The organism is Idiomarina aquatica, from assembly GCF_003987185.1.
GTDB lineage: Bacteria > Pseudomonadota > Gammaproteobacteria > Enterobacterales > Alteromonadaceae > Idiomarina > Idiomarina aquatica.
Map to the genome: position 1 here is coordinate 976,129 of NZ_PIPS01000001.1, position 115,343 is coordinate 1,091,471.

Here is a 115,343-nt window from a genome sequence, read left to right on the forward strand (position 1 = left end):
GGCGTGCCGGGCAACAATCTCTTTGAGTTCTTCTTCTTCCTCCGCCAAATGACGGTATTGCTCTTTTACCTGCGGCGGTGGATTAATGTAAATTTCGCCGGTGTAACCATCGACAATCAGTTGTTTCTCTGCAAAAAAGTGCAACTCAATGTCGTCAATACCCAGTACGGCGGGAATCCCCATGCTCCGCGCCATGATCGCCGCGTGGGAGTTGCTGGAGCCGCGCAGCGAGATAATGCCTGCGATCTTTTCCTGGGGTAATTCGGCCAGCATCGACGCCGTGACTTCATCTGCAATCAAAATGCCTTCAGCCGGGAATAACCGCGGCTTGCGCTGCCGTTGTTGTAAGTGCAGTAACACCCGTTGACCAATATCACGGACATCCGTTGCGCGTTCGCGTAAGTACGAATCGTCCAATGCCTCAAACTGATCAACAAACTGTTCCACCACATGCTTGAGGGCCGTTTGCGCACGCCAACCCTCGTTAATCATCGCTTCAACCGCATTGCCGAGACTGGCGGCATCGAGCATGCTCTGGTAAACATCAAAAATAGATAGGGTGTCGTCAGGGACCTGTCCCAACATCCGCTCAGCCAACTGCTTTAAGTCGGCCCGGGTACGCGCCACCGCCTGGCGAAATTTGCGAATTTCATGTTGCGGTCGGTCGGTGCGCTGCGCTGAGACTTCCTTGAGACTGACTTCAGGGCGCGACACAAAGGCATCACCAATCGCCACGCCCGGTGAGCCGGGTAATCCCTGCAGACTATGGATCCAGGGCGAGTTCTCATTGGCCAGTAAACCTTTGGCGCTGGCATGAGCAATCACGACCGCCAACTGCGCCGCCAGTGTGACGACAAAGGCTTCTTCCTCGCGGGTAAAGCTGCGTGCCTCGCTCTGATGCACAACGATAATACCGAGCACCTTACGGCGGTGGATAATGGGTGCGGCCAATAAGCCTCGATATTCGGATTCGTTGGTTTCCGTCAGCTTTTTATTCGCCGGATGCTGACTGGCATCCGCGATATTCAGCGGCTCTTCACGCTGCGCCGCAAGCGAGATAATACCGTCGCCAAAATCCACCCGAACTTGCTCACCCTGCCGGGTACTGAGACCATCGCTGGCAGCCATCACAAACTGTTGTGTATCGTCGTCTGCTAAAAACACGCTACAACTGTCTGTCTGCAAGGCTTCCCGCACCTGACCCACCATCGCACGCAAGGCGAGATTAAAATCCGGCGACTTGTTAACTGTTTCGACAATGCGCTGCAAGGTTACGAGCATGAGTTACCGTCTTCGTTTGTTACCGCGGGAATGCCGCGGCGGGCGTCCCCCTCCGTTAAATGGCATGGCGTGCGAAGCAAATTCTTTCATCACACGACGATACACATCGCGTTTGAACGAAACTACCTGCCTTACCGGATACCAATAGCTCACCCAGCGCCAACCATCAAATTCAGGGTGTCCGGACTTCAACACGTCAACATCTTCTTCGCGGCATTTCAGCCGCAAAAGGAACCATTTTTGTTTCTGACCAACACACATGGGCCGTTGTTCGCGCCGAATTAACCGCTTGGGTAATCGATAACGCAACCAGTGACGGCTGGTGTACAGAATTTCTACCTGCTCTGGCTTAAGACCGACCTCTTCCCAAAGTTCTCGGTACATTGCCTGTTCAGGGGTCTCGCCCTCATCAATGCCGCCCTGCGGAAATTGCCAGCTGTGCTGGTTAATGCGGCGAGCCCAAAATACCTGCCCATGCCCGTTACAGATGACGATTCCTACGTTTGGCCGGAATCCTTCTGCATCTATCACGCGAGCATCCTCAATTATTCTCTGTTAGCATTGATTCTTCCATAAAGGCCCGCTTTGGGCAAACGATTAGCTATTAAATATGAGCCTGAAACCCCAACGTCCACACAGTATTGATGAATTATTTGCCCGCGCCAGCGAGCTTGCCGGTCAGCGTTTTGCTGATCTTGCGGCTGCCGCGCAACTGCCCATTCCCAACGATCTGCGACGTGATAAAGGCTGGGTTGGTATGCTGCTGGAGCATTATCTCGGTGCGACGGCGGGCTCAAAGCCAACACAGGACTTTCCGGAACTGGGCATTGAACTGAAAACCTTACCGGTGGATGCCAACGGCAAACCATTGGAAACCACCTTCGTCTGTGTCGCACCATTAACCGACCTCGCCGGAGTGAACTGGCAGACCAGTAATGTCCGTAATAAGCTACAATGCGTATTATGGTTGCCGATTGACGGGCGCCGGGAAATTCCCTTGGCTGACCGGGTGGTCGGCAGTGCCTTTATCTGGCAACCCAACGCGGCACAGGAGTCAATGCTGCAACGCGACTGGGAAGAACACATGGATCGCATTGCGCTGGGCGAAGTGGAGCACATTACCGCACGTCAGGGGGTGGCGTTACAAATTCGTCCGAAGGCAGCCGATGGCTCAGCGTTAACCGATGCGATAGGACCTGACGGGAGTATTATCCAAGTCAGGCCGCGTGGGTTTTATTTGAAAACATCATTTACCGAACAAATCATCCGGCAGGTATTTCATGCAGTTTAATGTGACCCCTCACGCCAAACGTAATGCCCTCACGTTTTGTGGGCTTGCGCTGTTGCTGTTTGCGTTAATTGTGTTTATCCACCTGGTCAGGGACGATGTGCCCGGCGGCGTCACCGTGGTGATCGGCGCAACCTCGGCGATCCTGTTGTTGCTGGGCATCGGTAAACTGATTGAACCGCCGGTGTCACTGAGCATCACCCCCGAACATCTGACGTACCTGCATCGCCGCGGCCAATGGCAGATCAGTTGGGATAATATCATCCGTTATGACGTGCCACGTGTAACCCGCATTCTGGATTTGGAAGACGCACCCTTTCTCGGGTTTCGCTTACACAATGTTGATGAGGTGTTGCAGTCGATATCGCCGCGGCTGGCGTCGGCGCTGTTGTTTGAACAGCGCCAACTGCTGACCATGGCGTTACGTCATGAACGCCCTGACCAGTCGGATTACTCGCAGTATTTCGATATTCCCGACCGTTATGTCAGCCCCAACGGGGTGGTTTACAAAGGCTTGATCGCGTCCTTTGCGGTTCGCATGGCACAGTTGCGTGAGTTGTTGGGCTATGACCTATACGTCAGTGCCAATGCGCTTGACCGCGATGTCTATGAATTTAAAGCTCACCTGCAGAAACTGCAGGCCAGCCGCAATGAGGCGGCCGGCGAAGACGAGTAGCAGCGCATCAGTCGAACGTGGGAATGGAGTAGGCTTCAATTTCTGGCTTCTGGAAATAATACCCCTGCATCAGTTCCACACCGTTGTACTTGAGGTACAAATACTCGTCCTGAGTCTCAACACCTTCGGCAACCAACATAATTCCAAGCTCTTGAGAGGCTTTCTGAACCGCCGAAAACAAGGCTTTTTTAATCCGATCCTGATGAATATTACGCACCAGTTTCATATCAATTTTTAGGATATCGGGCTGGAAGTCGGCCAGCAGATTGAGCCCGGCGTAGCCTTCACCAAAATCATCAATGGCCGTTAAAAAACCGTGTTCACGGTAGGTTTTAAACACATCAACCAGCAAGCCGTGATTTTCCACCTTTTCGTGTTCGGTCACTTCGAAAATAATATTTTCACGCGGGAAACCGGTTTTTCGTGCGGTTTTCAACGTTTTTGCCAGACAGGTTTCGGGTTCATATATGGCATTCGGCATAAAATTGATGCTGACTTTTGACGGCAGATTAACTGCAGCTGCCGTTTCAATGGCCGCCATTCTGCAGCTCTGATCAAAGGTGTATTTGTTGGCATCGTTCACCCGCGACAGTACTTCACCGGCACCCTCGCCGTTTTCACCACGCACCAATGCTTCAAAGGCAAACACCTCTTTGGTCTGCACATTAACAATCGGCTGAAACGCCATTTTAATTTTAAAACCTAACGGACTCTCGCAGTCACACGATGGGCAAGCCGCCATTATTCCTCCTCGAACGTGGCGTCATAAATTACGCACGTAGCAGTAAAACGATTATGATAGCATTTGAGATCATCGACCCGTTCAACAAATAAATTGATTGCGCTAATCTGAAAATAGTGTATTTAGCACGCTCAGGATTTATTTTGTAACGGTCAGGAGATTGTCATGCAAACATTAGGTTGGAAGGAATGGGGCGCGTTGCCGGATATCGGGATTGATCGCATCCATATGAAAGTGGATACGGGCGCCAAAACATCCTGTCTGCACGCGTTTAAACTAGAACCTTTCGAGCGTGACGGAGCCTCCTGGCTGAAGGTCTATGTCCACCCACAACAAGACTCTTTGCAAGAACACAGTTTTGAAGCCCCGGTCTACGAGCAACGTGAGGTCACAGACTCCGGTGGTCATACCGAAGTACGCTACGTCATTCGCACACGATTAGTACTAGGACAGTTTGACCAGGTCATCGAATTAACGTTAACTAACCGGGACACCATGAAATTTAGGATGTTGTTGGGCCGTCAGGCCATGCGCCAGCATTTTATTGTAAATCCTGCGCAAGCCCACTTATTAGGAGAATAACTATGCGAATTGCAATCTTGTCGCGTAACAGCAATCTTTACTCGACGCGTCGTTTGGTCGAGGCGGCACGGGAGCGCGGCCATCAGGTCGATGTTCTTAACCCGTTAAGTTGCTACATGAACATTAACGCGCGAGAAAACTCAATTCACCGTCACGGCAAGGAACTGCCTTACTATGATTGTGTCATCCCGCGCATCGGCGCATCGGTCACCTTTTACGGCACCGCGGTATTACGCCAGTTTGAAATGATGGGCACGTACCCGCTGAATGAATCGGTTGCTATTTCGCGCAGTCGCGACAAATTACGCTCGTTACAACTGTTATCGCGGAAAGGCATTGGCTTGCCGACCACCGGTTTTGCCGATCAGCCGCAGGATATCCCGGATCTTATTGATATGGTTGGTGGTGCGCCGCTGGTCATTAAACTGTTAGAAGGTACGCAGGGCATCGGTGTGGTGCTGGCTGAGACCGCACAGGCCGCAGAGAGCGTTATCGAAGCCTTTATGGGTATGAAAGCGAACATTATGGTGCAGGAATATATCCGTGAGGCCGGCGGTGCCGATATTCGCTGTTTTGTCTTGGGCGATAAGGTCATTGCAGCAATGAAACGTCAGGCCAAAGAAGGCGAGTTCCGCTCCAACCTGCACCGGGGTGGCAGTGCCAGCCTGATTAAATTATCGCCGGCTGAGCGTCAGACCGCGATTAAAGCCGCTAAAACCATGGGTCTGAATGTCGCCGGTGTCGACATTCTGCGCTCTAACCATGGACCGTTGGTGATGGAAGTCAACTCATCGCCGGGCTTGGAAGGTATCGAAACCGCGTCCGAGAAAGACATCGCCGGCCAGATCATCACCTTCCTGGAAAACAACGCCAAAGCGCATAAAACGCGCACCAAAGGGAGCCGCGGTTAATGAACAGAAGTTCTGCCTCTCGTAAGCCTGTTATGGCAGCCTTTGAACTGGCCGGTAAACGCATCGAGCCGGGCTCTCATCAACACATTCTGATCCCGGCGGTGCGCCTGTACAATGACGCCCCGCTGGACTTACGTGTTGACGTATTCCACGGCACCCGCCCAGGCCCGGTGATGTTGTTGTGCGCGGCAATCCACGGTGATGAGTTAAACGGCATCGAGATTTGCCGCCAGATCATCGATCAGACCGATGCGTTACAGTTGCACGGAACCCTGATTGTGGTCCCTATCGTGAACCTCTTTGGTTTTATCCAGCAGTCTCGTTACCTGCCGGACCGACGCGACTTGAACCGTTGTTTCCCCGGTTCGGAGCGCGGAGCGCTGGGTTCGCGAATGGCCTATTTGTTCAGTGAAGAACTGGTTAAGAAGTGTACCCACATCGTTGATCTGCACACCGGTGCCATTCACCGCAGCAATTTGCCGCAGATACGTGTCGATGTGGAAAATGCCACTGCACTGGACATGGCGAAGGCCTTTGGATCACCGGTTATTCTGCACTCGAAAGAGCGCGATGGTTCATTGCGCGCCTTTGCCAACGAATTAGGGATTCCGTTGATCCTCTATGAAGCCGGCGAAGCTCTGCGCTTTGATGACGCATCCATTAATGCCGGCGTGATCGGCGTACAGAATGTCATGAAGCATCTGAAGATGGTCAAAGGCCGACGCCGTGGTAAGCGCATCACACCAGTAATTGCGCGTCGCTCAACCTGGATTCGTGCGGAAAAGGACGGCCTGGTATTGCGTAAGGTTGAGCTTGGCCAGACCATTCAGAAAGGTCAGGTGCTGGCACACAGCGTGAATCCGCACGCGGGCGAGGCTGATATCATTTCCTCACCGGTGCGTGGCATCATCATCGGCTGCAGCAACATCCCGGTAGCCAATGAAGGCGAGGCGCTTTTTAACGTTGCTCAGTTCGAGAAAGAGGAAATCTCTGAAGCCACTGAAGTGGTGGGTTCATTCACCGAAGTGTTCGACAACAAAACCCCGTTATGAACGCCTTAATTGACTTTGATCAAGGGCTTAAACATTGTGATAACCAGCACCGCATTTACCTTGCGGTGCTGCGACAGTTCTTAGCCCAGTACCAAAATGGCCTCAATTACGATGCCATGCTGCAGTCGCCAGAGCACGCACAGCTTGAGTTGCATACGCTCAAAGGTTTATGCGCAACCATTGGTGCCACGCATTTAAGTCAGCTCGCCGCGACGAGTTTCCAACATTGGACGAGTATCAGTTCGGCCGATGCACAAGTTGAGTTAAGCAATATAGCTGAAGAGTTAACGGCGCTTGTACAAGTGCTGCAAGACTATTTAAAGTCAAGCAATTGTTAAATTTTTAATCACATTTTCATTAATTTTCGCTACACTGAGCCGATATAAAAATAACGATTACTCAAGTTAACGGGTCTATGTCTGCGAAGCCGTCTGATAACATACGCTTTCAGTGCGATGGCAACGATGTTTATGTGTTTGTTTCGGCATCCAATTCATCGATTAAAGCTGAACATTTAAAACAGGCCTTTCAGTTGTCTGAATTTGCTAGTGCCCAACCCCTCGACCGAAACACCTTTGATAACATCGCCAAAAATTTTAGTGAATGGCACCAACAACGAAAACGTAAACCTAGCGAAAATTATAGCCAAGAAGTTGCTGTCATTGTCGACGCCAGGCTCACCATAACTATCGATGATGACGATATGCTAGCCACCGCGTCCGTGACGTCGGCCTGGGGTGGCGAGCCTCTTACCCGACCGCGACTGCTGGCCGAGCTGAAAAGCTGCAATATTTCAACCGGTATCCAACGCACTGGCATCAATCAAATCTTACAACACTGCATCGAAGCCCCGGCCGGCACAACCATCGAGGTGATCATTGCCAAAGGCCGCCCCCCCATTCATGGTAAAAACGCGCGTTTTGAAGCCTTAGTTGAAGATGCCCGTAAACGCATTCTTAAGCCACAGGAACGTGAAGACGGTACCGTTGATATGCGTGATCTTGGCAAACAAATTACGGTCGATAAGGGCGATGCGCTCATGCGCCGCTTACCGCCGGAAGGCGGCCGTGACGGTTTCACCATAAAAGGTGAAACTTTGCCGGCGGAGGGCGGCGACGACATTGCCTTAGCAGCCGGCGAGGGCACTGAAATCAGTGACCAGGATCCGGACTTGTTGGTCGCAACCAAGGTTGGTATGCCTTGGTTTACTCATAACTCGGCGAACGTCGATGATGTCTTAACCTTAAAAGCCGTTGACGTCGCGACCGGGCACGTTGATTTTAAAGGCTCTGTGGTTATTTCAGGCAGTGTCACCGAAGGCATGCGCGTCAACGCCTCAGGCGACATTACCGTCGCCGGTTACGTAGACTCAGCAGAACTCAGTGCCGGCGGCAACATTACCATTCGCAAGGGTTGCATTGGGCACATCTCCAAAGAAGATGAGCAGTTGGTATTGGATAACGAAAACTTTATCCCCACGTTAAGCAGTAAGCTGTCAGCCGGTGGCAGTATTTGGTGCGCGTACGCACAGTACGCCTACCTTGAAAGTGGCCAGGGTATTATTGTCGATAAACAACTTACCCATTGCCACGTTATCACCGCTGGGCCAGCTGAAATTGGCGGTAACGACAAACAAGCCCGCGGCAAAATTATCGGCGGCACCTTTGAAACCTGTGCGCCGGTTTTTGCCGGACAGCTTGGCGCCAGAGCCGGCACCCGAACTCGCTTTATCCTGTCGCCACCGCCTCCTGACGAAAGCACCCTGGATGCGTTGCAAAGCCTGACACAAAATTTAAAGCTGACGCTAAAAAAACTGAAACGACTGAAAATGGGCTTATCGCGCTGTAACGCGCTGGAAGACGAGCAACAGCGTATTCAACATACCCGAACGCTGATCAAAGCGATTCGTCACGAGCAGCGTAAGCTGCAGTCGCTCAAGGACGACATAGCCGTCATCAAAGCGTCCGCCGACCAACATCCAACCCTGAGGGTAATCGCTGCCAAAGAAGTTTTTCCCGGGGTTAAATTTATCCATGAAAATAAAAAACTGCAGATGAAAGAGCATCGCGGTGGTACACTGTTTATGCTTCAGGATCATCAATTACGAATGGATATATTACGATAACTTATGTCGGCAGAATCGACCTCTCACGCTGTAGCCAAATTACTTCAACGCCAATCTCAACAACCATGGAGTCCATCACAACGCACAGGACCCCTGCTGGTGATTAATCCCGATGGCGACGCGCTGACCTTTCTGGACGCGGATGCCTGGTGTTTCCATGCCGGCCATGCCAAACATTGGCAACGGGCATTTTGTCAGGCACAACCACCCGACTTATCCTCTTATCGCGGGGCTCTGCTTGTCGTTGCCAAAGAGCAAACGCTGAATCACTACATTTTAACGCAACTGCAGGCGTTGCCCGCAGGCAGCCCAATCTGGCTTGTCGGCGAGAAGAGAGGCGGCGTCATGTCGCTGGCTAAACGTCTTCCGGACGGCTACGGTGCGCCCCAAAAACTCGCATCGGGCAATCATTGTCAGTTGTTTGAAACGCACGTAGAGGCTTCCCATACGGCTCCGCAACTGCATCAATTTATGCACTCTGTTGCCGTAGATCTAACGGACGTCCAGTTTTCGCTACAAAGTCTGCCCGGCGTATTCAGCCAACAACGGTTGGATGTCGGCACACGGTTGCTGTTGGAGCATTTGCCCAAACCACTGAAAACCCCCATCGTTGATTTTGCCTGCGGCAGTGGCGTTATCGCGGCCACCCTGCATAAGCGCCAACAACCAAAGCTTTATTTAAGTGACGTTAACCCATTAGCGGTAGCGGCAGCACAACATAACCTGGCAGCGGCCGATGCCGAGGTTTTTCTCAACGATGGCTTACCCGAAGACATTGAAGGCGTCGGCACCATTGTCAGCAATCCGCCGTTCCATACCGGTTTAAGAACCGATTACCAAATTGCTAAACAATTTATTCGTGACGCTCATCAGGCTTTACGTAAAGGCGGTGATTTGTACTTGGTCGCTAATCGCTTTCTGCCCTGGCCTGAGGCGATTGAAGCCCATTTTGGTCATTGCGAACGCCTCGTTGAAACCAATAAGTTCTGTGTTTATCACGCTCAACGGAAATAAAGGCACAATCATCGTATGCCAGTAATTATGAGGTGCAGTCACGTTAACGCTTTGATAACATATTGCTATTCACTGAACAGCGAGCTAGTGTAGATTCATGCAATCGATATCCCTTAGGCGCGGCCTCATTATCGTAGTGTTACTGGTAACGGCAACCGCGCTGGGTATTGGCTTCACCATTAATGTGGTCAGCCAGGTCAGTCAATATCAGTCATCGATGCTCAAGCGTGTTTCTTCTTATGCAAAAATTATCGCCGGCAACGCCCGTGAGAGTGTCGCACTTAATGATAACAGTGAAGAATCGCAACGACTCAATTCACTGGCGAACAGTCCATTTGTCCAGCATGTCCATATTTACCGGGTCGATCCAAACAGTGGTGAACTGAGCTTTTTTTCAAGTTATAACAAAGAAGGTCTGGCACCCATTCCCGCTAAGTTTTCAAAAATTGAATATCTCAGCGAGCCCCGCATCAATGACCAGTATATGGAAGTGGCAGAACCGATTCTGCTCGACGATTCCGTTGTCGGTTATGTTTATTTACGCGGTTCCAATGATGAGGTGCGTCTGTTCATGTGGCGTGCGATTGCGATTGCGATTGCGGTCTTTGTGATCACCATACTGGTGTGCTGGCTGGCGACCTTAAAACTGCGTCACCGTGTGATTCAGCCGCTCGAACATATCGTTGATATCGCCAGTCAGGTGGCACGGGATAAAAACTATACCCTGCGTATTCCGGAATCCAGGCTCGACGAGTTTAATGATTTGGGCCAGTCGCTGAACATTATGCTGGAACGCGTGCAGCACCAAATTAGTCGGCAACAACGCGCGGAAAAAGAAGCGAGTCAGCTGAACCTGGAGCTTGAGCAGCAGGTAACGCAACGCACGAAAGCCTTGCGCGAATCAAACAAAGAACTACTGGCAACACTCGAACAATTGCATCAATACCAAGGACAACTGGTGGAATCCGAAAAAATGGCCTCCTTGGGTGATATGGTCGCGGGTGTTGCACATGAGGTCAATACGCCGATTGGTCTGTCGGTCACGGCATCGACGCTGTTGCAGGACAAGTTGGCGGTTATGCAGGAAAAATTCCAGCAGAAGCGCATTTCAACCAACGAGTTTGCCCGCTTCCTGGATGATTGTGACGAAAACTTGTCCATCATTTACCGCAACCTTAACCGCGCCGCGGAATTGGTCACCAGCTTTAAGCAGGTTGCGGTCGATCAATCATCAGAAATCGATCGTACCATCGAAATTCATAGTTTTATGCGTGATGTGCTGACCTCAGTTAAACCACGGCGACTTGACGTAGAAAAGTTCCCCATTCATGTGCATTGTGCGGAAGGTTTGTCGGTGATTACCAAGCCCGGTCCACTGAATCAAATTTTAATTAACCTCATTGTAAATTCGATGGTGCATGGTTTTGACGGCAGAAGCAGCGGCACGATCGACATTTCCTTCGAACTGATTGATGACGACCTTGAGATCACCTACCGCGACGATGGCAACGGTGTACCTTTTGATATCCGCAAAAAAATATTCGACCCCTTCGTTACCACCAAACGGGGCGCCGGCGGTAGCGGTTTGGGGCTGCACTTAGTTTACAACCTGGTGACCCAGGTGCTTGGTGGCAATATTCATTTCTTCAGCGAACAACAGCACGGCGTCGAGTTCATCGTGCGTTTTCCGGTTAGCGTGGTACAGTCAGTAAAATCGATTGAAACCATCGACGACTAAACGGCCCATATGCTTGAAAAATTTTGAACAAAAGTCATAATATAGCGTCAATATTTGTACAACTTTTCTTAAGCGCTAAATTATAATAATTTGCCAGGAACGCGGAACACTATGAACGCCAGACTATTAATTGTGGAAGATGAGGTTGTTACCCGCCAGACATTGACCCGCCTATTTCAGCAAGAGAATTACGAAGTATTTGATGCGGCTGACGGCCTCCAAATGGAAAACATCATGCGCCAAGAGCGTATCGATGTTGTCATTATGGACGTTAATCTACCCGGAAAAAATGGTCTGGAATTGGCCGAATCCTTGCGCGAGCGCGACAACATCGGTTTGATCTTTTTGACCGGCCGCGACAGCGAAGATGACCGCTTGCTGGCGCTTGAATTAGGTGCTGATGACTATTTGATTAAGCCTTACAACCCGAAAGAGCTGACCATTCGTGTGCGCAATCTGTGCCGTCGCATCGAAGCATCACGCAACAGCAGTCCGGTCGAAAGTAACAGCGTACAGTTTCATTTCCATGGCTGGCGCTTAAATAGCGACAGCCGTTGTTTGTATTCACCGGACAATCAGATGTTCCGCCTACCGAAAAGCGAATACCGGGCACTGGAGCTGTTTTTGACCAGTCCGGGGCGCATCCTTGACCGTGAAACCCTGGTTAAACGTATGCTGGATCGCGAGTTACGTCCGAATGATCGTACTGTCGATGTGGCTATTCGTCGTATTCGCCGGCATTTCGAATCGCACCCGGATACGCCGAACCTGATCACCACCATTCACGGTGAAGGCTATCGCTTTATTGGCGAGGTCACTCAGGAAGCTCAGTAAGCTTCCTGTTCAACCCACTGATTGAGTTGTTGCCGATGAGGGCTAACCGAGTCGGCCCATTCAATCAGTAGTCGCTCCGCCTGAGGCCATTCCCACGCGTCTTTTTCGAGCCGTTCCATCAGCTTGGCCAATTGCAGTAAACCCACAGAGTTACAAGCACCCTTCACTTTATGAGCTTGACTGCGAAGTTGCTCTTCGTTTTTTTGCTTTGCCGCTTGATGCAGTAAGTTTGCGTAACTTTGTATGATTTGATCAAAGGTTGCCAACGTCGCCTTTAGCCCGTCATCACCCAAACTTTCGCGATACTGACTCAATAACTCAGTATCTAAAACCTGTTGTTCGGCCATACCTTAGCTCCATAACAATCCAAAAGCTTATCCTGTGCGTAAACCTTGATTCAGTCAACCGATTCAGATAATCGGTTATTTCTGATTAAATTTTGTGTTCGGGAATGAAATGATCCCTGCATCTACGATATACTAGCGGATTCAACATTTATGCTTGATACAGTAAACACCGATCGGAGTTCAAAACGAATGCCTAATAGCATGCCCGACGTAGCCAATCAGAGCCAGGCACAAACAGAAGGTACCCTGGACTGGGTTGGCATGAGCAACATAGAAGTGCCTCTTATGGTCGCCGCTTCTGACGCCGCAGAGCGTCCAGTGGCTGCGCACGTGGAGGCATTCGTTAACCTTAAAGATCCGAAAACCAAAGGCATTCATATGTCTCGGTTGTATTTATTACTGGATCAGCTTTCCACCGAAGGCGAACTCAGCCACTCGTCGCTTAAGCAACTTTTGCGTGACTTTATCGAAAGCCACAGTGACATCAGTGATCAAGCGTTTATTAAGTTTGATTTTGAATATCACCTACGTCGCGAGTCATTAATCAGCCGCAAGAAGGGCTGGAAAGCCTATCCGGTGAGTTTGACCGGGCGCTATGATGCCGGCAAATTGTCACTCGAATTGGCGGTCGACGTGCCCTATTCGTCAACTTGCCCTTGCTCAGCAGCGCTTGCACGCCAACTGATTCAAGAGGCTTTTGTTGAAAAGTTCGCCGACAAAGAAGTGATTGATAAAGCGACGCTGCACGAATGGCTTGGCTCTACCGAAGGTATTGTTGCAACGCCACACAGCCAACGTTCAACGGCAGAAGTTAAGGTTAAGCTTGCCGAAGATCTGGAAGAGTTTCCGATTGTTGCATTGATTGATGCTGTTGAAGGTGCGTTGAAGACACCCGTGCAGGCTGCGGTTAAACGTGAAGATGAGCAAGAATTTGCGCGCTTAAATGGTCAAAACTTGATGTTCTGTGAAGACGCCTCGCGCCGACTCAAGCATCAGCTGAACCAAATGCCAATTTTCAAAGATTTTTGGCTGCGTGTTAATCATTACGAGTCCTTGCACGCGCACGACGCCGTCGCCATCGCCACCAAAGGTGTCGACAGCGGCTACCGGGCTTAGGCCTTTCGGGCGGCCTAGGCCCTTCGGGCGGTTTAGGCTCGCTGCGCTCGCGGTGTAGCTTGCTGCCTTCGGCGCAAGGGTTTAGGGGCTTCGCCCGTCAAACCGGCCGAAGGCCCTAAACCGGCGAAGCCCTACACCGGCCGAAGGCCCCAAACCGCGAGCGAAGCGAGCCCTTGGCACAGCCTTTGCATTAAATTTGACACGAAGTTTGTTGTGTCAAATTTTTGCCGAGGTGAGTTATGGAAATCGTATTACTCCTTTTTGTTGTTGTATTAATTGCTGTAGCGCTGATCGCCAGCCGCATGTCAGAGAACTACGCGCCCTACCCCTACAAACTGAAAGATGTCAGCCTTTGCACCGCGCAGGAAGCGCAGTTCATGACATTACTGGATAAAGCCGTTGGCGCTGACTTCCGCATCTTCACCAAAGTCCGTTTAAGTGACATCGTTACCGTTAAAAAAGGCGTGTCCGGCAGCGTCCAGAAAGACGCGCAGGCAAAAGCCAACCAACGGATTCTCGATTACGTGCTGTGCGATATCGAAACCATGCAAATTAAAATGGTTATCGAACTTGAACCGGCAACCAATAACCTGCAACAGCAAAAACGCAACCTGTTTTTGAAAAATACCCTGGCAGCAGCGGGACTTCCGTTCCTGCGGTTTAAAGCTAAACCAGGCTATCGGGTAGCGGACTTGCACGACTATATTCACGCGAAAATCCGTCAGGCCGAGCACATCCGCGCGGCGGTACCGAAAACCGAGCAACAGCAAAACGGCCAACAATCTCCCGTTGCCGCCTAAGCTGGCTTTCGGCAAAATGAGGTCATGAACGCGCATGACATCCAGCAAATTTTAACCTCGCCATGGGGGCTCGCGCTGATCGCTATCGCCATCGAGCGCTGGCTCCCATGGCCCGAACAATGGCACCCGGTGGCTATTTTTCGGCTATTCGCCAACTATCTGCAACATAAGGTTAACCAACCCCGATACGCGCCGTCCCAACAGCGCCTCGCCGGTGCTCTTGCATTGCTATTACTGTTGCTATTAACCCTGGTGCCGACCGCGATTGTGGTATACGCCGCTGACTTGTCGCAATGGCTGGGAACCCTGGTGTTAGTTGGCTGTTTGCGTCAACAGCATCTGCTGCACACATTGGATAGCGTTGAAAAGCTGGCCCGCAAAGGGCAAAAGCGAGCAGCCCGGGCATTACTGGCACGCACCGACTGGCGCGATACACATAACCTCAGCGTGCACGGCATTTTCAAAACAACCTTTGAGCTGCGCGCGTTGAGTGTTATTGAGCACCGTTATGTGCCTGTGCTCGGCTGGCTACTTGGTGGCCCTATCCTGGCATTGGCATTGCGCGTCACCACCGAGCTGTACCAGTTATGGCCGGTTTGCATGCCGCGCTTTCGTCACTTCGGCGTGGCGGTACGCGTTGCTTATGCGGTTACCATTGGCCCAGTGACCTTGCTCTTGGCCATGGTTGCCTCGGTGCTGGCCGCGCTGCGGCGCCGTCCCCGGGATGAGCCAATCGATAACAATAGTGCCTGGCTCTGGCCTAGCGCACGCTGGTTACAGGCGCTCGCCCGCTTATATAACATGAGTACCGGCGGGCCATTACAAGTCGCCGGCCAACGTCTGCAGCGGCAACGCTTTGCCGGACGCCCCCCGGAATACTGCTACCCACGCTACCGCCTCTGGTTGAGCGCCTGGCAGTCAACATTGATCCTGCTGGTAACGATTGCGCTCATACTGTTGTTCATTTATCGACCCTGAGCACGACTTCGTATATACTGTGCGCCCTAATTAGCAACCATAATCTGTTATGAAGACCATTGATGTAATCGGCATTGGAAATGCCTTGGTAGATCAAGAGTTTGAAGTCTCTGACGCCTTTTTGCAGCAGCATCGTTTAGAAAAGGGCATGATGGCCCTGATCGAAGAGGATGACCAAAACAAGCTCATTACTGAACTCAGTAAGCTGGGCGAATTGAAAAAACAATGTGGTGGCGGCTCGGCTGCCAATTCTCTGGTAGCCTTTGCTCAGTTTGGTGGCAAAGCTTCTATTGCTGCAAAGTCGCAGACGATGAAGCCGGAAAGTTTTATCGCCAAGATCTAGAACAAGTCGGTATTCGTACTAATCTTGAACGTCAGCAAAACCCGGGAACCACGGGCCGCTGTCTGGTCATGGTAACGCCCGATGCAGAACGCACCATGCGTACCCATTTGGGCATAACCGCTGATTTATCCACAGAAGAATTGGATGAGGAAGCGATTGCCGCGGCCAGTTACCTGTACATCGAAGGCTATCTAATCACGTCACAAATAGCTCGTGAAGCGATAAAACGCGCTAAGCAGGTAGCCCGTGAAAACGGTACTAAACTGGTTATGACCTGTTCTGATCCGGCCATGGTTAAGTATTTCCAGGATGGTATTGAAGAAATTCTCGACGGTGGCGTTGACCTGATGTTCTGTAACCGCGAGGAAGCCGAACTGCTGACCGGCGAAAGTGACGCCGAAGCAGCCGCTAAGGCATTGCTTAATCACGCCGATACGGTTGCCATAACGTTGGGCAAAGAAGGCGCCCTGGTGGTTGATCAGAAGCAACAAGTCTATATTCCGGGCGTTCCCGTAAAAGCCATTGACACGAACGGCGCCGGCGATATGTTTGCCGGAGCTATGCTGTATGGACTGACGCAGGGTATGTCATTAGCCGATGCCGGTCGCTTAGCCAGCCACGCCGCTGCTGAACTGGTTACTGAGTTTGGCGCACGGCTGAGCAAAGAACGCCAGCAGCAACTGATGCAACGCTTATTTTAACATTGAGAGAGCTATTATGAGTTTGAATGATCCGAAGCATACTGACTATAAAGTTGCAGACATTAGTCTTGCAGAATACGGTCGCAAAGAAATCGCCATCGCCGAATCTGAAATGCCGGCGCTGATGACGATTCGCCGTAAATATGCTGAGAGCAAGCCCCTTAAAGGCGCCCGTATTATCGGTTGTATTCATATGACCATTCAAACCGCGGTGCTGATCGAAACCTTACTTGAGTTAGGTGCAGAGGTTCGTTGGTCATCGTGTAATATTTTCTCAACTCAGGATCACGCCGCCGCTGCGATGGCAGCCCGCGGTGTTCCGGTATTTGCCTGGAAGGGTGAAACCGAAGAAGAGTATGAGTGGTGTCTTGAACAAACTTGCCACAAAGACGGCGAATTGTGGGATGCCAACATGATCCTTGATGATGGTGGTGATCTGACCCTTATGATCCATGAGAAATTCCCGCAAATGCTGGAAAAAATCCATGGTATTACCGAAGAAACCACCACCGGTGTTCACCGTTTGCTGGATATGTTGGAAAAAGGCACTCTGCGTGTGCCTGCCATTAACGTGAACGACTCTGTCACCAAATCCAAGAACGACAACAAGTACGGTTGCCGTCACTCACTGAACGATGCCATCAAACGCTCTACCGATCACCTGATGTCCGGTAAAAAAGCATTGGTCATCGGTTACGGTGATGTTGGCAAAGGCTCTGCCGCGAGTCTACGCCAGGAAGGTATGATCGTAAAAGTCACAGAAATCGATCCGATTTGTGCGATGCAAGCGTGTATGGACGGTTATGAAGTCGTTTCTCCTTACATCAATGGCATCAACGACGGCAGCGGCAAGAACATCAACAAAGCGCTGCTGGAAAACACCGACCTGCTGGTCACCACCACCGGTAATATGGACGTTTGCGATCGTCATATGCTGGCCGCACTGAAGTCATCGGCAGTGGTCTGTAACATTGGTCACTTTGATAACGAGATCGACACCAAGTTCATGCGCGAAAATTGGCGCTGGGAAGAAATCAAACCGCAAGTGCACAAAATCTATCGTTCCGACGATGATAACGATTACCTGTTACTGTTAGCCGAAGGGCGTTTGGTTAACCTGGGTAACGCAACCGGACACCCAAGCCGGATCATGGACGGCTCCTTTGCCAACCAGGTATTGGCTCAGTTGCACTTATTTGAGCAAAAATTTGCCGATATGTCGCTGGAACAGCAAAAAGAATACCTCCGTGTTGAAGTGTTACCTAAGCACCTGGACGAAGAAGTCGCACGTTATATGGTGCAAGGCTTTGGTGGTGTCATCACCCGTTTGACCCCGGCGCAGGCGGATTACATTCACGTTGATGTGGATGGCCCGTTCAAAGCCGATGAGTATCGCTACTAATGGCGGGTTCAGTAACCTACCGCGAAATAACGGCTGCCGATTCGGCGGCCGTTATTGATCTGGCGAATCGCGTTCATGGCGATAATTACCTGAACGACGCTTCACTGCAACAGTTATTGGATGGTGGCAGCGTTGGCGACATTAAGCTCAATTGGCTGGCCGAGCGCGACGGTGAGGTGCTCGGTATTCGCTTAACTCTGGCTCCTGGACAATGGCCTATCGACGATGCCTGTACGCCGGAACAGTGGCCGGTGCCGGCAACCCAGATGTGCTATTTTAAATGTGCAGCCGTCGCGGAAGAAGCACGCGGCCTGGGCGTCGGGAGACAGTTACTGATGAAAAGTATTGCCGAGGCCAAACGCCTTGGTTGCACTGCCGGACTGGCACATATTTGGCTACAGAGCCCGGGTAACAGCGCCTATGAATACTTTTCCCGTTGCGGTGGCAAGTTGATCACCCGTCATCCGGACCGTTGGCTCCAGGCCTCCATCGAAGACGGTTATTATTGCCCCGTATGTGATGGTACCTGCCGCTGCGAAGCGGGTGAAATGGTGTTACTGTTTGAGGACATCTGAGCATGTACGATCCGCTCTCCGATACCCAGCTTGAGTCAAACCAACCCTCTCCGAACAGCTACTGGGAGGCACATAGTCAAGTGCATTGGCCGCATACCGGTCAGTTACCGGAGCACACGGATGTACTGGTCATTGGCGCCGGCTATACCGGATTGAATGCGGCTATCACATTAACCGAACGATATGGCCGCGAAACCACGGTTATCGACGCAAACCGGCTAGCCTGGGGCTGCTCCAGCCGTAACGCGGGCTTCGTTATGAAAAGCACTGGACGGCTGGGCCTCGCCCAATGGCAACAACGTTTCAGTCCAACCGTAGCCCGTGCCGTGGCTGATGAGCACCAACGGGCGCTAGAGTTGATTCAACAACGCCTTGAGGGCGCTGCCGACCATTGTGACGCACAGTACGGTGGCTACATTAAACTGGCCCATCGCCCCCGTGCGGTGGCGACACTGCAGCAGCAATTTCAAACCCTTAAGCACTATCAGCAGCCGGTGTCCTGGCTCGACGGCGGAGACCTACAGGATTATTTGCACAGCCAGCACGCCCATGCGGGCTTAAAGTTTGATGACTGCTTTACGGTTAATCCATTGAAGCTGGCCGCCACTACGGCGCAGCAGGCGGCTCAGGCCGGCGCCAATTTGGTGGAGCAATGCAGCGCTAACAACATACAACGGTTAGCGGAAGGCTGGCGTGTCAGCACCTCAGCAGGCGACATCAGTTGCAATAAATTGTTGTTATGTACCAATGCCTATACCGCCAACCGGTTACTGACAGAACTGAGCGGACGCTCACTGCCGGTGTTGTCGAGCATTATTACCACACCGCCACTTACCGATGAGCAACTGCGGGGCTGTGGTTTACAGTCACAACACGCCTATATGGACACCCGTACGTTGAAATATTACTTCCGTCTGTTACCCGATAAGCGGTTACTGATGGGAGGCCGTGGGGCTATCCGTGGTCGCCATGCCGATGACCCCTTTTACGCACAACACCTGTTAAGCGCCTTACAGCGCTCGTTTCCAGCGCTGCGATCGATACATAAGTGGGAGCACTTCTGGAGCGGTTGGGTGAGTGTATCCCTGGATGACTACCCACGGGTACGTGCGATTGGCGATAATTTGTACGCCAGTATGGGCTATTGCGGCGCCGGCGTAAGTTTTAGTGCACTGGCCGGACAGCGCCTGGCCGAGGCCGCCATGGGTGATAAACTGCCGGACCTGCCCTACTACAAAACGCCGCTTAAACGCTTCCCGTTGGCGTCTTTACGTCGCCTCGGGCAATGGGCGTTCTACCATTATGCGCGGATGACCGAGTAGCTTGCGCATTAAGCGCAAGCTACAGCCCAAATACCGTTTTTTCACTTTTCAGCATCCGTGCGATCAGTTGCCCTATCAGTAGCGCCAATACCAGGGTTGCCACGGCGCTGACGCTAGCCCCCAGCCAATTTACCCCTTCGCCGCGGATCAGCGACAGGAATGTCTGATGCTGGCCGGTGAGCGGCAGATAATACAAAATCGGCGTTTTAAGGCGTGCAAACTCGACCCCGAAAGAAGCCGCCATCGGGATAATCAACAGGAAGCTGATATAGGTCTGTGCCTCTTTAAAGTTCTTTGCCCGGAACGAAACAAACAGTTGTAATGCCGTCGCCAACAGCGCCAGAGGGATCAGCAGTACGAACATCAGTAGCATCATCGGCACCGAGAAGTTAACGCTCATGCCGATTTCCTGCAACGGGACATAATTAAAAATAATGGGTATCAGCACCAGAGAGAGAGCCGCGCCAAACACCGCAAAACTGGTGGCCGCCAGCCCCTTACCCCAGACAATTGACTGCGTACTGAGTGGCTGCGACAACAGAAACTCCAGCGAATTGCGCTCCCGTTCACCCGCGCTGATGTCGATAGCTACGTTCATGCCGGACCAAAACACCGATAGAATGATAAACACCAGCACGCTGCCCATGATCAACGCGGCTTTAGAGCCCCGCGTTGCCAAATCTTGTTTGCTGAGGTTAATGGGTTGTGCCATGCGAGGATCGATCCCCCGCAGTATCATGCGGTAATGCGTTATTTGCGCCGCATAAGCTTGCACCGCCCGTTCAACCCGTTTAATTTCCGTTTGCTGTTTCTGTGCCGACCAGTCCGCGCGCAACGTTACCGTAACCGGCTCGGCACGTTTTATTTGCTCGGCCCACTGCGCCGGGATCGAAAGTGTAATCGGCGTAACGGTGTCCGGCCAGGGTTGTTGGCGCTCAACGATTCCCTGCAGTTGCAGGTGTTGTACCAGCTCCGGCGCATGTTCTTTGCCTTCGATGGAGATTTCAACGTCGGAGGGATCGGTCAACTGGCTGATGAGGAAAAAAAACGCCACCGCCATTAACATGGGCCCAAAGAACGCGTAAGACATCGCCGCAAGAACCGATCGTTTATCACGCAGGGCGTCTTTAAATTCTTTACGCCAGATCAGTGCCGTCATATTCATTAGGCTGCAATCCCCTCATCACTACCGATAATCTTAACAAAGGCTTCTTCCAGTGCGGACTCACCCGTCAATTCGCACAGCTCCTGTGGGGTTCCCTCAGCAGCAACACGCCCTTTTGCCATCACTACCACGCGATCACACAACGCGGCGACTTCCTGCATGACATGGCTGGAGAACAAGATACAGGTCCCCTGCGCTCGCTGCTCTCGTAAAATATCGCGTAAGATGCGGGTACTCATGACATCCAGGCCACGACTGGGTTCATCCAGGATCAGGTGTTTGGGGTTATGCACCAATGCTTGCGCTAACGCGACTTTCATGCGTTGGCCCTGCGAAAAACCGGCTGACTTTCGGTTCGCTAAACTGCTCATGTCCAGTTGATTGATAACGAGTTCGGTGCGCTGCTCCAGCTCCATACCACTCAGCCCATGTAGCTGCGCAAAATAGCGGATCTGTTCACGCACGGTCAGGCGTTCATAAAGTCCGAATTTATCCGGAAAAATACCAATCTGGCGGCGAGCATTGATGGGATCCTGATTGGCGTCAATACCATTAATGAGGGCTTCACCCTGCTCACTTTTCAACAGTCCATAAATGATCCGCAGGCAGGTTGTTTTCCCCGCGCCATTGGGACCCAACAGTCCTGTTATCTGGCCGTCGGGAGCACTAAAGCTGAGGTTATCCAGTGCCTGCACCTCTTTAAAAGATTTACTTAAGCGTTGCACGTTGATCATTACAGCCCCTCCCCATTGACGTTAAGCACAAAGGGTTGAGCAACGCGCTGTTTCAGGCAGTCGCCGTCAAGCGACTCGACACTGCCGGCTTCGATAAATTTAGCAATAATGCGATTAGCGCAGGTGTGACTGGCAATCGTGTGGCTGGCATGTGACGCAACCAAATGTTTACTGTTGGGTAGCGTACGGGCGGCAATATCACCCCAACGTGGTGGCGTCACCGGATCCTGGGTGCCGGACAGCAGCAACACCGGTTTGTCTGATTGCACCGGTTCGGCCCAGCTTTCATCAACCGGCTGCGCCGGCCATGCCGAACACAGCGCTTTGAACGCTTCGCCGGTCTGGCCGCCAATAAAGTCATTATTGGCATCCTGAGCCAGCAACTCGTCACTGGCCCGCGGTAAGTCTTCACTACACACAACCGATAACATTAAACCCAAATAGATTGAGTTTTGCGCGGCAACGGTGGTACTGCCCATTAATCCCAGTAATGGCTGATAGTTTTCAACAGCGGCCTGGTGAATCGTGTACGGCAATAACTGGCGACTCATCGGGCTATACAGCGCCAAGCGAATAATGGACCCAAAACGTCCCGGCGTGAGTAACATCTCAATAGGTTCATTTGTCAGCGGATCGTTAGCGTCCAATTTCACTTCGGTTGTCGCTAGTCGCTTCATCACTTCCTGATAATCTCCGGTAAGATCAGGAAATGTCCTGGCACATCCTGGTTGCTTTTGGCAGTCCTCTAACATCAGGTTGAACGCCAGACTGCCGTGTAATCCGAACGGGCCAATGACCACTTGTGGAGGAGCCACAGCGTCAAGTGTCGCGGTACGAACGGACTCAGGATAGTGCTGCAGATACTTAAGCCCGACCCGAGTGCCATACGAACCGCCATAGAGATTAAAGTGAGCAATGTCTAAAGCCTTCCGAACCTGTTCGAAGTCGCGAATGCTGTTCAGTGTGGTGTATTGAAGCGTATCGGTATCCGTCAATTTAGCGAGGCAATTTGCAGCCATCTTGCGAAGGTTGTCCGGATCGTCGGTCTGCATGAGTTCATCCGCATGCTGCACTTCGCATTGCAACGGATTACTGGCGCCGGTGCCGCGTTGATCGATCAAGACAATATCGCGTTTTTTGCGCACCGGCTCAAAAATTTTTGCAATCATCGGGGCCAACTCGGTTGCCGCCTGACCCGGTCCACCGGCGAGTATTAACAAAGGATCTGGCCGCTTACCCTCGGTTACCGCTGGCAAAATCGCATAATGAATGTCGATCTGTTTACCATCAGGTTGCTGGTAATTCTCCGGAACCGGCACATAACCGCAGGTGAGTTGCTCATCGACACCGTCAATAAAACATGACTCACTGTGAGCAACCGGCACGTCGTCAGACGCGAACAAAGGGCTACTGAGGGCACTTGCTATGCCCACTAAACCATAAATAATGGCCAAACTTGATCGCATTGTGATTCCCTGTCGATACGCTAAGAAGCATCAATGTTACTTTGCTACGCAAGTTTAGCAACGGCTTTAATCGAATAATTTGTTAACAGATATGAAAAAGGCTCCCGTAGGAGCCTTTTTCGTTTTCGTCATCAATCGCGGTTAAAGACCAGCACGCTCTTTAATCGCTTGCGCAATAGCCGAACCACCGTGGCCATTCGACTGCGCCCACTCATAGTCGCCTGATGCTTTCAAATCATCAACAGCAAGGCGGCCGACAATAAACGTACCGACATCGCTCGAACCATTACTCATTGCGAATTGCAATAGGCTTTGACCGTTGCACTGGATACCCGAGTACACGTCGCGAATCCGTACGCGTGAATCGCGCAACTTTTTGCGCATCCGCATGGTGTCGTCACCTTGTACGTAAGTGCAAAGGCTCAACGCCAGCTCATTGGCTTCTGCGTTCTTTGAAAAGGTTACTCCAGTCGCTGCCACGGCTGCCATTACTGAGCCTAATAACAATGCTTTCATCTATGTGACCCCTATCACTAAATCGCTCAAATTTTCATCAAAATAATACTACGAATTTAGCGTCGCATCAACGTCCGATTTTAAGCTTAAGTGTTTGATTTGTTAACATTTACCTAACGTTTTAAGTCGAGTATACGAGTAGTATAAGCGGGTACCTTGGGGCCTTCGGCGGCAACGTATTGCCGCTCCACTTCCTGCCATTCACCGACTTGCTGATAGTCTGGAAAGTATGTATCGCCTGCAACATTCAGTTCGATTTCGGTAACATAAAGTCGATCCGCATAGGGTAAAAACGCGTTATAAATTTTTCCGCCACCAATCACCATAAGCTCGTCTACCGCCCCAGCAGCGGCAATGGCTTGCTTAACACCGGACACCCAAACCACTTGTTCTGCTTGGCTTTCGGGCGGTTTCGCCTGGGTCGAAAGGACAATGTTTTTGCGCCCTGGCAGAGGACGACCAAGGGATTCAAATGTCCGCCGACCCATAACAATTGGCTTACCCAAGGTAATTTTTTTGAAATATTTTAACTCGCTGGGTATGTGCCACGGCATGGTATTGTCCTTACCTATGACGCGGTTATTGGCCATCGCGGCCACCAGTGATATTTTCATTGAATTTCCTCAGTTGTTTGGGGCCTGCGGCCGGTTTGGGGCCTGTGGCCGGTTTGGGGCCTGTGGCCGGTTTGGGGCTTCGCCGGTCTGGGGCCTTCGGCCGGTTTGGGGCCTTCGGCCGGTCTGGGGCCTGCGGCCGGTTTGGGGCCTTCGGCCGGTTTGGGGCTTCGCCGGTTTGGCGGCCGTAGGCCCTAAACCCTTGCGCCGAAGGCAGCAAGCTACACCGCGAGCAAAGCGAGCTCAAACCGCGAGCAAAGCGAGCCTAAACCGCGAGCAAAGCGAGCCCAAACCGCGAGCAAAGCGAGCCCGGCTAGCGCTCGTAAATTACCTCAACGTCGTAGTCGTCGTCATCAAAGTCATCGTCGTCATCATCGTCGACCTGTTCCATCGCCTCTTCGTGGTAGCTATCCCATTTAAAGTCGACCGGATCCGCTTCGGTGGCTTGTTCAGCTTCTTCATGGGGTGATGGCATGGTTTCGATAAACGCCATCACGTCACGACAAAGTTTATCGGTATCACGGCCTTCCAGTGCCGCGATCTGATAGACCGGACCATCCCACTCAAGTTCCTCAACCAGAGCATCAACCAGCTCTTGGCGCTCTTCTTCCAGTACCAGATCGATCTTATTGATCACCAGCCAACGTGGCTTGTCGGCCAGTTTCGGGCTGTATTTTTCAAGCTCTTCGATAATGATTCGGGCCTGCTCGGCCGGATCGCTTTCGTCGTAAGGTGCCAAATCAACCAAGTGCAGCAACAACCGACAACGTTCCAGATGTTTGAGGAACTGAATACCCAGTCCGGCACCATCCGCGGCCCCTTCGATCAACCCCGGAATATCGGCAATCACGAAACTTTGGTGTGCGGCAGGACGTACCACGCCGAGATTCGGCACCAGGGTGGTAAACGGATAATCCGCCACTTTCGGCTTGGCAGCCGAAACCGAACGAATAAAGGTCGACTTACCGGCATTTGGCATACCCAACAAACCGACGTCCGCAAGCAGCATCAGCTCCAGTTTTAAGTTGCGTATCTCACCCGGAGTGCCGTCGGTTTTTTGCCGTGGCGCACGATTGACACTGCTTTTAAAGCGAGTGTTGCCCAAGCCGTGGAAACCGCCTTTGGCCACCATCAGACGTTGACCGTGTTTGGTTAAATCGCCAAGCACCTCACCGGTGTCCTGATCGGTGGCGCGAGTTCCCGGTGGTACGAACAGGGTAATATCCTCGCCCCGTTTACCGGTACAATTTTTACCCATCCCGTTTTGACCGCGCTGTGCCCGGTGGAAGCGCTCAAAGCGGTAGTCAATGAGCGTATTGAGGTTTTCATCAGCCTCAAGGTATACGTCACCGCCGTCGCCACCGTCGCCGCCGTCGGGTCCACCTTTAGGAATGTATTTTTCGCGGCGGAAGCTGATACAGCCATTACCGCCATCGCCCGCTTCTACGCGGATTTCTGCTTCATCGACAAATTTCATGAATAAACTTACTTTGCTTGGATGCCTGGAACAAAATCTTAGCACATATGAAAAAGCCCCGCCTATTGTAGGCGGGGCTCCGTAATCAGTCACCTGCTATTGCAGGCGGCTTTGGCAATCCGTTAATTAGTCAGTGATAACACTGATGTATTTACGGTTTTTGTTGCCTTTGGTTTCGAAAGAAACTTTGCCTTCTGCAGTCGCGAACAAGGTGTGGTCTTTACCCATACCTACGTTGTCGCCGGCGTGGAACTTAGTACCACGTTGACGAACAAGGATGTTGCCTGCTAATACAGACTCACCACCGAAACGCTTAACACCCAGACGTTTACTCTCTGAGTCACGACCGTTTTTGGTTGAACCACCAGCCTTTTTGTGTGCCATGTCGTTACTCCTTAATTAGCTGTTGATACCAGTGATTTTCACTTCAGTGAACCACTGACGATGACCTTGTTGGCGACGAGAATGCTTACGACGACGGAACTTGACGATTTTTACTTTATCGCCACGACCGTGGTTTACGATCTCTGCCTTAACTTTGCCACCTGATACGAACGGCGCGCCAATTTTCACGTCGCTGCCGTCAGAAACCATCAAAACCTGGTCGAACTCAACTACGTCTCCGGTAGCTGCTTCCAGTTTTTCCAGGCGGACGATTTGGCCTTCAGTCACACGGTGCTGCTTACCGCCACTTTGGAATACTGCGTACATAGTAATCTCCACAACCCTTATGGGTATCCAAATTTAAATCAGGGCGCGAATTGTACTGAAAAGCGGAAATTAACGCAAGCGGTAATTTCCGCTTGGCGCCGCCTGCGGCGGCTTGCTTGGCGACTCGTGCTACGCACGTGTCTTGCCCGGCGCGGGCTCCGCCCGCTTGCCGGGCGGCGCAAAGCGCCTTGCCAAAGCGCCGTAACTTGCGCCTACGGCGCAAGGAGGCTTGTCGCGCCGAAGGCGCGACTCGCCAGGGTTTGCAAGCGCCTTCGGCGCGCCGGGCAAGTTCGCGTAGCGAACGCCGCGCAAGCTGCAAGCACCGCTTGCAGCGCCAAGCAAGCGGGCAAAGCCCGCGCCAAGCGCAACGCAGTAAGGCGTTGCGCACAAAGGACGCCAGTCCGTCGTGGGCAACCCCTTACTGCGTTGTGGAATTAAGCGATACGATTGACTGACAAATCAGCGAGCGCCAGCAAGGCCTGTTTGTAGTCTGAATCTGGAATATCCGCTAACGCGTCGCGCGCCTGTTGTGCCGATTCCAGCGCTTTTTCGCGGGTGTAGGTCAACGCCCCGGTACGCTCCATCGCGGTCAAAACCGTTTGCAAATGCTCGCGTCCGTCGCCGTTTTCGATCGCGGCGCGAATCAAATTTTGCTCAGTTTCATCACCATGCCACATAGCGTACAACAGCGGCAGCGTCGGCTTTCCTTCAGCCAGATCGTCGCCGGCATTCTTACCCATGGTTGCGGTATCCGCGGTATAATCCAGCAAATCATCGACGAGCTGAAACGCGGTACCGAGATAGCGGCCATAATCCGCCATCGACGCCGTCACATCATCATCCTGCTCGGTTAAAATGCCGGCCAACTGCGTTGCCGCTTCAAACAGTTTCGCGGTTTTGCCGTAAATGACATTAAAGTAGCGTGCTTCGGTGGTATCAGGATCATTGCAGTTCATTAACTGCAGTACTTCACCTTCGGCGATGATATTGGTGGCATCGGCCAAAATACTGAGGATTTTCAGCGAGTCCAGCTGCACCATCATCTGGAAGGCACGGGTGTAAAGAAAATCACCCACCAGTACTGAGGCTTCATTGCCAAATACTGCGTTGGCGGTTTTGCGTCCGCGCCGCAGTTCGGATTCGTCCACTACGTCATCGTGCAACAAAGTTGCGGTATGAATAAATTCGATGATGGCGGCCAGCTTTTGATGATCGTTGCCCTGATACCCAAGGGCTCGGGCGGCGAGTACGGTCAACAAGGGACGGAGTCGTTTACCGCCGCTGTTAACGATGTACATGCCAAGTTGGTTGATTAGGGCAACATCTGATGTTAGCTGTTCACCGATCAGCGCGTTAACCCCAAGCATGTCGTCTTTGGCTAACGCGTTAATGGACTGCATATCCATGGTAGCTATCTGTTTTTACAAAATTTAACGGAAGCGCCATGCTACATCATTTTTACAATAAGCGCTAGGCGCCACCTTCGGCGGTTTGCTCGGCGTTACGTGCTTCGCCGTACCTTGCCCGGCGCGGGCTCCGCCCGCTTGCTGGGCGCGCCGTAGGCGCTTGTAAACCCCAGCGAGTCGCGCCTGTGGCGCGACAAGCCTCCTTGCGCCGTAGGCGCAAGTTACGGCGCTTTGCTGCAAGCGCCTTCGGCGCGCCAGGCAAGTTCGCGGAGCGGACGCCGAGCAAGACACGGCGAAGCACGTGTCGCCAGGCAAGCCGCCGCAGGCGGCGCCAGGCATAAAAAAACCGCGCCGAAGCGCGGTTTTTTTGGCGACACCCGATTAAACGAAATCGATGCCTTTTTGAATATCGCTCTTGAGGCCATCCAGCATCTCATCCATGCATTGCTTCTCGAATGCACTCAGCTCGCCGTAAGGCAACACTTCTTCGACGCCATTTTTACCCAGACGTACTGGCTGTGCGAAGAAAGTCGCGTGGTCACCTGGACCTTCAACGTAGGTGCACTCGACGGTTTCCTGACCTTGTAAGCCTTTCACCAGCGATAAGCAGAAGCGTGCTGCCGCCTGACCCATTGACAAGGTCGCTGAACCACCGCCTGCTTTCGCTTCAACCACTTCGGTACCGGCGTTTTGAATACGATGCGTCAGATCGTTAATTTCTTGCTCGGTAAACTCAACACCTTCTACCTGAGACAGCAATGGCAGAATCGTCGTACCGCTGTGACCACCGATAACCGGTACCGTCACGTTAGCCGGGTTAAGGCCACGCAATTCCGCGACGAACGCTTCCGAGCGGATAACGTCCAACGTAGTAACACCAAACAACTTGCGCTTATCGTAGCAACCGTTTTGCTTCAGTACTTCAGCAGCGATAGGAACTGTGGTGTTAACCGGGTTAGTGATGATACCCACACAAGCGTCCGGGCAATTATCAGCAACGCCCTGCACCAGGTTTTTCACGATGCCTGCGTTCATGTTAAACAAGTCTGAACGATCCATACCCGGCTTACGGGGAACACCGGCTGGAATCAATACGATGTCACTGCCCACCAACGCTGATGCCAGATCGTCTTTACCGAAACCGGTCACTTTAACGTCGGTCGGGATGTGGCTCAGGTCTACAGCAACACCCGGAACGACCGGTGCTACGTCATATAAAGATAACTCAGAACCTGCTGGTAATTGAGTTTTAAGAAGTAATGACAATGCCTGGCCGATACCACCGGCCGCACCTAATACGGCTACTTTCATCTCAGACTCCATTTGACTGTTTGATAAGGTACTGCATAAGCATAGAATAGTTATGCAATATTTGGCGCAAAACTGTACTCTAATAGGGTTAAAATTACAAATTTAGCCGCGGCTGGTTACCCACCAACCCGGTACCGCAAACCTGGAACACAAGACTTATGACCAAAGCAGATTTACTGGATGCGTTCAAAGCATTACTCAAAGAAGAACGCTATGGCTCACAAACGGAAATTGTCGATGCCCTTAAAGCACAGGGATTTACTAATGTCAGTCAGTCAAAAGTCTCACGCATGCTGAGCAAACACGGCGCTGTTCGCACCCGCAATGCTAAGCAGGAGATGGTTTACTGTTTACCCGCTGAGATTAGCGTACCTTCAGCCAAAGCACCATTAAATCAGCTTGTATTGGATATTCAGCATAATGATGTAATGGTGATCATCCGTACCAGCCCGGGCGCGGCACAGTTGATCGCGCGGCTGTTGGATTCGGTGGGGAAAAAAGAAGGCGTATTGGGCACGATTGCCGGTGACGATACCATCTTTATCGCACCGTTAAAGGTGTCGGAAATTGACTTTACCTTGACCAAAGTCAAAGAGTTGTTTGCCACTCATTCGGTGGTGTCAGAATCCTGACGCGAGTCGGTCTGTATCGCGTAGCGATAACGTTTTAAAAAATCCGGGGACGGGACGAAAAAGCTGGCGTTGGTGACGGCCTGAGTGTAGTCCAGCAAGGGGTCATAATGCCCCTGTTCGTCTTCGTAGTAGCGTTCTTTAAGCCAGTCGATAACGGTTTTGGGCTGGTTGCTAAAATACATACCGAGCAGCCCTTGTTCACGCAGGTCGCCCCAGGGCATGTTTTGTCGTAACAAGGCTACCGGTTGCTCGTCAGCGCCCAGCAAACGAGTTTTAGCGGCGTGTGTAACCCCTTCAATTTCGGCCTCCGCTAAGCGCTCACCGGATACTTTATCGCGCCCCATGATTTGTTGCTGCCGTTCAGGTCCTAGGTGGTCCCAGCGCCTGAGATCGTGACGAAATTTTTGCAGAAACAAATAGCTGCCACCGGCAAACTCCGCATCCATGTCCGGGTCGAGCAGCGCAACGGCGCGCTTGCGTAAGCCCCGAGGATTATCGGGCGCATCAATGAAGCCGGTCAGGTCTCGGCCATCCAGATAACGAAAGGTACGCAACTGCTCAACCACTTCGACATCATAACCTAACCACTCGAGCAGGGTCCGCCCGGCCAGGTAATTGGCGTCAAATCGATCGGAGCGGATCTGCAATAATAAGTCGTAAGGCTGTCGTGGTGCTTCACGGTCGCCCTGCGACAGCTCCGGGAAACGGCGTAAATAAACCGGTTTCTGCTCCGGATAGACGACATCCCAATAATCGGCCCCTACGGCGACAAAGCCGTTCAGCATCGATTCGGAAAAGCGATCATCAAGTTCGCTGATGATGTCCGGAATGCGCGCCAGCTTGCCACGCACCGCATCAACGTCATCTGTCATTACGTTGCAGAATAAGGTTAAACCATGCAGATTAGGTTCGGCACAAACGCCGGATTGTGCTTTTAGCAAAGTTGACCCCGTTGTTGTTGTTTTTAGGCCGCCGTTTGAGACATTTGGCGTGCTTTTTCGGTTCTTTTACATTGCCGCGAACTGCAGGCATTATAGAATGCCTTTATTTAATATTGCTTCGCAAGGAAAAATCATGCGCAAAACGATCATTGCTTTAGCGATTCTGTCACTGACTTCGTGTGCCAGTCAGACGGACGCGCCAAATCAACGGACTACGACCAACAATAGCGCGGTTGCGGCCAGCTCACAAACTCAACAGTTTAAACAATTGGCTGACACCATTTGGGAAGCACTTTCGGCACCACACAAAACCGCGCTGCCGGATATGTCGCCAGACGCGTTAAAGCAACGCTTCGAGCGCCATCAAACATGGCTTAAACAACTCGATGCCATCGATGTCGCACAGCTTGATAAGCAGGATCGTATTAATCACGCCATGATCCATTATGCATTGAAAAACCGTGTCGATGAGTACCGGTTTAATGCGCACCTGATGCCGCTAACCGCCGAGGGCTCATTTCACAGTTCACTGGCGTTTATGCCGGGCTATACCCGTTTTAACAGCGAACAAGATTATCGCGACTACCTTGCCAAACTCGGCACCATCGAACGTTACATGGCGCAACAGACCAACTGGCTGCGGCAGGCCATCGAGCAAGGCTATACTCAGCCTAAAGCAGCCATGGCCGGCTTTGAAGAAAGTATCCTTGCGTACATCGTACAAGATCCGACAGCCAGCGTTTATTACGACCCGTTCCAGCAGCAGCCGACGTTTATTGATGACAGCACCTGGGCCGATTTACAACAACAAGCCGCCACCATCATTGATGACCAAATCATGCCGGCTTACGACGATTACTTTACCTTCATGGTCAGTGAGTACTTACCAAGTGCTCGTGAATCCGTCGGTGCCAGCGAGCTGCCAAACGGTGATGCCTTCTATAAAAACCGCATTGAACATTACACCACCACCGACTTGAGTGCGGAAGAAATTCATAACATCGGTTTGCAGGAAGTTGCCCGTATTCGTGCTGAAATGTTGCGCGTGATCGAAGAAACCGGCTTTGACGGCGACTTTGATGACTTTGTTCATTTCCTGCGTACCGACGAGCAGTTCTATCCAAAGTCCGCAGAAGAATTGCTGCGCTATGCCGCCTGGATCGCCAAAAAAATGGACGGCGAACTGCCCAAACTGTTTAAAACGCTGCCACGCAAGCCTTATGGTATTGCTCCGGTGCCGGAAGAAATCGCACCCAAATACACCACCGGTCGCTATTCAGGCACCAACCGCGATGACCGCGCCGGTTTTTATTGGGTTAACACCTATGCCCTGGACCGTCGCCCGTTGTATCAGATGGAAGCGTTGACCTTACACGAGGCGGTGCCGGGTCATCATTTGCAGAATGCACTGGCCGGCGAACTGGAGGGGTTACCTGAATACCGTCAACAGACCTATATCTCAGCCTTCGGTGAGGGCTGGGGGCTGTATTCGGAGTATCTGGGGCTGGAAGCGGGCTTTTATCAGGACCCCTACAGCAACTTTGGTCGTCTGAGTTATGAGATGTGGCGCGCGGCGCGACTGGTGGTGGATACCGGTATGCACGCGATGGGCTGGAGCCGTGAGCGGGCGATTGAGTTTATGGCCAATAACACGGCGTTGTCCTTGCATAACGTAACGACCGAGATTGATCGTTACATTACGTGGCCGGCGCAGGCGTTGTCATACAAGCTGGGTGAGTTAACCATTAAGCGCTTACGAGCCGAGGCTGAGCAGCAATTGGGGGCTGACTTTGATCTGCGTGAGTTCCACGATGCGATTCTGGAGAATGGCAGCGTGCCGCTGGACATTCTCGAGGCTCACATCAATGACTGGATCAACCAGCAACGCTAGACGCCGTCGGCGGCGCCTAGCGCTTGGGTGAAGCGATGAGCGCGTACATCACCGGTACCACGATGAGCGTCAGTACCGTCGCAAACCCAAGGCCAAACATGATCACCGTCGCCATACTGGCAAAGAAGTCATCAAATAACAGCGGTAGCATCCCCAGAATTGTGGTTGCTGCCGCCATCGCAACCGGACGAACGCGGCTGACCGACGCATCCACCAACGCCTGATGCGGCGGTTTACCCTCGCCCAGCTCAACATTCACCTGCTCCAGCAAAACCACGCCGTTCTTGATCAGCATCCCCGACAAACTCAAGAAGCCAAGTAACGCCATAAAACCAAACGGCTTATCCAACAGCAACAGGCCTGCTGTCACCCCCACAATCGACAACGGTACTGTCGTCCACAACACCACCGCCAGGCGAGCGGAATTGAACAACAACACCGTGATGATAAACATCACCAAAAATCCCAGCGGTAACGAGCTGAACAGCGCCGTCTGAGCCTTATTTGACGCCTCGTGCTGACCTCCCCAGGACAGTTCATAACCCAGCGGCAGCGACAGCGCCTCAATCTGCGGACGGACCCGTTCAAATACCGCTGTGGCGGTTTCCTCACCCAGTACATCATGATCAGCCATCACCGTCAGCGTGCGTTTGCGATCACGGCGTAAAATTAAGGCGTCCTCCCACTCTACGTCTATGCGCTGTACCACCTGCGCCAACGGCAAAAAGCGATCCATGACTGGACTGTATATCTGCAGTTCCTGCCAGTTATCCAGATCCACTCGTTCGCTGGCCGGAGCCCGCGAGACAATAGGCAGTAAATCGGTGCCATCACGGTACAAGCCGACCTGGCGACCAACAAAGTTGGTCCGCAGCAGATCATTAACGTCCTGTTTGGTAATACCCAGTCGCCGTGCCGCCGACTCATCAAAACGCGGCCTTAGCAACTTAGTTTTGTTGCGCCAGTCATGACGAATATTCATGGCGCCCGGATCCTTGGCCAGAATCGCTTCGATCTGCGTCGCAATCTCACGTAATACTGCCGGTTCTGAACCACTGATGCGCGCTTCGATTTTGGCCGGCGTCGCCGGTCCAATTTCGACTCGAATCAGTTTATCTTCCACCTGAGGATGAGCGACCCGGATGTGTTCACGGACATTGGCCATGATCTGCTCCATGGCGTCCTTATCCTGAGCTCGCACAATTAACTGTGCATAACTTTCGTACGCTTTTTCGACCAGATAGGTCAAGGTAAAACGCGGTGCGCCCTGACCGACGGTTGTGGACACCGAAACCACCTGCGGCTGCGCCAGCAGGTATTGTTCCAGGCGCTTGGAGTCCTGTGCCGTGGTGCGAATATCGGTACCTTGCGGATACCAGAGGTCAACGTAGAACATCGGCGTCGTCGACGGTGGAAAAAACGCTTGTTTAACTTGCTTAAAGCCGGCTGCGGATACCACCAACAGTGCCAGCATCAATAACATGGTAAACACTTTGTGCCGCAGACAGGCTTCCAGCACACGTCGATAAACGCGATACACCGGATGGTCGAAGACATCACTGTTACCATCACCACTGATGTCCTTTTTGGAATACAGCCGGTCCGCTAAAAATGGGATCAATATCAGTGCCGTAATCCAACTTAACAACAGCGAAATCAGCAACACCCAAAACAAACTGCCGGCAAATTCGCCGGTCGCATCCGCTGACAGACCAATCGGCGCAAACGCAATGATACCAATCACCGTACCACCCAACAGCGCCCATTGATTCTGTTTCACGGTGATCACCGCGGCCTGCAGTTTTGATTGCCCGCGGCGCATGCCCACCACAATGCCATCGGCGATCACAATGGCATTATCAACCAACATCCCCAGCGCAATGATCAACGCCCCCAGGGATACCCGTTGCAGGTTGATCGAAAACACGTTCATGAAGATGAAGGTACCCAGCACCGTCAACAACAATACCGTGCCGATCAACAGACCACTGCGAAACCCCATGGTTACCAGCAACGCGATAATAACGATCGCGACCGCTTCGACCAAGTTCAGCAGAAAGTCATTGACCGAGTTTTCGACCGCATGCGGCTGATCGTAGATGCGTTCCAACTGCATCCCGATGGGTTGCGCATAGCTCAGCTCATCCAGCTTTGCCTGAATGCGCTCGCCGACCTCCACGACATTCACGTTATCGGCAAAAGACAGCCCCAGCCATACCGATGGCAGACCGTTAAAACGCACCACCTGCTGGGGAATTTCCTCTACCGTTCGATAGATTGCGGCAACATCCCGCAGGTAAATGCGTTCGTCGGCACCGGGATTTGATATCACTAAATTGGCCAACTCCTCCACCGACTCAAACTCACCACTGGTGGCGATGCGGAACGCTTCGTCTTCGATGGTTACGCGACCGGCATCGGCCACCGTATTTTGCGTGGTCAATAAGTTGGCGATGCGAGCCGGAGGAATGCCCACGTTTGACAGTTTCGCCCGCGACACTTCAACCACCACCTGCTCTTGTTGCTCACCGGTTGCCACCACTTTACCGACGCCTTCAACCAGCACCAATTCGCGGCGCAGAAAATCCGCATAATGTTCAATGTCATGATAGGAGTAACCCTCGCCGGTGATCGCCAGTAGCACCCCATAAACATCGGCAAAATCATCACGCACCATCGGTTGCTGAGTGCCCGGCGGCAAACGGCGGCTGGCATCACCGACTTTACGGCGCAATTCATCCCAGATTTGCTCCAGGTCATCGGCACGGTAAATCGATTTCATCTCCACCGTAATCTGCGACAGTCCCGGCTTGGAAATCGAACGCACATGATCAACGTAACTGAGTTCCTGAATCGCATTCTCGAGCGGGTAACTGACCTCTTCCTCAACCTGTTGCGCCGATGCGCCGGGGTATTGGGTAATCACCATCGCCTGCTTGATGGTGAACTTAGGATCTTCCAGCCGGCCTAACTGCGTCAGACTGACGATACCACCAATTAATAAAATCAATAGCAGTAGCCAGCTACTGGTTTTACGTTCCATGCTGTATTGAGCGATGTTCATTACAGCCCCCGCTCACGCTTCCATTGACGAATGGACTGGCCGTTTTGTAATTGCTGCACACCGGCGGCAACCACACGCTCACCGGCGCTGAGTCCGTCGCTGATCAACAAACCGCTGTTGGTCATGTTGCCGACTTCGACCGCGACCTGAGTGACCGTCATATCGTCGTTAACACGCCACACATAAGACTGCCCCTGAGGGTCAGCAAACACCGCCGAGGACGGGATCACAACGCCATCAAGAACTTGTCGCAGCACCTGATTGAGATCAACGATAACGGTTGCGGTCATGCCGGGCAGAATGTTGAGGTTTTCCGGCTTTGGCAAGGTAAACACCACCTCGTAAGTGTTGGTGGCCGGGTCAGCCTGCGAATCCCACTCCTTTAAGTGCGCTAAAAAACGCTGTTCCGGCGCCGCGTCGAACGCCACCAGAGGTTCATAGTCAAGGCGCTTGGAAACGCGAGCAAACAAGTTTTCCGGAACCTGTATCGCAACGTCAATGGCATCGGCAATTTGTAACGTCGCGATCGGTTGCTTGGGCTGAATATTTTCATATTTTTCCACGGCTAAACGGGCCACAATCCCATCAAAGGGAGCCTCCAGCCGGGTATAACTCAAATTCGCCTGTGCGGTTTCATAGTTGGATTTAGCCACCGCCAACTGCGATTCTATTTCATCAAACTGCGCTTCTGACATGAGCCCTTGCTGCACCAGCTTTTGATTGCGCTGATATTGCGATGAGGCGAGATCGTATTGCGCCTTAGCCTGATCCACCGCGAGCTGATAATCGGTCGGATCCAACGCCGCAATTAAGTCACCCTGCTTTACTTCAGCGCCAGCTCTGACCGGCAGTTGCTCAATCTCGCCGCCGACCCGAAAGGTCAGCTGAGCCACTTCCGATGCCTGCACCACCGCCGGAAAGTGGCGCAATTGCACCGCTGCCGCGTCTTTAACCTCGGCGATTTTTACCGGCCGGGGAGGCTTAGTCACACTTTCGGCGGCACTGTTGTCGGAACAACCCGCCACCGTTAACAACAACCACCCTATCGCCAAAAGCGTTTTCCAGTTTCCAGTGTACATAGCAAGCCCCGTTGCAGTCATCAGCGTATTAAACGGTGAATTAATGGTATTAGTTTAAGCAAGAATCTAATACAGTTATATTGAATTAATATTTTCATCTTATTCAATAATTATGAACATCTTACACTTGGAAATGATGCAGACCGTGGCCGCTACCGGCAGTCTGCAACAAGCAGCACAACAGCTGTTTAAAACCCAGTCAGCCATCAGTATGGCACTAAAAAAGCTTGAACAGGAAGCCGGTTTTGCCTTGTTCGATCGCAGTGGCTACCGGTTAAAGCTCACTGCCCACGGCCAGCAGTATCTGCGCCAGGCCGAGGAGGTGCTGCGCCAGCATCAGCGTTTACAAACACTGGCCGGACGGTTACGTGAAGGTGCCGAGCCCCATATCACGTTATGCTACGACCACACCTGCGATGCCGGTCTTTGGCTGCAACACATAGACACCTTGCAGACCGACTTTCCGGCCACGGAAATCCGCATCGAAGGCGAATCGCAGTTACGCAGTCTGCGCCGCGTCAATGAAGGTGAAGTTGATCTCGCTATTTGCCCGTGGCTACCGCTGTTCCGCCAATACGGTGATTTTGAGACCACACCTATTGCGCCGTTCGAACTTATCGTGGTGATCGCGGACAGCCTCGTCAAACGCATCGGTACGCGCCCCACCACCCGCCAGCAATTATTGAATCTCACGATGTTGTTGCCACAGAATCTGGACGTCGGGATCAGCGTCGATGCCATCTTGCGGCTACCCAGTAAGCGCCGTATTCAGGCTAATGATGTGACCACCCAACGGGAGTTACTTCTCGCCGGTATGGGCTGGGGTATCATTCCCAAACATATGGTCAGACCTTATCTTGACGGGGGTCAATTACATGAGATTTCGATCCCCGGTTTTGTCCAGCAAGTTAACCTGGAAGTGCACATGATTCGGTCTGCCGCACGCACCCTGGGGCCAGCAGCACAGAGCCTTTGGCAGCAGGCGCTCAATCACTGCGGCTGACAATAGCCATTCACCGCATTTATTGCCTGAATGCCCCCATAACATGGGAATTTAGCCGCGCTTTCCGTATAATGCGCCGCATCGAGCAATTGTCATCCATTGATGTAAGCAAAATAAGAGGTAATTCGAGTGCTTAAAGAATATCGTCAGCACGTGGAAGAACGTGCCGCAGAGGGCATCCCTCCAAAACCATTAACGGCTGAGCAGGTAGCGGATCTTGTTGAGCTACTGAAAAATCCACCGGCCGGCGAAGAAGATTTTCTGGTCGAACTGCTGGCAGAGCGCGTGCCTCCGGGTGTTGATGAAGCCGCTTACGTTAAGGCCGGTTTCTTAAGCGCGCTGGTAAAGGGTGACGTACAAAGCCCGGTTATCAGTAAACAGGACGCCGTTAAGTTACTGGGTAACATGCACGGCGGCTATAACATCGAAACCTTGGTGGAACTGTTAGACGATGCCGAGTTGGGTCGTTTGGCCGCGGAAGAATTAAAACACACCATTTTGATGTTCGACGCGTTCCACGACGTTGAAGAAAAAATGAAAGCCGGTAACGAGCTGGCGAAAGAAGTGGTTGAGTCGTGGGCTGAGGGTGAGTGGTTTACCAGCCGTGACAAAATGCCGGAGCAAATCAAAGCGACGGTTTTCAAAGTAACCGGTGAAACCAACACCGATGACTTGTCACCGGCGCCTGACGCCTGGTCACGCCCAGACATCCCGCTGCACGCTAAAGCTATGTATAAAATGCCGCGCGAAGGCATCACTGACGCGGGCAAGCAAATTGAAGAGCTGAAGCAAAAAGGTCATCCGGTTGCGTTCGTTGGTGACGTTGTCGGTACTGGTTCTTCACGTAAATCGGCAACCAACTCGGTACTTTGGAACATCGGCGAAGATATGCCGGGTACACCAAACAAACGTGCCGGCGGTATCTGCATCGGTGGTAAAGTCGCTCCAATCTTCTTTAACACCATGAAAGATGCTGGTGCTTTGGTGTTTGAAGCCGACGTAGAAAAAATGAACATGGGTGATGTCATTACCATCTACCCTTATGAAGGCAAAATCGAAAACGAAGCGGGCGAGGTGATCGCCGAATACGACTACGCATCACGTGTCATCCTTGACGAAGTTCGTGCGGGTGGTCGTATCAACCTGATCATCGGTCGCGGTTTAACCACCAAGGCTCGCGAATCTCTGGGACTGGGTCACACCGATCTGTTCCTGACACCTGAACAGCCTGCTGACAGCGGTAAAGGTTACAGCCTGGCACAAAAGCTGGTGGGTAAAGCTTGTGGTATGGAAGGTGTTCGCCCAGGTACCTATTGCGAACCTAAGATGACGACCGTTGGTTCTCAGGATACCACCGGCCCAATGACCCGTGACGAGTTGAAAGACCTGGCCTGCCTTGGCTTTAACTCTGACCTGGTCATGCAGTCGTTCTGTCACACAGCGGCTTATCCTAAGCCGGTTGACGTTGAAACTCAGCACACGCTGCCTGATTTCATCATGAACCGTGGTGGTGTTTCATTGCGTCCGGGTGACGGTATCATCCACAGCTGGCTGAACCGTATGTTGTTGCCGGACACCGTCGGTACTGGTGGTGACTCACATACCCGCTTCCCGCTGGGTATTTCTTTCCCGGCAGGCTCTGGTTTGGTTGCGTTTGCTGCAGCAACAGGGGTTATGCCACTGGATATGCCGGAATCTGTGCTGGTTCGCTTTAAAGGTAAAATGCAGCCGGGTATTACCCTGCGTGACCTGGTTCATGCGATTCCTGCCTTTGCGATTAAAGAAGGTTTGTTGACCGTTGAAAAACGTGGCAAGAAAAACGCCTTCTCGGGTCGTATCCTGGAAATTGAAGGTCTTGAACACCTGACCGTTGAGCAGGCGTTTGAATTATCTGACGCCTCGGCAGAACGTTCCGCGGCGGGTTGTACCATCAACCTGTCTGAAGATTCTGTCGCAGAATACCTGCGTTCAAACATCACCATGCTGCGCTGGATGATCAACGAAGGCTACGGCGATGCCCGTACCCTTGAACGTCGTGCGCGTAAGATGGAAGAGTGGCTGGAGAACCCAAGCTTAATTCGTGCGGATAAAGATGCGGAATACGCAGAAGTCATCGAAATCGACTTGGATCAAATCAAAGAGCCTATCGTTTGCTGCCCGAACGATCCGGATGATGCCAAGTTCCTGAGCGAAGTCGCCGGCGATAAAGTTGACGAAGTCTTCATCGGTTCGTGCATGACCAACATTGGTCACTTCCGTGCTGCGGGTAAATTATTGGAGAAGAACTCGGATCCTCTGAATACTCGTCTGTGGATTGCGCCGCCAACGAAGATGGACAAAGCACAGCTGGAAACCGAAGGTTACTACGACATTTACGAGCGTAATGGTGTTCGTACAGAAATGCCGGGCTGTTCACTGTGTATGGGTAACCAAGCGCGTGTTGAACCTAATTCAACCGTTCTGTCGACCTCTACCCGTAACTTCCCGAACCGTCTAGGTGATGGTGCCAACGTTTACCTGACCTCAGCCGAGCTGGCTGCCGTCGGTGCGATTGTTGGCCGTCTACCAACGCCGGAAGAATACCTGGAATACGCACAGGACATTAACTCAATGGCTGGCGAAGTTTATAAATATCTAAACTTTGATCAAATGGATGCTTTCCGTGACGCTGAGAAAGCGGCCAAGGCAAACATCATTCCAACCATTAATGTGGCTTAATAACGTAAGCTAAGCCATCGCAAAGAAAAAAGCGCCGCAAGGCGCTTTTTTTCATTCCTGAAAAAGTTTTAACGCGCTGTAACGGTAACGTAAACCGTATCCCGATAACGTCCCGCGCGCTGATAATTGACATCATCGACGACCACCCCCATCGTGAACCGTCGCTTACCCGAATAACTCTGCTGGTAACTGCGCTGATACATGCTGCTGGACGAGAAACGGTCACCATCGAATAAAATCTCGTAGGGTATCTGACTCCCTCTGTCCTGTTGGTGAACCAGTGCTTTCTCTTCAGAAAATATGGTGACGTCGTAAAGACTGTTGCTGAACACACTCAAACGCCAGTCGGCGCGGGCACCGTCATTCAAACTACCCAATTCAACCTGATAATGTCCGCCGTGGCCTTGCACGCTGCTGTCAGAATCTGACACATGAATGCTCACCATTGCCGGCATATAAAAGCCAACATCGAGGTATTTTTGCACCAAATTATGCTGACCATCCCGAGAACTCACCATCAACGCAGCAGAATAGGTACCGGAGGTGATCACCCGGTGACCGTCAATGCGCAGCCACAGGTTCAGACGCTGATGACCATGGTAATCAACCACCCATGACAATCTGCCGTCAACCGTACGAACCGGCAATGGCTTACGGTTGGTATCAAGCAGCGTTGCATCCAGTTCAACCCCGTTAGCCCCCTTAAGTTTAAAGGGGCCCGCGTCCACCGCACCAAAAATCAGGGTGTCAATACACGGGCCTCCCTCCCGATACGCCTGTACCTTTATTGGCAATAAAATCTCATCATCAAAGCGCACCGAACTGTGCTGATTGATTTGCACATCAAAATCGCCGGTACACTGGTGAGGATATTGACTATTGGCCTGCGCATTAAGCGCAAACACCCCCACAAGTATAAACATGAACCACTTCATGGCTTCACCTCACTTACGGTAATAACCCCCGCATCAATTAAATTCTCTTCTGTTGCTGTCAGTACAACGTCAGCGGACAGGCCACCTATCACCAATTGGTATCGACCCGGCGCTATACCTTCGACCGCAAACCGCCCTCGCCGATTCGTGAAGACTTCGAGCACCCGCCCTTCTCCACGTAACTCTCCCCGTTCCAGACTTAACGGCTGCCCCAGATGATTGTATATATAACCAAGCACCAAATAGGCCGCGTCGGAACCTACCGTAATAACACGACCGGTCGTACTACCGCCGCTTGAGTCATACAAACCAGGCCCCCAGTTATAGCCCAGCGGCGCATCCGGCACGTTAACCAACACACTGGTTTCACTAAACGGTGCTCCAAGTGACACCATACCGGCTATGGTTTCACCCGCTTTTGCTTCAATCTCGCCCAGATAGTCCGGGTTTACCTGCACGGTACTGTTCGCCAGCGTATGGTGCTTGCGCACTAACGCAAAGGGCGTTTCGACAATACTTCCGACACCAACCTGACCATCGGCTATACCCAGGGTTGATGACAGTGCCGTACGATAAATGTCAAATTTCGCTCCTGACGCTAATTCCAGTTGCGATGCCGTCAACTCAGCTCGACCCCGATTACCAGTATAGCTTGCACTGGCACGTATATCGCGGATCTGAGCATTATCAATGCCATAGATTTCGTAGCCATAATTACCGACTCGGTTCCGATTTATACGGCCATAGGAAAGTTGCGTCTGTTCCCGCCGATCATCGTATTCCGCCCGGCTACGGATCTGACTGCGAGAGTCATAGCCGTTCCAGGAGATACTGAAAAACACACCATCCTGCTGCTGCGTCAGCGGATCGATAAAGTTACTACGGTAGTACTCGGCGCTAAACAGCCACCCACGACGACGATAACTCATACGCAGCGAATCAATGTCTATTTCCGTACCATCAACCGCTTCATAGCGCGAAACACTGGCTGTGAGATCCAGATCATCGTTAAAATAATAGCTGTAATCTGCGGTAAAACGTTTATCGTCCAATAGTGTCAATGGCACCATTGCCACGGTTGGAGCAAAATCAGACCGGGTTTCATAACTAAAACGCAAGTTGGGAGAGCTGTTATAACCACTCCCCCAAACCGAAAAACCCATATCAATGGAGGCCGCATAGCCGTCGTAACTTTCAATTTTCGAGTGCGACCCACGTAAGGTAACGACCCCCACGCTAAAGCCATAAGACAATGTAGTTCCGGCAATATGACCAAGGCTACTGAGTTCGGCATTGATACCCGCAGTAAAGGCATCACTAAAACCATAATCGTAGTAACCCGAGAGGGTTAATTCGTCCTCATAATCGTATGAGAACTCCTCAAACTCCGAAGCATACCCCAGCCGTAATGAAAAATCCGACAAGCCCTTACGCAGTAAAGCACCACTGTAGAAGTTATCGAACTGAAACGTTTGCGTAGTGCCGTCTTCGAAGGTAGCAATAACCAGTACCTCATTTGCTCCGGACGTAAGCGGCAAATCATTCAACTCGTAACGACCCGGATTAAACTGCTGCCGCAGTACTGTGAACCCGTTCACCTGGATTTCGACATCGGCGCTGGAGGGCAAATAAAACTGTTGGGTGTTCCCCGGGCTGATTTCACGACGAGGTTGCAGTTCCCGGTATGCACGCGAAATGCCGATGCCGCCCATATTAAGACCACTGACATGACCACTGGTAAAGGTGGTTAAGTCACCGAGCTCGTAGCGCATCGGTTTGACGGGATCATCGTGATAAAGCGTAATTTCGCCGCGATAGAAGGTGTTATCTCCCTCATTGTCGCGGTCAGCAAACCCTGACCAGCGCATATTGACGCCGTCATAGCCCCCAAAGTTGGCACTACCGAGCCATTCAAGCGCAACTTGGGTATCGGAGTCGATCGTTTCCGTTAACAAATTAAAACGGTTTAATGTTGCCCAGGATGCCGTTTCATCGGGTAATACCAATTCATTTTGACCACCATAATCAAGCTCGGTAGGACGCAATGCCGTCCCCGCCAGCTTCAGGGTCAGGCTCATGTTTTGCACTGAAAAAGTAAGAAAAATACCGCTGTCTTCCAACGTTGACAGTGGAATCATGGACTGTTCATAGGTGCTGAGTCGTTGCAAGGTTTCATCATTGAGCAACCGTTTCATCGAATCAAGCAGAGAGTCCCGAACCACCGAGACAACCTCACCGGATTGAATACTGACGGCGATATCTTTTAAGTTTCTTTCATTGTAGGTAACCGGTAAATCGATAGCGTATTGCTGTGCGACACAAACAGGAACCGCAGCAGCAAATGATGCACTAACGATCGTCAGCCAGGCGGATGAACGCATCTTCAACTGTCCCTTGTTCGTGAATTGATGATAACGCCAGCCGGATGGTATGTGATGGCATTAAATAAGAAACTGGCAGTAGCTCGCGATACAGCGTCCACTCCACCACACGTTCTTCGCCATCGTTAATAAACAACTCACTGCCATTTAGGTTAACCACTTGGTTGCCTTCGTTACTCAATACCAGCTCACAGTGTTGCTGCGCGTCACATTCAAGACGTTGCTGCAGGCTTTCGATGCCTTGCTGCGGATTGACAAACAATAAGGTGGCGAAGTTAAACACCATATTAATCTCAGGTTGACCGTCGGCGTCGTTCTTCAACGGCAATTGCTTGAACACGATACGATAGGATTGAGTCTCTGCAATCCGTGGGTCACCAATGAATTGCGCCCGAAAAACTTGGTAAGATTTGGCGTTCACTTCGGTTTGTGGCGGCAGTACCAGAATGTCATCGGTTTCGACCAACTGCTCGGCCTGGTTTTCATCGAACGTCCGTTTGTAGATTTCCACTTCCAGTGCCAGCGTGGTGTCACTTGGATTAGCCACACGGTAGGTGACCCGGTTGTTACCGCTGCTTGCCAGAATTTCAGCTATCATCGGCTCAACCTCGTAGGCTTTCACCAATAAAGCGGTGAGCACGAGCAACCCGAACAATGATTTTTTTAGCATGGTTTTTTTCTTATTTTGGCGGAAAACGAGAGCCATCGCCCGAGGGCGATGGCTTTATTACGGATTAGTTTGGTGTGACAGTCACAGTGATTGTGTCACTGTAGTCACCCGCACGCTCATACCCTGTTGGAGCAGGAGATACAGTCAATGTCCGGCGGTGTAGGTCACCATTGGTGTTGTTACCTACCATGTTGCCGTTACCAGTCATTGAGTAGGGAGAAGTCAACGACACACCTACTGCAGCGCCATGATCCATGGTGTATGGAATGAAGCCGGCTTGTGGATCGTTGTTAAGGGCAAGTACACCACCATTTTGAGAGCTGTAGGTGATGGTTGGCATCGCTGCGGTGTTACACCAGAAACCGATACCAAATCCTGCGGTAGCAACGCCATCCAAAGCGATAGTTTTTGATGGGCCACTGCTGTTATCGACTTTACACACTTTTTCTACGGTACCATTGACAGAGAAAGAAGTGGTGTCGGTGTTATTCATATCCATCTGTTCAGCTAACGCTGCGGTGGAGGTGAGTAAGCTAACAGCGATAAGTGTTTTTACTGAATTTTTCATTGTTGCGAAATCCTAATTTTCGCAGCCCGGCTATCTTAGAAACGACTCAGAATACTCTGAGACCCGTGGCTTTCCGTCCTCATCTCACGATGAGTTTGGCAGTTAAACAAAGTTAATTATTTAGCTGCAACCCGGCTATCTTCGCTTTTTCTTTTTAGAAGACCCGAAGCTTTCCGTCCCCACCTCGCGGTGGGTTTGGCTTACCTGAAGTCACCGTTAGTGCCTTCAGGTGACGAAATATTAATCAGCAATTTGCGATTCCGCCAGTAAGAAAATGAAGATTTTTTATAACAAATGGATAATATGTTGAATTTAAATTGAATTTTATTTACATAAAAACCTTACTATTGATCTGGATCAAAACAAACTACACCCCCTCTGTAGCCTATAGTAGACAGGCTTCCGCGGTGAACACAACGTTTTTTCTCACCGCTGAGCGCGCTAAGAACCGCGGAGAAAACCTTTTTAATGGAACACCCGTTTGTTTGGGTTTGGTTGTTGGTACGGGTTTTGTGCCCATCACCCGTACCGGTGGTCATAACGTCCGAAGGTTTTGATGTTTTAACAATAAAACCTCTGCGCTCTCCGCGCTCTTCGCGGTGAACATGCGCTACTTCCAGCGTAAATAAAACACAGCCGGAATCAACAGCATGGATACCAGCGGAGCGAGGATCATCCCGCCCACCATAGGTGCTGCTATCCGTTGCATAACTTCGTTACCAATACCGCTGCCGAGCATGATCGGCAATAGCCCGATAACAATGGTAGCCACCGTCATTGCCTTAGGTCGTACTCGCAACACCGCCCCTTCCTCAATCGCAGCCTGCAATTGCGGGCGCTGCTGACCCACGCCTTTCCAGGCGTTATTCAGATACAGCAACATCACCACACCAAATTCGGCGGCAACCCCGGCCAACGCAATCATGCCCACGATCACCGCCAGTGACAGGTTGTAATCCAGCCAATACAGCAGCCATAAACTGCCGGTCAACGCCAGCGGTAATGTCGCAATCACCAGCAATGCCTGCCCCATCGAACGGAAGGTCAAGTAGAGCAAAATCACGATCAAGGCCAATGTCAGCGGAATGATCTCTTTTAAATCCGCCTCGACTTGTTGCATGGACTCAAACTGCCCGGTCCAGCTCCAGCTATAGCCCGTTGGCAATGACAACTGCGCCAGCTCATCGCTGACGGCAGCAATGTAATCACTGACCGTCACGCCTTTCGCCGGTTCGATAAAGATCCAGCTACTGAGCCGCGCATTTTCACTTTTTAATACCGCCGGCCCGGACGTTAAATCAATCTCAGCAACATCGGACAGTGTCAGCCAACGACCGTCAGCCGAGCGGATCGGTAACTCACGTAACTTATCGATATGATCCCGTGTCTCGCGCGGGTACCGAAGGTTAATCGGAAAGCGCTCGTTGCCCTGTACCGAGGTGGCAATATTACTGCCGCCGACGGCCTGCATTAAATGCTGCTGAATATCCGTCTGTGATAAGCCAAATCGGGCCGCTTCGCGCAGTTTAGGCAATACTTCGATATAGCGTCCGTCGGCCGCGCGTTCGGCGATCACCGAGCCGGTTTCCGGTAACTCCGCCAGTACCCCTTCAATGTCGGTCGCCAGTTTCTGAATGCGGGCAAACTCGGCACCGCTTACCTTGATCGCCAACGGCGTTTTAACGCCGGTAGCAAGCATTTCGATGCGCGTCCGGATCGGCATCACCCAGGCATTGGTCAAACCCGGAATCTGCACCATCGCATCGAGCTCATCCATCACGTCATCAATGGTTTTCCCTGCCGGCCACTGTTCTTCCGGCGTTAACGTGATGCTGGTCTCAATCATCGTTAACGGCGCGGGATCGGTGGCTGTGTCCGCCCGCCCAATCTTACCAAACACCCGTTTTACCTGCGGATGCTGAGCAATCAGTGCATCGGTCTGCTGGAGCAGTTCACTGGCCTCGTTCACGCTAATGCCCGGTAACGTGGTCGGCATGTACATGAGGTCACCTTCATACAATGGCGGCATCAGTTCATAGTCTAATTTTTGCCACGGATACCAGGCCGACGCCGTGATGCCGATACACAGCACAATCAGCAATTTGGGCCAGCGCAACGTCATGTTCAGCAACGGCCGATACAGCCAAATCAGCAATCGCGTCAACGGGTTACCGGTTTCCGCCGGGATTTTTCCCCGCACCAGTAACGCTATCAATACCGGGATCAACGTCACTGCCAGTACCGATGCGGCACCCATCGCCAATGTCTTGGTGTAAGCCAGCGGTTCGAATAAGCGCCCTTGTTGCCCTTGGAGGGCAAAAACCGGAATGAAGCTTACGGTTATCACCAACAGCGAGAAAAATAGCGATGGCCCGACTTCCGAACAGGCATCGGTGATCAAACGCCAGCGTTGCGCACCTTGCGCCGGTTTATCGTCATTTTGTTGCTGGTAATGATGCAAGTGCTTATGGGCGTTTTCTATCATCACAATGGCCGCGTCAACCAACGCCCCTATCGCAATCGCAATACCGCCCAAACTCATGATGTTGGCACTAATGCCCAAGCCATTCATGATCCAGATCGCCAACAATACCGACAGCGGCAGGCTGACCACCGCCACCAACGCGGAACGCGCATGCCAGAGGAACAGGAAGCAAACAATGGCCACCAGCGCCATCTCTTCGATCAGTTTGGTGGTCAGGTTATCTACCGAAGCCTGTATCAGTTCCGATCGATCATAGGTGGTCACCAGCTCAACACCTTCCGGCAAGCCCTGCTGCAATTGTTCGAGCTTGGCTTTGACGTTGTCGATGGTTTGCAAGGCATTAGCACCGTAGCGCATCACCACAATGCCGCCGACCACTTCACCATCACCATCAAGTTCAGCGACACCACGTCGCACTTGTGGTCCCAGCCGCACATCGGCAATGTCTTCCAGTAGCAGCACACCGTCGTTGGCGGAAGCCTTCAGCAACGGCAATTGCCGCAGATCCTCAATGGACTGCAGGTAACCAAGACCCCTTACCATATACTCGGCTTCGGCCATTTCGACCACCGAACCGCCGACTTCCGAATTGGCTTGCTGTATGGCCTGTTCAACGTCGGTTAATGACAGCTGATATTGGTGCAACGTGCGCGGGTCAACAACCACCTGATAGGTCTCAACCATACCGCCCACCCGGGCAACTTCCGCGACGCCTTCAACGCTCTGCAATTCCTGCTGCAAAAACCAGTTCTGTAAACGCGTCAACTCGCCCAGGTTGTGTTGACCGCTGTGGTCGACCAGCGCGTACTGATAAATCCAGCCAACCCCGGTTGCATCGGGTCCAAGGCTTGGTTGTACCGCCTCTGGTAACTGGCTTTGCGCCTGATCCAGGTATTCGATGACCCGGCTACGGGCCCAGTAAGGGTCGGTGCCTTCCTCAAAGATGACGTAAACGTAAGAGTCGCCGAAAAATGAGAAGCCCCGTACCGACTTGGTATTGGGGACAGACAACATCACACTCGACAATGGATAGGTCACTTGCTCTTCGACCACGGCCGGCGCCTGCCCCGGGTAACTGGTCTTAACAATCACCTGGACGTCGGACAAATCCGGAATCGCATCCAGCTTAGTCTGTTGCAACGACTTCCAGGCTAAAAAACTTAACGCTGCAAAGAGCAGCAGCACCAGCATCGAGTTACGCAACGATGCCTGAATGATCCGCGTTAACATCAGTGGCCTCCGTGGTCATGTTGCATCGCTGGCATTGCCTCAGCATCCGGCTGCAGGCCCCGTAATGACGCTTCCGAATCGAGTAGAAACTGGCCGTTGGTGACCACACGCTCGCCTTCCTGAAGACCTTCCCGGATAACGATATCATCACCAATACGCAAACCCGTCGTGACTTTTCGCACGGCAAACGCCTGTTCATTCGTCTGCACGATGACACGGTTATTTTTTTGCGTCTGGATCAGGCTTTTCACCGGGATAACTAAAGCGTTCTCGATAGTATCCAGCTCGATACGGCCGCTCGCCCAAATGCCCTCGCGCAAGTTATCGATGGACGCATCAACCGGAACCCGGGCGGTTATCGTTTGTGTGCGCTGGTCAACTTGCGGGTAAAGATAATCAATGCGGTTCATCCAGTGGCCGTCAATTTGTTCCGAGCTAAGGTGTACCATTTGCCCGACAGCGAGCTGATCGGCATAACGTACCGGCACATCCAGCATAAACCACAGCTGCTCGTCACCACTGATGGTCATCAACTCAAGTCCGGGATTAACGTACATACCTTGCTGGATATTGAGCTCCGTCACATAACCGGACTTTGGTGCGAAATAATCCACCTCGTAGCGCGTCTCGCCACTTTTCTCCAATTGCGCGATCTGCGCCTCGGTCATACCCAGCAGCCGCAATCGCTGCTGGCCACGTTGCTTGAACTGTTGCTGACGCTGCGAGTTACCCACTTGCGCCAACGAGTTTAGTAATTGCAGATAGTCATCCTGTGCCACCACCAGGTCCGGTGCGTAAACACGATACAGTTTGTCGCCTTTATCCACCCACTGGCCTTCGATGTCGGCGTATAACTCTTCGACCCAACCTTCTGCACGAGCGTGCACGTGGTATTTGGCAGACTGTTGCCAGCTCACTTGTGCTTGCGCCGAGATACTGGGGGTGACGTTTTTACGTTCAACCACAGCGGTCGTTACCCGTAGCGCCTGCTGCTGTTTCACCGGCACCGTAAAATCTCGCGAGCGATCCGTATCCGACTCTGACCTCTCGCTCATGTCATTGGACGGTTGCTGCGATTGCGGCCGTGCTTCCGTTTTCTTCTGAACCAAGTCCATGCCACAGATTGGGCACGTACCGGGTTCGTCTTTCACTATTTGGCTGTGCATCGGACACACGTATTGCACATCGTCCTCGTTAAAGGGGTCGTTGTCAGTGCTTTGCTGATGCTGATGTTGACTGTGGTCCTGAGCTAACGCAAGCGGCGCGCTAACCGTAGAAAGCAGCGCCAACAGCGTCAACGCTAACAATAAAACTCGCATGGTATTCCACCTTCTGATTGTGCATAAAAAACGTACTTCGGGTTATGCAACCATCAATTTCGGTGGACGAATAAGACGTTCATTGCGCTGCCAGAGGGCCATCTCGCGACGCTCAAACAGGGTAAAGAATGATGTTGAGGGGAATTGGGTCAGTAAACTGACTAAGCCAATTTGGCCAGCACAGTGTTGTTCACAATGCTGGCAAAATGAGCTTTCTTGTTCGCACGAGGCGGACATCGTTGCTTGCTCGGCCTCGTCACAGCAGTCATGCGATTCGCCGACCTCCTGAGACATAACACTTACGGTATCTGCCATTGGCATAGCGTGCATTGCCGGCGAGGAAAAGCTCCCCGCCAGCAGCGCCACAATCAATGTCAAAACAACCGTAAGTGTTTTCATAGTCGTTAGTCTAACAGAGCGCTTACCAAATCGTCACGCGATTTTCCGGCGCCACGTACAGCTCGTCACCCTGCTTCACCTCAAAGGCTTCGTAGAAAGCCGGAACGTTCACCACGGTACCGTTAACACGGTACTCGGCCGGTGAATGCGGATCACTCATGACTTGCTCGCGGATCGCGTCTTCGCGGTACTTACCACGCCATACCTGCGCCCAACCGATAAAGACACGTTGTTCGCCGGTAAAGCCATCCAGTTCCGGTGCCGGTTCGCCGTTGAGCGATTTTTTATACGCTTCATAAGCGATGGTTAAGCCGGCCAGGTCACCGATGTTTTCACCCAGCGTCAGGTCGCCGTTAATGTTCAGACCTTCAATCGGCTCGTATTGGCTAAACTGTTCAGACAACTGCTGACCACGCTCATCAAAGGCTTCACGATCGGCATCGGTCCACCAGCTTTCCAGGTTACCATCGCCATCGTATTTAGAGCCCTGGTCGTCAAAGCCGTGACCCATCTCGTGGCCGATAACCGCGCCAATACCGCCGTAGTTGACCGCCATTTCTGCGTTCATATCAAAGAACGGAGGCTGCAAAATACCGGCCGGGAAGACGATTTCATTACGTACCGGGCTGTAATAGGCGTTCACCGTCTGTGGCGTCATACCCCAGTCTTCTTCATCAACAGGACCACCGATTTTGGCGATTTCTTCCTGATAGTTGAATTCTGCGTAGGCTTTGTAGTTACCGACCAGATCGGTTGCCGAAATTTGCAGATCGCTGTAGTCGCGCCACTCGTTCGGATAACCCACTTTCGGATCGAACTTAGCCAGTTTGTCTAAGGCTTTTTCCTTGGTCTCGTCGGTCATCCACTCAAGGTTGCGAATCGATTCTCCATAGGCTTCACGCAAGTTTTCGATCAACACTTCCATTTTCTGCTTGGCTTCCGGCGGGAAGTATTCTTTCACATAAACTTGCCCCAGTACTTCGCCCAGGATGCCGTTAGTGGCGTCAACACCGCGCTTCCAGCGTGGTTCTTGTTCAGGGATACCGCGCAGCGTTGAGCCATAGAAGGCGAACCGGCGCTCACCGAACTCTTCACTCAGGATGGGGGCGGCATCGTTAACCATGCGGAAACTTAAATAGTCTTTCCAGGTTTGCAAATCAACGTCGGTAAACAACTCACCAAACGCTTCAAAATACGACGGCTGACGAATGACCATAGCCTCTACGTCGCTCAATCCTGCCGTTTCTACCCAAGCCGAGAAATCAAAATCACCCAGCATGTCGGCAACTTCTGCTACGGTCTTTTTGTTATAGGTTTTATCGGCATTGCGGCTTTCGACCCGTGACCATTGAATTTCAGCCAGTTGGGTTTCTAACTTCAGGATGCGTTCTGCCGCCGCTTCCGCATCTGCCACACCGGCCATCGCCAGAATGTCAGCGGCGTAGTCCTGGTAAGCATTACGGAATTCTTCGAATTTCTCATCGTCTTTCAAGTAGTAATCGCGATCCGGCAGACCCAGGCCCGATTGTGACACGTACATCGCATTGACTTGCGGATCTTTGGCATCCGGATAAACATAAAAGCCAAACGGTGTTGAGACACTTTGGCGACTGAAACGCGCCATATGTTCGGCGACTGCAGAGTGACTGTCCAGCGCGGCAATGGCATCCAGGTCGCTTTGGATCGGCTTAACACCCAACTCATTCAGTGTTTCGACGTCCATGTACGCGTTGAAGAAATCACCGACTTTGCGCTCATTAGAACCCGCTTCCGGGTTTGAATTAGCGGCCTTTTCAATGATGTCACGTAAGCGCTTCTGGTTCTGTTCACGCAAATCGTAGAACGCACCAATCGAAGAGCGATCGGAAGGAATTTCTGTGCGCTCAATCCAGGCACCGTTCACATGACGATACAAATCGTTCTGTGGCTTAACACTGTGGTCAAAGTTCTCTAAAAAGACACCGGACGACAACTGTTGTTGTTGCTGTTGCTCGGCACTCGCCTGTTGGTTGTTCTCATTTTGCGCTTGTTGTGGTGAACAGGCTGACAACGCCAGCGCCATTGATACACTGGCAGCGACAGTAGCTAATTTCAGTTTCATTATGTTTTCCCTGGTTTTCTTGTTCTAATCGTGTTTTAAGGATTTATCCGTAAACAAATAGTCTTTTAGCTCTTCATCAAACTTCGGATCTTTACGTCGGATCCACTCCAACATCATCGCCGCATGCTCTTTTTCCTCATCGCGGTTATGAACTAACACCGCTTTAAGTTCTTCGTCCTTGCACACGTCGATACGTTGGTTGTACCAATCGACCGCTTCCAGCTCCTCCATCAGTGAAATGATGGCTCGGTGCATGTCACGCGTTTCGTCGGATAACAGCTCGTAGGGTTCGTGGTATCCTTCGTTGGCCATAACAGCCTCCTTAGTTTGGGGTTGAGTCTATGTTAGACAACTTTGTAAAATTATCGCATTGTTACGCGACACGCAAAGAAAAACGGCCGCATTCGCGATGAATGCGGCCGTTTTACCGTTCATTAAACGTAACAGTCTGTTACTTTTTCTTTTTCGCCTTTGGATTCGGCATATCCGTAATCGAACCTTCCTGAATCTCAGCGGCCAGACCGACTGACTCATGCAGCGTTGGGTGAGCGTGCACGGTCAAAGCGATGTCTTCGGCATCACAACCCATTTCGATGGCCAGGCAGACTTCACCCAGCAGCTCGCCGGCATTGCTGCCGCACATAGCACCACCGATAATGCGGTTGTTCTTATCAAAGATCAGTTTAGTCATACCCTGTTGCGCATTAGAGGCAATGGCACGACCTGATGCTGACCAAGGGAAGGTGACCACATCGTATTCGATGCCTTTCTCTTTCGCTTCTTTTTCAGTAACACCTGCCCATGCTACTTCTGGGTCAGTGTACATGATCGAAGGAATGACTTTAGGCTCGAAGAAATGCTTCTTACCAGAAATCACCTCGGCAGCAACGTGAGATTCGTGTACGGCTTTGTGCGCCAGCATTGGCTGACCAACGATATCGCCAATGGCGAAGATGTGGTCAACGTTGGTACGCATTTGGCTGTCAACGTTGATGAAACCGCGCTCATCCACTTTCACACCGGCTTTGTCAGCGTCAATTTTGTTACCATTCGGCGCTCGGCCAACGGCAACCAGAACTACGTCGTACTTAACCGGTTTCTCTGGCGCGTTCTTGCCTTCAAAGGTCACGTAAATGCCGTCTTTCTTGGCTTCAACGTTGGTCGCCTTGGTGCTCAGCATGATGTTTTCAAAGCGGCCTTTGATTTGCTTGTTGAAGCTCTTGATAATATCGGCGTCAGCAGGTGGTACAAGCTGGTCGGTCATTTCGACAACATCCACTTTAGAACCCAGCGATGCGTAAACCTGACCCATTTCCAGTGCGATAATACCGCCGCCTAACAACAACATTTTCTTCGGAATTTCTTTTAATTCCAGCGCGTCAGTAGAATCCCATACGCGCTCATCGTCATGCGGTACAAACGGCAGTTTGATTGGTTGTGAACCGGCCGCAATGATAGCGTTATCAAATTCAACGGTGGTTTCACCGTCATCACCTTCTACTTTGATGGTGTTGCTGCCGGTAAATTTGCCGTAACCATTAACGACTTTGACTTTACGCATTTTCGACATCTGACCTAAGCCACCGGTCAGCTGGCCAACGACTTTTTCTTTATGCTTACGCATTTTTTCCAAGTCGATTTTTGGCTCACCAAACTCAATGCCTTCAGCCGCAAGATTTTTTGCTTCTTCGATGTGCTTGGTCATGTGCAGCAGTGCTTTTGACGGAATACAGCCAACGTTCAGGCAAACACCGCCTAAGGTGCTGTAACGCTCGATCAAAACAACATCAAGGCCTAAGTCGGCGGCACGGAAAGCTGCCGAGTATCCGCCTGGGCCTGAACCTAACACCACTACCTGTGTCTTAATTTTGTCGCTCATGTTAACCCCTTGTTTGTTACGGCTGGTTGAGCCACCAGCCGAGGTCAGTCAACGCTAAAAAGTGGCGCTATTGTAGCGCGAATTGTTTCGTATTTCTTGTGCAAAATGATCGTAGCTCGTGCCACTGGCACGAGACTTACAATACCAATTTGCGAATGTCGCCCAGCACCTGACTGAGGTAGCTGGTAAAGCGCGCGGCTTCCGCGCCGTCGATCACACGGTGATCGTACGACAGTGACAATGGCAACATCAGTCGCGGCTCGAACTCTTTGCCATTCCATTTCGGCTTCATCTCGTTACGTGAAACCCCCAGAATAGCAACGTCCGGTGCATTAACAATCGGCGTAAAGGCCGTACCGCCAATGCCACCCAAACTTGAGATAGAGAAACAACCGCCCTGCATGTCAGCGGCTTTCAATTTGCCGTCTCGTGCTTTGGCACTGATCTCAACCAGTTCTTCGGATAGTTCGTAAATGCCTTTTTTATCCACATCACGAATAACCGGAACCACCAAGCCGTTTGGTGTATCAACCGCAATACCGATGTGTACATATTTTTTCATGTACAGCGACTCACCCGACTCTGACAAGCTCGAGTTAAAGGTCGGGAACTCGCGCAACGCTTTGGCACAGGCTTTCATGATAAACACCAACGGTGTGATCTTGAAGCCAAGATCTTTCTTCTTCGCCACCTCGTTCTCGGATTTACGGAAGTTTTCCAGCTCGGTGATATCCGCTTCGTCAAACTGCGTAACGTGCGGGATGGTTACCCAGTTACGGTGCAGATTAGGGCCAGATTTACGTTGAATCCGCGACAATTGCACTTCTTCGACTTCACCAAATTTGCTGAAATCAACTTTTGGCGCATCGATGACCTGCAGACCGCCACCGCCCTGGCCAGTTGCACCCGCAACCGCTTTCGGACGCGACAGTTCGTACTTAACGTAGTCTTGTACGTCTTCTTTCAGGATACGCCCTTTTGGTCCATTGCCTTTGACCTGGGACAGATCCACACCAAATTCGCGGGCAACGCGACGTACCGCCGGTGACGCATGAATGACGTGCTTATCTTTGCGCTCAGTCGGGTGATCCGGTACCGGCGGCTGACGCTCGGTGGTTGGCGTCGCACGCGAGCTGTCGTCATCGTCAGACGATGTTTGCGCTTGCTGCTGTTTCGACTCGCTCTTCTCGGTCTTGTCTTCGCTCTCGGACGCTGACGCTTGCGCATCCGCAGTGTCCGCCGAACCGCCAGCCACTTTCAGCTTAGCAATGACCGACCCCTGCGAGACTTTATCACCCTCTTTTACCAACATCTCAACGATCTCGCCGTCATCAGGACACGGCACATCCATCGTTGCTTTATCGGTTTCAAGCGTAATCAAGCCATCTTCTTTGGCAACGCTGTCACCTTTCGAGACCAGGATTTCAATGATTTCGACGTCTTCTTCATCACCGATATCCGGGACTTCCACGTCAATCACTTTGGCTTCGCCAGCGCTCGCCTTGCGGTCAGAATCCTGGCTTTCTTTTGCTTCGTCTTCTGGCTCAGCCTTGCTTTCTGCCTCAGCCTTATCGTCGCTTTTCTCATCGCTGTTTGCTGTGTCGTCAGTGCTCTCTTCGGTTGCCTCGTCGGCATCGTCCGAGGAGCCCGCATCCGCCGCTTCGACCAGCGCCAGCACGTCACCTTCGCTGATGGTATCGCCTTCCTTAACCTTCAGCTCGACGATTTTACCGCCGGCTGAAGCAGGGATATCCATGGACGCTTTGTCACTCTCGACGGTGACAATACCGTCTTCTTTTTCGACGGTATCACCAACGCTGACTAACAATTCAATGACTTCGACTTCTTCACCGCCCACGTCAGGGACTTTGAGTTCGATTGTATCGGCCATCTCAGTACTCCTTATGCGTTACGTGGGTTGATTTTGTCGACATCGATACCGAAGTCTTTGATCGCTTTTGCGAGCACTTTCTTGTCGATATCACCGGCATCAGCCAGTTCTTTCAGTGCCGCCACAACGATGTACTCCGGACTTACTTCAAAGTGCTTACGCAAATTGCTGCGACTGTCCGAACGACCAAAGCCATCGGTACCCAGCACACGGTAAGAGGTCGGTACCCACGCACGAACCTGATCAGCGTACAGCTTCATGTAATCCGTTGCTGCTACCGCCGGACCTTTCGCGTCTTTCATCACTTTGGTGATGTAGGCTTCTTTACTGTCTTTATCGGCATGCAGCATGTTGTGGCGATCAACGTCCAGACCATCACGAGCCAATTCATTAAACGACGTTACACTGTATACCGTTGAGTTAATGTCAAACTGCTCAGCCAGCATGTCAGCGGCTTTACGCACTTGTTGCAGGATAGTACCGCTACCCAGTAACTGCACATCGCCTTTGGCTTTGTTCTTCGCCTTGACGTTGTCCAGTACGTAAATACCTTTAAGGATGCCTTCTTCAGCTCCTTCCGGCATTTCCGGCTGCTGGTAGTTCTCGTTCATTACCGTCAGGTAATAGAACACGTTTTCCTGATCTTCGTACATACGCTTAAGACCGTCGTGTACGATAACCGCAATTTCATAGCCATAGGTTGGATCATAGCTGATGCAGTTAGGTACCGTACCAAACAGAATGTGGCTGTGGCCATCCTGGTGCTGCAGACCTTCACCGTTCAGCGTTGTACGACCCGCGGTACCGCCAATCAGGAAACCACGAGTTTGGCTGTCACCGGCAGCCCAGACCAGGTCACCGACACGCTGGAAGCCAAACATTGAATAGTAAATGTAGAACGGGATCATCGGCTCATTGTTCAGTGAGTAGCTGGTACCCGCTGCCACCCACGATGCCATCGCACCCAGTTCGTTAATACCTTCCTGGATAACCTGACCTTTTTTGTCCTCACGATAGTAAGCAACCTGATCAGCATCTTGTGGTGTGTATTTTTGACCGTGGTGTGCATAGATACCCACCTGACGGAACAAGCCTTCCATACCAAAGGTACGCGCTTCATCCGGAATGATCGGGACAATTCGCTTACCAATTTTCTTATCTTTCAACAACGCCGTCAGCACACGGACAAATGCCATGGTCGATGAAATTTCGCGATCGCCGGAACCTTTAAGAACCGCATCGAAGGCTTTCAGCGCCGGCAGTTCCAGTTCAACGTCACTTTGCGCACGGCGCACAGGCATATAACCGCCCAATGCTTCGCGACGCTCTTTCATGTACTTCATTTCGTCGCTGTCTTCGTCGAACTTGTAGTACGGCAGGTCTTCCAGCTCACCGTCCTTGAATGGAATGTTGAAGCGGTCACGCAAGTGCTTGATCGCGTCCATGTCCATTTTCTTAACCTGGTGCGCAATGTTTTTACCTTCACCCGCGGCGCCCATGCCATAACCTTTTACGGTTTTCGCCAGGATCACCTGTGGACGATTTTTGGTGTTCACCGCTTTGTGGTACGCCGAGTAAACTTTCACCGGATCGTGGCCACCACGGTTCAGACGCCAGATATCCTCATCGGACAGGTTCGCCACCATTTCTTCAGTTTCAGGGTATTTACCGAAGAAGTGTTCACGAGTGTACTTGCCGCCTTTGGCTTTAAAGTTCTGGTAGTCACCGTCAACGGTTTCTTCCATCAACTGACGCAACTTACCTTCGGTGTCCCGGTACAACAACGGATCCCAGTAACGGCCCCAAATCACTTTGATCACTTCCCAGCCGGCACCACGGAAGGTTCCTTCCAGCTCTTGAATGATCTTACCGTTACCACGCACCGGGCCGTCCAGGCGCTGCAGGTTACAGTTAATCACGAACGTCAGGTTATCCAACTCTTCGCGCGCTGCCAGGCTGATAGCACCCAAGCTTTCCGGCTCATCGGTTTCACCGTCGCCCATAAAGCAGTATACGCGTTGATTTGAACAGTCTTTAATACCACGGTCAGTCAGGTACTTCAGGAACCGCGCCAGGTAAATGGCTTGAATCGGACCAAGCCCCATAGATACCGTCGGGAACTGCCAGAAGTCCGGCATCAAGTTTGGATGCGGGTACGAAGGCAGGCCTTTGCCTTCAACTTCCTGACGGAAATTGTTTAATTGCTCTTCGGTCAGACGTCCTTCAATAAAGGCTCGGCCGTAAATACCCGGCGACGCATGGCCCTGAATGAACAGGAAGTCACCGCCGTCACCGTTACTCGGCGCACGGAAGAAATGGTTAAAGCCTACGTCATACAGCATCGCCGACGAGGCAAAGCTAGCAATGTGACCACCCAGCTCTTCGCCTTTTTGCGAGGCACGCAATACCATCATCACGGCGTTCCAGCGAATCGCTGAACGGATACGTGCTTCCATGGTTTGGTTGCCCGGCATGGTCGGTTCCTGGCTGGCAGGAATCGTATTCAGGTATGACGTTGTTGGACGATACGGCAAATACGCACCATTGCGGCGCGCTTTATCGATTAATTGCTCCAACAAGAAGTGGGCACGCTCGGGGCCTTCGGCATCAAGCACACCCTCAAGAGCGTCTAGCCACTCCTGAGTTTCCTGCTGGTCAACGTCTTTGTTTAATTCTTCACTCATAGCTATTCCTTACCGTTACGTTATTCAGGAACGACGCAGCGAGCGTTGGATGCGTGACTGTTCCTTGGTCATTTCCAACAATGCCTGTTCAATATAGGACAAATGTTGATGACACGCATCCCGCGCCTGCTCCGGTTGCCCCCCAATAATTGCCGCAGCAATCTGGGAGCGATGTTGATTGAGCTGCTCAATAACCTCGGGGTTTTGAGCCAGTATTTCTAAATTTTGTTTGATGTTTTCCGCGAGCAATTCTTGCATTCCCATCACCACATGCAGTAACACCACGTTGTGGGATGCTTCTGCGATACGTAAGTAAAAACTCACTAACGCATCAACTTGCGCATCAATATCACCCGCTTGTGATTCAATGATGTTATTGATACTCAGTTTGATCCGATCCAGATCGGAATCGGTTCCTCTCAACGCCGCATAAAACGATGAGATACCCTCTAAGGCGTGACGAAACTCCAGCAGGTCAAATTGCGACTCCGGATGTTTCGCCAGCAACTCAAACAAAGGGGTAGTCACCTTGTCATTCAAGGTATCGGTAACATAAGTGCCACCGCCTTGACGACGATCAACTAAGCCTTTGGCTTCGAGCTTTTGAATCGCCTCACGCAGCGATTGTCTGGACACATTAAATTGCTGCGCCAGATCGCGCTCTGACGGGAGTTTTTGGCCGGCAACGAAGCGCCCGTCAACGATCATCGCTTCAATTTCGGCAACGATCTGGTCGGAAATTTTCGTTACTTTTATTTGCTGAAACGGCAAAATGCGCGACTCTCCCGATAGTTCGATAAATCGTCAGGTAAATTGGTCTGACCAAACAGTGCGGTTATTTTAATCCATAACGGCCTATAACCCAAATTTTTTCTGGTCTGGTATGACCTGCGCAGAGTGATAATTTGCGTTAATGCAGTCCGCCGGACAACGTCAGCAACGCGATAACACACAACCACACCAACTGTTGTCGCTTCATTAATCCCAACTGCGCGGTGACCGCATCGGTTTTATCATCCGGGTGATGGGGAAGATCCTCCGCCTTAGCAATAAGGTTTGCGAGAATCCGATCATTGGGACGGTTGAAGTCGGTTAATGAGGCCAGCCAAACCGGCAAGGCGCGAGAAAAATGGCCAACCACCAGCAACCCCAAACCGGTCAGTCGAACCGGAATAAAGTCGACGGCCCAGCGGATGCGATCAAGGGGCAACGCGCTAAATTGCGATTGATACTGTACCTGAGCGCTGCGGATAGAAGCGTACGCTAAGGCACCAAAGACCCCAAACACCACAAAAAAGAAAATGATAGCGACGTAATATTGGTAGTTTAACCAGCATACGGTGTCTTCAACAGCACGCGTATCATCATGACCGGCGAACGCCTGCAATTGCTGTTCTTGCCGCTCCGTTGGCTCGCCTTTGTTGGCCGCTTTTAAATACTGTTTATAGGCGTTTCGCGCCGGCTGACAGCTACAAGCCACCAAAAAGGCAATGATACCACCGATAAAGGTCACCAATAGATTGTCCAGCCAACTGACCAATAGTCCTGCCGCCAACGCTGGTAACAACAACCACAGCATTTGCACCCATGGCTTTTGTAGCTGCTGCTGGTAACGGCTCGCGGCGAGTTTTTGCTGGCTCCAGTCAAGCCAACGGCCAAGCAGAAAATCCATCTGCCAGAAAGCGGGTAGATGCGTAACACGCTCAATACTTAGCGCTATCAGCAGTGCGATGAGGATCATATCCTCTCCTTAGTCAGTTGCTGCAGAAAGTGTGTCCAGTCAAAGCCTTGGCCCGGATCCGTTTTACGTCCGCGGGCGATGTCTTCATGGCCGACAATACGACCTGAACGAATGCCCGGATAGTCCTGCATCAAGGCCTGCGTCACCGAGACCAACTGTCGATATTGTGCCTCAGTATAAGCCTCTTTATCCGTCCCTTCCAATTCTATGCCGATGCTATAATCGTTACAACGCTTGCGCCCGCAGAAGCTGGATTTACCGGCATGCCAGGCACGTTTATCAAAACCAACGTATTGCTCGATATGACCGTTACGACGAATGACGAGGTGTGCAGAGACCCTTAATCCGATCAACGGTTCCAGCGCGCTACCCGGTGCTGGTTTTAGTGTGCCCATAAATAACTGTTCAACAAAGGGGGTGCCGTACTCGCCTTCCGGCAAACTGATACAGTGGATCACCAGTAAACTGATGTCCGCCGGGTCGGGGCGTTCATCGAAATGAGGTGAGGGTCGTCGGTCGACGCTCTCCAGCCAATGGTTTTTGATGCTATGTCTTTTCACCGCGGTCGCAAACAGGTAAAGTTTGCCCCCTAGTATCGTCATTGTGCTGATAAAGGTAAAGTCGTCATGGAAGTGTTGTCCCAATCCGAACTGCAATCGCTGCAACAACAAGTTACTCTGGCATTACAGGAGGACTTATCAGCGGTCGATGCCAATTACGATATTACCGCACAGTTAATCGCCGCAGACAGCCATAGCAATGCCACCATTATTACCCGCGAAGACATGGTCATGTGCGGCATGGCCTGGGTCAACGAAGTATTTCAACAGTTGGATGAGCGCGTTGCCATTGACTGGCAAGTCAGCGATGGCGAGGCGGTCAAGGCCGGTACCGTGTTGTGCAAACTCAGCGGCCCCAGCCGCTCGCTACTGACCGGCGAGCGCACGGCTCTGAACTTTCTACAGACGCTGGCAGCCACCGCCACGTTAACGGCTCAGTACACCGCCTTACTTGAGGGTTCAAACACGCGCTTACTCGATACTCGCAAAACCCTGCCCGGCTTAAGACTGGCGCAGAAGTACGCCGTTCGTTGCGGTGGCGGTAAGAACCACCGTATTGGTTTGTACGATGCCTACCTGATCAAGGAGAACCACATTGCAGCCTGTGGCGGTATCGCTAAAGCGATCGCCAGCGCGCGTCAGTTGCATGCCGATAAACCGGTCGAAGTGGAAGTGGAAAACCTGGATGAGTTTACCCAGGCACTCGACGCTCAGGCGGATATTGTCATGCTTGATAATTTTTCATTAGCTGATATTGAACGCGCCGTTGCCATCAATCAACAACATGCTCACCCGGCTAAGCTGGAGGTGTCCGGCAACATCACGGATGCCCGTCTGCATGAACTGAAAGCCACCGGTGTTGATTTCATTTCCTCCGGCGCACTGACCAAAAACGTGCAAGCCATTGACTTGTCCATGCGGATAAGCTGATCTCGTACGAAACAATAGAGTTGCCGGTAACAGCAGCCTCTACCATGCTTGCGGTTTTCATCATTGGAAACCGCTATGCTCATAACACACGCCCGCCCTGCGCTTAAACCCGCCTTCAGCCTGATCGAGCTGATGGTTGTGGTTGCCATTATCGGTATTCTCTCCTCTTTCGCGGTACCGGCTTACCATCATTACACCCAACGCGCCAAAGCCGCTGAAGCAATACAACATGCGCAGCCGATGCAACTGGCGATTGCGCTGTGTTGGCAGGTTGAAGGCAGCCTCGACCGCTGCAACCGCCCTGGACAACGAGGGCTACCAAACCTTCCGCTGCCGTTGCCGGACTCGCTGAGCGACTTTCAAGTGCTTGATTCAGCGTCCATTCAGCTGGAACTGCGCGAAGTCACTCAAGACAACACGGCCGTTGTGGTCGAGTTAAGTCCGCAACTGCAGCAAGGCATGCTGAACTGGGTAACCCGCTGTTCAGACTACGCATCCGGACGCTCAGCCGTAGCGGCTTGCCAGGCAGATTTACGTCAATGATCGGCGGTGAATTTGTCAGTCTGCCGCGGCAACAGCTCGAGCCGGAACAACAACTGGCTTTGGCGGTGCAGTGTCCGCCACAACAGTTATGCTTGCTTTATCAAGGAGCCGACACCGCAGTACTGGCTATTGCTGAAGCACTGTCCTGTCGGGCGACGCAATTACAATTTGCCTGGCAACAGGTGCATTCGTCACAGCTCATCCTGATTGCGCTCAGCGACACGGTTCCTGTACTGTTTAACTGCCAAACGCAAAGCGTAGCAGAATGGCTTGATGCGCTATTACGCTACGCCCTGTCACAGCGCGCTTCCGACATTCACTGTGAGCCGACGACACTGGGTTTGCGCTTGCGGCTTCGCTTAGCGGGTCAACTGGTCACCTTGCAACACCTATCCTTAGAGCATGGCCGGCAACTGATTGCGCGAGCAAAAGTGATTGCCGATCTCGACATCAGCGAGCAACGACAACCGCAGGATGGTCGCTTTTCCATTGCCCTGAACGACCAGCACACACAAGACTTCCGGATCAGCACGTGTCCGGTGCTGCATGGCGAAAAGCTGGTGATACGCTGTCTTGGCACCTTACAGCAGGTAACCGCTCTGAGCCAACTGGGCATGACCGATGCGCAGCGTCAGCAGGTGACCCGGGCACTGACATTAAAGCAAGGACTGATTTTGGTCACCGGACCCACCGGCAGCGGTAAAACGTCGACGCTTTACAGCCTGCTACAGCGCTTAAATCAGCGGGTGTTGAACATTTGTACCGTCGAGGATCCGGTCGAAATACGCTGTGACGGCATCAATCAGGTACCGGTGCAGAGCCGGCGACAGCTTACCTTTGCCCGTATTCTGCGCAGCCTGCTCCGACAAGACCCGGACGTGCTGATGATCGGTGAAATCCGTGATGCAGAAACCGCACAGGTTGCCTTACAAGCGGCTCAGACCGGCCATTTAGTACTAGCCTCATTACATACTAACGGCGCTTTAGAAAGCCTACAGCGGCTTCAAGCGCTGGGCGTCAGCAGCAACGATGTCGGTACCGCGCTGAGTCTTATCATCAGTCAGCGCTTACTGCGACGCTTGTGCCAACACTGTGGTGGGCGCGCTTGCGCGCACTGCCATGACGGTTATTTTGGTCAATTAGCGGTGTTTGAAGTGGTTCCCTGGCACAGTTCCAGTCATCAGCAGTTAGTGCAGGCTGGCAGCATTCGTGATTATTTATCCCAACAACAACTGCCGACGTTACAACAGCATGCTCAAGCCTGTGTTGAAGCTAGGTTGACGTCCGCACAACAAGCGGAACGACTGCAAAATGTCAGCCTCTGAACGCGACTTTACCCCGTCTCAACAGCAACAGCTGATTGCCGCCTTTGAGCAGCTTGCGCTGCTCATCGATAGTGGCCTGCCTTTGCGCGCAGCCTTGTTCGTTGTCCATTCCCAGCTGTCATCGGCGACGATACAGCAATGCTTCGCAACCTTTATTGCCACCGTCGACGATGGTTTACCGCTGCATAAGGCGGCCAATCACCTGCCAAGACGGTTACCTGCCGCCATGTTTGGCTATTTACAACTTGCCGAACAAAGCGGGCAGTTCGCCACGGTGTTGCAGCATATGGTGCAGGATTATCAACAACGCCAGCAACAGCGCCGCTTATTGCTACAAGCCATCCGTTATCCGGCCGCCATTTTTGCCGTTGCCATCGTGGTTACGGTGGTCTTGCTGGTCTGGGTATTACCGCAATTCACCGCACTGTTTCAGACTCAGCAACTGCCGATGCTGACGCAAGCTCTGCTGCAATTATCGGCACTGATGCAGCAACACGGCCTGACGATGCTCGCCGTCAGCGTCAGCACGGTGTTGCTGTTCAGCGCCATACGACGCTACCACCCGCAACTGTGGCAGCGGCTACTGCTGCGTTTACCCATCGTAGGACCATTGTTGCGGCTGGCGCGGACGCAGCAGCTGTTCGCCCAACTGAGTCTGTTGTTACGGGCAGGAATGGCGGCAACCGCGGCGTTGCAACTGGTCGCCGCGAGTAGTCCATGGTTTCGCACCCGGGCTGACTGCGGTGCTATCGGCAGTGCCATCGAGCAGGGTAAAAGTTGGTCTATTGCGATCGCAGAGCAACGATTGGACAACACCTTGATTAACGCGTACTTAAAAACCGGCGAGCAGACCGGCCGGATTGATGACATGATGACGCGCCTGGCGGCCGAGCTCGGCAGACGCTTTGCGCATCAGTGTGCGCAACGTTTAGGTTTAATCCAGCCCTTGCTGATGCTGAGTTTAGGCGGCATCATAGGCACTCTTTTGCTGGCCATGTATCTACCAATATTTAACATAGGCCAGCAGTTCTAATAGGAAAATACCATGGAAAGTCTTTACGCTGCAGGCCAGTGGCCGGCGATTTTAGTTGCTGTATTACTGGGCGCCAGTATTGGCAGCTTTTTAAATGTGGTTATCGTACGTCTGCCGAAGCAGTTACAGCAGCAGTGGCAACGTGAATGTGCAGAACTCAACGGACAACCGGTGAAAGAGCTGGATCGCTATAACTTGGCACATCCTCCTTCACATTGTCCGCAGTGTCAGCAAGCCATTGCCTGGTACGACAACATTCCGTTGCTCAGCTACCTGATGCTCAGCGGACGCTGTCGTCATTGTCGTGAATCGATTCCGATTGTGTACTGGCTGGTCGAGGTAGTGCTGACCCTGATCGCTGCATTTGCCGCCTGGCAATTGGGGTTAGGCTTAACCTTTGCCGTGGTGGTGACCGTCGCATCCTTGCTGGTGGTAATGACCGTTATTGACAGTCGTCATCAATTGCTACCGGACCAATTAACCTACTGTTTGTTATGGACAGGACTGTTATGGTCTCTGCACGATGCCGCCAGCATAACCCCCTCACAGGCCATCATTGGTGCTGCCGCGGGCTACTTGAGTCTGTGGTCGGTGTACTGGGTATTTAAATTGCTGACCGGCAAGGAAGGTCTGGGCTACGGCGACTTTAAACTGCTTGCCGCCATCGGCGCCTTCACCGGTGCCAGTTTGCTGCCGGTTACCATTCTTGCCAGTTCGCTGGTCGGCATTGTGGTGGGGGTCATTGCAATGATAAAACGGGGGCATTCGGCGCCGATTCCTTTTGGTCCATTTTTAATTGGCGGCGGCCTCATCAGCTTTTTCTGGGGTGAGCAACTGCTTCACGGTTACTGGCAATGGCTGGGGTATTCCTGATGTCGAACTATGTGGTCGGGCTAACCGGTGGAATCGGCAGCGGTAAAACCGCCGCCTCCGACTTTCTCGCCTCGTTGGGCATCGACATTGTTGATGCCGACGTGGTGGCACGCGAAGTGGTCGAACCCGGTAGCCCTTGTTTAACAGCCATTGCAGAGCACTTCGGCGAGCGCGTTATCGATGCGCAGGGGCAACTCAACCGCCGTGCATTACGCGATATCGTATTTAACGACAACCGTGCGAAAGAATGGCTGAACCAACTGTTGCACCCGGCGATTCGAGCGCGGCTGTTGGCTCAATTGCAACAAGCCGATTCGCCCTATGTGGTGCTGGTAGCCCCGTTGTTGCTGGAAAACCAACTGCAGCGCTACTGTAACCGGGTATTGGTCATCGACGTTCCCGAAGCCTTACAACTTGAACGCACTATGCAGCGGGATAACAGTGAACAGCAACAGGTTGAGGCCATTATGGCATCGCAACTGACTCGCGAGCAACGCTTACAGCGAGCTGACGATATCGTCCACAATGACGCCGACCTGACCCATCTGCAGCAGCAGTTGACGGCATTGGACAAACGTTATCGCCAGTTGGCCAAAGGCTCTTAACAGAGTCGGCATTGCACCCCACCACGATTCCGTTATCATAGGCGACAATCACTATTAACCAAACGAGAGCCTAGATGCCCGAACAACTGCCATCCAGTGTTATCTATGAATACCCTCTGCAGGAGCGTTTTCGTACGTACTTGCGACTCGAGCACAGCTTTAAACAGCTGCACTCGGCACTGGCAGTGCTCGGTAAACACCCGGAACCGTTCTTCAGTGCGTTGTTTGCTGCTCAGGAATTGATTGAACGTAGCGACATTCGCACCGAACTGAGCAAGGACCTTGATCAGCAACGGCTGTTCATGAAACGCTGGGAGCAACACCCGCAAATTGATCAGACGGCACTGCAAGGTGCTCTGCAAAGTGTTCTGGCAGCGGCTGACAATCTGCAACAGGTGCCGAAGGAATTACGTTTGATAAAGGATGACCGGTTTCTCGCCAGTATCCGCAATCGGTTTGCTCAACCCGGAGTGACCGGACTGTTCGAATTACCGCAATTACAACTTTGGTTACAACAGCCTTCGGCTACCCGCCAACAACACGCGCAGCAGTGGCTGGACTGTTTTGCCCCCATCGCTGCTGCGGTTGAACTGCAATTGGAATTAACCCGTCAGCAGGGTCAATTCAGTGACGTCGTCGCAAATAACGGATTTTGGCAGGAAAGCTGTGAGCCATTAGCGCTGTTGCGCATCAAGATTGCGGCAGAACATGCCTGTTACCCGGTCATCAGCGGCCACCGCCAGCGTTTTACGCTGCGTTTGATGACGCTGGCCGAAGGCGAAGCCAAGCAAACCGACGCCGTCAGTGATAATGTGCCACTGGCGATTGCGCGTTGCCCGTTACTCACCAATACCTAAACGATTAAGAGAGAACTATGCCCACGTCTGTACCCTGTCCCACCTGCCAAACGACAGTAGAATGGTCCGATAAATCGCCCTTTAAGCCATTTTGCAGTGAGCGCTGCAAACTTATCGATTTAGGTGAATGGGCCAATGAAGAGAAAGCGATCCCGGGTGAGCCGGCGGTGATACCCGACCAGCAACCCGGTAATGATGAAGCTTATTGATTAATAACTGTTGAGCGTCTCAACCAGGCGCTCAACAATGGGTTGGTTAGCGTCCGGGAACTGAAACGCGTCCAGTTGTGCGATATCAACCCACAACCATTTCTGCCCTTCCAACTGACGCGCTTCGCCGCGGTATTTCAATACCCACCAGACATCCAGTAACACCCGTTTATCATGGTACTGATGTTCGACCACTGTCAGCGGAGCACAGTCGATAACCTCGATATTGCACTCTTCTTTCAACTCACGGGTCAATGCCTGTTGAACGCTTTCGCCGGCTTCCACTTTACCGCCGGGGAACTCCCACTTGCCTCCCTGATGCTGCTCAGGAAGCCGTTGGGCGATAAAAATTTCGCCGTTCTCGTTTTCGATAACCCCAACCGCAACGTGTACGGTTGGGAGCTGACTGTCTGAGTCACTCATGAATTACAGTTTGCCATGACAATGTTTGTATTTTTTACCCGAGCCGCAAGGACAAGCGTCATTGCGACCCACTTTCTGACCACGTTGCACCGGACGCTCTTGTTGCTCGCCGGCACTGCCGTCGGTCGTCTGACCGGTGGCACTGGCCTGCTCATGTTTAAATTCACGCGGTGCGCTGTCAGCCGCTTTACGCTGTTTATCCACCGCATCCACATCTTCCGGAGCACGCACTTTAACGCGACTTAAGATGGTGACAACATCCAGCTTCAAGTTCTCCAGCATTTCACTGAACAGCTCAAAGGCTTCGCGCTTATATTCCTGTTTCGGGTTCTTCTGTGCGTAACCGCGCAAATGAATCCCCTGACGCAAATGGTCCATTGCGGCCAGATGTTCTTTCCAGTGTTGGTCCAGGCTTTGCAGCATGATCGATTTCTCGAACCGGCGCAGCACCTCTGCGCCAACCAACTGCTCTTTGTCCTGATAAGCCTTGGTCAAGGCTTCCAGCACACGTTCGCGCAACACTTCTTCGTGGAAATGATCGTCTTCGTCCAGCCATTGTTGCAACGGCAGATCGATATCAAAATCGGCACGCAGGCGCTCTTCCAACGAGGCCAAATCCCACAATTCGGCCAGTGATTGTGGTGGTACATACTCATCGATCACTGAGTTAATAACGTCTTCACGGATCACCTGAATCGTTTCTGAGATGTCGCCTTCATCAAGCAACTCGTTACGTTGTTCGTACACCACGCGACGTTGATCGTTGGCAACGTCATCGTACTCAAGCAACTGTTTGCGCACGTCGAAGTTACGGCCTTCGACTTTACGCTGGGCGTTTTCGATGGCACGGGTCACCCACGGGTGCTCAATGGCTTCACCTTCTTTCATACCCAGGCGCTTCATCATTGAAGCCATACGCTCGGACGCAAAAATACGCATCAGCGGATCTTCAAGTGACAGGTAGAACCGCGATGAACCCGGGTCACCCTGACGACCGGCACGGCCACGCAACTGGTTATCAATACGACGCGACTCGTGGCGCTCAGTACCGATGATATGCAGGCCACCGGCTTCGATAACAGCGTCATGAAGCTTTTGCCATTCCTGCTTAATTTTTTCAATCTTGTCGTTGCTCGGCTCTTCCAGCTTTTCCACTTCGGCCATCCAACTACCGCCTAATACGATGTCCGTACCACGACCGGCCATGTTGGTGGCAATGGTTACCGCTCCCGGACGCCCGGCCTGCGCGATAATGTCGGCTTCCTGCGCGTGGAACTTAGCATTGAGCACCGCATGTGGAATCTTTTTCTTTTTCAATAACCGCGACAGCAGTTCCGAGTTTTCGATCGACACGGTACCGACCAGCACCGGACGTCCCTGCTTACGACACTCTTCAATGTCCTCGGCAATGGCTTCGTACTTTTCCTGCGCGGTTAAATAGATAAGGTCTGCGCGGTCATCACGAACCATCGGTTTGTTGGTTGGAATCACCACCGTTTCGAGGCCGTAAATCGACTGGAATTCAAAGGCTTCTGTATCGGCGGTACCGGTCATACCGGCCAGTTTGTCGTACAGACGGAAATAATTCTGGAAGGTAATCGATGCCAGTGTCTGGTTTTCATTCTGTATTTCAACACCTTCTTTGGCTTCCACCGCCTGGTGCAAACCTTCAGACCAGCGACGTCCTTCCATAGTACGGCCGGTATGCTCATCAACGATGACAATTTTGCCGTCTTTGACGATGTAATCGACGTCTTTCTGGAACAGGTGGTGAGCCCGCAATGCCGCATTGATGTGGTGTAACAGGGTGATGTTACCGGCGGAGTACAAGGAGTCGTCTTCCGCCAGCATACCGCGCTCTTTCAACAGCGACTCGATGTGCTCCTGGCCGTGCTCGGTAAGATGCAGTTGCTTGGCTTTCTCATCGATGGTGAAATCACCATCGCCTTTTTCTTCCTCGGTGTCTTCTTTTTCCTGGCGAGTCAGCAGCGGTACCAGCTCATTCATTTTGGTGTACATATCTGAGCTGTCTTCAGCCGGGCCTGAAATAATCAACGGCGTGCGAGCTTCGTCAATCAGGATTGAATCAACCTCATCCACCAGTGCATAGTAGAGTTCACGCTGTACCCGATCCTCCGGCGAAAACGCCATATTATCGCGCAAGTAATCAAAGCCGAATTCATTGTTGGTGCCGTAAGTGATGTCAGCCTGATAGGCTTCCTTCTTTTGCTGCGGCGGTAGGCCCGGAATATTAAAGGCGACGCTCATACCCAGGAATTCAAATAACGGGCGATTGAACTCAGCGTCACGACGCGCCAAATAATCATTCACCGTAATGATGTGCACGCCTTTACCGGCAAGGGCGTTAAGATACGCCGGCAGTGTTGCCGTCAGGGTTTTACCTTCACCGGTTTTCATTTCGGCAATGCGGTTCTCATCCAGCACCATGCCACCGACCAGCTGTACATCGAAGTGGCGCATACCAAAGACACGCTTACTCGCCTCGCGTACGGTCGCGAACGCTTCAACCAGGAGATCCTGCAGGCTTTCGCCGTCATTCAGACGTTTACGAAACTCGGCCGTTTTGTCTTTCAGTTCTGCATCCGACAACGCCTCGAATTCCGGCTCCAGTTGGTTAATCTGATTAACCTTCTTGAACAACGCCTTCAGAATACGGTCGTTGCGACTACCAAATACTTTACGAAACAAACTGCCTAGCATGAGTAAGGAATTTCCTGTTATTAATTATGAACAATAAAAGCGACACTCGCTGCCGAGGTCGCTCGCACGTTTCGGTGATCAATCGTTGTCTAGCTTGCGATACACAAACTGGTTCGGGTCAACTTGTTGACCATTGCGCAGCACCTCATAATGCACATGAGGCCCCGTCGAACGACCGGTATTGCCCATTTGCGCAATCGGCTGTCCGCGCGTAACAACGTCACCGACATCAACTAATAAGCGATCATTGTGACCGTAGCGGGTTTTCAACCCACCACCGTGATCAATTTCAATCAACTGACCATAGCCCCAGCGCTCTCCGGCCCAGGTAACAACCCCGGCGCCTGTCGCAATCACTTTTACGTCTTCGGCATAACTGGCGAAATCCAGGCCTTTATGCATGGCCGGCGTGCCATTAAAGGGGTCTTTACGCACACCGTATTGCGAGGACAGCCAGCCTTCCGTTATTGGCCGCCCGGCAATGTAACTGGCATTACTGACATTGTGGTTCATCATCACAGATTCAAGGAGCGACAGCTGTTTTTGTTTGTCAGCAATGTGATTCAGTAATTGATCGATCTCTGCCAAGACGTCATTGCCCGATGCTTTTGGCAGTTCTGCCACCGTCGCTTCGGGACCGCCAAGAGGGATGTCAGTATTAAAATTAAACTCGCCGTTGGTTAAGTTGGCCTTTTCCGCCAACCGCTCACCTAATGCATCAAGGCGTCGCACTTGCGCCCGGAGCTCGCCCAGATACACGGTCATCGCGCCCAGTTTTTTCTCCGTTTTCGTGCGCAACTCGGCGACTGCGGCTTCCTGCAATGCCAGTTGGCGTTGCTCTTCAGTAATTTCTTGCTGTGCGATGTTCGGATCGATTCCGCGATATTCCCATGGCGACCATGCCGCCAACGCCACCACAGCAGAAAGTCCTGCATAGGACAACATACGGCGCCGTGTTAAGCGAAAACCAAAACGTATTTTTGAGCCTCGGTAAAAGACTGATAAACTCATGAATACTCTCTTTTGTGGGGTAAACCACGGGTTATGAACAACAGACCAAAAACACCAAAACAATGGCTACGCACTCGAGTTGAGCCGCAAACGCAAACTTTGCAACACTATGCACAGTTTGCCGTCCAACTAAAGCAATGGCAACTTTTGTTTCAACGCCTACTCGAAAGGCCGCTGTCGGATCACTGCCAATTACTGAATGTTCGTGATGGCAAGCTGATCGTTGAAACCGATGCCGCCACCTGGGCTACCCAGCTAAAATTTCAACAAGCGCGCATTATAACGCATTTCCAACAAGATGCGATGATTGAGGTTAACGAGATCGAAGTCAAGATTAAACCCGGTGCTGACCGGGCACTGACGGCGTCAACAGAACAACAGTCGCGACGCGAGCGGATTTTACGTTTAGCGGAAAACAGCCAGGAGCCGTTGAAATCGGAGTTACTGAAGATTGCTGAGAAGATGTGGTAGCCCGCTGTCGCCAAAGCGTGCAGGCTACCTACAGAATTTAAGCCAGGCTGGGCGCCCAATACGCGATAGGTGACTGCGCCTGCTCTTCGTCAAAGGTGACGAACTCCCAGGCTTCTTGTTGCTGTAGCATCGCTTGCAACAAGTGATTATTCAGTGCGTGTCCAGATTTATAGGCACGTAAATGCCCTAATATACTGTGCCCACACATGTACAAGTCGCCAATCGCATCCAACATTTTATGTTTTACAAATTCGTCGTCGTAACGCAAGCCGTCGGTATTCAGCACTCGGAATTCATCCAGCACAACGGCATTATCAAAGCTGCCGCCCAACGCCAGATTGTTTTTACGTAAATACTCGATGTCTTTCATAAAACCAAAGGTGCGCGCACGGCTGATTTCTTTAATGAAGGCACCGCTGCTGAAATCCATCGATACTTGCTGACCGGTTTCTGCAATTGCCGGATGATTAAAGTCGATGGCAAAATCGATGCGGAACCCATCGTGGGGTAGCAGTTCCGCCCATTTGCCATCTTCCTCTTCCACACGAATCGGTGCTTTGATGCGAATGAACTTCTTCGCCACCGACTGCTCCTCAATGCCCGCACTTTGTAGCAGGTAAACAAAGGGGTGCGAGCTGCCGTCCATGATCGGAATCTCGTGTGAATCAACTTCAATAATGCAGTTATCAATGCCAACGCCGGCTAATGCTGCAAGCAGGTGCTCAACCGTAGAAACACGGACGTCCTGCTCATTGATTAAACACGTACACAATTGCGTATCCCGCACCCAATCAGCGCGCGCAGGAATATCCACTACCGGGTCAAGATCGACACGGCGGAAAATCAGCCCGGTATTTGCCGGTGCAGGGCGTAACGTCAAATTGACCTTGTTACCCTTGTGCAGTCCGACACCCGTGGTTGAGATCGCTTGTTTCAGTGTACGTTGTTTTACCATCAGCTAAACTCACCTCGTCAACTAGCCGCTGGCCATTGCCAGCGCGGCCGCATAGTATACGACATTTGATAGGCTACAAGCAAATTTTGGCTGTTTTTTCAGCACTAATCGACTTGTTTGCGTAAAAATGCCGGAATATCCAGGTAATCCAGTTCTTTATCCTGCTGCTTTTTGGCAGCCGGCTTACGTGCTGGTTCCTGATGTGTCTCCGCCTGTGGCTCTTCCACTTCTTCGTAGCGCGGTGCTGCGGCGCTGCGGTCAAGATCCGCTCGATAACCTTGGCTCGATTCACGCTTATTGCTCTGAGCGCTGTTAACCAGTGAAATATCAGGCTTACGCTCTGCGCCAATACCGGTTGCAACCACAGTGACACGCAATTCGTCCGACATCTCAGTATCGATAACGGTTCCGACAATAACGGTGGCGTTATCCGAGGCAAAGGCTTTAACCGTATTACCCACGGTTTCGAACTCGTCGATGCTCATATCCATGCCGGCCGTTACGTTAACCAATACGCCACGCGCGCCCGAAAGATCGATGTCTTCCAGTAATGGGCTGTTGATCGCCATCTCCGCCGCTTCCTGAGCACGGTCTTCGCCACTGGCAACGCCGGTGCCCATCATCGCCGTACCCATTTCTTTCATGACCGCACGCACGTCAGCAAAGTCAACGTTGATCAGACCAGGACGGGTAATCAGTTCCGCAATACCCTGAACCGCACCCAACAACACGTTATTGGCGGCACTAAAGGCATCCAGCAACGAAGTCCCTTTGCCCATCACTTTTAACAGCTTCTCGTTCGGGATGGTGATTAAGGAATCGACGCTTTGCGACAGCGCATTAATACCCTCTTCGGCAACCGCCATACGCTTTTTGCCTTCAAACGGAAACGGCTTGGTCACCACGGCAACGGTGAGGATACCGAGTTCTTTGGCAATTTCTGCCACTACAGGTGCGGCACCGGTACCTGTACCACCGCCCATACCGGCAGCGATGAATACCATATCAGCGCCTTCCAACTGCGCTTTGATGGCTTCGCGGTCGTCTTCTGCTGACTGCCGCCCAACTTCCGGGTTGGCGCCAGCCCCAAGACCTTTAGTAATTTCACCGCCCAGTTGAATGGTGACATCCGCGGTGTGGTTACGCAGAGCCTGCGCGTCGGTGTTCGCTGCAATAAACTGAACCCCTTCGATCGACTCTTTCACCATGTGTTGTACGGCGTTACCACCGCCACCACCGACGCCAATCACTTTTATGACGGCTTCACTTTCGTAATTGTCCATCAGTTCAAACATTAGATTTCTCCCTACCTGCTTTTCTTATTGTGCTACCCCAGCGTTAAAACTCACCTTTAAACCAGCTTTGGACTTTTTGCCAAAGACCGATCACGTCAGTTTTAGTGCTTTCTTTTTGCACTGCCGTCGTACTCTCCTGCCCGTAGCGTAACAGGCCGACCGCAGTGGCATAAACCGGATCTTCTACATAATCTTTTAGCCCCTTAACATTGAGGGGTTTACCGATGCGCACCGGCATCTGAAAAATCTCTTCGGCGAACTCAACGCAACCCTGCATTTTTGCACTACCGCCGGTGATCACAACACCAGCCGCTATTTGCTCATCCAGACCGCTTTGTTCAATCTCATCGCGGACCAGCTCAAATAACTCCTGGTAGCGCGGTTCCACCACTTCAGCCAACGTATGGCGCGACATCATCCGTGCCGGACGCCCGCCAACCGACGGTACTTCAATGGTATCTTCCATACTGACCATCTGTCGCAGAGCACAGGCGTGCTGTGTTTTTATCTGCTCAGCGTGGTTGGTCGGCGTACGGAATATTTTCGCAATATCACTGGTGACCTGGTTACCAGCGGCCGGAATCACCGCCGTATGCCGCAACACGCCACCGGCGTAGATGCAGATGTCGATGGTACCGCCGCCCATATCCACCAAAGCCACGCCTAAATCTTTTTCATCATCGGTGAGCACCGAAATGCTCGATGCCAGTGCAGAAAAAATCAGTTTGTCCACCTGCAAACCGCAACGCTCAACCGCTTTGGTGATGTTTTTGGCCATATCATTCGCGCAGGTAATGATATGGACTTTTGACTCCATACGCACCCCGGACATACCAATTGGGCTGCGAATACTTTCTTGTGAATCAATCACATACTCCTGTGGCAGGACGTGCAGGATGCGACGTTCTTTCGCAATAGGCACTGACTGCGCCGCGTGAATGACGTTATCCACGTCATCCTGAGTCACTTCGGCTTCGTTAATCGGCACCATGCCACTTTCGTTTTGACACGAAATATGGCGTCCGGAAATATTCAGAAAGACGGACGCCACGCGGCAGTCGGCCATCAGTTCAGCCTCATCAACGGCGCGCTGAATCGACTGCACCACCAAATTGAGATCGTTGACACCACCTTTATCCATCCCGCGAGCGGTGGTCACGCCAACGCCCACGACACTGATCTCGTCATCCGGTAACAGTTCGCCAATAAGCGCAGTCACCTTACTGGTACCAATATCAAGACCAACGACCATTTGACGTTCTGTAGCTTTCGACATACTGATTTAGCTCTCTTTATTTTCTGGTTCGCGCCAACTCACTGCCGCACCTGTGTCATAACGTAAATCGACGGTGTCCAGCACCTTAGTCTTACTGTTTTTGTGCTCATTGATACTGGGTAATAAATCAATGAACCGTTTTATTCGTTCTAATGTCGCCTCGCGACCTAACTTCAGCTCTACCTGGTCTGCCAGCATCACACTGACGGCAAACCGCTCGGTTAAACGCATCGCCCGCACCTCAATGCCATTCACCTGCAACATCTGTCGGACCTGATTAAACTGCTCCAGCGTCGCTGACACCGCATCTTCCGGGCCGAACAACTCTGGCAGCGGCTGCGCTAACTGCGTTTCGTCCAGTTGGGCACGGAATACGGTTCCCTCCGCAGTCACCAACCGGTCGCCATTCCAGCGCGCCACCGGTTGCCGCTCGGTGACATACACCGACAGCCGATCCGGCCAGACTTTCCGTAATGACGCCTTGGCCACCCACGGCAGTTGTTCGACGCGCTCCCGCAACACATTCACGTCGGCGGTAAAAAAGCTCCCCATAGGCTGTTGCGTTAACGCACTGCGGATCTCAGCCTGCGTCAGTTGTCGCAGTTCACCCTGCACGTTCAACCGCGCCAGCGGCACCTGTTGCTCATCCTTCAGCACATCGATCAACTTCACAGTGCCAATAATAAACGCCAGCACGGTCGCCACGCAGGTCAGCAAACCCAGCCAAAAATTCCATTTTGGTAGAGGCTGCCGTTTGGCGTTTGCTGCCATTACGACTCCAACGTTTGCGCCAGTATGTTTTCAACCAGCGTACTAAAACTGTCTCCGCGCGCCTTAGCAGCCATTGGCACTAAGCTTTTCTCGGTCATTCCCGGCACCGCGTTGGCTTCTAGCAGATACCAATTACCCTGTTCATCACGCATGGCGTCAATACGCCCCCAGCCACGACAACCCAGTCCTGCAAACGCTGCTACAGCCAACTGTTGCAGGTGTTGTTCGTCTTCCGCACTCAGTCCGGCGGGGCAATGATACTGGGTATCATTGGCCTGGTATTTGGCCGCAAAGTCATAAAATTCATGAGGAGTTTGTAAGCGGATAACCGGCAACGCCTCGCCCGCTAACAAACCCACCGTGTATTCCTTACCCACGATCCAACGCTCGACCAGCACCTGCTGATCGTATTGAAACGCAATATCCAGCGCTGTTGCCAGTTGTTCCGCATCATTGGCGACACTCATGCCGATCGACGAACCTTCATTGGCCGGCTTCACGATCACGCGTCCCCCCAAATCCGCCATCACTTGTTGCGTATCAATCTGGTCCCGTTGTTGTGGGCTGACACTGACACTGTCGGCAACCGGTAAACCCATTGCTTGCCAGATCTGTTTGGTACGTACTTTATCCATTGCCAACGCGCAGCCCAGAATACCGCTTCCGGTGTATGGCAAGCCCAGTGTTTGCAAAGCACCCTGCATACTGCCGTCCTCACCGCCGCGGCCGTGCAGGGCAATAAAAACCCGGTCAATGTTTTGCTCCAGCAACGCCTGCAAGGGCTGTTGTGCCGGATCAAAGGCAACCGCTTCGATACCCTGCGCCTGCAACGCGTTTAAGATCGCCTGACCAGATTTCAGTGACACCTCGCGTTCTGCGGAATGTCCCCCCATCATCACAGCAACCTTGCCAAATTCCGCGCGACTCATGCTTTGCTCTCCACTTCTAATACCTCGAAGGCAAGGCGTTTCGCCAGCGCTCCAATGTTACCGGCACCTTGCGTTAACAACAGGTCATTCGGTTGCAAAATGTCACCGATGACATCCACCAACTCATCCGGCGAGCTGACATAGACCGGGTCAACCTGTCCTCGCTGGCGAATACTGCGGCTCAGCGAACGACTGTCTGCGCCACTGATCGGCGCTTCACCGGCGCCATAAACCTCCAGTAATAACAGCGTATCCAGTTGCGATAACACATTGACGAAATCTTCGTAGAGATCCCGGGTGCGCGAATAACGGTGCGGCTGAAAGGCCATCACCAGGCGCTTATCGGGCCAACCTTCGCGGGCCGCCTTTATGGTCGCTTCGACTTCAGACGGGTGGTGTCCGTAATCATCGACCAGCATCACATGCCCTTGTTGCTTTTGCTGCGCCGACCATTGCGGCGCGACAAAGTCGCCATAATGCTGAAAACGGCGACCGATCCCTTCAAAACGGTTCAGAGCCGCCTGCAGCGCCTTGTCAGAAACACCTTCGTCCGTCGCCACAGCAACCGCCGCTAACGCGTTTAAGGCGTTATGTTTTCCAGGCAAATTCAGCACCACCTCGAGTGGTGCGTGACCGTCCCGTAGCACCGTAAAACGACTCTGCCCGGCGGTTTGTCGGTAATCGACTGCGCGTACATCCGCATGCTCGGAAAAACCATAGGTAATGGCCTGCCGACCAATCCGCGGAATCAACTCCGCCACCACCGGGTCATCAATACACATCACGGCCAACCCATAAAATGGCAGGTTGTGCAGAAATTCCACATAAGTGTCCAGCAGCTTATTAAAGTCACCTTCGTAGGTGTCCATGTGGTCTGCTTCGATGTTCGTCACCACCGCAACCATCGGCTGCAGATGCAAAAACGAGGCATCACTTTCGTCGGCCTCGGCAATCAAATACTTACTGTTACCCAGCCGCGCATTGGAGCCGGCAGAATTCAACAAGCCGCCGATGACAAAGGTCGGATCCAGCCCGGCTTCAGCAAACACACTGGCCAGTAGCGAGGTCGTTGTGGTTTTACCGTGCGTGCCGGCAACCGCGATACCGTGGCGAAAGCGCATCAGCTCAGCCAACATTTCTGCCCGGCGTACCACCGGGATGCGTAATTCCTGCGCCGCCAGTAGCTCCGCGTTGTCAGCTTTTATGGCACTCGACACCACTACTACACTAGCCTCTGCCACGTTTTCTGCCGCGTGCCCGAACACGACACATGCACCTAACTGGGTCAACCGCGCGGTATTGGCATTGTCAGCAATATCAGAGCCCGAGACGCGGTACCCCTGATTGAGCAGCACTTCAGCAATACCGGCCATACCGGCACCGCCGATACCAATAAAGTGAATACGTTTTACCCGGCGCATTTCCGGTACGTTCACTATGGTAAAAGGCTGTTCTTTTGCTGCTGTTATCGTCATTTCATATCACCTGCTATGCAGCCCTGTTCCGGACCGCATCAATACATAACTGCGCCACTGCTTCGGTCGCGTCGGGCCGAGCGCACTGGCGCGCGAAGCGCGCCATTTTCCACAGTTGTTGTGGCTGTTGCAATAAACTTTGCAACTCCTTTGCAAGGCTGGCGGCAGTCAGCTCAGCTTGCGGTATCAACCGCGCTGCGCCTGCCTCAACCATCACCCGCGCATTCTCCGTTTGATGATCGTCGACCGCATGTGGCAGTGGCACAAAAATGGCTGGCTTACCCAGCGCTGCCAATTCCGACACAGTCAGTGCGCCGGCGCGGCAAATCACCAAATCGGCGGCGTCATAAGCCGCTGCCATATCGTCAATAAATTCGACCACTTGCAACGGTTGACGGTTCAGTTGTTGATAACGTGCGGTTACCGTCTCCGCTTTACCCTCACCACACTGATGCGTGCCTGTTAGCTGCTGTTCGATATTCTGTAAGGCCTCCGGCACAACCTCATTGAGCACTTGAGCGCCAAGACTACCGCCGACCACCAACAACTTGATCGGATGGCCGCTTGCGGAATCCGGTAACGGCCGCTGTGCCAATTGTTCAATGTCACGGCGCAACGGGTTACCCACCCATTGCGCGCGCTTGATGACTTTTTTACGCAATGGCAACCCTGCCATTACCACCGTCGCGATAGGTGCCAGTAAACGCGTCGTCATCCCCGGCACCGCATTTTGCTCATGCACCAGCAACGGAATACCGGCTAACTTGGCGGCAATCCCCAGTGGCGCACAAACATAACCACCAAAGGTCACCACGATGTCCGGACGCAACTGCTTCAGTAAGCGCTGACACTGGCGTACCGCCGACGCCAACAGCAACGGCGCCTTCACCAGCCGCAACAATCCATGTCCACGAACACCGGTCATCGCAATGCGGTGCAAGTTGATGCCGTTGGCCGGCACCACCCGCGATTCCAACCGACCTTCTTCCGTGCCCAGCCAATCCACCTGCCAGCCGTTATGCTGCAACTGTTTAGCAACGGCCAACGCCGGGAAGACATGACCGCCGGTACCGGCAGCTGCGATCAACGCCCGTGTCATTCAGCACCTCCCCGCGGCGCCACTTTGCGGCCACTCATACGCCGTTCATGGTCGATGCGTAACAACAATCCTACTGCCAGTGATGACACCACCAGGCTGGTCCCGCCGTAGCTGATCAGTGGTAACGTCAGGCCCTTCGTCGGCAAAGCTCCCGAGGCTACGCCAATGTTGACAAAAGCCTGCAGACTGAACCACACGCCGATACCATATGCCAGGTAGCCACCATAACGGTGGTTGATCAACAAACAGCGACGGCCGATCACTAGCGCCCGGCTGACCAGCATTAATACCAGTACAATAACGCTCACTACGCCGATAAAACCGAGCTCTTCAGCAACCACGGACATAATAAAGTCGGTATGAGCCTCAGGCAGGTACTGCAGCTTCTGAATGCTGTTGCCAAGCCCCAGGCCACTAAACTGTCCCTGACCAAAGGCAATCAGTGACTGCATCAACTGATAGCCGGCACCAAAGGGATCTTTCTCCGGCTCTAAAAAGGTCAGCATCCGCTGCATCCGGTAGGGTTCAACGATGATAAGCAGGATCAGCGCCAGCACGCAGGTAAGAAACACACCAAAAAATTGCCACAGTTTGGCGCCTGCCAGGAACAGCATGGCAATGGTGGTCGCCGACATCACCGCTACGGTACCAAAGTCGGGTTGCATCAATAGTAACACTGCGGCGATAAAAAGCAGTACCAACGGCTTAATAAAACCTTTGGTCGCCTCGCGGATTTCCTCTTCTCGCCGTGACAAATAGCTGGCCATGTAAATGTAAAAGAACAGTTTCGCCAGTTCCGCGACCTGGATCGTGATCGGTCCAATTTTTATCCAGCGCTGAGCGCCATTGACCGAGTGGCCGACCAGCAGCACCAGTACCAACATGCCCAGCCCCGTCAGCAACAACTTGCCACTATGCCGTTGCCACAACTGGGTGGGGATGGCCAGCGTCACCAGCATCACTATGAGACCGGCGATGACATACACCGTATGGCGGATAGCAAAGTGAAACGGATTACCGGTTAACTTTTCAGCCGTGGGCAACGATGCCGAGGTCACCATAATAAAACCAAAAATCAACAACACCATCGACAGCGTCAACAGCACGCGGTCATAAAGACTGTTCGCGTGGCCCGGCCACAACCACGCCAAGGTAGCCGCTAATGGCTTCCGCGACGTTGTCTGCATATTCAGATCAAGCTGTTGTTCATGCGCTTTGTTCATCATGCGCCTCCACAGCCCGGGCGAACACGTCACCGCGATGTTCAAAATTATCAAACTGATCAAAACTGGCGCAGGCAGGCGACAGCAGTACCATATCGCCCGGTTCACTCAGGGTTGACGCCAACGCTACCGCATCGTCAAGGCTTTGTAACTGCCGTGAGCCATTGAATAATGCGCCAATGGCCGGCCCGTCTTTGCCAATGGTTAATAGCACATCGACCTGCTTCAAACTTGCCTGTAACGCGCTAAAGTCGGCGCCTTTGCCCTCTCCGCCGGCGATAAGAATCAATTTACCGGCGACAATCGGACGCATACCCTTAATGGCGGCCTCGGTTGCTCCGATATTGGTGGCTTTCGAATCATTCACCCACTTAACACCGTTGCGCTCTGTCACTAATTGGCAACGATGCGGGAGACCATAAAACTGGACCAGATGACGGGCTGCCTCATTAACGGAGATACCCAATGCTGAACTTAATGCCAGTGCTGCCTGGGCGTTGAGCAAGTTATGCAAGCCCTGCACCGTCAATTGATGAGCGCCAAGCAGACGTTTACCCTGATAGCTAATCCAGGTTTCGTCCTGGTGCCTGATGAGCCCAAACTCTGCCGCATCGTCATCACCAAAGCGTAAGGTTGAGCTGCACTGGGTTGGCCAGCACTCCGGTTGCTGACGGTTCAGCACCTGTATCTCCGAACCTTGATAAATGCGCAGTTTCGCCGCCGTATAGTCGGCCAGGCTCGGATAACGATCCATATGATCCGGGCTGATATTGAGCACGGTCGCGGCCTTTGGCCGCAATGAATTGAGGGTTTCCAACTGAAAACTGGACAGCTCCAGCACATAGGCGTCAGCGTTTTGCGCCAGCGCATCCAATACCGGCAAGCCAATATTACCTGCCGCGAGTGCGTTGATACCGGCGCGTCGAGCAATGTGTTCTACCATTCGGGTAACCGTCGACTTGCCATTAGAGCCGGTAATCGCCACCACCGGCTGGCGCACCTGCTGGGCAAACAGTTCAACATCGCCGGTGACGATCACGCCGGCTTGCATCGCCAGCTCGATAGGCTCTTCACGCGCGTCGATACCGGGGCTTAACACCAGTACATCCGCCGCCAGCGTGTCTTCCAACTGCCAACGCCGACAAAACACGTTCTCTGCGCCGATCAAGGCACTTGCCTGTTCTCGCCCCGGCGCCTGCTCTCGTGAATCGAACGCCCTAATGCTTAAGGTACCGTTGCTGATGTCGTTGTTAAACTGACGTTGCAAGTAACGCAGCACGGAAAGGCCGGACTTACCCAAGCCCAGTACCGTGATTTGTTCTACGTTTTGCCAGTCAATTGACGACATTTTTCAGCACTCCGTTTGTCGTGCTGGCACGTCCAAGCTTAACGCAGCTTGAGCGTTGCCAGCCCTATCAGCACAAAAATTAATGATAAAATCCAGAAGCGCACGATCACCCGTGGTTCCGGCCAGCCTTTTAATTCGTAATGATGATGAATGGGTGCCATCCGGAAAATGCGTTTACCACGCAGTTTGTAGGAGCCAACCTGCAACATCACCGAGACGGTTTCCATCACAAACACGCCACCCATAATGAACAGTACCAGTTCCTGGCGCACCAGGATGGCGATGGTGCCGAGCGTGGCACCGAGTGACAACGAACCGACATCGCCCATGAACACCATTGCCGGGTAGGTGTTAAACCACAGAAAGCCAAGCCCGGCGCCAACAATGGCCGCACAAACCACCAGCAGTTCACCGGACAAGGGTAAGTGCGGAATTTGTAAATACTCGGCAAAATTAATGTTACCGGACGCGTAGGCGAACACGCCGAGTGCGCCAGCCACCATTACCGTCGGCATGATCGCCAACCCATCCAGCCCGTCGGTCAGGTTTACCGCATTACTGGTACCAACAATGACAAAGTAACCCAGTAGCAGATACATCAGCCCGAGCTGTGGCATAACCTCTTTGAAAAACGGCACCAACAGTGCGGTTTCACTTGGCAGGCTGCTGGACCAGTACAGGTAAACCACCGCCACGCTAGCAATGATGGATTGCCAGAAATACTTCCACTTGGCGATAAGGCCTTTTGGATCTTTGCGCACCACTTTACGGTAATCATCAATAAATCCGACCACGCCAAAACCAATAACGACAAACAAAACCACCCATACATAGCGGTTATCTAAATCCGCCCACAACAGACTTGAGCCAACAATGGCAACGAGGATCAGCACCCCGCCCATGGTCGGGGTGCCGGTTTTACTGAGGTGACTTTGTGGGCCATCATCGCGCACCGTCTGGCCAATTTGCAGACGCTGTAACCGGGCGATCATCCACGGACCTAACCACAGTGATAAAATCAGTGCACTCAGCACACTTAATATGGCGCGTAGGGTCAGATAGGAGAACACATTAAACGCGCTCTCAAACTGGGTTAGGTATTCCGCAAGCCAAACTAACATGCGTGCTGGTCCTCTTGTGTTTGCTTCTGCATCTGCTCTTTTAACGCTTGTACAACGCGCTCCATATGTGCAGAGCGAGAGCCTTTAACCAACACTGTGACCGGCTGCTCCAGGCTTTGTTGTGTAATGATCTGTAAAATGGCGGCGACAATATCATCCACCGAAGAAAAATGTCGGCCACCGCGGCCGTTGAACACTTCGCTGGCACTTTGACTGAGCACACCGAGCGTAAATAAATTATCGATACCACAGTCGAGCGCGTGGCTGCCGACTTCTTCATGATAAGCACGAGCGTCTGCCCCCAGCTCGCCCATATCACCCAGCACCATAATTCGGTAACCCCGGTAATCACCCAGCAGCTCCAATGCCGCCTTGGTTGAGGCGACACTGGCGTTATAACTGTCATCGATAAGACGAATACGATCGCTCAGCTTATAAGTGGTCAAGCGCCCGGCGACTGGCTGCACCGATTCGAGCCCGCTGATGATATCAACAATGCCTACGCCCAGTTCGTGCGCAGCAGTGCTCGCTGCCAGCGCATTGAGCACGTTGTGTTTACCGGATAGTTGCAACGACACTCGTGCTTGGTTATCGAACAAATGTAAGGTAAAACTTGGCCGTCCTTCCGCATCGAGTTGTACGTCACTGGCATAAACATCGGCGGCATCATCCCAGCCAAAGGTTTGCCAGCGTTTGCCCTCGCGGTTGCGCTCCCAGCAGGGCAAGAACTCCGAGTGGCGAGTCGTTATCGCCAGGCCATCATCCGGTAAGCCCCGAAAAATCTCAGTTTTCGCGCGGGCTACGCCCTGTATCGAACCAAATCCTTCAACATGAGCGGCGCTAACATTGTTCAAAATGGCAACGTCGGGCCGCGTTAGCGCCGTGGTATAGGCAATTTCCCCTGGGTGATTCGCACCTAATTCGATCACGGCGTATTCGTGTTCGGGTTGAATACGCAGCAGCGTCAGCGGCACGCCGATGTCATTGTTAAAGTTACCTTGGGTCGCTAACACCTTATGCCGTTGCGATAAAATCGCGGCCAGCATTTCTTTAACCGTCGTTTTGCCGTTGCTGCCGGTTATGGCGACGGTTTTCGGTGCAACCTCGGCTTTTACTGCTGCACCAAGCTGACCCAGTGCGTAGCGGCTGTCTTCAACAATAAGTTGCGGTATGTTGCTGTCGACTTGCTGCTGACAAACCACCGCCTTCGCTCCCTGGGCAGCGGCTTGGTCAATGAACTCATGCGCATCAAAGTTTTTACCTTTTAACGCGATGAATAACGCATCGGCCATGGATTCGCGCGTGTCAGTGCTTACTTTACTGATCATTATTCCGGCAGCGTCATCCGTCCCTACCACTTTGGCGCCAAGTTTCTCGGCTATCCATTGCAAGCTGACCGTAATCATAGATTGTCTCCTCGTAGCCAGTCGGCAACAATCGCCCGTTCGTTATAATCAATGTGCTCGGTGCCAATCACCTGGTAATCCTCATGGCCTTTTCCGGCTAGCAATACCACATCATCAGCCTCAGCCCGGGCGATAGTATCCAGCACCGCTTCGCGGCGCCCCTGAATCACCCGAGTACGCTTTTTGCTGCCAGTACCCGCTAAGATATCGGCAATGATTTGTTCTGCCGGCTCGGTGCGGGGGTTATCGTCTGTCACCACCACCACGTCGGCGTATTCAGCCGCCACCTGACCCATTTGCGGGCGTTTACCACGATCGCGATCGCCGCCACAACCAAACACACACCAGAGCTTGCCTTTACAGTGCTTGCGTAAGGCTTGCAATACCTGCTGCAGTGCGTCCGGAGTGTGCGCATAGTCGACGACGATGAGCGCCGAACGCTCGTTCTGAAACGCTTCCATTCTGCCCGGAACCGGTTGCAACTGCTGGCATGCTACCGCCGCATCGGCTAACGCCACGCCTTCAGCAACCATTACCGCCAGTGCAGTCAGGAGGTTATAAACATTAAACTGGCCGAGCAGCGGCGACTGCACTTCGACCTGCTGTGTTCGACCCTGCGGTTGATACCAAACCGCATCGAAATGGGTGCCGTCGCCGTTGTAGCGAATATTCTCGGCGCGTAAACCCTGACCATTCGGTTGTTCAAACAGACCGGTTGTGATGCTGTCAGGGAAGTCCTCTAACCAGCTTTCTAAGGCGTTGTCGTCGGCATTAATTATCCGGTGCCCGGCGTCAAAGTCACTGAACAGGCGATACTTTGCCCGCACGTAATTATCCATCGTGCCGTGGTAATCAAGATGGTCACGGCTAATGTTGGTCACCGCTACCGAACTGAAACTTAACGCTTCAACTCGTCGCTGCACCAGCGCGTGGGACGACACCTCCATAGCAATCCACTGCGCACCTTCCGCCACCATCGTCGCCAAACGTTGTTGAACGGTAACAGCATCCGGTGTGGTGTGTTTTTCCGGCAGCAAGCGACCAATAAGGCCACTGCCGGTGGTACCGATGACCGCAGCCTCATGCCCCATCGCTTTAGCCAGTTGCGCGATAAGGTGAGTCACCGACGTTTTGCCATTGGTGCCGGTCACACCTATCACCTTGGCATGGCGGGACGGATGGCCGAAAAAGGTGCCCGCAATTAATGACAACTGTTCTTTTACGGCGGGCATTTTTACCACCGGAACACCCTCCAGCACTTCAACCGTTAGGCTTTCCGCCTCTGCCAATACCGCACTGGCGCCACTGTCCAACGCCTGGCGAATAAACTGCCGGCCATCGGTTAAGTAGCCAGGCACAGCAACAAACAAATCGCCATTGGCGACCTGTCTGCTGTCCAGTTTTAGCCCGCTGATCTCAACATCGGGCAAAGGTTGGTGCACCATGTGTAACAGGTGTTGCAGCTTCATGGCACAGGCCCTCCCACACTGGCAGCCTTCATTGGTTCGTTGTGCAGGTTATCAGGCGCAATATTCAGTAACCGCATGGTCTGACCCACAATGGAAGAAAATACCGGGGCGGCAGCGGTACCGCCATAATAATCATCGGTGCCGGGTTCATTAATGGTCACCACAACCACCACTTCGGGGTCGGACGCCGGTGCCATTCCCGCAAATAACGCCACATACTCGTCACCATAGCCGCCAGTCGCCGTCGCTTTTCGTGTGGTTCCGGTTTTGCCGGCGATACGATAACCCGGCACTTGTGCTTCTTTTGCCGTTCCCTCGCTGACCACCCGTTCCATCATACGGATAACGGCTCGGGTATTATCCGGGCTGAACACCTGCTCGGCCGGTAACGGCGACTCCTGCCGGAAAATCGTTAATGGCCGCAACATGCCCCCGCTGGCAATGGCGGTATAGGCGCGCGCCAGTTGCAACGTGGTGACCGAAAGTCCATAGCCGTAGGACAAGGTCGCCAGTTCAAAATCTGACCAGCGCCGGCGGTTACCAAACATGCCCATACTTTCACCCAGTAACGACACGCCGGTATCATTACCAAAGCCGACATCAAAATAGGTTTGCAACAACGGGTCGACGCCCAGTTCCAGGGCGATTTTGGTAACCCCGACGTTTGATGAATGCTCGAGAATGCCGCCCAGGTTCAGCTCGCCGTAATTGCGCGGATCGCTGACCCGGCGTCCGCCGATGCGCAGCCAGCCAGGGCTGGTATCGATGGTGTCACCGGCTTTGTGCAAGCGGTTTTCCAACGCGCTCAACACCACCAATGGCTTAACCGTTGAGCCAGGTTCGTAGCTGTCGGTAATCGCCCGGTTGCGCATTTTGTAACTTTGCAGGTCCGCACGATTGTTAGGATTAAAGGACGGGCTATTGACCATCGCCAAAATTTCGCCGGTATCAACGTCGATGACCACCGCACTACCCGAGGTTGCCTGATTGTAGCGCACGGCTTTTTTCAACTCGGTGTAGGCAGTCGCCTGAATCCGTTGATCAATGCTTAGGGTTAATTGTTTCGGTTGCTCAGCGTCGGTTTGGCTCACCTCTTCAATAACCCGCCCTTGCGCGTCCTTGCGATAAACTCGCTTACCGGGAGTACCGGTTAGATGTTCATCATAAAGCAGTTCAAGCCCTTCTTGACCCTGCCCGTCAATGTTGGTCAGCCCCAACAAATGGGCGCTGATTTCGCCGGTTGGATAATAACGGCGTGATTCGGTTTTTAAGTAGACACCCGGGATATTTAACTGGCGCACATAATCGGCCTCGCTGGGCGTCACTTTACGTTGTAGGTAGACAAAGCGTCGCTCGGGGTCAGACACCTTACTAACCAATTCTTCGCGATTCATCCGAAACGTTTCGGCTAATGCCTGCCAGCGTCTCGTATCACTGAGTGCATTGGCTTCAGCAATACGCTGCGGGTCGGCCCAAACGGTTTCAACCGGTACGCTGACAGCCAACTCGCGACCGTTACGGTCAACGATCATGCCGCGTTGCACACTCAAACTGGCTGAGCGCAACGAACGCATATCGCCCTGCGATGAATAACGCTCCGGACTGATGACCTGAATGTAAGCGGCGCGCGCCACCAGCACACTGAACACCGAAAACAAAATACTGACCGCCACATAAAAACGCCACTGTGTGCCGACAGCCGGTTTGTTTTTACGGTTGCGCTTGGCCGCTGTTTTTGGCTGTGGTCTTATTGCCATGGCACGACCACCTCATGCTCGCGGGTAATATCGACCATACCCAGCTGTTCCTGCGCGATCCGTTCGACACGACTGTGCTCGGTAAGTGAGTTTTGCTCGATCACCAGATGTCGCCATTCGCGATCCAATAGGTCGCGGTTAGAGAGCAATTGATCTCTGGCCGCGGTAAGTTGCCGGTTTTGATGGGCGATATAAATGACACTCAATGCGGTCATCATCACTAACAACATCAACGCGATCACCCATTTATAGCGGCGCAGATCCTGCAGCAGCATGACCGGTAATGTCGGATAACGTGGTTTAGCCATGAGCCAACCTCCGCGCTACCCGTAACACCGAGCTGCGCGCCCGTGGGTTATGTTGCAGTTCCTGTGCTGACGGCTTGATGGCTTTTCCTTCCAGCGCCAGCGTGCGATCTTTATTCAGTTCCGCTTCGGTCAGTGGCAACCCGGCCGGCACTTGTTTACCCTGGCTGTGAGCACGCATAAAGCGTTTGACGATGCGGTCTTCCAGACTATGGAAGCTAATCACCACCAGCCGTCCACCTTCTTTCAGGGCGTCCAAAGAAGCATCCAACGCGGCTTCAATTTGTTCCAGTTCACGGTTAATGTGAATACGGATCGCCTGGAACGACCGCGTCGCCGGATGTTTATGACGTTCCTTACTAGGCGCAACGCGGCCAATCAAGTCAGCCAGTTGCTTCGTGCGAGTAAAGGGTTCCAACTCACGATCATGGACTATGGCACGAGCAATTTTCCGGGCGAAACGCTCTTCGCCATAGACTTTCAGTACATAAACGATGTCATCAAAGCTGGCATGGTTTAGCCATTCTGCTGCGGTTTCGCCTTGTGAACTGTCCATTCTCATGTCGAGTGGACCGTCGCGCATAAAGCTGAAACCACGCTCGGCGTCATCCAATTGTGGGGAGGAGACGCCAAGGTCGAACAGAATGCCGGTGACCTGGTGGGTCAGTTGTTGTTGTTCAATCACCTCGCCCAAGCGTGAAAAGGGGGTGTGGATAATGCTAAAACGAGGGTCATCAATGTGGCTGGCTGCTTCGATCGCCTGAGGGTCTTGGTCGAGCGCGATAACGCGCCCTTGGTCACCGAGTTGCTGTAGCAACGCACGCGTGTGACCGCCACGTCCAAAGGTGGCGTCAATATAGGTGCCTTGCGGATCAATCACTAACGCAGTAATGGATTCTTCTAAAAGCACCGAAACGTGTTGCGGTGTCGTTGTTGTCATTATAAAGAGAAATCTTCCAAGCGTTCGTTTAAGGTGAAATCGCCTTCACGCTCAACATCCATATCTTGCGCAATTTGGTCATGCCAGGCGGCTTCGTCCCAAATTTCAAACTTATTTAACTGCCCCACCAACATCAGCTTTTTATCAAGCCCGGCATGCTGCCGCAGTGGTGCAGAAATGAGCAAACGGCCATTTTTATCCATATCACAGTCGTCGGCGTGGCCAAGCAGTAAACGCTGTAAACGGCGTTCTGCTGGATTCATGCTGGATAATTGGGTCAACTTACGTTCGATGATTTGCCATTCCGGTAGCGGATACAACAATAGGCAAGGCTGCTTAATATCTATCGTGCAGACCATCTTGCCGTCACAGTCTATCGACAGCGCATGACGATACTTAGCGGGTATCGCTAAGCGCCCTTTACTGTCCAGACTGATTGTTGTTGCCCCTCGGAACATGATCCCCACCTGATCATTTTTGATCCACGATTATCCACAAATCCCCACAATGTTACAGTCTAGGTAGTTAAACTTCCCACTGTCAAGCTAAAAACCTTGCGGAAACTGGGCTTTTCGTGAAATTTTCAGGATTTTTACGTCAAGTCGTTGAAGCCAAAAGGCATTTTGGCTAATGACGTATTGGGGTGTATTTGGGACGTATTTCTGAAACTGAGAGAACGGTTACATAAAGAAGGAGGGAAGCCCGCCGATAAGCCGGGTTCTGTCGTGGACAATCATTCATCTAGCGATCAAGTCACCCTGATCGTCATGCAGTCTACCCGGGTTCAACGCGGGCCGCGCCATAGAACCCCTATTTGACCTTGCTCCGGGTGGAGTTTACCGTGCCACGAACTGTTACCAGTCGCGCGGTGCGCTCTTACCGCACCCTTTCACCCTTACCTGTGCCGCAAGCGGCCATCGGCGGTTTGCTCTCTGTTGCACTGGTCGTCGGTTTACACCGCCCAGGCGTTACCTGGCACCCTGCCCTGTGGAGCCCGGACTTTCCTCCCCTCATGCAAGCATGAGCAGCGATTGTCTGGCAGGCTTCCCAAGCGCGCAATCATACGCCCTGTCGACACAGACCTCAATCAATTATTAAGGTTTTTCAGACCCCATTGGTAGAGTGCATTTTTTCGCTCATCGTAGAGCTTGGCGACTAATGCCGCCGCTTTCTTTAATGGCAGCTCTTCACATAGCACTCGTAATGCTCTCTGTGCCTCAGCTCCCGGTTCGTCAGAGGTCTGTTCCGACGGCTGAAAGCCAGCAACCATTAACACCATTTCACCGCGTTGCTGATTGCTGTCGTCATGCAAGCGCTGCAACAGTTGTTCGGCGTTACCGAACAAGTAGGTTTCGAACTGCTTGGTTAATTCACGCGCCAGCACTAGCTCACGCTCTGGCCCGATAACCTCGGCCATATCCTGCAGGGTGTGCAGGATGCGATGTGGTGATTCATAGAATACCAATGTCCGCACTTCTGTTTTTAGCAGCTCCAGTTGCTTACGCCGTTGCTGTGGCTTAGCGGGCAAAAACCCTTCAAAAGTGAAGCGGTCCGTCGCGATACCGGCACCACTCAATGCCGTGGTGATCGCACAGGGGCCCGGTAACGCGACCACCGGAATTCCCTGACGTCTGCAGGCGCGCACCATGACATAACCCGGATCACTGATTAACGGTGTTCCCGCATCACTGATCAATGCAATCGACTGTCCCTGCTCAAGTTGTTCGATCAGCGTCTGCGCTTTCTGCTGCTCGTTATGCTCATGCAAAGCAATGACGCGAGCCTTAGAGCCAACCTGCTGCAGTAACGGGCGGCTATGCCGGGTATCTTCAGCGGCGACACAGTCAACCGTGCGTAGCACCGCTACGGCTCGTTCCGATAAATCCCCCAAATTACCAATCGGCGTCGGAACAATATAAAGTGTGCCTGTGTTTTTCGTTTCTTTTACAGTACCAGCGGACGACATGTGTGCCTTTGTTTGTTTCAATCAACCTTGGCATTATAGTATCATCACCAGCCAGGCTTTGGCAGAGGACAGGTTTCCGTGACGATTCAATTCAGTCGTACAGTTTATACTCGCATCATGCGAGCTGGCATTGCCATGCTGAGCACCGTTCTGCTCACACAATGCAGCTCGGTCGAGCAGCCGTCGTCGGTGCCACCCGCGACAGCTCCCGACAACGGCAACGAAGTGCTGACCGACACGGTAAAAAGTCAACGCTCTGCAGCTGAATGGCTGGCGGATGCCCGCGAAGCGGACTCGACGGCACAACAACAAACTTTGCTCATTCATGCTGCGTTAGCGTTTCAAAACGACGAACAGTGGCAACAAAGCGCGGCAATTTTGAGTCAAATCAGTCCTCGGCAACTGACGCCGTCCGCCTACCCGCTGTTCCGTCTTGCTCAGGCACAGTGGTTGGCACAGCAGCAACAGTGGCAACAGGTTTCCACCACCCTTGAGCCCATCGCCCAACGATTCCAACAACGGCGCTTAAGGCTACAGGCTCTTAACTTGTTGGCGCTCAGCTACGCTCAACAAAATCAGTATTGGCAAGCCGTGGTGCGACAAATAGAAGCGGAGCAGTATCATGGTGAAGCGACAGCACAACAAAGCCGTGACGCTATTTGGCGCTATCTACGTCAGGTTCCCGCTGCGCAACTGCCACAGCAACGGCCGTCAAACAGTACCATAGCCGGTTGGTGGCGGCTGGCGAAACTGTTTCATGACAGCCAGCAACAGTCGATTGATCTAGCAGAGGGGTTTGCCCGCTGGCAATCAAGCTACCCGGATCATCTCGCCAATGGTTTAGTGACCGAATGGCAACAGCAGTCCTGGCAAACACCGCAGCAGGTTATCGCTCTACTGCCGTTATCGGGACGCTATCAGGCACAAGGCATAGCCGTTCGCGACGGTTTACTGATGGCAGCGGCAGAGCAGCAACAAGACATTACCTTTATCGACACCAACCGTACCGACATCGAACAGCAGGCCGCCCAAATTGTCGAGTCCGGCGTCACTCATGTTATCGGACCGTTATTGAAGGACAACGTTGAAGCCTGGCTGAAACGCCCGTTATCCGGCGTTTTTCATCTTATGCTGAATGAGAGCGACGGTGTATTATCAACGGTACCCACCAATACTATTATCCAGTTTGCACTGGCACCGGAGGATGAGGCTCATCAGGCCGCTGAATATCTTGCCTCGCAGTCGCAACAGGCACCGTTGATTTTTGCCGCCAATAGCGGCTCCAGCCGCCGCATGGTGGAGAACTTTCAACAACGTTTGCAGCAAGTAAGTGATCACTCAGCGACCGTCGGCTGGTATGCTGAGCAAGAGCAAATGCAACCCGTGGTCGAGGAGTTGCTCGGTATCAGCGCGAGTAAACAGCGTATCCGCGAGGTCAAAATCGCGGCCGGTAAAATCATTGTCGACGAGCAGGAGCGCAGTCGTGCTGACGTTGACTCGGTGTACTTACCCGGTAATTTGGCGCAGGTGCGGTTATTAAAGCCATTTATTGATGTCAATCTGTCGCCTTTTGCGCCACCACTGACCGTATACGCCAGTTCCTCGGTGCACGAACGCAGTAACCGCGGCGGTGATTCTGATTTGTCCGGCGTTCAGTTCTCGGACAGTCCATTTCTCATCGGCGCTCATCAACAAAGCTCGGCGCTCGAACAGTGGCTTGAACTGCGCTCCGACATGAGCTTTAACGAAGCGCGACTATTGGCCATGGGCCATGATAGTCTTTATTTGGTGAGTAAAGCACAGGCGCTTAATGTATTCCCTGGCGCACAGTGGAGCGGATTTAACGGACGTTTATCGATAGCATTTAACCGCGTACAAAGAGAACTCGACTGGGCTATCTTTAAGGAGCAAGCCATTCAGCCCTTAAAGTAAACTATGTCAAAAAAAGCCAAAGGAAACCGCGCAGAACAACTCGCGGCCGCGTTTTTATCGCAGCAAGGATTGCAACTCGTCGAACGTAATTTTCGTATCGAGGGGGGTGAAATCGATTTAATTGCAAAACATCAACAAGCCTATGTATTTATCGAGGTCAAATACCGGCATGATGAGAATTTTGCAGCGGCGCTAGAACAAATCACTCCGGCACAATGTCGAAGAATTCGTTTTACAGCACAACACTTTTTACTGCAACGGGGACTGGATCAGCATCGGCTGAGGTTACGCTTTGATGTGATCACTATTACCGGCCCCGACGCTTCCATTAATTGGCTTAAGGATGCTTTTTAATCATGCAGTCAGAGCGCGTTAAAACCGTATTTACCGAAAGTATTCAGACGCAAATATCGGCGGTTGAAGGGTTATCGGATGTTATCGAAGACACTGTCGGACTGTTGGTCAATAGTCTGCTCAATGGCCAGCGTTTGTTTGTTCATGGTAATGCGTCGGCATCCTGGCTCAGTCAGCATTTTGCTGAAAAAATGAATTGCGGAATGAAGCTGGAACGGCCGGCTTTTCAGGCGATTCCATTACAGTCCTATGGCCACCAACAAGTGGCTTCACTGGCGCAAAGTAATGACATTTTGATTGTGATTGCCGCAGCTGACGGTGACGACCAAACGTTAATCGAGACCATGGAAGTGGCACTGAGCCGGGAAATGATCATTGTCGCCTTAACCGGACAGAATAACGAGCTGGTGTCGGGTCTGCTTGGCGCGGATGATGTGGAAATACAGGTACCGTCGCTGAATCCGGCGCGCGTGCTTGAACAACAGTTATTGATAAGCCATTGCCTATGCGAATTGATTGAACAGACCATTTTTCCTCAGGAGCACGAGTAATCATGCAACAGCTTAGCCAAACCTGTTTACGCCGTCGTTTTACCCAAGTTGCTACGGCACTCACGTTATTAGCAACCTTGAATGGTTGCGCCGTGGTTGCGACCGGGGCAGCGGCACTGGGCGTTAGCTCGGTAACCGATCCGCGGACTATCGGCAGTCAGTTGGACGACCAGACCATCGAAATGAAAGCCAACGCTAAGCTTGGCAATGATGAACAATTAGGTGAATACCGTTTACGTGTGGTCAGTTATGACCAGAATGTATTACTGATAGGGCAGGTACCGAACGAAGCCGCTCGTCAACGTGCCGAGCGCATCATTAGCGATACTAACGGTATCGATAACATTTTTAACCAGGTACGTATCAGCTCTCAGGCCGGCCTCTCTACTCAGACCAATGACGCCTGGATTACCAGTCAGGTAAAACTGAAGCTCGCCGCGAACGATAAGGTCGATGCATCGGATGTAAAAGTGGTTACCGAGAATGGTGAAGTGTTCTTGTTGGGGATTGTCGGTGGTGATTCGGCCAACATCGCGGTCGACATTGCCCGCAACGTAAAAGGTGTAACTCGTGTCATCAAAGCGTTTAAGGCGCCTCGCTAAGCGGGGCCTTAAACACCTATTTTATTACTTAATGACTTTTAGATTAGGACGTTTACGGGTTGTAGAGCTTTTCTCCGGGCTCGCCTCAGGTGCGTCGCCGGCATCGTCATCCGTAGATGGCATTTTATCCAGCTGAGGCTCGGCTTCAAACATCGCCCCGGCACCGTTTTCGCGGGCGAACAAGGCAAGCGCTGCCGTCATCGGCACGATCACTTCCATTGGCTGACCGCCAAACCGCGCATTAAAACGTATTTCATCATCCAGCAGTTGCAGACCCACAACCGCGCTGGGTGAAATATTCAGCGTAATTTGTCCGTCGTTGACGAATTGTTGTGGCACCTTAGTACCTACAATCGTAGCGTCGACCACCAGATGTGGTGTCAGCTGGTTATCCACAATCCAGTCGTATAAGGCCCGCAGTAAATACGGGCGCTTAGGGGTCATATCAGTCACTTTCATCATCGCCTCCCAAAGGTAGCGAGCAAGAACTAGCGTGCCAGTTCTTTTTCGGCGTCGGTGAGTGATTCCTGGAACGTTTTACGCTCGAACACACGAATCATGTACGCTTTAATGTCTTTTGCGCCCTGACCTTCCAGTTGAATACCGTAGGCCGGTAAACGCCATAACAGCGGCGCAATATAGCAATCGACTAAGCTGAATTCTTCGCTCATGAAATAAGGCGTATCAGCGAAAATCGGTGCCAGTGACAGCAGTCCTTCCTTAAGTTCCTGCCGTGCTGCGTTGTCGCCGGCGAGGATCTTATCGGCCAGCGCGTACCAATCACGCTCGATGCGATACATCATCAAACGGCTGGTGCCACGAGCGACCGGATACACCGGCATCAATGGAGGATGAGGAAAACGCTCATCGAGGTATTCCATGATGATTTGCGCATCGTACAGGACCAGTTCTCTATCCACCAAGGTCGGCGTCGCATCAGGGTAAGGATTCAGCTGAATCAAATCTTCCGGACGTTCATCACCATCAACGTAACTGATTTCAACACTTACGCCCTTCTCGGCTAAGACCAAGCGAACTTGATGACTTTTCAAATCATCCCGACCCGAATACAACGTCATCACTGAACGTTTATTTGCTGCAACCGCCATTTATTTCTCCAGATAATATCAACGGCAAAAGGGTGGCAAGCCACCCTTAATTACCTTTTCCTGACCATACTGATTACTTGAGATCTCGCCAGAACTCTTTCTTCAGCAGCCAAGCTAAAATGGTGAATACCAACAAGAAGCCGAAGACGAACCAACCGGTACGGCGTTGCTCCAGCAACATAGGTTCACCCATATAGACCAAAAATGCGGTCAAATCGAGCATGGCCTGATCGTATTCACTCTCAGTTAAGCGTCCACTACCGTCGGTTTTAATCCCAACGTAGACTTCTTTCATTTCGCCATCGATGCGACGTTCTTCATACGTCTTCTCTGGCAAGCCTTGCAGTTCTTCCAATACATGCGGCATACCGACATTTGGGAACACGGTGTTGTTAACGCCAAACGGACGGCTGTCGTCTTTATAGAAAGACCGCAAGTACGTGTAGATCCAATCTTCACCGCGAACTCGCGCCACGTTGGTTAGATCCGGTGGCGGGTTACCAAACCAGTTTCCGGCCGCATCAGGCGACATGTTAATGGTGATTAGGTCGCCTGCTTTGTTACCGGTGAACTGAAGGTGCTTTTGACCCAGCTCTTCCGGAATCTCCAAATCGTTAAACATGCGATTGTAACGAGCGTACTCCAGAGAGTGACAGCCCAGACAATAGTTCATGTATAACTGCGCACCGCGCTGCAGAGAAGCTTTGTCGTGCAAATCCACTTTCGCTTCATCTAACGGTACAGTTGGGCCCGCCGCAAATGCCAGCGACGGGATCAAGGTGATAAGAGCGATTAACAGTTTTTTCATTATGACGTCACCCTTTCTGGTACCGGTTTCGTTTTCTCGCGTCGACTGTAGAAGAACAGGAACACGAAGAACGCGAAATACAGGAATGTAAAGATTTGCGCAAATAGTGTCGCTACCGGCGTTGCAGGTTGTGTACCGAGGTAACCCAACACCACAAAGCTGATGACGAAGTTAACCAGGTTCAACTTGTGTAACACCGAACGATAACGCACTGAACGAACCTTACCGCGGTCAATCCATGGCAACAGCGCCAACAGAACGATCGCTGCAAACATCAGGATGACACCCAACAATTTGTCCGGTACCGCACGCAGAATCGCGTAAAACGGCGTGAAGTACCAAACAGGTGCAATGTGCTCCGGAGTCTTCAACGGGTTAGCCGGCTCAAAGTTTGGTGGCTCAAGGAAGAAACCGCCCATTTCAGGGTTAAAGAAAATCACATAACAGAAGAAGAACAGGAAGATACCGATACCAATCAGATCCTTCACGATGTAGTAAGGATAGAAAGGAATTGCATCAACGATGTCGTATTTCTTCGTGAAGCGCTCATGGAACTTAAACTTCGGCTTCTCTTCGTCCGGTACAGAACCCTTAGGCTTCTTAATGGCAACACCGTCCGGGTTGTTAGAACCCACTTCGTGCAGAGCGATAATGTGCAAGAACACCAAAATCACCAGCACCAACGGTAAGGCAATAACATGCAATGCGAAGAAACGGTTAAGCGTCGCGCCGGAGATAACGTAGTCACCGCGAATCCACAGCGTTAAATCATCACCGATAACCGGAATCGCACCGAACAGTGAGATGATAACCTGCGCACCCCAGTATGACATCTGACCCCATGGCAGCAGGTAGCCCATAAAGGCTTCTGCCATCAACACCAGGAAGATGAACATACCGAATAGCCACAGCAATTCACGTGGTTTCTGGTAAGAGCCGTACATCATACCGCGGAACATGTGCAGGTAGACGACGACGAAGAAGGCTGAGGCACCGGTTGAGTGCATGTAACGCAGTAACCAACCGTACTCAACATCGCGCATGATGTATTCTACTGATGCAAACGCGCCTTCCGCACTGGGAACGTAGTTCATGGTCAGCCAGATACCGGTAAGGATCTGATTAACCAATACCAACATGGCGAGCACACCAAAGATGTACCACATGTTGAAGTTTTTCGGCGCGGGGTACTGAGCAAGGTGGATATTCCACGTCTTGGTCATTGGGATGCGTTCATCCATCCACTGTACAAATTTGTTAGCCATTACGCTTGCCCCTTCTCTTCGCCAACCAAAATCGTGTTGTCATCAACGTAGTAATGAGGCGGAACCACTAAGTTCAGTGGCGCAGGAACGCTTTGGAAAACACGACCAGCAATATCGAATTTGGAACCGTGACATGGGCAGAAGAAACCGGATTCTACACCTTCAACGTGTTCGCCCATACCGGATGGCAAGTAGGTAGGAGAACAGCCCAAGTGGGTACAAATACCAACGGCAACGAAAAACTCTTCTTTGATAGAGCGGTATTTATTCGCTGCATAAGGAGGTTGTTGCGGTTCTTCAGAGTTAGGATCACGCAGGTTGTCTTCGATTTTACCCAGACCGTCTAACATTTCCGGGGTTCGACGAACAACCCATACGGGCTTGCCCCGCCATTTCACACGGATCATCTGACCCGGTTCAGCTTTGGCTATATTTACTTCGACCGGTGCTCCGGCGTTTTTGGCTTTCGCACTAGGGTTCCAGGAAGCAATAAAAGGAACAGCTGTAAATGCTGCTCCAGCTCCACCGACAACCCCCGTCGCGACCGTCAAAAAACGACGGCGGCCTTTATCTACAGGCGCATTGCTCATCCATTTATTCTCCAGGTTTGGACGCTCCGCGGTGCATCGCCACGGAATCGGGAATTAGCTGCTGCGTTATCCGCCATACGGATTACAAAAAATGCCTTAGAATGATAAAGAAAACCCACAAAATTTACAAGACAAAAGGCTGGGCACGGCGTTGTTTATAGATGCCGTTACGCGCAACGAACCGCCTGTCGCAGGAAAACGCTTTTATTCGGCTTCGAGGGGGCTGGATCAGGCGGGGGTGTTGGAGGCCATGGATGGCCGGAAACAAGACTACAGGGACGTACTTGTGGCGTCCCCCGACTGACGGGGTCGCGTTACATCAAAAAGTCGCCGGTGTGAGTGCTCCGCCAAGCCGGTTTACCTGTGCGCCAAACGCACCGATGATTTCCTCGCGCCAAAGGCGCGAGCTACGGCCATAAAAAAACCCGGCGATGCCGGGTTTTTGGGGTACAGTTGAAGCTTGAATTAACGCTTCGAGAACTGTGGACGTTTGCGCGCTTTGTGCAAACCGATTTTCTTACGTTCAACCTGACGTGCGTCACGAGTAACGTAGCCTTCTTTACGAAGAGGACCACGGAACGCTTCGTCATACTGCATCAGTGCACGAGTAATACCGTGACGGATTGCGCCCGCCTGACCAGTAGTACCGCCACCACTTACAGTGATGTACAGGTCGAACTTTTCAGTCATTTCTACAAGCTCTAACGGTTGACGAACAACCATCTGAGCGGTTTCACGACCGAAGTATTCTTCCAACGCGCGGTTGTTGATTTGGATGTTGCCGCTACCCGGACGCAAGAATACGCGAGCCGTTGAGTTTTTGCGGCGACCAGTACCGTAGTATTGATTATCTGCCATAGTAGTCTTGCTCCGTTAGATATCCAGTTGTTTCGGCTGTTGAGCAACATGGTTGTGCTCAGCACCTGCGTACACTTTCAGTTTACGGAACATGGCACGGCCTAGTGGTCCACGAGGCAACATACCTTTAACCGCTTTCTGAATTACCATTTCAGGCTTCTTGGCAATCAGCTTTTCAAAGCTGATTGATTTGATACCACCCGGAAATCCAGTGTGCGAGTAGTACATCTTGTCCTGAGCTTTGTTACCGGTTACAGCAACTTTCTCTGCGTTAACAACAACGATGTAATCGCCGGTGTCTACGTGCGGAGTATACTCAGGCTTGTGCTTGCCGCGCAGGCGACGAGCGATTTCAGTAGCCAAACGACCTAAAGTTTTACCTTCTGCGTCCACTACATACCAGTCGCGTTTTACCGTTTCTGGTTTTGCTACAAATGTTTTCATGATAAAAAAACCTAAATCAAAAAGTTCACGGACAGTAATTCCGGGCTTCCCCGCGAATCACAACAATAAAATAATGAGGAAATTCATTAAGTTATCTGCTGCGACCATTGCCTAACCGAAGTTAATGCAATGGACTGTAACGTGGGCTGCGCGGATTATAGGAAAAATGGCGCTAAAGATCACGTACTTTTTGCAGAAAATTTAGCCTACGCTTTGTGCTCTTCGGCAAGATATTGCTGGCTTTGCATCTCCTGCAGGCGGCTGATGCAACGTTTGAACTCAAAGCTCAGTTGACCTTCGGTGTACAATTGCTCAATGGGCACTTCCGCCGAAAGGATAAGTTTCACTTTGCGCTCATAAAATTCGTCCACTAAGGCGATGAAACGGCGCGCAATATCATCGCTGCCACGACCCATCTGTTCGACGTTGCTGACTAACACCGCGTGGTAGAGTTGACTGATTTCCATGTAGTCGTTCTGTGAGCGTGCCGTTTTGCAGATTGCGTTAAAGTCAAAAAACACCACATCATCACTGACTGCCCGCACCTCGATCTCTCGGCCGAGAATATCAATGGTGGTGGCGTCATAGCTGTCTTTGTTTTCCGGAGCCAACTGCGAAAAATACTGCTGCAGGTTCGCGTCAGCCTGCTGATCCAACGGCGAGTGGAAAATTTCCGCTCGGCTGAGTGTGCGCAAACGGTAATCCACACCGCTATCGACGTTAACCACACGACAGTTTTCTTTAATCAGGCGGATAGCCGGAAGAAAACGTTCCCGCTGCAGGCCATTCTTGTACAAATCATCAGGCACGATATTGGACGTGGCGACGAGCACGACCTTGCGCTCAAATAAATATTCAAACAGCTTGCCGAGCAACATAGCGTCGGTTATGTCCTGCACAAAAAACTCATCAAAACAGATGATTTTAGCTTGCGCCGCGATGCGGTCGGCAATGATTTCTAACGGATCGGACTGGTGCTTAAGGGATTTCAGTTCCTGATGCACTCGATGCATAAAACGATGAAAATGAACGCGCCATTTTTTATCCAGTGGCAGGCTGTCGAAAAACGTATCGACTAAATACGTTTTACCACGCCCTACACCACCCCAAAAGTAGAGTCCTTTTGGCGGTTTCGGCGTCGCACTGAACCATCGCTTCCAAAACGGTTGCTGGCACTGGCGCTGCCACAGCAACAGTTGCTGATAGAGTGCTTCGAGCTGTTCAACCGCATGCGCCTGCGCTTCATCGTGGCTGAATCCGTCTTGCTGTAAGTCTTTTTGATACCGCTGTTTTGGGCTTAAGCCTTGGCTGGACACTACAACTTAACCTCAGATCCGATTACCCTAAAATAAGCAGATAGTTTATCATGAAGCTAACTTTCAGCAATCAATAGCAATGCCCCCATTGCGCAGGAGTAGAAAATGAGTTGGATTATTGGTGTGCTACTGGTCATTGTCGGCGCTATCATTGGTTTTTTTGTGGCTAAGTTTTGGCTGAGTTCCGGCACCAACGGCGATCTGGAAAGCCAGGTTGAACAAAGCCAGAAGCAGTTGGCGGATTATCAGCGCGAAGTCGCAGAGCATTTCGCTACCGCGAATGCGCTGGTCGAGCAATTGGCGGAAACTCAGGACAAACTGCAAAATTACCTGAATCAAAGCGCTGAGTTACTGCAGCAACATGGCGTACAGGACGACTTACCGTTTTTCTCTGAGGACACTTTGCGTCAGTTGCGCGTGGCCAACACCGTCAATAAAGACTACCGTTCGGGTCAAAATGATGACGCGGCTGAACAAGCGCCTCGTGACTACACGGAAAAACGCAGTGGTTTGTTTGAGTCCAGCCGTGACAAACACTCAGAAAGGGATTAAAAAAAATAATATCTTGAAACATTTTGCCAGTGAACTCATATAACGAGTCAGCGGTCTGAACGCACAGTTGGTTTTTGTTCGATGAGCAATTAAGCCCTATTCCGAGGAGTAAGTAACACTATGCAGAAACTGTTGACTCTTATTGCCGCTGCTGGCCTTGCCGTTGCCAGCGTTACGGCCACTGCGCAAGCAAGTATCCCGTTTTTTGGTAAATCCGACGAAGTCCCTACTCTGGCGCCAATGCTGGAAGAGGTGACACCGGCCGTCGTGAACATTTCTGTTAAAGGCAAACGCGAAGTCAGACAGCGACTTCCGGATGCGCTACGGTTCTTTTTTGGCCCCAATGCCCCGCGCGAACAAGTTCGTGAGCGGCCGTTCCAAGGGCTCGGTTCTGGCGTTATCATCGACGCAGAAAAGGGCTATGTTGTTACCAATAACCACGTTATCGATGACGCTACCGAAATTTTGGTGACGCTGAAAGATGGCCGCGAATTTGACGCCGAGGTCATTGGTACCGACGAGCGTTCAGATATCGCCTTAATCAAAATTAAAAACGGCGAAAACCTGACCGATATCGAGCTGGGCAAATCCTCCGATTTACGCGTGGGTGACTTCGTCGTCGCTATTGGCAATCCATTCGGTTTAGGGCAAACCGTGACCTCGGGTATTGTCAGCGCATTGGGTCGCAGTGGCCTCGGCATTGAAGAGCTGGAAAATTTTATTCAGACCGATGCTGCGATTAACAGCGGTAACTCCGGTGGTGCACTGGTCACATTGGACGGTAAGTTGATTGGGATTAATACCGCCATTCTTGGCCCCAACGGCGGTAACATCGGCATCGGCTTTGCGATCCCGTCGGATATGATGAACAACCTGGTTATGCAACTGATCGAATTTGGCGAAGTTCGTCGGGGCGTGTTGGGTATTCGCGGGCACGACCTCACTCATGACATCGCTAAAGCACTGGACATTGACGCAAGTACCGGCGCCTTTGTCGCAGAAGCCATTCCTGGTGGCTCGGCCGCTGAAGCCGGCATTAAATCCGGTGATGTGATCCTTTCCGTCAATGGCTCACGCATTGCTTCGTTCTCTGAGCTTCGTGCCTTAGTCAGCAGCATGGGGCAAGGTAAAACCATCAGCCTGGGTATTGTCCGTGACGGTGAAGAATTAGAAGTGGACGTTGTGCTTGGTGCCCAGGATGTTGAAGTGACCGCATCGTCTATTCATCCGGCACTTGAAGGCGCTACCCTGGCGGTTTCAAGTGACCCGGCGGGTATCGAAATTACCGCCATCGAAGAGGGTTCTCCTGCCGCTCGCATTGGTCTGGAAGAAGGCGACATCATCCGCGGTGTGAATCGCCAGATCGTGACCTCGGTTGGCGATTTGCGCAGTGTCATTGAAGACACTGCTGGCGTCGTTGCCCTTAATGTACAACGGGGCAACAGCTCACTTTACCTGGTGTTGCGTAACCCCGGTTAACGTCAGCTACGTCAGAAGCTTACAAAAAGGTGACAGCAGTGATAAGCTGATGTCACCTTTTTTGTTAATAGCGTCGGAACCCCATCATGAGTGCAGCACAATCGGTCTTTCGTTTTATCTTTCAGTCGGTTGGATTGGGTTTAATCGTTGCTGCCATCGTGATTCTGTTGCTCCCCTATCTGTCCAATCATTCGCGTGGCGCACTGGATCAAAATGCAACTGCGCTCAGTTTTAACGATGCCGTTAGCCGCGCAGCACCCGCAGTAGTCAATATCTATAGCCTGGGCGAAATTGAGGGTTCCTATTTTCAACCACGTACCTCACGTGTCTGGCGATTAGGATCTGGCGTTATTATGGACGGCCGCGGCTATATCCTCACCGCACAACATGTGGTCGATAATGTTGATCAAATTTTGGTTGCCTTGCAGGACGGTCGTCAATACGGCGCCCAACTTATCGGCAGCGACTACTACACCGACTTAGCCGTGTTAAAAATAGAAGCCGACAACCTGCCGGTGATACCAACTGCCGAAAATCCACAGACGCGGGTTGGCGACATCGTGCTGGCGATAGGCAATCCCTATAATATTGGCCAGACCATCACTCAGGGCATCATCAGTGCCACCGGTGGCCGCGTTGGGGTCAGTCGTAGTTCTTATTCCGACCTTATTCAGATGGATGCGGTCATTAACCAAGGGGCCTCCGGCGGCGCTTTAGTTAACTCAACCGGGCAACTGATCGGCATTAATAACGCCCGTTTTAACAACGCTTTTGGCGATGGCATTGAAGGCATTTATTTTGCGGTTCCCTTTAGTACCGCCCGGGATGTGATGGAAACGCTTATCGCAGAAGGCAAAGTGGTGCGAGGTTGGATTGGTATCAGTGTCGACCCGAACTCCAGTGATCGGCTTGCCCAACAGGGCATTCAGATAACAGCGGTTGACCCCGGCAGCCCTGCCGCCGTTGCCGGCCTTAAGCCGAATGATGTGATCACCCGCATCGGTGGTAAACCGGTGCGCTCGGCATCGGAAGGCATGAAAGAGGTCGTAAACAGTAAGCCGGGGTCAGCAGTAGTCATCGACTTTTACCGCAACGGTGAGCCACAAAGCGTCACCGTTACGATTGCCGAACCACCGGCCAATTAGTTAATCACGGACGCGAGTAATATCCGCACCCAATTGACGCAATTTGTGTTCAATCGATTCGTAACCGCGATCAATGTGGTAAATGCGTTCGACCACGGTTTCGCCCTGCGCCACAAGACCGGCAATAACCAGCGATGCCGAGGCTCGTAAATCGGTACACATCACCTCAGCGCCGGTCAGTCGGTCGACACCTTTACTGATTGCCGTGTTACCTTCAAGCTCCACTTGTGCACCCATGCGACGCAACTCCGGAATGTGCATGAAACGATTTTCGAAGATGGTTTCACGAATCCAACCACTGCCGTCGGCAATGCAATTTAACGCACAAAACTGTGCCTGCATATCTGTTGGAAATGCCGGGTGAGGCGCAGTAATAATGGTTACTGGCTGTGGTCGACGACTGGCACGAATACGAATCCAGTCATCCCCTTTGTCGATATCCGCACCGGCCTCGGTTAACTTTTTCAACACCGCGTCAAGGCACGCAGGATTCGTGTTGCGACAGGTCACGTCGCCCTGGGTTACCAGGCCAGCCACCAGGAAAGTACCGGTTTCGATGCGATCCGGCATGACCGCATAACGTCCACCATGCAGCTTCTCAACCCCATGCACCACAATGGTATCGGTACCCGCACCATGTATGTCTGCGCCCAACGTATTCAGGAAGTTGGCTAAATCAATAACTTCGGGTTCACGAGCCGCATTCTCAATAACGGTTTTGCCGTCGGCAAGCGCCGCCGCCGTCATCAAGTTTTCGGTGCCGGTAACACTTACCGTGTCCATTAAGATATTGGCACCCTTTAAGCGTCCGTTCACTGCCGCTTTGATGTAACCGTTTTCGACGGTAATGTGCGCCCCCATCTGACGCAGGCCTTCAATGTGAAGGTTAACCGGCCGAGCACCAATGGCGCAGCCACCCGGTAATGACACCTCTGCCTTTCCGGTACGTGCCAGTAACGGACCTAACACCAGAATCGACGCCCGCATGGTCTTAACCAGTTCGTAGGGCGCCACGGTCGTCGACAATGACGCTGGCGAGATGGTCACACTGCCATCACTGAGTCCGCTGTGCTCGATACCCAGCGTTTGCAGCAATTTCAGGCTGGTCTTTACATCTTGTAACTGCGGGACATTATCGAGTTGCACGGTGTCGCTGACGGCGACCGTTGCCAACAGAATGGGGAGTGCGGCGTTCTTAGCGCCGGAAATTGTGACCTCGCCCTGTAAGCGATGGCCACCTTTGATGACGAATTTATCCATGCTGACCATTAACCCTGCGGCATCACTAACTTTTTATCGCGAGCCCAGTCTTCCGGGGTGTACGTCTTTAACGAGACCGCATGCAGGGTACCATCAGCAATCAGGGGTTTTAACGGATTATAAACGTACTGCTGTCGTTTCACCCGACTTAACGACGCGAACACATCCCCTACCGCGATGATGTTTACGTTAGCACCGTCAAGCTGGACATGCACTTCGGCAAGTTCCAGTTGGTCTTTTAATAAGCCTTCAATTTGTTCTGCGTCCATCATTATTACCTTTTTTACAGCAGGTGTAAGTGTCAGGACGCTAGCTTAACGAAAGCACGCCCTCAACGCCACTGACCGCTGCAATTTGTTGCAACTGTTGACTTGCTCCGACACATTCAATCGACGTGACGTTTTGCGCTTTTACGACTTCCAGCAATAATGCCACGCCAGCAGTATCTACCGCGTCAACCTTACTCACATCCACCCGTGATATGGCTTTGCCATTGACGTCACTTAGCCACTGCGACCAAATTGCCGGAATCGTTTCTCGTGTCAAAGCACCCGCCAGCTCCAGCGTATGTTGATCATCGCTGAAGCTGATCTGGATACCGTTTAACTTGCGTGAACTCGCCATTATGCCGGTACGTCTACTTCGTCGTCCAACGAGATGGGTTGCTCTGCCTTGTCTTTCAGCAAAGCGATGGTGTTATCAATGCCTCGGGCACGGATCACCGAAGAAATCTCACTTTGCTTGCTTTGCAACAGGCTCACACCTTCAACAATGAGGTCGTAGGCTTTCCAGGTCTCGCTTTCACTGTCATAACGTACCGCGAAATCAAGCCGTATGGGCGGTCGACCCTGTTCAATAACCCGTGTTTCGACACGTACCGCGCGGTCATCCGGCGAAACGTTCTTCGGGTTAACGAACTCAACGTCGTGCTTTGACTCGTCATATTGTGTAAAAGCACGAGCATAGGTGGCAACAATGTAATCTGTAAAAGCTTGGTAAAAAGCCTGCCGTTGCTCGCTGCTGGTGTCTTTAAAGTAACGGCCCAACACCTTTTTCGACGCATAAATGTTGTCGACGTAAGGCATCAGCTCTTCTCTGACAACCGTTTTTAGATAGTTAGGGTCGTCATTAATCCGGTCGCGTTCCTCAGCAATACGAGCGAACGTCTTTTCAGCCACCTGCTCCAGCAAACGGTATGGGTTATCGTCTTTAATCACTTGCGCCGACGCAGGGGCAGCGATCATCAGTAGACTCAGTGCCCAAAAAATTAATGCCTTCATGTTTATCTCCTTAACTTAATCGTTACCCTGGCTGAACAGGAATTGCCCGATTAGCTGCTCAAGTACCAATGCTGACTTCGTGTCACTGATGGTATCGCCGTCTTCTAACATGCCCACGGTGTCATCAATAAAACCCGGTTGCAGACCAAGGTACTGTTCGCCCAGCAAGCCTGACGTTAGCACCGACAATGAGCTGGTTTCAGAGAACTGGTCGTAGTCCGCGCTGATTTCCATCTCTACTGTGGGTTCGTAATATTCACCGGTCAACGTGATGTTGCTTACGCGTCCGACAACAACCCCGCCGACTTTTACCGGCGAGCGCACTTTGAGGCTGCCGATATTATCGAACTTTGCATAGAGCTTATACGTTTCGCCCGACGTTGCGGCACTGCCACTGGCAGCTCTAAGCGCGATAAAAAGTAAGGCAAGTACGCCAAGTACAACAAACAAGCCAACCCAAATCTGTGTTTTACGTGATTCCATGGTTTCTACCCACCAAACATCAAAGCTGTAAGAATAAAATCAAGTCCGAGAACAGCCAGTGACGCCGTCACCACTGTCGAAGTCGTCGCTGTGCTAATACCTGCAGACGTTGGTACGGCACGATAACCTTTGTAAAGTGCGATCCAGGTCACTACAAATGCAAATACGATGGATTTAATAATGCCGTTCAATAAATCGTCGTACCAATCGACCGACGACTGCATCACCGACCAAAACGCCCCTTCATCAACACCCAGCCAGCCGGAACCCACCAGGTAACCGCCGTAGATGCCGACCGCAGAAAAAATCAACGCCAGTAATGGCATGCTGATAAAACCGGCCCAAAACCGTGGCGCCACCACCCGTCGTAGCGGGTCTACAGCCATCATCTCGAGGCTGGACAGCTGTTCGGTCGCCTTCATCAAACCAATTTCAGCGGTCAACGCCGAGCCCGCCCGACCGGCAAACAACAAGGCCGTCACGACGGGGCCTAACTCGCGCAGTAGCGACAGCGCCACCATCGGTCCGAGACTCTGCTCGGCACCATAGTCCACCAATATGGTATAGCCCTGCAGACCAAGCACCATGCCGATGAACAGACCGCTGACAATGATGATAAGCAACGACAAGACGCCAACGACGTACATCTGTTTGATGAACAAAGGAAACGATTTGCGCGGGTTCGGCTTACCGATTATCGCACTGAGCAACATCGCTAACGCATAACCAATCCCAGCGACTTGATTCAGTGACGTGTGCCCCACTCGGCGCAGCTGTTCGATCATCGCTGACCTCCTAATAAGTCACTGGCAAAGTCATCGTCAGAATAGTGGAATGCCACCGGACCATCGGCCTCACCGTGCAAGAACTGTTTAACCAATGCGGTGTCATCTTTTAACAATGCCTGCGGCTCACCCTCTGCAACCACTCGTTTGTCCGCGATAATGTAGGCATAGTCGGCAATGCTCAGCACCTCATCGACGTCGTGTGTCACCACGATTGAGGTTAACCCAAGCGAATCATTTAACGACTTGATTAGCTTAACGATCACCCCCATCGAAATCGGGTCCTGCCCGGCGAACGGTTCATCGTACATGATCAGATCAGGATCCAGCGCAATGGCTCTTGCCAGCGCCGCACGCCGTGCCATACCGCCGGAAAGTTCCGCCGGCATCAAGTGTCGGGCGCCGCGCAAACCAACGGCTTCGAGCTTCATAATGACAATGCTGCGAATCAACCGTTCGGATAAGTTGGTGTGTTCTCGCAACGGAAACGCGACATTGTCGTAAACGCTCATATCGGTAAACAGGGCTCCACTCTGGAACAACATGCTCATCCGTTTGCGTAATTCATAAAGCGGTTTTCTTGCCAGTTGAGGCACTTCCACATCCGCCACCTTAATGCTTCCCGATGACGGCTTTAGCTGCCCGCCAATGAGTCGCAACAAGGTTGTTTTACCGATGCCGCTCGGTCCCATTACCGCGACCGTTTTACCTTTCGGAACGGTTAACGACAAGCCCTCATAAATGGAACGCTCGCCATGTGAAAAATGCACATTGTTCAGCTCGACAAAATTGCTCACTGTGCTTCCTGTGTTATCGTTTCTTTAAGCTTACGTAGTTTAGCGCGTAAGCGTCTAATCACTAACTGTAAAAATGTTGCAAAACATATCAGTTAATCGAATCAACCAATGTCATCAATTTCTGCGCAAACTGTTCGCGATCGGCCTGGCAATGCTGGCAAAGCTGCAGTTGCTCAAACAAACGGGCACCGTGCACAGAAAAGAATAACAATTCCGCCAACTGCGGATCAGGCGTATCATTTTTTATCGCGTCGAAGGTCTGCCGGACATGCTCTTGTAACGGCTCCAGCAGTTCTGGATTATTTGCCGCAACGGCCAACATACCGCTGCTCAATTGTGCACATTCAGCATCACTGTTTAATGAGGCTAATAGAATACTTTTTAGTTCACGGCGTGGATCGTTTTCGAGTTGCTCACGAAAGTGCGCACGCAAGGCATCGAATTGTTGCACCATACGCTCTAGCATAGCGGCTAACAGCGCGTTTTTATTGGCAAAGTGATACAGCAAACCGCCTTTACTGATACCGGTTTCCTGACACAGGGCATCAAACGTCAAATGCGCAGCCCCCTGCTCCGCAACCAGTTGTTCTGCCGCGTCTATAATTGCATCACGATTGCTTGGCCGACCCACCATTTACTGCTTCCCGGGGCTCATTTAGGGCCCACTTTATTAACCGTCCAGTTGGTATAGTAATTAACTCTTAATAAAAAAGCAATATTCTCTGCACCGTCACGGTAGGCATAGCCATTGATAATGACGTATCATTAGCGCATAAACTGACAAGCTGGGAAGATTCTATGAAGCAAGTCACACATGACTTTCGCCCGCTCGGCCACGATGTGCTGGAGATCGAGCAAAGCGCTATCGCAGGCCTCAAACAATACATCGACGAACAATTTAATCGCGCCTGTCAGATCATGTTCGATTGCAAAGGCCGGGTGATTGTCATCGGCATGGGTAAATCAGGCCACATCGGTGGAAAAATAGCCGCAACACTGGCTTCTACCGGCACGCCGGCATTCTTTGTCCACCCGGGTGAAGCCAGCCATGGCGACCTCGGTATGGTAACCGACAACGACGTTGTTATTGCCATTTCCAACAGTGGTGAAACCTCAGAGGTTCTGAATATTCTACCGGTGATAAAACGATTAGGTGTGAAGCTGATCGCCATGACCGGCAACCCCGAGTCAACGTTGGCACGCCTTGCTGACGTGCATGTCTGCATTAAGGTAGAACAAGAAGCCTGCCCATTGGGTTTAGCGCCCACCGCCTCGACGACTGCCACCCTGGTTATGGGGGATGCGTTAGCCGTGGCTCTGTTGAAAACCCGGGGCTTTACCGCCGACGACTTTGCCTTGTCTCATCCCGGCGGTTCACTGGGTAAGCGTTTGCTGCTGCGCCTGCAGGACATTATGCACACCGGTGATCGCGTGCCGGTAACCGAACAAACGGCGCTCATCAGTGAAGCCTTATTAGAAATGTCGCGCAAAGGCCTGGGCATGACCGCAATTGTCGATGACAACAAGCGCCTGGCGGGCATTTTCACGGATGGTGACTTACGCCGCATTCTCGACAATCGTATCGATGTTCACAGCACCGGTATCCATGAGGTTATGACACGTTCCTGCATTACCGCGAACGCCGATATGCTGGCTGCGCAAGCGCTAAAAATTATGCAGGATCGCAAAATTAACGGTCTTATCATTGTTGACGAGGATGGCCGTCCCGTTGGCGCAATGAACATGCATGACCTGCTACAAGCTGGCGTTGTCTGAGGAGATAATCAATGGAGATGATTAATACCTGGTATGGCGATATCGAGCAGGCGCTGCTGAAGAAGTTTCAACAGGTACGTTTACTGGTGCTCGACGTGGATGGGGTATTTTCGGACGGCCGTATTTATTTAGGTAACGACGGTGAAGAGCTGAAAGCCTTTCATACCCGTGACGGTTTTGGCATGAAGGCACTGGTTAACGCCGGCTTTACCACGGCCGTGATTACCGGCCGTCAGTCTGCTATCGTCGAACGCAGAATGAAGCACCTGGACGTGGGTCATATTTTTCAGGGACAATCCGACAAAACCGTCGCTTATCAGCAATTGCTTGAGCAACTCGATGTGACCCCCGAGCAGGTCGCTTACATCGGCGATGATGTTCCGGATCTGGCATTAATTCAACGTTCCGGACTGGGTATCGCCGTTCATGATGCGCACCCGGCCGTGCAACAAGGCGCTGATTATATTACCCGGTGCGCGGGCGGCCACGGTGCTGTTCGCGAAGTCTGTGACTTATTACTGTTGGCCAGTGGCCAGCTTCGCAGTGCTGAGGGGATCAGTCTGTGAGTCGTCGCATCACCTTCATTCTGCTACTGCTGTTCGGGGCTGGACTGTTACTGGTCTGGCGCCCTTTTATCGACGAAGGTGAAGATACTGCCCAACAACGTTCACAAATCATGAAGCCCGATTTCACCGCTCGGGGGCTGGAAACCCGATTATTTGAGTCGGAAGGAAACCTGGCACATCAGCTTAAAGCGGATGCCATGGCACACTACCTGCAAATCGGGCTGACAGAGTTAACCCAGCCGGTTTATTCGGTGTATACCGAGGACAATCAGGCGACCTGGCAAATCAGTGCTGAACAAGGCACTTTTTATGACGACCAAACGCTGATCCTGGAGCGTGGTGTTGAAATAAAGTCGCTTCAGCCTGATACTGCTATACAAAGGGTTGTGACGGAATATCTGGTCATTGATATGGCCGCTGAAACAATGCGCACTGACTATCCAGTTACCCTGTTTGGGCCACAACTTACGATTCAGGGCGATGGTCTGAAAGCTGACTTATACGCCGAAAAAATGGAGCTAAACCGACATGTTAAGACCGTATTTGAGCCTCGCTAGTGGCGTTATGCTGCTCGTCAGTGCGAACGTTTATGCGCAAGGCGAAGCGGACTTCTCGAAAGCCATTGAATTAACCGCCGGGCATGAAGAACTGGATATCAAAAACAACCGGCTACTGCTGACCGATAATGTTACCGTCAAACAGGGCACGTTGGAAATTAAGGCCGATCGTGTCGAAGCTCTGCGAAATGCGGATCAACAGGCGGACACCTTTATCGCGGAAGGAAATCCAGCGACCTATACTCAACAACTGGACGACGGTTCCACCATCAGTGCACAGGCCGACCGTATTACCTACTATCAGGCACGTGAAGTGCTGGAACTGGTGGGGAATGCTCAAGTCTCGCAGGGCTCCAGCCGTTCGAGTGCGCAAATTATTACCTATGACCTGGCTCAGCAGACCGTTTCAGCCAGTGGCGAAGGTTCTGAAAACAACCGGGTAACCACCATATTCACACCGCCGAAAAAGAAAAAAGACGATAAAAACGGGAGCAACAACTGAGTTCATGGCTACTTTATCCGTTCGTCATTTAGCAAAGAGTTACAAACGCCGGCAAGTGGTTAAGGACGTGAGTCTGGAAGTCAGCCAGGGGCAAATCATTGGGCTGCTGGGCCCGAACGGTGCCGGTAAAACCACGACCTTTTACATGATCGTAGGCTTGGTGAACAGCGACAAAGGACAGATTTATCTGGATGACACCGACTTAACCCTGCTGCCTATGCACGAGCGAGCGCGACGTGGCATCGGTTATTTGCCGCAGGAGTCATCGATTTTCCGGAAACTGACCGTGCGCGACAATCTGATGGCAATCCTGGAAACTCGCAAAAACCTCACCGCAGTAGAGCGCGAAGAAAAGGTTGATGCACTGTTAGAAGAGTTTCACATCGGCCACATCGCCAATAGCCTCGGCATGAGCCTTTCCGGCGGCGAACGCCGCCGCGTTGAAATCGCCCGCGCATTGGCGGCGGACCCGACCTTTATTCTGCTTGATGAACCGTTTGCCGGGGTGGACCCGATTTCTGTACTCGATATCAAGAAAATTATCGAGCACCTTAAACAACGTGGCATTGGTGTTTTGATCACCGATCATAATGTACGTGAGACCTTGTCAGTATGTGAGCATGCTTATATTGTCAGTCACGGACAATTGATTGCCAGCGGTGATGCTGAGAGTATATTATCAAATCAACAGGTTAAGGATGTTTACCTCGGTGAGCAGTTCACACTGTAAGCAGCATAGCGTGAAGCCGGGAGTCAGATAAATGCGACAAAGCCTTCAGTTAAAAATCGGTCAGCAGCTGACCATGACACCACAACTACAGCAAGCCATTCGCCTGCTGCAGTTGTCGTCGTTGGATCTACAGGCTGAAATTCAGGAGGCACTGGACAACAACCCGCTGCTTGAAGTTGACGGTGACCATCAGGACGTCGAGGGTGAAGCACCAGAAACCTCTAATCATCGTGATGACAGCCATCAGGAAACCTCTGATGTGCTGAAAAAAGATCAACTCCCTGATGAGCTCCCGGTCGACAGCAGCTGGGATGATACCTATACCTCATCCACTCCGACATCGGTTACCAGCCCTAACGGTAAAAGCTATGACGGCGAGATGGATGTCTATCAGGGCGAAACCAGTGAGTCACTGCAGGATCACCTGTTGTGGCAAATGCAACTGTCGCATTTTTCCGATGAGGACACTGAAATAGCCGAAGCCATTATCGAGTCGATTGATGATAATGGCTACCTGACTTCCTCCGTTGACGACATCGTTGCCGCGTTACAGCACCTGGACGTTGGTGAAGACGAAGTGCTGATGGTGCTGAAGCGTATTCAACATTTTGATCCCGTTGGTGTTGGTGCCCGCGATGTCGCCGAGTGTCTGAGCATTCAGTTACGTCAACAAGTAGAAGACTCACCACTCAAAGAACAGGCGCTGGAGCTTGTACAGCAACACATGGACCTGCTCGGTAGCCGCGATTACCGCACCATCCTGCGCAAAATGCGCTTATCCGAAGGGCAACTGAAAGAGATTATGCAATTAATTCAGCAATTGCATCCTCACCCCGGTGAACAAATTGCGCAGAAGCCGGTTGAATACGTCATACCCGACGTTTCAGTGGTAAAAAAACAAGGGCGCTGGGTGGTCGAATTGAATCCCGACAGCGTACCCAAATTAAAAGTGAACGAAGAATATGCGGCCTTAAGTAAAGCCGCAAAATCCGCAGCAGACAGTCAATATATAAAATCGCACACGCAGGAAGCGCGCTGGTTCATTAAAAGTTTGGAAAGTCGTAATGAGACCTTGTTAAAGGTTGCACACTGCATTGTTCACCGCCAACAAGGCTTTTTTGAACACGGTGAAGAGGCTATGAAGCCGATGGTACTCAACGACATCGCCGAAGCCGTCGATATGCATGAAAGCACCATTTCACGGGTCACTACGCAGAAATATCTACACTGCCCACGGGGCGTGTTTGAACTCAAATACTTTTTCTCCAGTCATGTCAATACAGAAGCAGGAGGTGAGTGTTCAAGTACCGCTATTCGTGCTTTAATTAAGAAGTTAGTGGCGGCGGAAAACCGCGCTAAACCATTGAGTGACAGCAAAATTGCTGAACTCATAGCAGACCAGGGAATCCAAGTAGCAAGGAGGACAATTGCGAAGTATCGGGAGTCGTTAAACATTCCGTCCTCGAGCCAACGCAAGAGTCTGCTTTAATCGTGATAGAAACAAGAAGGAAGACGTTATGCAAATTAATTTGACCGGTCATCACATCGATATTACCGACGCACTGCGTGACTATGTAGACACTAAGTTCGCTAAACTTGAGCGACACTTTGACCACATCAACAATGTTCACGTCATCCTTAAAGTAGAAAAAACGGCACAAATCGCGGAAGCCAACCTGCACGTTAATGGCGGCGAAATTTTTGCCGATGCCCAACACGACGATATGTATGCGGCCATCGATGGTTTAATTGATAAACTCGATCGGCAAGTTATTAAACACAAAGAGAAAATGAAAAAGCATTAATCATGCAACTGTCTGAACTGTTAAGCCCCGACTGCACCAAGTGTGCAGTCGAGGGCGCAAGTAAAA

The 115,343-nt window shown here is 52.0% G+C and carries 114 protein-coding genes, 1 other RNA gene and 2 riboswitches (2 of these 117 only partly in view); of the genes, 46 read left to right on the forward strand and 69 right to left on the reverse strand.

Features of this window, described 5'->3' with window-relative positions:
• Together ptsP and rppH are read right to left on the reverse strand one after the other, a co-directional pair.
• Positions 1-1,281: the 5' portion of a phosphoenolpyruvate--protein phosphotransferase gene (gene ptsP, locus CWE23_RS04440; RefSeq protein WP_105305670.1), read on the reverse strand. Its footprint begins 990 nt before the window's first position; only the first 1,281 of its 2,271 coding nucleotides appear in the window; the start codon lies at positions 1,279-1,281; its stop codon lies beyond the left edge, outside the window.
• Between the two features lie 3 nt (positions 1,282-1,284).
• Positions 1,285-1,812: an RNA pyrophosphohydrolase gene (gene rppH / locus CWE23_RS04445; protein ID WP_105305669.1), complete on the reverse strand. Its 528-nt coding sequence runs from the start codon at positions 1,810-1,812 to the stop codon at positions 1,285-1,287.
• Between the two features lie 79 nt (positions 1,813-1,891).
• On the opposite strand from rppH, the gene mutH reads away from it, so the two are divergent.
• On the forward strand, positions 1,892-2,572 hold the full coding sequence (gene mutH / locus CWE23_RS04450; protein ID WP_126819626.1) for a DNA mismatch repair endonuclease MutH: 681 nt from the start codon (positions 1,892-1,894) through the stop codon (positions 2,570-2,572).
• A complete protein-coding gene (locus tag CWE23_RS04455) occupies positions 2,562-3,245 on the forward strand; it encodes a DUF2982 domain-containing protein (protein WP_105305667.1) in 684 nt (227 codons plus the stop codon). Before mutH ends, CWE23_RS04455 begins: the two co-directional genes overlap by 11 nt.
• A 7-nt stretch (positions 3,246-3,252) precedes the next feature.
• Here CWE23_RS04455 and CWE23_RS04460 read toward each other — a convergent pair whose 3' ends face one another.
• A complete protein-coding gene (locus tag CWE23_RS04460; protein WP_105305666.1) occupies positions 3,253-3,987 on the reverse strand; it encodes an EAL domain-containing protein in 735 nt (244 codons plus the stop codon).
• 165 nt (positions 3,988-4,152) lie between these two features.
• Between CWE23_RS04460 and CWE23_RS04465 the strand changes: the two genes are divergently transcribed.
• From CWE23_RS04465 to CWE23_RS04500, 8 genes are all read left to right on the forward strand, one after another.
• Positions 4,153-4,569, forward strand: a complete 417-nt coding sequence (locus CWE23_RS04465; RefSeq protein WP_126819627.1) for an ATP-dependent zinc protease family protein — start codon at positions 4,153-4,155, stop codon at positions 4,567-4,569.
• A 2-nt stretch (positions 4,570-4,571) separates the two neighbouring features.
• Complete coding sequence (gene rimK / locus CWE23_RS04470) at positions 4,572-5,480, forward strand: 30S ribosomal protein S6--L-glutamate ligase (RefSeq protein WP_105305664.1); 909 nt, start codon at positions 4,572-4,574, stop codon at positions 5,478-5,480.
• Between the two features lie 32 nt (positions 5,481-5,512).
• Positions 5,513-6,532 carry a succinylglutamate desuccinylase/aspartoacylase family protein gene (locus CWE23_RS04475; protein WP_105305663.1) on the forward strand — a complete coding sequence of 340 codons (1,020 nt, stop codon included), beginning with the start codon at positions 5,513-5,515 and terminating at the stop codon, positions 6,530-6,532.
• Positions 6,529-6,870, forward strand: coding sequence for an Hpt domain-containing protein (locus tag CWE23_RS04480; protein WP_126819628.1), 342 nt, complete (start codon positions 6,529-6,531; stop codon positions 6,868-6,870). Before CWE23_RS04475 ends, CWE23_RS04480 begins: the two co-directional genes overlap by 4 nt.
• A gap of 77 nt (positions 6,871-6,947) precedes the next feature.
• Entirely contained in the window at positions 6,948-8,657 is a 1,710-nt protein-coding gene (locus tag CWE23_RS04485; protein ID WP_126819629.1) for a DUF342 domain-containing protein, read from the forward strand.
• 3 nt (positions 8,658-8,660) lie between these two features.
• Positions 8,661-9,671, forward strand: a complete 1,011-nt coding sequence (locus CWE23_RS04490) for a class I SAM-dependent methyltransferase (RefSeq protein ID WP_126819630.1) — start codon at positions 8,661-8,663, stop codon at positions 9,669-9,671.
• Positions 9,672-9,768: 97 nt separating this feature from the next.
• Entirely contained in the window at positions 9,769-11,409 is a 1,641-nt protein-coding gene (locus CWE23_RS04495; protein WP_126819631.1) for a HAMP domain-containing sensor histidine kinase, read from the forward strand.
• 111 nt (positions 11,410-11,520) lie between these two features.
• Complete coding sequence (locus CWE23_RS04500; RefSeq protein WP_187346274.1) at positions 11,521-12,243, forward strand: response regulator; 723 nt, start codon at positions 11,521-11,523, stop codon at positions 12,241-12,243.
• Here CWE23_RS04500 and CWE23_RS04505 read toward each other — a convergent pair.
• Positions 12,237-12,590, reverse strand: coding sequence for an Hpt domain-containing protein (locus CWE23_RS04505; RefSeq protein WP_126819632.1), 354 nt, complete (start codon positions 12,588-12,590; stop codon positions 12,237-12,239). The genes CWE23_RS04500 and CWE23_RS04505 overlap by 7 nt on opposite strands.
• A gap of 189 nt (positions 12,591-12,779) precedes the next feature.
• Here CWE23_RS04505 and folE2 point away from each other — a divergent pair, with 189 nt between their 5' ends.
• From folE2 to CWE23_RS04540, 8 genes are all read left to right on the forward strand, one after another.
• The gene (gene folE2 / locus CWE23_RS04510; RefSeq protein WP_126819633.1) at positions 12,780-13,706 is read left to right on the forward strand and encodes a GTP cyclohydrolase FolE2; all 927 of its coding nucleotides are present in this window, start codon (positions 12,780-12,782) and stop codon (positions 13,704-13,706) included.
• A gap of 239 nt (positions 13,707-13,945) precedes the next feature.
• On the forward strand, positions 13,946-14,506 hold the full coding sequence (locus CWE23_RS04515) for a DUF2726 domain-containing protein (RefSeq protein WP_126819634.1): 561 nt from the start codon (positions 13,946-13,948) through the stop codon (positions 14,504-14,506).
• Positions 14,507-14,530: 24 nt separating this feature from the next.
• Complete coding sequence (locus CWE23_RS04520) at positions 14,531-15,484, forward strand: cobalamin biosynthesis protein (RefSeq protein WP_126819635.1); 954 nt, start codon at positions 14,531-14,533, stop codon at positions 15,482-15,484.
• 49 nt (positions 15,485-15,533) lie between these two features.
• Positions 15,534-15,827, forward strand: coding sequence for a carbohydrate kinase family protein (locus CWE23_RS13875; protein ID WP_241970527.1), 294 nt, complete (start codon positions 15,534-15,536; stop codon positions 15,825-15,827).
• Positions 15,710-16,528, forward strand: a complete 819-nt coding sequence (locus CWE23_RS04525; RefSeq protein WP_241970528.1) for an adenosine kinase — start codon at positions 15,710-15,712, stop codon at positions 16,526-16,528. The genes CWE23_RS13875 and CWE23_RS04525 overlap by 118 nt, the downstream gene beginning before the upstream one ends.
• 16 nt (positions 16,529-16,544) lie before the next feature.
• A complete protein-coding gene (gene ahcY / locus CWE23_RS04530) occupies positions 16,545-17,930 on the forward strand; it encodes an adenosylhomocysteinase (RefSeq protein ID WP_126819636.1) in 1,386 nt (461 codons plus the stop codon).
• Positions 17,930-18,505 (forward strand): GNAT family N-acetyltransferase, encoded by a 576-nt coding sequence (locus CWE23_RS04535; RefSeq protein ID WP_126819637.1) that lies wholly within the window; start codon positions 17,930-17,932, stop codon positions 18,503-18,505. The genes ahcY and CWE23_RS04535 overlap by 1 nt, the downstream gene beginning before the upstream one ends.
• A 2-nt stretch (positions 18,506-18,507) precedes the next feature.
• A complete protein-coding gene (locus CWE23_RS04540) occupies positions 18,508-19,827 on the forward strand; it encodes an NAD(P)/FAD-dependent oxidoreductase (protein ID WP_105305650.1) in 1,320 nt (439 codons plus the stop codon).
• Positions 19,828-19,846: 19 nt separating this feature from the next.
• On the opposite strand, the gene CWE23_RS04545 is transcribed toward CWE23_RS04540, so the two are convergent.
• The 10 genes from CWE23_RS04545 to mdh form a co-directional block, all read right to left on the reverse strand.
• The gene (locus CWE23_RS04545) at positions 19,847-20,992 is read right to left on the reverse strand and encodes an ABC transporter permease (protein ID WP_126819638.1); all 1,146 of its coding nucleotides are present in this window, start codon (positions 20,990-20,992) and stop codon (positions 19,847-19,849) included.
• Positions 20,992-21,726: an ABC transporter ATP-binding protein gene (locus CWE23_RS04550; RefSeq protein ID WP_126819639.1), complete on the reverse strand. Its 735-nt coding sequence runs from the start codon at positions 21,724-21,726 to the stop codon at positions 20,992-20,994. The genes CWE23_RS04545 and CWE23_RS04550 overlap by 1 nt, the downstream gene beginning before the upstream one ends.
• Positions 21,726-23,192, reverse strand: coding sequence for an alpha/beta hydrolase (locus CWE23_RS04555; RefSeq protein WP_126819640.1), 1,467 nt, complete (start codon positions 23,190-23,192; stop codon positions 21,726-21,728). Before CWE23_RS04555 ends, CWE23_RS04550 begins: the two co-directional genes overlap by 1 nt.
• A gap of 141 nt (positions 23,193-23,333) precedes the next feature.
• A complete protein-coding gene (locus tag CWE23_RS04560) occupies positions 23,334-23,708 on the reverse strand; it encodes a DUF3718 domain-containing protein (RefSeq protein ID WP_105305646.1) in 375 nt (124 codons plus the stop codon).
• Between the two features lie 113 nt (positions 23,709-23,821).
• Positions 23,822-24,322 (reverse strand): type 3 dihydrofolate reductase, encoded by a 501-nt coding sequence (gene folA / locus CWE23_RS04565; protein ID WP_126819641.1) that lies wholly within the window; start codon positions 24,320-24,322, stop codon positions 23,822-23,824.
• Between the two features lie 310 nt (positions 24,323-24,632).
• On the reverse strand, positions 24,633-25,796 hold the full coding sequence (gene cgtA / locus CWE23_RS04570; protein ID WP_105305644.1) for an Obg family GTPase CgtA: 1,164 nt from the start codon (positions 25,794-25,796) through the stop codon (positions 24,633-24,635).
• Between the two features lie 126 nt (positions 25,797-25,922).
• The gene (rpmA, locus tag CWE23_RS04575; RefSeq protein WP_105305643.1) at positions 25,923-26,180 is read right to left on the reverse strand and encodes a 50S ribosomal protein L27; all 258 of its coding nucleotides are present in this window, start codon (positions 26,178-26,180) and stop codon (positions 25,923-25,925) included.
• 15 nt (positions 26,181-26,195) lie between these two features.
• Positions 26,196-26,507: a 50S ribosomal protein L21 gene (gene rplU / locus CWE23_RS04580; RefSeq protein ID WP_105305642.1), complete on the reverse strand. Its 312-nt coding sequence runs from the start codon at positions 26,505-26,507 to the stop codon at positions 26,196-26,198.
• 434 nt (positions 26,508-26,941) lie between these two features.
• Complete coding sequence (ispB, locus tag CWE23_RS04585; protein ID WP_126819642.1) at positions 26,942-27,913, reverse strand: octaprenyl diphosphate synthase; 972 nt, start codon at positions 27,911-27,913, stop codon at positions 26,942-26,944.
• A 381-nt stretch (positions 27,914-28,294) separates the two neighbouring features.
• Positions 28,295-29,224, reverse strand: a complete 930-nt coding sequence (gene mdh, locus CWE23_RS04590) for a malate dehydrogenase (protein ID WP_105307671.1) — start codon at positions 29,222-29,224, stop codon at positions 28,295-28,297.
• 158 nt (positions 29,225-29,382) lie between these two features.
• On the opposite strand from mdh, the gene argR reads away from it, so the two are divergent.
• Complete coding sequence (argR, locus tag CWE23_RS04595) at positions 29,383-29,856, forward strand: transcriptional regulator ArgR (RefSeq protein ID WP_126819643.1); 474 nt, start codon at positions 29,383-29,385, stop codon at positions 29,854-29,856.
• Here argR and CWE23_RS04600 read toward each other — a convergent pair.
• Positions 29,832-30,797, reverse strand: a complete 966-nt coding sequence (locus CWE23_RS04600) for a Dyp-type peroxidase (RefSeq protein ID WP_126819644.1) — start codon at positions 30,795-30,797, stop codon at positions 29,832-29,834. The two genes, argR and CWE23_RS04600, sit on opposite strands and share 25 nt — an antisense overlap.
• Positions 30,798-30,930: 133 nt before the next feature.
• Between CWE23_RS04600 and CWE23_RS04605 the strand changes: the two genes are divergently transcribed.
• On the forward strand, positions 30,931-32,688 hold the full coding sequence (locus CWE23_RS04605; RefSeq protein ID WP_126819645.1) for a DUF885 domain-containing protein: 1,758 nt from the start codon (positions 30,931-30,933) through the stop codon (positions 32,686-32,688).
• 16 nt (positions 32,689-32,704) lie between these two features.
• Here the strand turns inward: CWE23_RS04605 and CWE23_RS04610 are convergent, their stop codons facing one another.
• On the reverse strand, positions 32,705-35,752 hold the full coding sequence (locus CWE23_RS04610; protein ID WP_105305638.1) for an efflux RND transporter permease subunit: 3,048 nt from the start codon (positions 35,750-35,752) through the stop codon (positions 32,705-32,707).
• Positions 35,752-36,831 (reverse strand): efflux RND transporter periplasmic adaptor subunit, encoded by a 1,080-nt coding sequence (locus CWE23_RS04615; RefSeq protein ID WP_105305637.1) that lies wholly within the window; start codon positions 36,829-36,831, stop codon positions 35,752-35,754. Before CWE23_RS04615 ends, CWE23_RS04610 begins: the two co-directional genes overlap by 1 nt.
• Before the next feature lie 112 nt (positions 36,832-36,943).
• On the opposite strand from CWE23_RS04615, the gene CWE23_RS04620 reads away from it, so the two are divergent.
• Together CWE23_RS04620 and acnB are read left to right on the forward strand one after the other, a co-directional pair.
• Positions 36,944-37,834 (forward strand): LysR family transcriptional regulator, encoded by an 891-nt coding sequence (locus CWE23_RS04620; RefSeq protein WP_105305636.1) that lies wholly within the window; start codon positions 36,944-36,946, stop codon positions 37,832-37,834.
• A gap of 129 nt (positions 37,835-37,963) precedes the next feature.
• Positions 37,964-40,552, forward strand: coding sequence for a bifunctional aconitate hydratase 2/2-methylisocitrate dehydratase (acnB, locus tag CWE23_RS04625; RefSeq protein ID WP_105305635.1), 2,589 nt, complete (start codon positions 37,964-37,966; stop codon positions 40,550-40,552).
• A gap of 68 nt (positions 40,553-40,620) precedes the next feature.
• On the opposite strand, the gene CWE23_RS04630 is transcribed toward acnB, so the two are convergent.
• The 15 genes from CWE23_RS04630 to ampD all read right to left on the reverse strand — a co-directional run bounded on the left by CWE23_RS04630 (position 40,621) and on the right by ampD (position 61,437).
• On the reverse strand, positions 40,621-41,475 hold the full coding sequence (locus CWE23_RS04630) for a hypothetical protein (protein ID WP_126819646.1): 855 nt from the start codon (positions 41,473-41,475) through the stop codon (positions 40,621-40,623).
• 8 nt (positions 41,476-41,483) lie between these two features.
• The gene (locus tag CWE23_RS04635) at positions 41,484-43,868 is read right to left on the reverse strand and encodes a fimbria/pilus outer membrane usher protein (protein ID WP_126819647.1); all 2,385 of its coding nucleotides are present in this window, start codon (positions 43,866-43,868) and stop codon (positions 41,484-41,486) included.
• Positions 43,837-44,538: a fimbria/pilus periplasmic chaperone gene (locus tag CWE23_RS04640; RefSeq protein ID WP_157982907.1), complete on the reverse strand. Its 702-nt coding sequence runs from the start codon at positions 44,536-44,538 to the stop codon at positions 43,837-43,839. The genes CWE23_RS04635 and CWE23_RS04640 overlap by 32 nt, the downstream gene beginning before the upstream one ends.
• A gap of 64 nt (positions 44,539-44,602) precedes the next feature.
• A complete protein-coding gene (locus CWE23_RS04645) occupies positions 44,603-45,106 on the reverse strand; it encodes a Csu type fimbrial protein (RefSeq protein ID WP_105305631.1) in 504 nt (167 codons plus the stop codon).
• Positions 45,107-45,123: 17 nt separating this feature from the next.
• A riboswitch (cyclic di-GMP riboswitch) is annotated at positions 45,124-45,216 on the reverse strand.
• Between the two features lie 12 nt (positions 45,217-45,228).
• A riboswitch (cyclic di-GMP riboswitch) is annotated at positions 45,229-45,316 on the reverse strand.
• Positions 45,317-45,716: 400 nt separating this feature from the next.
• Positions 45,717-48,821, reverse strand: coding sequence for an efflux RND transporter permease subunit (locus CWE23_RS04650; protein WP_126819648.1), 3,105 nt, complete (start codon positions 48,819-48,821; stop codon positions 45,717-45,719).
• On the reverse strand, positions 48,821-50,140 hold the full coding sequence (locus CWE23_RS04655; protein WP_126819649.1) for an efflux RND transporter periplasmic adaptor subunit: 1,320 nt from the start codon (positions 50,138-50,140) through the stop codon (positions 48,821-48,823). The genes CWE23_RS04650 and CWE23_RS04655 overlap by 1 nt, the downstream gene beginning before the upstream one ends.
• A gap of 42 nt (positions 50,141-50,182) precedes the next feature.
• Positions 50,183-50,539 (reverse strand): hypothetical protein, encoded by a 357-nt coding sequence (locus CWE23_RS04660; protein WP_126819650.1) that lies wholly within the window; start codon positions 50,537-50,539, stop codon positions 50,183-50,185.
• A 22-nt stretch (positions 50,540-50,561) separates the two neighbouring features.
• Entirely contained in the window at positions 50,562-52,640 is a 2,079-nt protein-coding gene (locus tag CWE23_RS04665) for a M13 family metallopeptidase (protein ID WP_105305627.1), read from the reverse strand.
• Between the two features lie 24 nt (positions 52,641-52,664).
• Positions 52,665-52,952, reverse strand: coding sequence for an encapsulin-associated ferritin-like protein (locus tag CWE23_RS04670; protein WP_126819651.1), 288 nt, complete (start codon positions 52,950-52,952; stop codon positions 52,665-52,667).
• Between the two features lie 139 nt (positions 52,953-53,091).
• Complete coding sequence (gene lpdA / locus CWE23_RS04675) at positions 53,092-54,519, reverse strand: dihydrolipoyl dehydrogenase (RefSeq protein WP_105305625.1); 1,428 nt, start codon at positions 54,517-54,519, stop codon at positions 53,092-53,094.
• A 136-nt stretch (positions 54,520-54,655) separates the two neighbouring features.
• Positions 54,656-56,410, reverse strand: coding sequence for a dihydrolipoyllysine-residue acetyltransferase (gene aceF / locus CWE23_RS04680; RefSeq protein ID WP_126819652.1), 1,755 nt, complete (start codon positions 56,408-56,410; stop codon positions 54,656-54,658).
• A gap of 11 nt (positions 56,411-56,421) precedes the next feature.
• Positions 56,422-59,094, reverse strand: coding sequence for a pyruvate dehydrogenase (acetyl-transferring), homodimeric type (gene aceE, locus CWE23_RS04685; RefSeq protein WP_105305623.1), 2,673 nt, complete (start codon positions 59,092-59,094; stop codon positions 56,422-56,424).
• A gap of 24 nt (positions 59,095-59,118) precedes the next feature.
• Entirely contained in the window at positions 59,119-59,865 is a 747-nt protein-coding gene (gene pdhR, locus CWE23_RS04690) for a pyruvate dehydrogenase complex transcriptional repressor PdhR (protein ID WP_105305622.1), read from the reverse strand.
• A 139-nt stretch (positions 59,866-60,004) separates the two neighbouring features.
• Positions 60,005-60,835, reverse strand: coding sequence for a regulatory signaling modulator protein AmpE (ampE, locus tag CWE23_RS04695; RefSeq protein WP_126819653.1), 831 nt, complete (start codon positions 60,833-60,835; stop codon positions 60,005-60,007).
• Positions 60,832-61,437 (reverse strand): 1,6-anhydro-N-acetylmuramyl-L-alanine amidase AmpD, encoded by a 606-nt coding sequence (gene ampD / locus CWE23_RS04700; RefSeq protein ID WP_187346273.1) that lies wholly within the window; start codon positions 61,435-61,437, stop codon positions 60,832-60,834. Before ampD ends, ampE begins: the two co-directional genes overlap by 4 nt.
• A gap of 24 nt (positions 61,438-61,461) precedes the next feature.
• Here ampD and nadC point away from each other — a divergent pair, with 24 nt between their 5' ends.
• From nadC to yacG, 8 genes are all read left to right on the forward strand, one after another.
• Complete coding sequence (nadC, locus tag CWE23_RS04705) at positions 61,462-62,325, forward strand: carboxylating nicotinate-nucleotide diphosphorylase (protein WP_126819654.1); 864 nt, start codon at positions 61,462-61,464, stop codon at positions 62,323-62,325.
• A 75-nt stretch (positions 62,326-62,400) separates the two neighbouring features.
• Positions 62,401-62,868, forward strand: a complete 468-nt coding sequence (locus CWE23_RS04710; protein ID WP_126819655.1) for a pilin — start codon at positions 62,401-62,403, stop codon at positions 62,866-62,868.
• On the forward strand, positions 62,865-64,193 hold the full coding sequence (locus tag CWE23_RS04715) for a GspE/PulE family protein (RefSeq protein ID WP_105305618.1): 1,329 nt from the start codon (positions 62,865-62,867) through the stop codon (positions 64,191-64,193). The genes CWE23_RS04710 and CWE23_RS04715 overlap by 4 nt, the downstream gene beginning before the upstream one ends.
• Positions 64,180-65,226: a type II secretion system F family protein gene (locus CWE23_RS04720; RefSeq protein WP_105305617.1), complete on the forward strand. Its 1,047-nt coding sequence runs from the start codon at positions 64,180-64,182 to the stop codon at positions 65,224-65,226. Before CWE23_RS04715 ends, CWE23_RS04720 begins: the two co-directional genes overlap by 14 nt.
• Before the next feature lie 12 nt (positions 65,227-65,238).
• Positions 65,239-66,099, forward strand: a complete 861-nt coding sequence (locus tag CWE23_RS04725) for a prepilin peptidase (protein WP_126819656.1) — start codon at positions 65,239-65,241, stop codon at positions 66,097-66,099.
• A complete protein-coding gene (gene coaE, locus CWE23_RS04730; RefSeq protein ID WP_241970529.1) occupies positions 66,081-66,704 on the forward strand; it encodes a dephospho-CoA kinase in 624 nt (207 codons plus the stop codon). Before CWE23_RS04725 ends, coaE begins: the two co-directional genes overlap by 19 nt.
• Before the next feature lie 74 nt (positions 66,705-66,778).
• Positions 66,779-67,561 carry a cell division protein ZapD gene (gene zapD, locus CWE23_RS04735; protein ID WP_126819657.1) on the forward strand — a complete coding sequence of 261 codons (783 nt, stop codon included), beginning with the start codon at positions 66,779-66,781 and terminating at the stop codon, positions 67,559-67,561.
• A 17-nt stretch (positions 67,562-67,578) separates the two neighbouring features.
• A complete protein-coding gene (gene yacG / locus CWE23_RS04740) occupies positions 67,579-67,770 on the forward strand; it encodes a DNA gyrase inhibitor YacG (RefSeq protein ID WP_105305613.1) in 192 nt (63 codons plus the stop codon).
• Here the strand turns inward: yacG and mutT are convergent, their stop codons facing one another.
• The 3 genes from mutT to CWE23_RS04755 all read right to left on the reverse strand — a co-directional run bounded on the left by mutT (position 67,771) and on the right by CWE23_RS04755 (position 71,925).
• Positions 67,771-68,193, reverse strand: coding sequence for an 8-oxo-dGTP diphosphatase MutT (gene mutT, locus CWE23_RS04745; protein WP_105305612.1), 423 nt, complete (start codon positions 68,191-68,193; stop codon positions 67,771-67,773).
• A 3-nt stretch (positions 68,194-68,196) separates the two neighbouring features.
• Complete coding sequence (gene secA / locus CWE23_RS04750; protein WP_126819658.1) at positions 68,197-70,914, reverse strand: preprotein translocase subunit SecA; 2,718 nt, start codon at positions 70,912-70,914, stop codon at positions 68,197-68,199.
• A 78-nt stretch (positions 70,915-70,992) separates the two neighbouring features.
• Entirely contained in the window at positions 70,993-71,925 is a 933-nt protein-coding gene (locus tag CWE23_RS04755) for a M23 family metallopeptidase (protein WP_105305610.1), read from the reverse strand.
• A gap of 33 nt (positions 71,926-71,958) precedes the next feature.
• Here CWE23_RS04755 and CWE23_RS04760 point away from each other — a divergent pair, with 33 nt between their 5' ends.
• The gene (locus CWE23_RS04760; RefSeq protein WP_105305609.1) at positions 71,959-72,396 is read left to right on the forward strand and encodes a DciA family protein; all 438 of its coding nucleotides are present in this window, start codon (positions 71,959-71,961) and stop codon (positions 72,394-72,396) included.
• A gap of 37 nt (positions 72,397-72,433) precedes the next feature.
• On the opposite strand, the gene lpxC is transcribed toward CWE23_RS04760, so the two are convergent.
• The 18 genes from lpxC to rsmI all read right to left on the reverse strand — a co-directional run bounded on the left by lpxC (position 72,434) and on the right by rsmI (position 91,731).
• Positions 72,434-73,351, reverse strand: a complete 918-nt coding sequence (lpxC, locus tag CWE23_RS04765) for a UDP-3-O-acyl-N-acetylglucosamine deacetylase (protein ID WP_105305608.1) — start codon at positions 73,349-73,351, stop codon at positions 72,434-72,436.
• 104 nt (positions 73,352-73,455) lie between these two features.
• The gene (ftsZ, locus tag CWE23_RS04770; protein WP_105305607.1) at positions 73,456-74,646 is read right to left on the reverse strand and encodes a cell division protein FtsZ; all 1,191 of its coding nucleotides are present in this window, start codon (positions 74,644-74,646) and stop codon (positions 73,456-73,458) included.
• Positions 74,647-74,689: 43 nt separating this feature from the next.
• Positions 74,690-75,922 (reverse strand): cell division protein FtsA, encoded by a 1,233-nt coding sequence (gene ftsA, locus CWE23_RS04775; protein WP_105305606.1) that lies wholly within the window; start codon positions 75,920-75,922, stop codon positions 74,690-74,692.
• Between the two features lie 6 nt (positions 75,923-75,928).
• Positions 75,929-76,693: a cell division protein FtsQ/DivIB gene (locus CWE23_RS04780; protein WP_126819659.1), complete on the reverse strand. Its 765-nt coding sequence runs from the start codon at positions 76,691-76,693 to the stop codon at positions 75,929-75,931.
• Positions 76,693-77,622 (reverse strand): D-alanine--D-alanine ligase, encoded by a 930-nt coding sequence (locus CWE23_RS04785; protein ID WP_105305604.1) that lies wholly within the window; start codon positions 77,620-77,622, stop codon positions 76,693-76,695. Before CWE23_RS04785 ends, CWE23_RS04780 begins: the two co-directional genes overlap by 1 nt.
• The gene (murC, locus tag CWE23_RS04790; protein ID WP_126819660.1) at positions 77,619-79,097 is read right to left on the reverse strand and encodes a UDP-N-acetylmuramate--L-alanine ligase; all 1,479 of its coding nucleotides are present in this window, start codon (positions 79,095-79,097) and stop codon (positions 77,619-77,621) included. The genes CWE23_RS04785 and murC overlap by 4 nt, the downstream gene beginning before the upstream one ends.
• Positions 79,098-79,110: 13 nt before the next feature.
• A complete protein-coding gene (gene murG / locus CWE23_RS04795) occupies positions 79,111-80,196 on the reverse strand; it encodes an undecaprenyldiphospho-muramoylpentapeptide beta-N-acetylglucosaminyltransferase (RefSeq protein WP_105305602.1) in 1,086 nt (361 codons plus the stop codon).
• A complete protein-coding gene (gene ftsW, locus CWE23_RS04800) occupies positions 80,193-81,419 on the reverse strand; it encodes a cell division protein FtsW (protein ID WP_105305601.1) in 1,227 nt (408 codons plus the stop codon). The genes murG and ftsW overlap by 4 nt, the downstream gene beginning before the upstream one ends.
• Complete coding sequence (murD, locus tag CWE23_RS04805; protein ID WP_105305600.1) at positions 81,403-82,767, reverse strand: UDP-N-acetylmuramoyl-L-alanine--D-glutamate ligase; 1,365 nt, start codon at positions 82,765-82,767, stop codon at positions 81,403-81,405. The genes ftsW and murD overlap by 17 nt, the downstream gene beginning before the upstream one ends.
• Before the next feature lie 38 nt (positions 82,768-82,805).
• The gene (gene mraY / locus CWE23_RS04810) at positions 82,806-83,888 is read right to left on the reverse strand and encodes a phospho-N-acetylmuramoyl-pentapeptide-transferase (protein WP_105305599.1); all 1,083 of its coding nucleotides are present in this window, start codon (positions 83,886-83,888) and stop codon (positions 82,806-82,808) included.
• Positions 83,882-85,294 carry a UDP-N-acetylmuramoyl-tripeptide--D-alanyl-D-alanine ligase gene (locus tag CWE23_RS04815; RefSeq protein ID WP_105305598.1) on the reverse strand — a complete coding sequence of 471 codons (1,413 nt, stop codon included), beginning with the start codon at positions 85,292-85,294 and terminating at the stop codon, positions 83,882-83,884. Before CWE23_RS04815 ends, mraY begins: the two co-directional genes overlap by 7 nt.
• On the reverse strand, positions 85,291-86,763 hold the full coding sequence (gene murE, locus CWE23_RS04820; RefSeq protein ID WP_126819661.1) for a UDP-N-acetylmuramoyl-L-alanyl-D-glutamate--2,6-diaminopimelate ligase: 1,473 nt from the start codon (positions 86,761-86,763) through the stop codon (positions 85,291-85,293). The genes CWE23_RS04815 and murE overlap by 4 nt, the downstream gene beginning before the upstream one ends.
• Positions 86,760-88,520: a peptidoglycan D,D-transpeptidase FtsI family protein gene (locus CWE23_RS04825; RefSeq protein WP_105305596.1), complete on the reverse strand. Its 1,761-nt coding sequence runs from the start codon at positions 88,518-88,520 to the stop codon at positions 86,760-86,762. The genes murE and CWE23_RS04825 overlap by 4 nt, the downstream gene beginning before the upstream one ends.
• Complete coding sequence (gene ftsL, locus CWE23_RS04830; protein ID WP_105305595.1) at positions 88,511-88,828, reverse strand: cell division protein FtsL; 318 nt, start codon at positions 88,826-88,828, stop codon at positions 88,511-88,513. Before ftsL ends, CWE23_RS04825 begins: the two co-directional genes overlap by 10 nt.
• Positions 88,821-89,765, reverse strand: coding sequence for a 16S rRNA (cytosine(1402)-N(4))-methyltransferase RsmH (gene rsmH, locus CWE23_RS04835; RefSeq protein WP_105305594.1), 945 nt, complete (start codon positions 89,763-89,765; stop codon positions 88,821-88,823). Before rsmH ends, ftsL begins: the two co-directional genes overlap by 8 nt.
• Positions 89,765-90,223, reverse strand: a complete 459-nt coding sequence (gene mraZ, locus CWE23_RS04840; RefSeq protein WP_105305593.1) for a division/cell wall cluster transcriptional repressor MraZ — start codon at positions 90,221-90,223, stop codon at positions 89,765-89,767. Before mraZ ends, rsmH begins: the two co-directional genes overlap by 1 nt.
• 235 nt (positions 90,224-90,458) lie before the next feature.
• An RNA gene (gene rnpB, locus CWE23_RS04845) (RNase P RNA component class A) lies at positions 90,459-90,812 on the reverse strand.
• 40 nt (positions 90,813-90,852) lie between these two features.
• Complete coding sequence (gene rsmI, locus CWE23_RS04850; RefSeq protein WP_105305592.1) at positions 90,853-91,731, reverse strand: 16S rRNA (cytidine(1402)-2'-O)-methyltransferase; 879 nt, start codon at positions 91,729-91,731, stop codon at positions 90,853-90,855.
• 78 nt (positions 91,732-91,809) lie between these two features.
• On the opposite strand from rsmI, the gene CWE23_RS04855 reads away from it, so the two are divergent.
• Genes CWE23_RS04855 through dolP form a run of 4 tightly spaced genes read left to right on the forward strand, consistent with a single transcriptional unit; the run spans position 91,810 to position 95,170 of the window.
• On the forward strand, positions 91,810-93,663 hold the full coding sequence (locus CWE23_RS04855) for a penicillin-binding protein activator (protein WP_126819662.1): 1,854 nt from the start codon (positions 91,810-91,812) through the stop codon (positions 93,661-93,663).
• 3 nt (positions 93,664-93,666) lie between these two features.
• Complete coding sequence (locus tag CWE23_RS04860) at positions 93,667-94,017, forward strand: YraN family protein (protein ID WP_105305590.1); 351 nt, start codon at positions 93,667-93,669, stop codon at positions 94,015-94,017.
• A 2-nt stretch (positions 94,018-94,019) separates the two neighbouring features.
• Positions 94,020-94,568 (forward strand): D-sedoheptulose-7-phosphate isomerase, encoded by a 549-nt coding sequence (locus tag CWE23_RS04865; protein WP_126819663.1) that lies wholly within the window; start codon positions 94,020-94,022, stop codon positions 94,566-94,568.
• Positions 94,569-94,570: 2 nt separating this feature from the next.
• Positions 94,571-95,170 carry a division/outer membrane stress-associated lipid-binding lipoprotein gene (dolP, locus tag CWE23_RS04870; protein WP_126819664.1) on the forward strand — a complete coding sequence of 200 codons (600 nt, stop codon included), beginning with the start codon at positions 94,571-94,573 and terminating at the stop codon, positions 95,168-95,170.
• 24 nt (positions 95,171-95,194) lie between these two features.
• On the opposite strand, the gene CWE23_RS04875 is transcribed toward dolP, so the two are convergent.
• The 8 genes from CWE23_RS04875 to zapE form a co-directional block, all read right to left on the reverse strand.
• The gene (locus CWE23_RS04875) at positions 95,195-95,614 is read right to left on the reverse strand and encodes a ClpXP protease specificity-enhancing factor (RefSeq protein WP_105307667.1); all 420 of its coding nucleotides are present in this window, start codon (positions 95,612-95,614) and stop codon (positions 95,195-95,197) included.
• A gap of 44 nt (positions 95,615-95,658) precedes the next feature.
• On the reverse strand, positions 95,659-96,279 hold the full coding sequence (sspA, locus tag CWE23_RS04880) for a stringent starvation protein SspA (protein ID WP_105305586.1): 621 nt from the start codon (positions 96,277-96,279) through the stop codon (positions 95,659-95,661).
• A gap of 73 nt (positions 96,280-96,352) precedes the next feature.
• On the reverse strand, positions 96,353-97,087 hold the full coding sequence (locus CWE23_RS04885; protein WP_105305585.1) for a cytochrome c1: 735 nt from the start codon (positions 97,085-97,087) through the stop codon (positions 96,353-96,355).
• On the reverse strand, positions 97,087-98,352 hold the full coding sequence (locus tag CWE23_RS04890) for a cytochrome b (protein WP_105305584.1): 1,266 nt from the start codon (positions 98,350-98,352) through the stop codon (positions 97,087-97,089). Before CWE23_RS04890 ends, CWE23_RS04885 begins: the two co-directional genes overlap by 1 nt.
• The gene (gene petA, locus CWE23_RS04895; RefSeq protein ID WP_105305583.1) at positions 98,352-98,942 is read right to left on the reverse strand and encodes a ubiquinol-cytochrome c reductase iron-sulfur subunit; all 591 of its coding nucleotides are present in this window, start codon (positions 98,940-98,942) and stop codon (positions 98,352-98,354) included. The genes CWE23_RS04890 and petA overlap by 1 nt, the downstream gene beginning before the upstream one ends.
• Positions 98,943-99,407: 465 nt before the next feature.
• Positions 99,408-99,800, reverse strand: a complete 393-nt coding sequence (gene rpsI, locus CWE23_RS04900; protein WP_105305582.1) for a 30S ribosomal protein S9 — start codon at positions 99,798-99,800, stop codon at positions 99,408-99,410.
• Positions 99,801-99,815: 15 nt separating this feature from the next.
• Positions 99,816-100,244, reverse strand: a complete 429-nt coding sequence (gene rplM / locus CWE23_RS04905; protein WP_105305581.1) for a 50S ribosomal protein L13 — start codon at positions 100,242-100,244, stop codon at positions 99,816-99,818.
• 206 nt (positions 100,245-100,450) lie between these two features.
• Positions 100,451-101,560, reverse strand: a complete 1,110-nt coding sequence (gene zapE, locus CWE23_RS04910; protein WP_105305580.1) for a cell division protein ZapE — start codon at positions 101,558-101,560, stop codon at positions 100,451-100,453.
• A gap of 105 nt (positions 101,561-101,665) precedes the next feature.
• Between zapE and CWE23_RS04915 the strand changes: the two genes are divergently transcribed.
• The 3 genes from CWE23_RS04915 (at position 101,666) to CWE23_RS04925 (ending at position 104,736) form a co-directional block, all read left to right on the forward strand.
• Entirely contained in the window at positions 101,666-102,112 is a 447-nt protein-coding gene (locus CWE23_RS04915; protein WP_105305579.1) for a Z-ring associated ZapG family protein, read from the forward strand.
• A gap of 120 nt (positions 102,113-102,232) precedes the next feature.
• Positions 102,233-103,591 carry a Do family serine endopeptidase gene (locus CWE23_RS04920; RefSeq protein WP_105305578.1) on the forward strand — a complete coding sequence of 453 codons (1,359 nt, stop codon included), beginning with the start codon at positions 102,233-102,235 and terminating at the stop codon, positions 103,589-103,591.
• Between the two features lie 86 nt (positions 103,592-103,677).
• Positions 103,678-104,736 (forward strand): trypsin-like peptidase domain-containing protein, encoded by a 1,059-nt coding sequence (locus CWE23_RS04925; protein ID WP_105305577.1) that lies wholly within the window; start codon positions 103,678-103,680, stop codon positions 104,734-104,736.
• Here CWE23_RS04925 and murA read toward each other — a convergent pair whose 3' ends face one another.
• From murA to CWE23_RS04965, 8 genes are all read right to left on the reverse strand, one after another.
• Positions 104,737-105,996 carry a UDP-N-acetylglucosamine 1-carboxyvinyltransferase gene (murA, locus tag CWE23_RS04930; protein WP_126819665.1) on the reverse strand — a complete coding sequence of 420 codons (1,260 nt, stop codon included), beginning with the start codon at positions 105,994-105,996 and terminating at the stop codon, positions 104,737-104,739.
• A gap of 8 nt (positions 105,997-106,004) precedes the next feature.
• The gene (locus CWE23_RS04935; protein ID WP_105305576.1) at positions 106,005-106,265 is read right to left on the reverse strand and encodes a BolA family protein; all 261 of its coding nucleotides are present in this window, start codon (positions 106,263-106,265) and stop codon (positions 106,005-106,007) included.
• Positions 106,266-106,305: 40 nt separating this feature from the next.
• Entirely contained in the window at positions 106,306-106,620 is a 315-nt protein-coding gene (locus CWE23_RS04940) for an STAS domain-containing protein (RefSeq protein ID WP_105305575.1), read from the reverse strand.
• Positions 106,620-107,276, reverse strand: coding sequence for a phospholipid-binding protein MlaC (gene mlaC / locus CWE23_RS04945; protein WP_105305574.1), 657 nt, complete (start codon positions 107,274-107,276; stop codon positions 106,620-106,622). Before mlaC ends, CWE23_RS04940 begins: the two co-directional genes overlap by 1 nt.
• Positions 107,277-107,291: 15 nt before the next feature.
• Positions 107,292-107,759, reverse strand: coding sequence for an outer membrane lipid asymmetry maintenance protein MlaD (mlaD, locus tag CWE23_RS04950; RefSeq protein WP_105305573.1), 468 nt, complete (start codon positions 107,757-107,759; stop codon positions 107,292-107,294).
• A gap of 5 nt (positions 107,760-107,764) precedes the next feature.
• A complete protein-coding gene (gene mlaE / locus CWE23_RS04955) occupies positions 107,765-108,544 on the reverse strand; it encodes a lipid asymmetry maintenance ABC transporter permease subunit MlaE (protein ID WP_105305572.1) in 780 nt (259 codons plus the stop codon).
• On the reverse strand, positions 108,541-109,341 hold the full coding sequence (locus CWE23_RS04960; RefSeq protein ID WP_105305571.1) for an ATP-binding cassette domain-containing protein: 801 nt from the start codon (positions 109,339-109,341) through the stop codon (positions 108,541-108,543). The genes mlaE and CWE23_RS04960 overlap by 4 nt, the downstream gene beginning before the upstream one ends.
• A gap of 88 nt (positions 109,342-109,429) precedes the next feature.
• The gene (locus CWE23_RS04965; RefSeq protein ID WP_105305570.1) at positions 109,430-109,975 is read right to left on the reverse strand and encodes a TetR/AcrR family transcriptional regulator; all 546 of its coding nucleotides are present in this window, start codon (positions 109,973-109,975) and stop codon (positions 109,430-109,432) included.
• Positions 109,976-110,139: 164 nt separating this feature from the next.
• Here CWE23_RS04965 and CWE23_RS04970 point away from each other — a divergent pair, with 164 nt between their 5' ends.
• The 8 genes in view from CWE23_RS04970 to ptsN are tightly spaced (at most 31 nt apart) and all read left to right on the forward strand, a layout consistent with a single transcriptional unit that may run on beyond the window.
• A complete protein-coding gene (locus CWE23_RS04970) occupies positions 110,140-111,117 on the forward strand; it encodes a KpsF/GutQ family sugar-phosphate isomerase (protein WP_105305569.1) in 978 nt (325 codons plus the stop codon).
• A 17-nt stretch (positions 111,118-111,134) separates the two neighbouring features.
• Positions 111,135-111,683, forward strand: a complete 549-nt coding sequence (gene kdsC / locus CWE23_RS04975) for a 3-deoxy-manno-octulosonate-8-phosphatase KdsC (protein WP_187346286.1) — start codon at positions 111,135-111,137, stop codon at positions 111,681-111,683.
• The gene (gene lptC, locus CWE23_RS04980) at positions 111,680-112,240 is read left to right on the forward strand and encodes an LPS export ABC transporter periplasmic protein LptC (protein ID WP_105305567.1); all 561 of its coding nucleotides are present in this window, start codon (positions 111,680-111,682) and stop codon (positions 112,238-112,240) included. Before kdsC ends, lptC begins: the two co-directional genes overlap by 4 nt.
• Before the next feature lie 7 nt (positions 112,241-112,247).
• Positions 112,248-112,742 (forward strand): lipopolysaccharide transport periplasmic protein LptA, encoded by a 495-nt coding sequence (lptA, locus tag CWE23_RS04985; RefSeq protein WP_241970530.1) that lies wholly within the window; start codon positions 112,248-112,250, stop codon positions 112,740-112,742.
• Between the two features lie 4 nt (positions 112,743-112,746).
• Entirely contained in the window at positions 112,747-113,472 is a 726-nt protein-coding gene (lptB, locus tag CWE23_RS04990; protein ID WP_105305565.1) for an LPS export ABC transporter ATP-binding protein, read from the forward strand.
• Positions 113,473-113,503: 31 nt separating this feature from the next.
• Positions 113,504-114,961 carry an RNA polymerase factor sigma-54 gene (locus CWE23_RS04995; protein WP_126819666.1) on the forward strand — a complete coding sequence of 486 codons (1,458 nt, stop codon included), beginning with the start codon at positions 113,504-113,506 and terminating at the stop codon, positions 114,959-114,961.
• 28 nt (positions 114,962-114,989) lie between these two features.
• On the forward strand, positions 114,990-115,277 hold the full coding sequence (hpf, locus tag CWE23_RS05000) for a ribosome hibernation promoting factor (protein ID WP_105305563.1): 288 nt from the start codon (positions 114,990-114,992) through the stop codon (positions 115,275-115,277).
• 2 nt (positions 115,278-115,279) lie between these two features.
• Positions 115,280-115,343 carry the 5' portion of a PTS IIA-like nitrogen regulatory protein PtsN gene (gene ptsN / locus CWE23_RS05005; RefSeq protein WP_105305562.1) on the forward strand. 407 nt of this gene lie beyond the right edge of the window, so the window shows 64 of its 471 coding nt (coding positions 1-64); its start codon is at positions 115,280-115,282; its stop codon lies beyond the right edge, outside the window.

Bases quoted from the DNA above. Each gene is read 5' to 3' on its own strand.
- mutH (WP_126819626.1), top strand. From the start codon at position 1,892: ATGAGCCTGAAACCCCAACGTCCACACAGTATTGATGAATTATTTGCC.
- CWE23_RS04455 (WP_105305667.1), top strand. From the start codon at position 2,562: ATGCAGTTTAATGTGACCCCTCACGCCAAACGTAATGCCCTCACGTTT.
- CWE23_RS04460 (WP_105305666.1), bottom strand. From the start codon at position 3,987: ATGGCGGCTTGCCCATCGTGTGACTGCGAGAGTCCGTTAGGTTTTAAA.
- CWE23_RS04465 (WP_126819627.1), top strand. From the start codon at position 4,153: ATGCAAACATTAGGTTGGAAGGAATGGGGCGCGTTGCCGGATATCGGG.
- rimK (WP_105305664.1), top strand. From the start codon at position 4,572: ATGCGAATTGCAATCTTGTCGCGTAACAGCAATCTTTACTCGACGCGT.
- CWE23_RS04475 (WP_105305663.1), top strand. From the start codon at position 5,513: ATGGCAGCCTTTGAACTGGCCGGTAAACGCATCGAGCCGGGCTCTCAT.
- CWE23_RS04480 (WP_126819628.1), top strand. From the start codon at position 6,529: ATGAACGCCTTAATTGACTTTGATCAAGGGCTTAAACATTGTGATAAC.
- CWE23_RS04485 (WP_126819629.1), top strand. From the start codon at position 6,948: ATGTCTGCGAAGCCGTCTGATAACATACGCTTTCAGTGCGATGGCAAC.
- CWE23_RS04490 (WP_126819630.1), top strand. From the start codon at position 8,661: ATGTCGGCAGAATCGACCTCTCACGCTGTAGCCAAATTACTTCAACGC.
- CWE23_RS04495 (WP_126819631.1), top strand. From the start codon at position 9,769: ATGCAATCGATATCCCTTAGGCGCGGCCTCATTATCGTAGTGTTACTG.
- CWE23_RS04500 (WP_187346274.1), top strand. From the start codon at position 11,521: ATGAACGCCAGACTATTAATTGTGGAAGATGAGGTTGTTACCCGCCAG.
- CWE23_RS04505 (WP_126819632.1), bottom strand. From the start codon at position 12,590: ATGGCCGAACAACAGGTTTTAGATACTGAGTTATTGAGTCAGTATCGC.
- folE2 (WP_126819633.1), top strand. From the start codon at position 12,780: ATGCCTAATAGCATGCCCGACGTAGCCAATCAGAGCCAGGCACAAACA.
- CWE23_RS04515 (WP_126819634.1), top strand. From the start codon at position 13,946: ATGGAAATCGTATTACTCCTTTTTGTTGTTGTATTAATTGCTGTAGCG.
- CWE23_RS04520 (WP_126819635.1), top strand. From the start codon at position 14,531: ATGAACGCGCATGACATCCAGCAAATTTTAACCTCGCCATGGGGGCTC.
- CWE23_RS13875 (WP_241970527.1), top strand. From the start codon at position 15,534: ATGAAGACCATTGATGTAATCGGCATTGGAAATGCCTTGGTAGATCAA.
- CWE23_RS04525 (WP_241970528.1), top strand. From the start codon at position 15,710: ATGTGGTGGCGGCTCGGCTGCCAATTCTCTGGTAGCCTTTGCTCAGTT.
- ahcY (WP_126819636.1), top strand. From the start codon at position 16,545: ATGAGTTTGAATGATCCGAAGCATACTGACTATAAAGTTGCAGACATT.
- CWE23_RS04535 (WP_126819637.1), top strand. From the start codon at position 17,930: ATGGCGGGTTCAGTAACCTACCGCGAAATAACGGCTGCCGATTCGGCG.
- CWE23_RS04540 (WP_105305650.1), top strand. From the start codon at position 18,508: ATGTACGATCCGCTCTCCGATACCCAGCTTGAGTCAAACCAACCCTCT.
- CWE23_RS04545 (WP_126819638.1), bottom strand. From the start codon at position 20,992: ATGAATATGACGGCACTGATCTGGCGTAAAGAATTTAAAGACGCCCTG.
- CWE23_RS04550 (WP_126819639.1), bottom strand. From the start codon at position 21,726: ATGATCAACGTGCAACGCTTAAGTAAATCTTTTAAAGAGGTGCAGGCA.
- CWE23_RS04555 (WP_126819640.1), bottom strand. From the start codon at position 23,192: ATGCGATCAAGTTTGGCCATTATTTATGGTTTAGTGGGCATAGCAAGT.
- CWE23_RS04560 (WP_105305646.1), bottom strand. From the start codon at position 23,708: ATGAAAGCATTGTTATTAGGCTCAGTAATGGCAGCCGTGGCAGCGACT.
- folA (WP_126819641.1), bottom strand. From the start codon at position 24,322: ATGAAAATATCACTGGTGGCCGCGATGGCCAATAACCGCGTCATAGGT.
- cgtA (WP_105305644.1), bottom strand. From the start codon at position 25,796: ATGAAATTTGTCGATGAAGCAGAAATCCGCGTAGAAGCGGGCGATGGC.
- rpmA (WP_105305643.1), bottom strand. From the start codon at position 26,180: ATGGCACACAAAAAGGCTGGTGGTTCAACCAAAAACGGTCGTGACTCA.
- rplU (WP_105305642.1), bottom strand. From the start codon at position 26,507: ATGTACGCAGTATTCCAAAGTGGCGGTAAGCAGCACCGTGTGACTGAA.
- ispB (WP_126819642.1), bottom strand. From the start codon at position 27,913: ATGGATATGCAGTCCATTAACGCGTTAGCCAAAGACGACATGCTTGGG.
- mdh (WP_105307671.1), bottom strand. From the start codon at position 29,224: ATGAAAGTAGCCGTATTAGGTGCGGCCGGTGGTATCGGCCAGGCATTG.
- argR (WP_126819643.1), top strand. From the start codon at position 29,383: ATGACCAAAGCAGATTTACTGGATGCGTTCAAAGCATTACTCAAAGAA.
- CWE23_RS04605 (WP_126819645.1), top strand. From the start codon at position 30,931: ATGCGCAAAACGATCATTGCTTTAGCGATTCTGTCACTGACTTCGTGT.
- CWE23_RS04610 (WP_105305638.1), bottom strand. From the start codon at position 35,752: ATGAACATCGCTCAATACAGCATGGAACGTAAAACCAGTAGCTGGCTA.
- CWE23_RS04615 (WP_105305637.1), bottom strand. From the start codon at position 36,831: ATGTACACTGGAAACTGGAAAACGCTTTTGGCGATAGGGTGGTTGTTG.
- CWE23_RS04620 (WP_105305636.1), top strand. From the start codon at position 36,944: ATGAACATCTTACACTTGGAAATGATGCAGACCGTGGCCGCTACCGGC.
- CWE23_RS04630 (WP_126819646.1), bottom strand. From the start codon at position 41,475: ATGTTTATACTTGTGGGGGTGTTTGCGCTTAATGCGCAGGCCAATAGT.
- CWE23_RS04635 (WP_126819647.1), bottom strand. From the start codon at position 43,868: ATGCGTTCATCCGCCTGGCTGACGATCGTTAGTGCATCATTTGCTGCT.
- CWE23_RS04640 (WP_157982907.1), bottom strand. From the start codon at position 44,538: ATGCTAAAAAAATCATTGTTCGGGTTGCTCGTGCTCACCGCTTTATTG.
- CWE23_RS04645 (WP_105305631.1), bottom strand. From the start codon at position 45,106: ATGAAAAATTCAGTAAAAACACTTATCGCTGTTAGCTTACTCACCTCC.
- CWE23_RS04650 (WP_126819648.1), bottom strand. From the start codon at position 48,821: ATGTTAACGCGGATCATTCAGGCATCGTTGCGTAACTCGATGCTGGTG.
- CWE23_RS04655 (WP_126819649.1), bottom strand. From the start codon at position 50,140: ATGCGAGTTTTATTGTTAGCGTTGACGCTGTTGGCGCTGCTTTCTACG.
- CWE23_RS04660 (WP_126819650.1), bottom strand. From the start codon at position 50,539: ATGAAAACACTTACGGTTGTTTTGACATTGATTGTGGCGCTGCTGGCG.
- CWE23_RS04665 (WP_105305627.1), bottom strand. From the start codon at position 52,640: ATGAAACTGAAATTAGCTACTGTCGCTGCCAGTGTATCAATGGCGCTG.
- CWE23_RS04670 (WP_126819651.1), bottom strand. From the start codon at position 52,952: ATGGCCAACGAAGGATACCACGAACCCTACGAGCTGTTATCCGACGAA.
- lpdA (WP_105305625.1), bottom strand. From the start codon at position 54,519: ATGAGCGACAAAATTAAGACACAGGTAGTGGTGTTAGGTTCAGGCCCA.
- aceF (WP_126819652.1), bottom strand. From the start codon at position 56,410: ATGGCCGATACAATCGAACTCAAAGTCCCTGACGTGGGCGGTGAAGAA.
- aceE (WP_105305623.1), bottom strand. From the start codon at position 59,094: ATGAGTGAAGAATTAAACAAAGACGTTGACCAGCAGGAAACTCAGGAG.
- ampE (WP_126819653.1), bottom strand. From the start codon at position 60,835: ATGATCCTCATCGCACTGCTGATAGCGCTAAGTATTGAGCGTGTTACG.
- ampD (WP_187346273.1), bottom strand. From the start codon at position 61,437: ATGACGATACTAGGGGGCAAACTTTACCTGTTTGCGACCGCGGTGAAA.
- nadC (WP_126819654.1), top strand. From the start codon at position 61,462: ATGGAAGTGTTGTCCCAATCCGAACTGCAATCGCTGCAACAACAAGTT.
- CWE23_RS04710 (WP_126819655.1), top strand. From the start codon at position 62,401: ATGCTCATAACACACGCCCGCCCTGCGCTTAAACCCGCCTTCAGCCTG.
- CWE23_RS04715 (WP_105305618.1), top strand. From the start codon at position 62,865: ATGATCGGCGGTGAATTTGTCAGTCTGCCGCGGCAACAGCTCGAGCCG.
- CWE23_RS04720 (WP_105305617.1), top strand. From the start codon at position 64,180: ATGTCAGCCTCTGAACGCGACTTTACCCCGTCTCAACAGCAACAGCTG.
- CWE23_RS04725 (WP_126819656.1), top strand. From the start codon at position 65,239: ATGGAAAGTCTTTACGCTGCAGGCCAGTGGCCGGCGATTTTAGTTGCT.
- coaE (WP_241970529.1), top strand. From the start codon at position 66,081: ATGGCTGGGGTATTCCTGATGTCGAACTATGTGGTCGGGCTAACCGGT.
- zapD (WP_126819657.1), top strand. From the start codon at position 66,779: ATGCCCGAACAACTGCCATCCAGTGTTATCTATGAATACCCTCTGCAG.
- yacG (WP_105305613.1), top strand. From the start codon at position 67,579: ATGCCCACGTCTGTACCCTGTCCCACCTGCCAAACGACAGTAGAATGG.
- mutT (WP_105305612.1), bottom strand. From the start codon at position 68,193: ATGAGTGACTCAGACAGTCAGCTCCCAACCGTACACGTTGCGGTTGGG.
- secA (WP_126819658.1), bottom strand. From the start codon at position 70,914: ATGCTAGGCAGTTTGTTTCGTAAAGTATTTGGTAGTCGCAACGACCGT.
- CWE23_RS04755 (WP_105305610.1), bottom strand. From the start codon at position 71,925: ATGAGTTTATCAGTCTTTTACCGAGGCTCAAAAATACGTTTTGGTTTT.
- CWE23_RS04760 (WP_105305609.1), top strand. From the start codon at position 71,959: ATGAACAACAGACCAAAAACACCAAAACAATGGCTACGCACTCGAGTT.
- lpxC (WP_105305608.1), bottom strand. From the start codon at position 73,351: ATGGTAAAACAACGTACACTGAAACAAGCGATCTCAACCACGGGTGTC.
- ftsZ (WP_105305607.1), bottom strand. From the start codon at position 74,646: ATGTTTGAACTGATGGACAATTACGAAAGTGAAGCCGTCATAAAAGTG.
- ftsA (WP_105305606.1), bottom strand. From the start codon at position 75,922: ATGTCGAAAGCTACAGAACGTCAAATGGTCGTTGGTCTTGATATTGGT.
- CWE23_RS04780 (WP_126819659.1), bottom strand. From the start codon at position 76,693: ATGGCAGCAAACGCCAAACGGCAGCCTCTACCAAAATGGAATTTTTGG.
- CWE23_RS04785 (WP_105305604.1), bottom strand. From the start codon at position 77,622: ATGAGTCGCGCGGAATTTGGCAAGGTTGCTGTGATGATGGGGGGACAT.
- murC (WP_126819660.1), bottom strand. From the start codon at position 79,097: ATGACGATAACAGCAGCAAAAGAACAGCCTTTTACCATAGTGAACGTA.
- murG (WP_105305602.1), bottom strand. From the start codon at position 80,196: ATGACACGGGCGTTGATCGCAGCTGCCGGTACCGGCGGTCATGTCTTC.
- ftsW (WP_105305601.1), bottom strand. From the start codon at position 81,419: ATGAACAAAGCGCATGAACAACAGCTTGATCTGAATATGCAGACAACG.
- murD (WP_105305600.1), bottom strand. From the start codon at position 82,767: ATGTCGTCAATTGACTGGCAAAACGTAGAACAAATCACGGTACTGGGC.
- mraY (WP_105305599.1), bottom strand. From the start codon at position 83,888: ATGTTAGTTTGGCTTGCGGAATACCTAACCCAGTTTGAGAGCGCGTTT.
- CWE23_RS04815 (WP_105305598.1), bottom strand. From the start codon at position 85,294: ATGATTACGGTCAGCTTGCAATGGATAGCCGAGAAACTTGGCGCCAAA.
- murE (WP_126819661.1), bottom strand. From the start codon at position 86,763: ATGAAGCTGCAACACCTGTTACACATGGTGCACCAACCTTTGCCCGAT.
- CWE23_RS04825 (WP_105305596.1), bottom strand. From the start codon at position 88,520: ATGGCAATAAGACCACAGCCAAAAACAGCGGCCAAGCGCAACCGTAAA.
- ftsL (WP_105305595.1), bottom strand. From the start codon at position 88,828: ATGGCTAAACCACGTTATCCGACATTACCGGTCATGCTGCTGCAGGAT.
- rsmH (WP_105305594.1), bottom strand. From the start codon at position 89,765: ATGACAACAACGACACCGCAACACGTTTCGGTGCTTTTAGAAGAATCC.
- mraZ (WP_105305593.1), bottom strand. From the start codon at position 90,223: ATGTTCCGAGGGGCAACAACAATCAGTCTGGACAGTAAAGGGCGCTTA.
- rsmI (WP_105305592.1), bottom strand. From the start codon at position 91,731: ATGTCGTCCGCTGGTACTGTAAAAGAAACGAAAAACACAGGCACACTT.
- CWE23_RS04860 (WP_105305590.1), top strand. From the start codon at position 93,667: ATGTCAAAAAAAGCCAAAGGAAACCGCGCAGAACAACTCGCGGCCGCG.
- CWE23_RS04865 (WP_126819663.1), top strand. From the start codon at position 94,020: ATGCAGTCAGAGCGCGTTAAAACCGTATTTACCGAAAGTATTCAGACG.
- dolP (WP_126819664.1), top strand. From the start codon at position 94,571: ATGCAACAGCTTAGCCAAACCTGTTTACGCCGTCGTTTTACCCAAGTT.
- CWE23_RS04875 (WP_105307667.1), bottom strand. From the start codon at position 95,614: ATGACCCCTAAGCGCCCGTATTTACTGCGGGCCTTATACGACTGGATT.
- sspA (WP_105305586.1), bottom strand. From the start codon at position 96,279: ATGGCGGTTGCAGCAAATAAACGTTCAGTGATGACGTTGTATTCGGGT.
- CWE23_RS04885 (WP_105305585.1), bottom strand. From the start codon at position 97,087: ATGAAAAAACTGTTAATCGCTCTTATCACCTTGATCCCGTCGCTGGCA.
- CWE23_RS04890 (WP_105305584.1), bottom strand. From the start codon at position 98,352: ATGGCTAACAAATTTGTACAGTGGATGGATGAACGCATCCCAATGACC.
- petA (WP_105305583.1), bottom strand. From the start codon at position 98,942: ATGAGCAATGCGCCTGTAGATAAAGGCCGCCGTCGTTTTTTGACGGTC.
- rpsI (WP_105305582.1), bottom strand. From the start codon at position 99,800: ATGGCAGATAATCAATACTACGGTACTGGTCGCCGCAAAAACTCAACG.
- rplM (WP_105305581.1), bottom strand. From the start codon at position 100,244: ATGAAAACATTTGTAGCAAAACCAGAAACGGTAAAACGCGACTGGTAT.
- CWE23_RS04915 (WP_105305579.1), top strand. From the start codon at position 101,666: ATGAGTTGGATTATTGGTGTGCTACTGGTCATTGTCGGCGCTATCATT.
- CWE23_RS04920 (WP_105305578.1), top strand. From the start codon at position 102,233: ATGCAGAAACTGTTGACTCTTATTGCCGCTGCTGGCCTTGCCGTTGCC.
- CWE23_RS04925 (WP_105305577.1), top strand. From the start codon at position 103,678: ATGAGTGCAGCACAATCGGTCTTTCGTTTTATCTTTCAGTCGGTTGGA.
- murA (WP_126819665.1), bottom strand. From the start codon at position 105,996: ATGGATAAATTCGTCATCAAAGGTGGCCATCGCTTACAGGGCGAGGTC.
- CWE23_RS04935 (WP_105305576.1), bottom strand. From the start codon at position 106,265: ATGGACGCAGAACAAATTGAAGGCTTATTAAAAGACCAACTGGAACTT.
- CWE23_RS04940 (WP_105305575.1), bottom strand. From the start codon at position 106,620: ATGGCGAGTTCACGCAAGTTAAACGGTATCCAGATCAGCTTCAGCGAT.
- mlaC (WP_105305574.1), bottom strand. From the start codon at position 107,276: ATGAAGGCATTAATTTTTTGGGCACTGAGTCTACTGATGATCGCTGCC.
- mlaD (WP_105305573.1), bottom strand. From the start codon at position 107,759: ATGGAATCACGTAAAACACAGATTTGGGTTGGCTTGTTTGTTGTACTT.
- mlaE (WP_105305572.1), bottom strand. From the start codon at position 108,544: ATGATCGAACAGCTGCGCCGAGTGGGGCACACGTCACTGAATCAAGTC.
- CWE23_RS04965 (WP_105305570.1), bottom strand. From the start codon at position 109,975: ATGGTGGGTCGGCCAAGCAATCGTGATGCAATTATAGACGCGGCAGAA.
- CWE23_RS04970 (WP_105305569.1), top strand. From the start codon at position 110,140: ATGAAGCAAGTCACACATGACTTTCGCCCGCTCGGCCACGATGTGCTG.
- kdsC (WP_187346286.1), top strand. From the start codon at position 111,135: ATGATTAATACCTGGTATGGCGATATCGAGCAGGCGCTGCTGAAGAAG.
- lptA (WP_241970530.1), top strand. From the start codon at position 112,248: ATGCTGCTCGTCAGTGCGAACGTTTATGCGCAAGGCGAAGCGGACTTC.
- lptB (WP_105305565.1), top strand. From the start codon at position 112,747: ATGGCTACTTTATCCGTTCGTCATTTAGCAAAGAGTTACAAACGCCGG.
- CWE23_RS04995 (WP_126819666.1), top strand. From the start codon at position 113,504: ATGCGACAAAGCCTTCAGTTAAAAATCGGTCAGCAGCTGACCATGACA.
- hpf (WP_105305563.1), top strand. From the start codon at position 114,990: ATGCAAATTAATTTGACCGGTCATCACATCGATATTACCGACGCACTG.